Source organism: Brevibacillus sp. FW306-2-1A-C05A, assembly GCF_058781555.1.
This window is the reverse complement of record NZ_JBYSWV010000013.1, coordinates 1-100,125: the sequence shown is the minus strand read 5'-3', so window position 1 is coordinate 100,125 and position 100,125 is coordinate 1. Positions and strand designations below refer to the sequence as shown.

105 protein-coding genes, 1 rRNA gene, 1 pseudogene and 2 riboswitches are annotated in these 100,125 nt (G+C 54.5%); of the genes and pseudogenes, 28 read left to right on the top strand and 79 right to left on the bottom strand.

The window, feature by feature from the left end:
* From AC3WJN_RS10730 to groES, 7 genes are all read right to left on the bottom strand, one after another.
* Positions 1-157: ribosomal RNA gene (locus tag AC3WJN_RS10730) — 16S ribosomal RNA — on the bottom strand; the annotation flags it as partial.
* Between the two features lie 271 nt (positions 158-428).
* Positions 429-1,211, bottom strand: coding sequence for an HAD family hydrolase (locus tag AC3WJN_RS10725; protein ID WP_007787642.1), 783 nt, complete (start codon positions 1,209-1,211; stop codon positions 429-431).
* Positions 1,212-1,374: 163 nt separating this feature from the next.
* A complete protein-coding gene (gene tnpC / locus AC3WJN_RS10720; protein WP_007781077.1) occupies positions 1,375-2,955 on the bottom strand; it encodes an IS66 family transposase in 1,581 nt (526 codons plus the stop codon).
* Between the two features lie 111 nt (positions 2,956-3,066).
* Positions 3,067-3,378 (bottom strand): IS66 family insertion sequence element accessory protein TnpB, encoded by a 312-nt coding sequence (gene tnpB / locus AC3WJN_RS10715; RefSeq protein WP_007781080.1) that lies wholly within the window; start codon positions 3,376-3,378, stop codon positions 3,067-3,069.
* Positions 3,372-3,689 carry an IS66 family insertion sequence element accessory protein TnpA gene (gene tnpA / locus AC3WJN_RS10710; RefSeq protein WP_007781084.1) on the bottom strand — a complete coding sequence of 106 codons (318 nt, stop codon included), beginning with the start codon at positions 3,687-3,689 and terminating at the stop codon, positions 3,372-3,374. Before tnpA ends, tnpB begins: the two co-directional genes overlap by 7 nt.
* Before the next feature lie 222 nt (positions 3,690-3,911).
* Positions 3,912-5,543 carry a chaperonin GroEL gene (gene groL / locus AC3WJN_RS10705; RefSeq protein ID WP_005830243.1) on the bottom strand — a complete coding sequence of 544 codons (1,632 nt, stop codon included), beginning with the start codon at positions 5,541-5,543 and terminating at the stop codon, positions 3,912-3,914.
* Positions 5,544-5,599: 56 nt separating this feature from the next.
* A complete protein-coding gene (gene groES / locus AC3WJN_RS10700; RefSeq protein WP_005830242.1) occupies positions 5,600-5,884 on the bottom strand; it encodes a co-chaperone GroES in 285 nt (94 codons plus the stop codon).
* A gap of 264 nt (positions 5,885-6,148) precedes the next feature.
* Here groES and AC3WJN_RS10695 point away from each other — a divergent pair, with 264 nt between their 5' ends.
* The gene (locus AC3WJN_RS10695; RefSeq protein ID WP_007776980.1) at positions 6,149-7,486 is read left to right on the top strand and encodes a CAP domain-containing protein; all 1,338 of its coding nucleotides are present in this window, start codon (positions 6,149-6,151) and stop codon (positions 7,484-7,486) included.
* A 7-nt stretch (positions 7,487-7,493) separates the two neighbouring features.
* Here AC3WJN_RS10695 and AC3WJN_RS10690 read toward each other — a convergent pair whose 3' ends face one another.
* The 6 genes from AC3WJN_RS10690 to AC3WJN_RS10665 all read right to left on the bottom strand — a co-directional run bounded on the left by AC3WJN_RS10690 (position 7,494) and on the right by AC3WJN_RS10665 (position 11,460).
* Positions 7,494-7,904: a hypothetical protein gene (locus tag AC3WJN_RS10690; RefSeq protein WP_007776978.1), complete on the bottom strand. Its 411-nt coding sequence runs from the start codon at positions 7,902-7,904 to the stop codon at positions 7,494-7,496.
* A gap of 171 nt (positions 7,905-8,075) precedes the next feature.
* On the bottom strand, positions 8,076-8,852 hold the full coding sequence (gene tatC, locus AC3WJN_RS10685; RefSeq protein ID WP_005830239.1) for a twin-arginine translocase subunit TatC: 777 nt from the start codon (positions 8,850-8,852) through the stop codon (positions 8,076-8,078).
* A gap of 18 nt (positions 8,853-8,870) precedes the next feature.
* Positions 8,871-9,230, bottom strand: a complete 360-nt coding sequence (tatA, locus tag AC3WJN_RS10680) for a twin-arginine translocase TatA/TatE family subunit (protein WP_005830238.1) — start codon at positions 9,228-9,230, stop codon at positions 8,871-8,873.
* Between the two features lie 41 nt (positions 9,231-9,271).
* On the bottom strand, positions 9,272-10,273 hold the full coding sequence (locus AC3WJN_RS10675) for a molybdopterin-binding protein (RefSeq protein WP_005830237.1): 1,002 nt from the start codon (positions 10,271-10,273) through the stop codon (positions 9,272-9,274).
* Positions 10,267-10,782, bottom strand: a complete 516-nt coding sequence (locus AC3WJN_RS10670; RefSeq protein ID WP_007776972.1) for a MogA/MoaB family molybdenum cofactor biosynthesis protein — start codon at positions 10,780-10,782, stop codon at positions 10,267-10,269. The genes AC3WJN_RS10675 and AC3WJN_RS10670 overlap by 7 nt, the downstream gene beginning before the upstream one ends.
* A gap of 99 nt (positions 10,783-10,881) precedes the next feature.
* Positions 10,882-11,460 (bottom strand): 5-formyltetrahydrofolate cyclo-ligase, encoded by a 579-nt coding sequence (locus tag AC3WJN_RS10665; protein ID WP_007776969.1) that lies wholly within the window; start codon positions 11,458-11,460, stop codon positions 10,882-10,884.
* Between the two features lie 106 nt (positions 11,461-11,566).
* On the opposite strand from AC3WJN_RS10665, the gene AC3WJN_RS10660 reads away from it, so the two are divergent.
* The gene (locus tag AC3WJN_RS10660; RefSeq protein WP_007776968.1) at positions 11,567-13,501 is read left to right on the top strand and encodes an ABC-F family ATP-binding cassette domain-containing protein; all 1,935 of its coding nucleotides are present in this window, start codon (positions 11,567-11,569) and stop codon (positions 13,499-13,501) included.
* A gap of 56 nt (positions 13,502-13,557) precedes the next feature.
* Here AC3WJN_RS10660 and AC3WJN_RS10655 read toward each other — a convergent pair whose 3' ends face one another.
* The 7 genes from AC3WJN_RS10655 to AC3WJN_RS10625 all read right to left on the bottom strand — a co-directional run bounded on the left by AC3WJN_RS10655 (position 13,558) and on the right by AC3WJN_RS10625 (position 20,447).
* Positions 13,558-15,795, bottom strand: coding sequence for a hypothetical protein (locus tag AC3WJN_RS10655; RefSeq protein WP_007776965.1), 2,238 nt, complete (start codon positions 15,793-15,795; stop codon positions 13,558-13,560).
* Positions 15,796-16,135: 340 nt separating this feature from the next.
* Entirely contained in the window at positions 16,136-17,224 is a 1,089-nt protein-coding gene (tsaD, locus tag AC3WJN_RS10650; RefSeq protein WP_007776962.1) for a tRNA (adenosine(37)-N6)-threonylcarbamoyltransferase complex transferase subunit TsaD, read from the bottom strand.
* Positions 17,224-17,679: a ribosomal protein S18-alanine N-acetyltransferase gene (gene rimI, locus AC3WJN_RS10645; RefSeq protein ID WP_005830227.1), complete on the bottom strand. Its 456-nt coding sequence runs from the start codon at positions 17,677-17,679 to the stop codon at positions 17,224-17,226. Before rimI ends, tsaD begins: the two co-directional genes overlap by 1 nt.
* A gap of 4 nt (positions 17,680-17,683) precedes the next feature.
* Positions 17,684-18,406 (bottom strand): tRNA (adenosine(37)-N6)-threonylcarbamoyltransferase complex dimerization subunit type 1 TsaB, encoded by a 723-nt coding sequence (tsaB, locus tag AC3WJN_RS10640; protein ID WP_007776957.1) that lies wholly within the window; start codon positions 18,404-18,406, stop codon positions 17,684-17,686.
* Entirely contained in the window at positions 18,387-18,857 is a 471-nt protein-coding gene (gene tsaE, locus AC3WJN_RS10635) for a tRNA (adenosine(37)-N6)-threonylcarbamoyltransferase complex ATPase subunit type 1 TsaE (protein WP_007776954.1), read from the bottom strand. The genes tsaB and tsaE overlap by 20 nt, the downstream gene beginning before the upstream one ends.
* Positions 18,858-18,875: 18 nt before the next feature.
* Positions 18,876-19,898 (bottom strand): thiamine-phosphate kinase, encoded by a 1,023-nt coding sequence (thiL, locus tag AC3WJN_RS10630; protein WP_007776952.1) that lies wholly within the window; start codon positions 19,896-19,898, stop codon positions 18,876-18,878.
* A gap of 87 nt (positions 19,899-19,985) precedes the next feature.
* Positions 19,986-20,447, bottom strand: coding sequence for a SprT family protein (locus AC3WJN_RS10625; protein WP_005830220.1), 462 nt, complete (start codon positions 20,445-20,447; stop codon positions 19,986-19,988).
* Positions 20,448-20,557: 110 nt separating this feature from the next.
* Here AC3WJN_RS10625 and AC3WJN_RS10620 point away from each other — a divergent pair, with 110 nt between their 5' ends.
* Entirely contained in the window at positions 20,558-20,893 is a 336-nt protein-coding gene (locus tag AC3WJN_RS10620) for a hypothetical protein (RefSeq protein WP_005830218.1), read from the top strand.
* Between the two features lie 79 nt (positions 20,894-20,972).
* Positions 20,973-21,095 (top strand): cortex morphogenetic protein CmpA, encoded by a 123-nt coding sequence (gene cmpA, locus AC3WJN_RS10615; protein WP_005830216.1) that lies wholly within the window; start codon positions 20,973-20,975, stop codon positions 21,093-21,095.
* A gap of 24 nt (positions 21,096-21,119) precedes the next feature.
* Here the strand turns inward: cmpA and AC3WJN_RS10610 are convergent, their stop codons facing one another.
* From AC3WJN_RS10610 to AC3WJN_RS10545, 14 genes are all read right to left on the bottom strand, one after another.
* Complete coding sequence (locus AC3WJN_RS10610) at positions 21,120-23,282, bottom strand: Tex family protein (protein WP_005830214.1); 2,163 nt, start codon at positions 23,280-23,282, stop codon at positions 21,120-21,122.
* 198 nt (positions 23,283-23,480) lie between these two features.
* Entirely contained in the window at positions 23,481-24,278 is a 798-nt protein-coding gene (gene sigB / locus AC3WJN_RS10605; RefSeq protein ID WP_005830213.1) for an RNA polymerase sigma factor SigB, read from the bottom strand.
* Entirely contained in the window at positions 24,247-24,741 is a 495-nt protein-coding gene (gene rsbW, locus AC3WJN_RS10600) for an anti-sigma B factor RsbW (RefSeq protein WP_005830211.1), read from the bottom strand. Before rsbW ends, sigB begins: the two co-directional genes overlap by 32 nt.
* A complete protein-coding gene (locus AC3WJN_RS10595) occupies positions 24,741-25,067 on the bottom strand; it encodes an anti-sigma factor antagonist (RefSeq protein WP_005830210.1) in 327 nt (108 codons plus the stop codon). The genes rsbW and AC3WJN_RS10595 overlap by 1 nt, the downstream gene beginning before the upstream one ends.
* 25 nt (positions 25,068-25,092) lie before the next feature.
* Entirely contained in the window at positions 25,093-26,094 is a 1,002-nt protein-coding gene (locus tag AC3WJN_RS10590; protein ID WP_007776949.1) for a PP2C family protein-serine/threonine phosphatase, read from the bottom strand.
* The gene (locus tag AC3WJN_RS10585; RefSeq protein WP_026558265.1) at positions 26,088-26,525 is read right to left on the bottom strand and encodes an anti-sigma regulatory factor; all 438 of its coding nucleotides are present in this window, start codon (positions 26,523-26,525) and stop codon (positions 26,088-26,090) included. The genes AC3WJN_RS10590 and AC3WJN_RS10585 overlap by 7 nt, the downstream gene beginning before the upstream one ends.
* Before the next feature lie 220 nt (positions 26,526-26,745).
* Positions 26,746-27,096: a type II toxin-antitoxin system PemK/MazF family toxin gene (locus AC3WJN_RS10580; RefSeq protein WP_005830205.1), complete on the bottom strand. Its 351-nt coding sequence runs from the start codon at positions 27,094-27,096 to the stop codon at positions 26,746-26,748.
* A gap of 3 nt (positions 27,097-27,099) precedes the next feature.
* Positions 27,100-27,399, bottom strand: a complete 300-nt coding sequence (locus AC3WJN_RS10575; RefSeq protein WP_025845698.1) for a CopG family ribbon-helix-helix protein — start codon at positions 27,397-27,399, stop codon at positions 27,100-27,102.
* Between the two features lie 178 nt (positions 27,400-27,577).
* Complete coding sequence (gene alr / locus AC3WJN_RS10570; protein ID WP_007776941.1) at positions 27,578-28,780, bottom strand: alanine racemase; 1,203 nt, start codon at positions 28,778-28,780, stop codon at positions 27,578-27,580.
* A gap of 2 nt (positions 28,781-28,782) precedes the next feature.
* Positions 28,783-29,223 carry a hypothetical protein gene (locus AC3WJN_RS10565; protein WP_005830198.1) on the bottom strand — a complete coding sequence of 147 codons (441 nt, stop codon included), beginning with the start codon at positions 29,221-29,223 and terminating at the stop codon, positions 28,783-28,785.
* A 280-nt stretch (positions 29,224-29,503) separates the two neighbouring features.
* On the bottom strand, positions 29,504-30,328 hold the full coding sequence (locus AC3WJN_RS10560; RefSeq protein WP_007776938.1) for a hypothetical protein: 825 nt from the start codon (positions 30,326-30,328) through the stop codon (positions 29,504-29,506).
* A gap of 206 nt (positions 30,329-30,534) precedes the next feature.
* Complete coding sequence (locus tag AC3WJN_RS10555; RefSeq protein WP_005830195.1) at positions 30,535-31,572, bottom strand: outer membrane lipoprotein-sorting protein; 1,038 nt, start codon at positions 31,570-31,572, stop codon at positions 30,535-30,537.
* 243 nt (positions 31,573-31,815) lie between these two features.
* Positions 31,816-32,202, bottom strand: a complete 387-nt coding sequence (acpS, locus tag AC3WJN_RS10550; protein WP_007776935.1) for a holo-ACP synthase — start codon at positions 32,200-32,202, stop codon at positions 31,816-31,818.
* Between the two features lie 125 nt (positions 32,203-32,327).
* Positions 32,328-32,495 (bottom strand): gamma-type small acid-soluble spore protein, encoded by a 168-nt coding sequence (locus AC3WJN_RS10545; RefSeq protein ID WP_005830192.1) that lies wholly within the window; start codon positions 32,493-32,495, stop codon positions 32,328-32,330.
* A 217-nt stretch (positions 32,496-32,712) separates the two neighbouring features.
* On the opposite strand from AC3WJN_RS10545, the gene AC3WJN_RS10540 reads away from it, so the two are divergent.
* Entirely contained in the window at positions 32,713-32,964 is a 252-nt protein-coding gene (locus AC3WJN_RS10540) for a glutaredoxin family protein (RefSeq protein ID WP_007776929.1), read from the top strand.
* A 21-nt stretch (positions 32,965-32,985) separates the two neighbouring features.
* Here AC3WJN_RS10540 and AC3WJN_RS10535 read toward each other — a convergent pair whose 3' ends face one another.
* The 6 genes from AC3WJN_RS10535 to pstB (AC3WJN_RS10510) all read right to left on the bottom strand — a co-directional run bounded on the left by AC3WJN_RS10535 (position 32,986) and on the right by pstB (AC3WJN_RS10510) (position 38,275).
* Positions 32,986-33,321 carry an ArsR/SmtB family transcription factor gene (locus AC3WJN_RS10535; RefSeq protein ID WP_005836907.1) on the bottom strand — a complete coding sequence of 112 codons (336 nt, stop codon included), beginning with the start codon at positions 33,319-33,321 and terminating at the stop codon, positions 32,986-32,988.
* 95 nt (positions 33,322-33,416) lie between these two features.
* Positions 33,417-34,991: a GMC family oxidoreductase gene (locus AC3WJN_RS10530; RefSeq protein ID WP_026558267.1), complete on the bottom strand. Its 1,575-nt coding sequence runs from the start codon at positions 34,989-34,991 to the stop codon at positions 33,417-33,419.
* Positions 34,992-35,040: 49 nt separating this feature from the next.
* A complete protein-coding gene (locus tag AC3WJN_RS10525) occupies positions 35,041-35,640 on the bottom strand; it encodes a gluconate 2-dehydrogenase subunit 3 family protein (RefSeq protein WP_007776918.1) in 600 nt (199 codons plus the stop codon).
* Positions 35,641-35,646: 6 nt separating this feature from the next.
* Positions 35,647-36,039, bottom strand: coding sequence for a hypothetical protein (locus AC3WJN_RS10520; protein ID WP_005834680.1), 393 nt, complete (start codon positions 36,037-36,039; stop codon positions 35,647-35,649).
* A gap of 108 nt (positions 36,040-36,147) precedes the next feature.
* Positions 36,148-37,446: an arsenic transporter gene (locus AC3WJN_RS10515; RefSeq protein ID WP_005834681.1), complete on the bottom strand. Its 1,299-nt coding sequence runs from the start codon at positions 37,444-37,446 to the stop codon at positions 36,148-36,150.
* Positions 37,447-37,522: 76 nt separating this feature from the next.
* Positions 37,523-38,275 (bottom strand): phosphate ABC transporter ATP-binding protein PstB, encoded by a 753-nt coding sequence (pstB, locus tag AC3WJN_RS10510; protein WP_005834683.1) that lies wholly within the window; start codon positions 38,273-38,275, stop codon positions 37,523-37,525.
* A gap of 210 nt (positions 38,276-38,485) precedes the next feature.
* Between pstB (AC3WJN_RS10510) and AC3WJN_RS10505 the strand changes: the two genes are divergently transcribed.
* Entirely contained in the window at positions 38,486-40,513 is a 2,028-nt protein-coding gene (locus AC3WJN_RS10505; RefSeq protein WP_007776908.1) for a methyl-accepting chemotaxis protein, read from the top strand.
* A 169-nt stretch (positions 40,514-40,682) separates the two neighbouring features.
* On the opposite strand, the gene pstB (AC3WJN_RS10500) is transcribed toward AC3WJN_RS10505, so the two are convergent.
* The 12 genes from pstB (AC3WJN_RS10500) to AC3WJN_RS10445 all read right to left on the bottom strand — a co-directional run bounded on the left by pstB (AC3WJN_RS10500) (position 40,683) and on the right by AC3WJN_RS10445 (position 54,473).
* Positions 40,683-41,456 (bottom strand): phosphate ABC transporter ATP-binding protein PstB, encoded by a 774-nt coding sequence (gene pstB / locus AC3WJN_RS10500; RefSeq protein WP_007776906.1) that lies wholly within the window; start codon positions 41,454-41,456, stop codon positions 40,683-40,685.
* A gap of 15 nt (positions 41,457-41,471) precedes the next feature.
* Positions 41,472-42,362 (bottom strand): phosphate ABC transporter permease PstA, encoded by an 891-nt coding sequence (pstA, locus tag AC3WJN_RS10495; RefSeq protein WP_007776903.1) that lies wholly within the window; start codon positions 42,360-42,362, stop codon positions 41,472-41,474.
* Positions 42,363-43,310: a phosphate ABC transporter permease subunit PstC gene (gene pstC, locus AC3WJN_RS10490; RefSeq protein ID WP_005835479.1), complete on the bottom strand. Its 948-nt coding sequence runs from the start codon at positions 43,308-43,310 to the stop codon at positions 42,363-42,365. It abuts the gene before it with no gap.
* Positions 43,311-43,404: 94 nt separating this feature from the next.
* Positions 43,405-44,346: a phosphate ABC transporter substrate-binding protein gene (locus AC3WJN_RS10485; RefSeq protein ID WP_005835481.1), complete on the bottom strand. Its 942-nt coding sequence runs from the start codon at positions 44,344-44,346 to the stop codon at positions 43,405-43,407.
* Between the two features lie 220 nt (positions 44,347-44,566).
* Positions 44,567-45,115 (bottom strand): GerMN domain-containing protein, encoded by a 549-nt coding sequence (locus AC3WJN_RS10480; RefSeq protein WP_007776898.1) that lies wholly within the window; start codon positions 45,113-45,115, stop codon positions 44,567-44,569.
* Between the two features lie 14 nt (positions 45,116-45,129).
* Positions 45,130-46,767, bottom strand: coding sequence for an N-acetylmuramoyl-L-alanine amidase family protein (locus AC3WJN_RS10475; RefSeq protein WP_007776895.1), 1,638 nt, complete (start codon positions 46,765-46,767; stop codon positions 45,130-45,132).
* A gap of 175 nt (positions 46,768-46,942) precedes the next feature.
* Positions 46,943-47,362, bottom strand: coding sequence for a hypothetical protein (locus AC3WJN_RS10470; RefSeq protein ID WP_005835488.1), 420 nt, complete (start codon positions 47,360-47,362; stop codon positions 46,943-46,945).
* Between the two features lie 93 nt (positions 47,363-47,455).
* On the bottom strand, positions 47,456-47,713 hold the full coding sequence (locus tag AC3WJN_RS10465) for a hypothetical protein (RefSeq protein WP_005835490.1): 258 nt from the start codon (positions 47,711-47,713) through the stop codon (positions 47,456-47,458).
* Positions 47,714-47,853: 140 nt separating this feature from the next.
* Complete coding sequence (locus AC3WJN_RS10460; RefSeq protein ID WP_007776889.1) at positions 47,854-49,449, bottom strand: peptide ABC transporter substrate-binding protein; 1,596 nt, start codon at positions 49,447-49,449, stop codon at positions 47,854-47,856.
* A 230-nt stretch (positions 49,450-49,679) separates the two neighbouring features.
* Positions 49,680-51,326 carry a peptide ABC transporter substrate-binding protein gene (locus tag AC3WJN_RS10455; protein WP_005835494.1) on the bottom strand — a complete coding sequence of 549 codons (1,647 nt, stop codon included), beginning with the start codon at positions 51,324-51,326 and terminating at the stop codon, positions 49,680-49,682.
* Between the two features lie 433 nt (positions 51,327-51,759).
* Positions 51,760-53,385: a peptide ABC transporter substrate-binding protein gene (locus tag AC3WJN_RS10450; protein WP_007776885.1), complete on the bottom strand. Its 1,626-nt coding sequence runs from the start codon at positions 53,383-53,385 to the stop codon at positions 51,760-51,762.
* Positions 53,386-53,666: 281 nt separating this feature from the next.
* A complete protein-coding gene (locus AC3WJN_RS10445; RefSeq protein WP_007776882.1) occupies positions 53,667-54,473 on the bottom strand; it encodes a helix-turn-helix domain-containing protein in 807 nt (268 codons plus the stop codon).
* Between the two features lie 117 nt (positions 54,474-54,590).
* Here AC3WJN_RS10445 and AC3WJN_RS10440 point away from each other — a divergent pair, with 117 nt between their 5' ends.
* Positions 54,591-55,040 (top strand): SRPBCC family protein, encoded by a 450-nt coding sequence (locus AC3WJN_RS10440; protein ID WP_005835528.1) that lies wholly within the window; start codon positions 54,591-54,593, stop codon positions 55,038-55,040.
* A gap of 71 nt (positions 55,041-55,111) precedes the next feature.
* On the opposite strand, the gene AC3WJN_RS10435 is transcribed toward AC3WJN_RS10440, so the two are convergent.
* From AC3WJN_RS10435 to AC3WJN_RS10405, 7 genes are all read right to left on the bottom strand, one after another.
* A complete protein-coding gene (locus tag AC3WJN_RS10435; protein ID WP_007776877.1) occupies positions 55,112-56,758 on the bottom strand; it encodes a peptide ABC transporter substrate-binding protein in 1,647 nt (548 codons plus the stop codon).
* 189 nt (positions 56,759-56,947) lie between these two features.
* Complete coding sequence (locus AC3WJN_RS10430; protein ID WP_005835530.1) at positions 56,948-57,787, bottom strand: MetQ/NlpA family ABC transporter substrate-binding protein; 840 nt, start codon at positions 57,785-57,787, stop codon at positions 56,948-56,950.
* Between the two features lie 59 nt (positions 57,788-57,846).
* Positions 57,847-58,512 carry a methionine ABC transporter permease gene (locus AC3WJN_RS10425; RefSeq protein ID WP_005835531.1) on the bottom strand — a complete coding sequence of 222 codons (666 nt, stop codon included), beginning with the start codon at positions 58,510-58,512 and terminating at the stop codon, positions 57,847-57,849.
* The gene (locus tag AC3WJN_RS10420; RefSeq protein ID WP_005835532.1) at positions 58,513-59,526 is read right to left on the bottom strand and encodes a methionine ABC transporter ATP-binding protein; all 1,014 of its coding nucleotides are present in this window, start codon (positions 59,524-59,526) and stop codon (positions 58,513-58,515) included.
* A 99-nt stretch (positions 59,527-59,625) separates the two neighbouring features.
* Positions 59,626-59,743, bottom strand: a riboswitch (SAM riboswitch).
* Positions 59,744-59,848: 105 nt separating this feature from the next.
* A complete protein-coding gene (locus AC3WJN_RS10415; protein WP_025845724.1) occupies positions 59,849-60,112 on the bottom strand; it encodes a hypothetical protein in 264 nt (87 codons plus the stop codon).
* A gap of 145 nt (positions 60,113-60,257) precedes the next feature.
* Complete coding sequence (locus tag AC3WJN_RS10410; RefSeq protein ID WP_005835534.1) at positions 60,258-60,407, bottom strand: hypothetical protein; 150 nt, start codon at positions 60,405-60,407, stop codon at positions 60,258-60,260.
* A 65-nt stretch (positions 60,408-60,472) separates the two neighbouring features.
* Positions 60,473-61,480: an LCP family protein gene (locus AC3WJN_RS10405; RefSeq protein ID WP_005835535.1), complete on the bottom strand. Its 1,008-nt coding sequence runs from the start codon at positions 61,478-61,480 to the stop codon at positions 60,473-60,475.
* 189 nt (positions 61,481-61,669) lie between these two features.
* Here AC3WJN_RS10405 and AC3WJN_RS10400 point away from each other — a divergent pair, with 189 nt between their 5' ends.
* A complete protein-coding gene (locus AC3WJN_RS10400) occupies positions 61,670-61,843 on the top strand; it encodes a hypothetical protein (RefSeq protein WP_157179489.1) in 174 nt (57 codons plus the stop codon).
* A 15-nt stretch (positions 61,844-61,858) separates the two neighbouring features.
* A complete protein-coding gene (locus AC3WJN_RS10395) occupies positions 61,859-62,260 on the top strand; it encodes an MFS transporter (RefSeq protein WP_007776869.1) in 402 nt (133 codons plus the stop codon).
* A gap of 129 nt (positions 62,261-62,389) precedes the next feature.
* On the opposite strand, the gene AC3WJN_RS10390 is transcribed toward AC3WJN_RS10395, so the two are convergent.
* The 4 genes from AC3WJN_RS10390 to AC3WJN_RS10375 all read right to left on the bottom strand — a co-directional run bounded on the left by AC3WJN_RS10390 (position 62,390) and on the right by AC3WJN_RS10375 (position 66,406).
* A complete protein-coding gene (locus AC3WJN_RS10390; RefSeq protein WP_007776867.1) occupies positions 62,390-63,262 on the bottom strand; it encodes an aldo/keto reductase in 873 nt (290 codons plus the stop codon).
* Positions 63,263-63,343: 81 nt separating this feature from the next.
* Positions 63,344-63,772, bottom strand: coding sequence for a BrxA/BrxB family bacilliredoxin (locus AC3WJN_RS10385; RefSeq protein ID WP_005835537.1), 429 nt, complete (start codon positions 63,770-63,772; stop codon positions 63,344-63,346).
* An 88-nt stretch (positions 63,773-63,860) separates the two neighbouring features.
* Positions 63,861-65,531, bottom strand: coding sequence for a ribonuclease J1 (gene rnjA / locus AC3WJN_RS10380; RefSeq protein ID WP_035316672.1), 1,671 nt, complete (start codon positions 65,529-65,531; stop codon positions 63,861-63,863).
* Between the two features lie 98 nt (positions 65,532-65,629).
* On the bottom strand, positions 65,630-66,406 hold the full coding sequence (locus AC3WJN_RS10375) for a hypothetical protein (protein WP_007776861.1): 777 nt from the start codon (positions 66,404-66,406) through the stop codon (positions 65,630-65,632).
* A 110-nt stretch (positions 66,407-66,516) separates the two neighbouring features.
* Between AC3WJN_RS10375 and AC3WJN_RS10370 the strand changes: the two genes are divergently transcribed.
* Positions 66,517-66,855, top strand: coding sequence for a YqzG/YhdC family protein (locus AC3WJN_RS10370; protein ID WP_005835540.1), 339 nt, complete (start codon positions 66,517-66,519; stop codon positions 66,853-66,855).
* On the opposite strand, the gene AC3WJN_RS10365 is transcribed toward AC3WJN_RS10370, so the two are convergent.
* Together AC3WJN_RS10365 and AC3WJN_RS10360 are read right to left on the bottom strand one after the other, a co-directional pair.
* Positions 66,856-67,479 carry an SCO family protein gene (locus tag AC3WJN_RS10365; protein ID WP_005835541.1) on the bottom strand — a complete coding sequence of 208 codons (624 nt, stop codon included), beginning with the start codon at positions 67,477-67,479 and terminating at the stop codon, positions 66,856-66,858.
* A 125-nt stretch (positions 67,480-67,604) separates the two neighbouring features.
* Positions 67,605-67,916 (bottom strand): rhodanese-like domain-containing protein, encoded by a 312-nt coding sequence (locus AC3WJN_RS10360; protein ID WP_005835542.1) that lies wholly within the window; start codon positions 67,914-67,916, stop codon positions 67,605-67,607.
* A 309-nt stretch (positions 67,917-68,225) separates the two neighbouring features.
* Between AC3WJN_RS10360 and AC3WJN_RS10355 the strand changes: the two genes are divergently transcribed.
* From AC3WJN_RS10355 to AC3WJN_RS10295, 13 genes are all read left to right on the top strand, one after another.
* Positions 68,226-68,414, top strand: coding sequence for a hypothetical protein (locus AC3WJN_RS10355; RefSeq protein WP_007776855.1), 189 nt, complete (start codon positions 68,226-68,228; stop codon positions 68,412-68,414).
* 115 nt (positions 68,415-68,529) lie between these two features.
* A riboswitch (SAM riboswitch) is annotated at positions 68,530-68,638 on the top strand.
* Between the two features lie 89 nt (positions 68,639-68,727).
* Complete coding sequence (locus AC3WJN_RS10350; protein ID WP_005835545.1) at positions 68,728-70,032, top strand: homocysteine synthase; 1,305 nt, start codon at positions 68,728-68,730, stop codon at positions 70,030-70,032.
* Between the two features lie 234 nt (positions 70,033-70,266).
* The gene (locus tag AC3WJN_RS10345; RefSeq protein WP_007776851.1) at positions 70,267-71,322 is read left to right on the top strand and encodes an ArsR/SmtB family transcription factor; all 1,056 of its coding nucleotides are present in this window, start codon (positions 70,267-70,269) and stop codon (positions 71,320-71,322) included.
* Positions 71,319-72,548: an MFS transporter gene (locus tag AC3WJN_RS10340; RefSeq protein WP_007776849.1), complete on the top strand. Its 1,230-nt coding sequence runs from the start codon at positions 71,319-71,321 to the stop codon at positions 72,546-72,548. The genes AC3WJN_RS10345 and AC3WJN_RS10340 overlap by 4 nt, the downstream gene beginning before the upstream one ends.
* Positions 72,549-72,598: 50 nt before the next feature.
* Positions 72,599-73,537 (top strand): AAA family ATPase, encoded by a 939-nt coding sequence (locus tag AC3WJN_RS10335; RefSeq protein ID WP_007776845.1) that lies wholly within the window; start codon positions 72,599-72,601, stop codon positions 73,535-73,537.
* A gap of 4 nt (positions 73,538-73,541) precedes the next feature.
* Positions 73,542-74,732, top strand: a complete 1,191-nt coding sequence (locus AC3WJN_RS10330) for a DUF58 domain-containing protein (RefSeq protein WP_005835549.1) — start codon at positions 73,542-73,544, stop codon at positions 74,730-74,732.
* Positions 74,733-74,743: 11 nt separating this feature from the next.
* Positions 74,744-76,075, top strand: coding sequence for a DUF4129 domain-containing protein (locus AC3WJN_RS10325; RefSeq protein WP_237716574.1), 1,332 nt, complete (start codon positions 74,744-74,746; stop codon positions 76,073-76,075).
* A gap of 155 nt (positions 76,076-76,230) precedes the next feature.
* Positions 76,231-77,322 carry an ArsR/SmtB family transcription factor gene (locus tag AC3WJN_RS10320; protein WP_007776838.1) on the top strand — a complete coding sequence of 364 codons (1,092 nt, stop codon included), beginning with the start codon at positions 76,231-76,233 and terminating at the stop codon, positions 77,320-77,322.
* 1 nt (position 77,323) lies between these two features.
* Complete coding sequence (locus tag AC3WJN_RS10315) at positions 77,324-78,133, top strand: ABC transporter permease (RefSeq protein WP_007776835.1); 810 nt, start codon at positions 77,324-77,326, stop codon at positions 78,131-78,133.
* A gap of 16 nt (positions 78,134-78,149) precedes the next feature.
* Positions 78,150-79,136 (top strand): ABC transporter ATP-binding protein, encoded by a 987-nt coding sequence (locus AC3WJN_RS10310; protein WP_007776833.1) that lies wholly within the window; start codon positions 78,150-78,152, stop codon positions 79,134-79,136.
* Entirely contained in the window at positions 79,133-79,948 is an 816-nt protein-coding gene (locus tag AC3WJN_RS10305; RefSeq protein ID WP_005835554.1) for an ABC transporter permease, read from the top strand. The genes AC3WJN_RS10310 and AC3WJN_RS10305 overlap by 4 nt, the downstream gene beginning before the upstream one ends.
* 165 nt (positions 79,949-80,113) lie before the next feature.
* Positions 80,114-80,419 carry a hypothetical protein gene (locus tag AC3WJN_RS10300; RefSeq protein ID WP_007776828.1) on the top strand — a complete coding sequence of 102 codons (306 nt, stop codon included), beginning with the start codon at positions 80,114-80,116 and terminating at the stop codon, positions 80,417-80,419.
* A gap of 113 nt (positions 80,420-80,532) precedes the next feature.
* The gene (locus AC3WJN_RS10295; protein ID WP_129552144.1) at positions 80,533-80,661 is read left to right on the top strand and encodes a putative holin-like toxin; all 129 of its coding nucleotides are present in this window, start codon (positions 80,533-80,535) and stop codon (positions 80,659-80,661) included.
* 374 nt (positions 80,662-81,035) lie between these two features.
* Here AC3WJN_RS10295 and pdxR read toward each other — a convergent pair whose 3' ends face one another.
* The 6 genes and pseudogenes from pdxR to AC3WJN_RS10265 form a co-directional block, all read right to left on the bottom strand.
* Positions 81,036-82,415: a MocR-like pyridoxine biosynthesis transcription factor PdxR gene (pdxR, locus tag AC3WJN_RS10290; RefSeq protein WP_005835559.1), complete on the bottom strand. Its 1,380-nt coding sequence runs from the start codon at positions 82,413-82,415 to the stop codon at positions 81,036-81,038.
* 69 nt (positions 82,416-82,484) lie between these two features.
* Positions 82,485-83,564 (bottom strand): annotated as a pseudogene (locus AC3WJN_RS10285) (MFS transporter); the annotation flags it as partial.
* Positions 83,565-83,600: 36 nt separating this feature from the next.
* Positions 83,601-84,188 (bottom strand): TetR/AcrR family transcriptional regulator, encoded by a 588-nt coding sequence (locus tag AC3WJN_RS10280; protein ID WP_197187077.1) that lies wholly within the window; start codon positions 84,186-84,188, stop codon positions 83,601-83,603.
* A 159-nt stretch (positions 84,189-84,347) separates the two neighbouring features.
* Positions 84,348-85,376 (bottom strand): NADH:flavin oxidoreductase/NADH oxidase, encoded by a 1,029-nt coding sequence (locus AC3WJN_RS10275; RefSeq protein WP_007776811.1) that lies wholly within the window; start codon positions 85,374-85,376, stop codon positions 84,348-84,350.
* Positions 85,377-86,091: 715 nt separating this feature from the next.
* Positions 86,092-87,195 (bottom strand): citrate synthase/methylcitrate synthase, encoded by a 1,104-nt coding sequence (locus tag AC3WJN_RS10270; protein ID WP_007776808.1) that lies wholly within the window; start codon positions 87,193-87,195, stop codon positions 86,092-86,094.
* 123 nt (positions 87,196-87,318) lie between these two features.
* Entirely contained in the window at positions 87,319-88,236 is a 918-nt protein-coding gene (locus tag AC3WJN_RS10265; RefSeq protein WP_005834015.1) for a LysR family transcriptional regulator, read from the bottom strand.
* Between the two features lie 287 nt (positions 88,237-88,523).
* On the opposite strand from AC3WJN_RS10265, the gene AC3WJN_RS10260 reads away from it, so the two are divergent.
* Positions 88,524-90,170: a DUF6583 family protein gene (locus AC3WJN_RS10260; protein WP_005834013.1), complete on the top strand. Its 1,647-nt coding sequence runs from the start codon at positions 88,524-88,526 to the stop codon at positions 90,168-90,170.
* Between the two features lie 53 nt (positions 90,171-90,223).
* On the opposite strand, the gene AC3WJN_RS10255 is transcribed toward AC3WJN_RS10260, so the two are convergent.
* From AC3WJN_RS10255 to AC3WJN_RS10245, 3 genes are all read right to left on the bottom strand, one after another.
* The gene (locus AC3WJN_RS10255) at positions 90,224-90,670 is read right to left on the bottom strand and encodes a metal-dependent hydrolase (protein ID WP_237716571.1); all 447 of its coding nucleotides are present in this window, start codon (positions 90,668-90,670) and stop codon (positions 90,224-90,226) included.
* Positions 90,671-90,721: 51 nt separating this feature from the next.
* Positions 90,722-91,084, bottom strand: a complete 363-nt coding sequence (locus AC3WJN_RS10250) for a cupin domain-containing protein (protein ID WP_429787744.1) — start codon at positions 91,082-91,084, stop codon at positions 90,722-90,724.
* 157 nt (positions 91,085-91,241) lie between these two features.
* Positions 91,242-93,074, bottom strand: coding sequence for an SgrR family transcriptional regulator (locus AC3WJN_RS10245; RefSeq protein ID WP_007780927.1), 1,833 nt, complete (start codon positions 93,072-93,074; stop codon positions 91,242-91,244).
* A gap of 102 nt (positions 93,075-93,176) precedes the next feature.
* On the opposite strand from AC3WJN_RS10245, the gene AC3WJN_RS10240 reads away from it, so the two are divergent.
* Positions 93,177-94,424, top strand: coding sequence for an MFS transporter (locus AC3WJN_RS10240; protein ID WP_237716615.1), 1,248 nt, complete (start codon positions 93,177-93,179; stop codon positions 94,422-94,424).
* 221 nt (positions 94,425-94,645) lie between these two features.
* On the opposite strand, the gene AC3WJN_RS10235 is transcribed toward AC3WJN_RS10240, so the two are convergent.
* From AC3WJN_RS10235 to AC3WJN_RS10215, 5 genes are all read right to left on the bottom strand, one after another.
* Positions 94,646-96,334, bottom strand: coding sequence for a methyl-accepting chemotaxis protein (locus AC3WJN_RS10235; protein WP_007780921.1), 1,689 nt, complete (start codon positions 96,332-96,334; stop codon positions 94,646-94,648).
* 187 nt (positions 96,335-96,521) lie between these two features.
* Positions 96,522-97,103 (bottom strand): ATP-dependent Clp endopeptidase proteolytic subunit ClpP, encoded by a 582-nt coding sequence (gene clpP / locus AC3WJN_RS10230; protein WP_005834000.1) that lies wholly within the window; start codon positions 97,101-97,103, stop codon positions 96,522-96,524.
* 40 nt (positions 97,104-97,143) lie between these two features.
* Positions 97,144-97,407: a hypothetical protein gene (locus tag AC3WJN_RS10225; RefSeq protein WP_007780918.1), complete on the bottom strand. Its 264-nt coding sequence runs from the start codon at positions 97,405-97,407 to the stop codon at positions 97,144-97,146.
* Positions 97,404-97,997, bottom strand: coding sequence for a winged helix-turn-helix domain-containing protein (locus AC3WJN_RS10220; protein WP_007780915.1), 594 nt, complete (start codon positions 97,995-97,997; stop codon positions 97,404-97,406). The genes AC3WJN_RS10225 and AC3WJN_RS10220 overlap by 4 nt, the downstream gene beginning before the upstream one ends.
* Before the next feature lie 155 nt (positions 97,998-98,152).
* On the bottom strand, positions 98,153-98,920 hold the full coding sequence (locus AC3WJN_RS10215; RefSeq protein WP_007780912.1) for an MBL fold metallo-hydrolase: 768 nt from the start codon (positions 98,918-98,920) through the stop codon (positions 98,153-98,155).
* Positions 98,921-99,042: 122 nt separating this feature from the next.
* Here AC3WJN_RS10215 and AC3WJN_RS10210 point away from each other — a divergent pair, with 122 nt between their 5' ends.
* From AC3WJN_RS10210 to AC3WJN_RS10200, 3 genes are all read left to right on the top strand, one after another.
* A complete protein-coding gene (locus AC3WJN_RS10210; protein WP_005833991.1) occupies positions 99,043-99,456 on the top strand; it encodes an Lrp/AsnC family transcriptional regulator in 414 nt (137 codons plus the stop codon).
* Between the two features lie 98 nt (positions 99,457-99,554).
* Entirely contained in the window at positions 99,555-99,842 is a 288-nt protein-coding gene (locus AC3WJN_RS10205; protein ID WP_007780905.1) for a hypothetical protein, read from the top strand.
* 26 nt (positions 99,843-99,868) lie between these two features.
* A complete protein-coding gene (locus AC3WJN_RS10200) occupies positions 99,869-100,003 on the top strand; it encodes a hypothetical protein (protein ID WP_005833986.1) in 135 nt (44 codons plus the stop codon).
* Positions 100,004-100,125: the final 122 nt, after the last annotated feature.

Sequence of the window (100,125 nt, the reverse complement as noted above, 5' to 3'; positions counted from 1 at the left end):
TTAGCATAAGTTTCCCTATGTTATCCCAGTCTGAGAGGCAGGTTGCCTACGTGTTACTCACCCGTCCGCCGCTAGCCCCCGAAGGGACTCGCTCGACTTGCATGTATTAGGCACGCCGCCAGCGTTCGTCCTGAGCCAGGATCAAACTCTCCAATAAAGTTTGTTACTGGTTCAAAGCTGGCAAATCATTTAATGATAGACTCATCAACGCTTTCGCTGTTCAGTTTTCAAGGAGCATTTCACTTTCTTTTTTCATCAGCACCTCGTGGCGCCGACCTTTTAAACTATATCATACCTTCTTTTTAAAATCAAGGGTTATTTTTAGAAGTTCTTAGCTTTTTTCATTCTGTTTAAAAACCCTTTCAAAAGCGACAAGAGTTATCTTAACAAGTCCAGAGCAAAAACGCAAGTACAAACATACTGGAATTTTACTCCATATTCTCAATGCCCAAAACCATGGGCAGTTCCGTCAAAGAATGGATGATCGCTCTCGGCACAAACTGCTCTGGCAGCTCTTGTAACCCGTTGTTTTGGCACTCCCTCCGCCCTTTCTCCGTGCACAGCTCGCGCACTCTCTGGTCACGCACTCTCATATAAGGAGAGATTCCTTTTGCTGCCTCTGGCATTTTTCTTTCTATAAGCACAGATACGATCTTCATTTGATTAGCCGGATGCACGTCGTGATCCAACCGATCTCCTACGTGAGCCAGCACCTCGCCTGGCAGATGCTGAAAAATCGCCGAATCGGGCTTGCCTGTGCCAGCGCGCTCCGGGGTAATGATCGCCTCAAACAGCTCGAGTATGCCCAGCACCTCCATCACAGGAGCCTGATACTTGTAAAAGCCGTTGGTGACCACTGCAAGCGCGAAGCCTTCGCCTCTGAGCTTTCTCAAAGTCTCCGGTATTCCCTGCTCCAGCAAATGCACCTTGGGCGGCACACAATGCTTCCGCACCAGCGCTTCGATATCGACGCCCGGCTGCACACCGAGAGCGGCGCATCGGACAGACAGCATATCATCCCAGTCGTAGGCTGCCACCCATTGGCGCAGGGCCATTCGCTTTTCATGCTCCGCGATCAGTTCAGCAACGATGTCATGCTCACGCCCGAGCTTTCTGGAAACTGTACTCGCCACCTCTGGAAATACCCAGGCACCGAAAGGATTTTGCATCAGCGTTCCATCCAAATCCAAAGTAATCCAGCGCTTGTTCATCGCTCTCCCCCTCTCCCGTAAACGCCCAGGACGCGCTCATCCGTAGACAAAAACTACTGCCATAACTGCCCAGCAGCAAAAGCACCCCACTCCTCATCGTATTCACGTAAGCGTCAAATAGCCCACACCTTGTCGCCAAGATGTGGGCTGATCTATGCTGGAATCAGGATTGGAACACGCGGCAGGTCAGTGGTAGCGAAGGCGACCAAGGGAGTAAACTGTCCAACGCTTCTGGATTTTTCGGATCGGGAAGCTGCGGGAGTTGCTCGAACAAGAACATCAAGTACTTGAAGGGGTTCAACCCATTCTCTTTGGCCGTTTCAATCACACTATAGATGATCGCACTGGCCTTTGCACCGCGTGGCGTATTGGCGAACAGCCAGTTCTTTCTTCCGATTACAAAAGGCTTGATGGAGCGCTCACTGCGGTTGTTATCAATCTCCAGTCGCCCGTCGCTCAAGAACGCCGTCAGCTTGTCCCATTGATTCAAGCTGTAAGCAATCGCTTGTCCAAGCAGGCTTTTCGGCAAGGTACGGGATCGCTGCTGGCGCAGCCATGCCAAATAGGCATCCAGAACGGGGCGACTGCGCTCCATTCGGATGGCATAGCGTTCTTCCGGGGCGGCATCTTTGCATTCTCGCTCAATGGTAAAGAGCTGATTGCAGAACTGGAGTCCCTGCCAGGCAGCTGTTTCGGTTTTGTCTTGCGAAGCAGGCAGTGCCTTCAGCGCTTCATCAAACTTGCGGCGCGCATGTGCCCAGCATCCGATCAGTTTCACACCGGACACCTTGTGGTATCCAGGATACCCGTCCACGTGCAGGTAGCCGTTGAATCCCGCCAGAAACTTTCGGGGATGTTCACCGCCGCGCGTTGGCTGGTAATCGTACAGAACGATGGGCGGTCCCGTACGACCGGTTCGGTACAACCACAGATAGGACTGTGTCTGCGCTGTCTTGCCCGGCTCGCACAGCACCTGCAATGTCGTTTCGTCGGCATGCGCGATGTCTTGGTTCAGCAGATGCTCGTGCATACGGTTTGTCAGTAGCGAAAGCCACTGCTCTGCGCCGAAGATCATCCAGTTGGCAAGCGTCTGCCGCGAGAGGGTGAGACCTAGACGGGCAAACTGTTGCTCCTGTCGGTACAGCGGCTGGCTGTCCACATACTTCTGGCTCATCACATGCGCGAGGATCGAAGGGGAAGCCAAACTTCCCGGATAAACCGGCTTTGGCATGGGAGCCGTTACGATGGGCGTGTGTATCTCCTCACGTTCGCAACGACGGCACGCATACACCTGACGCACATGGCGCAGCACTTTCACTTCCGCCGGAATGACCGTGATTTCGTTTCGTGTCTCCGTGCTCATCGCATGGAGCGCACCACCGCAGCACGCGCAAACTTGTGCAGCCTCGGGCAACTCATACAGGATCGTTTCCACAGGAAACGAATCCAGCTTGGCCTCGCGGCTACCTGTAGCCTTCTTGCGGCTGTAAGTCACTGTCTCGATATCTGGTTCCTGTGAGACAGGGGTCGCCAACACTTCCGCTTCGTTAAACAGCTGTAGTTCCAGTTGATCCGGATGCGTCTTCTCGCTGGAAGCGCCGAAGCGCTTCTGCTGGGCAAGACGGAACTGTTCTTCGTACCACTTGAGTTTGGCAGTTAGCTCCGCATTTTGCTGCTGCAGTTTGGCAAGCTGTGCCTCATATTCTTCGGTTGTAAGGGCAGGGAAATCCACTCGATTTTTCATTCTTTTTCTTTTCGGCAAAGAGCTTCATATTCCCTGCCAAAAAGTGTGTCGAAACCACAAACAGTTGCGTTAGATGACCGTACAGGCAGTGACTGGTGGATGCGCTTGCCTCTAGCTCAGGGAAAGTCCATCCAGCAACCAGCGCAGCTCACGGCTGGAGACCGTTACCGGCTCTCCATTGCCGGTTGGCCACTGGAACGTCCCGCGTTCAAGACGGCGGTAGAAGAGCCAGAAGCCGTTATGCTCCCAGTACAGGATCTTGAGCTTGTTGCGGTCACGATTGCAGAACACGAACAGGCACGGGGAGAAGGGATCAAGCCTGAATCCTTCTTGCACGAGCGCCGCCAGACCGTCAATGGATTTTCGCAGATCGGTGAAGCCGCATGCCAGATAGACCCGATCAATCTGGATGGAGTTCAGCATAAGGCCTGGAGCGTCCGAACCACGTCGGACAGGAGTACGGGGTTGTAGCCGGGGCGGATTTCAATCACGGCCGCACCCACTTTGACCAGTAACAGAGATTCTGTGTTCTCCTGCGGTTGGTGCACGTTAACTGGGACCCACTGCGGGGGACGAACAGAGGATTCTTTTGAATCCCGAAATTTCCGCAGCCAATACCATAGCTGTCTGGTGGTAACTTCATTTTCAGCGCACCATTTCTCAGCGGTAAGGCCACTGGCGCGATAATCGTTGATTCGTGCCTCCCACTGTTCACGGAGATCCGTTTGCTTCATCTACATCCTCCTCACTTGATTCTGAGGAGATTATCTCAAAGTGCGGTCTGTGTTTTGAAGGTGGGATTTATTTGACGCTTACGTATTCACCAGTCGCCAAAAAGCGCCCACAGCAGAAACTCCGGCCTCACCCCGCTCTTTTGGCGCAAGCAGGTTTCCGCACATAAAAAAAGAGACAGACTAATGTCTGCCTCTTTTTGCAGAAAACGGCGAACCGCTTTCTTACATCATGCCCATGCCGCCCATGCCACCCATGTCTGGCATGCCCATAGGCGATTTGTTTTCTTCTGGTTTGTCAGCAATTACTGCTTCTGTAGTCAGGAACATAGCTGCTACAGATGCAGCGTTGGACAGTGCGGAGCGAGTTACTTTCGCTGCGTCAACGATACCAGCTTCGAGCATGTTTACATACTCTTCGGTAGCTGCGTTGAAACCAATGCCCACTGCTTCTTTTTTCAGGCGCTCTACGATTACAGAACCTTCCAGTCCTGCGTTCGCAGCGATTTGACGAACCGGCTCTTCCAGGGAACGGAGTACGATTTGTACACCTACAGCCTCTTCGCCTTCTACTTTGATTGCTTCTACCGCTTTGATCGCGTTAATCAGAGTAGTACCACCGCCAGGTACGATACCTTCTTCTACTGCAGCGCGAGTAGAGTTCAGAGCGTCCTCGATGCGGAGTTTTTTCTCTTTCAGTTCGGTTTCAGTAGCTGCACCGACTTTGATAACTGCTACGCCGCCAGCCAGTTTAGCCAGACGCTCTTGCAGTTTTTCGCGATCGAAGTCGGAAGTAGTGTCTTCGATTTGTTGACGGATTTGGGATACGCGGCTTTCGATAGCTGCTTTGTCGCCAGCACCTTCAACGATAGTTGTGTTTTCTTTGGTAACCACGATTTTGCCAGCGCGGCCCAGTTGCTCCAGCTTAGTGGATTTCAGGTCCAGACCCAGCTCTTCTGTGATTACTTCGCCGCCAGTCAGAGCAGCGATGTCTTGCAGCATAGCTTTGCGGCGATCGCCGAAGCCAGGAGCTTTCACCGCTACGGCTGTGAAGGTACCACGCAGTTTGTTCACTACGAGAGTAGCCAGCGCTTCGCCTTCCACGTCTTCTGCGATAATCAGGAGCGGTTTGCCGCTTTGTACCACTTGCTCCAGTACAGGCAGAACTTCCTGGATGTTGGAGATTTTTTTGTCAGTAATCAGGATGTAAGGGTTGTTCAGAACCGCTTCCATCTTGTCAGTGTCAGTAATCATGTAAGGGGAAGCGTAGCCGCGGTCAAATTGCATACCTTCTACTACTTCCAGCTCAGTTACGAAGCCTTTGGACTCTTCAACGGTGATGACGCCGTCTTTGCCCACTTTTTCCATAGCTTCTGCGATCAGGTTACCCACTTCTTGATCGTCAGCGGAGATCGCAGCAACTTGTGCGATGGAGGACTTGTTCTCAACTGGCTTCGCGATGGATTTGATTTCTTCTACAGCAGCACGAACAGCTTTTTCCATACCGCGACGGATTACCATCGGGTTAGCGCCGGCTGTTACGTTTTTCAGACCTTCGCGGATCATAGCTGCAGCCAGAACGGTTGCAGTAGTAGTACCGTCACCTGCGATGTCGTTCGTTTTGGTAGCAACTTCTTTAACCAGTTGCGCACCCATGTTTTCGTAAGCGTCTTCCAGCTCGATTTCTTTCGCGATGGTTACGCCGTCGTTTGTAATCAGCGGAGAACCGAATTTTTTCTCCAGAACCACGTTGCGTCCTTTTGGTCCGAGAGTTACTTTCACTGCGTTTGCCAAAGTTTCCACACCGCGGAGCATGGAGCGGCGAGCGTCTTCAGAGAATTTGACTTGTTTTGCCATCTAAAACTCAACCTCCTGTTATGTGTATTGTCGTTCGACTTCCTATGTCAAGAGCCTTAACCGATGATCGCGAGGATATCGGATTCGCGCAGCACGAGGTATTCTTTATTGTCTACCTTTACTTCAGTACCAGCGTATTTGGAGAAGATTACTTTATCGCCTTCTTTTACTTCCAAAGCGATGCGCTCGCCGTTGTCGGCAACACGGCCAGAACCAACTGCGATTACTCGGCCTTCTTGCGGTTTTTCCTTTGCAGTATCAGGCAAAACGATACCGCTTGCAGTCGTTTCGTCTTTGGAGATAGCTTCGATTACCACACGGTCACCCAATGGCTTAAGCACTAAAAACACCCTCCTCAAAAAATGTAGGTAAACAAATTTTTCTGTTGTTAGCACTCACTTGTTATGAGTGCTAACACCCAATTCCTATAATAATGAATCGCTATGTACTTTGCAAGTAGTTTCCCTCATTTTTTCTCAACCGCTAGTCTCCATTTGCAGTTTCTCTAGCAAATGATTTTTCTAGCAAAACGGTTCTAGCAAACAGACCGGCTCATATAAATCAAACAAACGATCAGACAAGCCTGCCAAGGAGGGATATGTTCCATGCATAAATGGCTCTGGATCGGCCTGATTGCCCTCGGTGTGCTGGGAATCAGCCGTTTGTTCTCATCGGACACCACTTCCTTTATACGGGTAAACATCTACCCTTCCGCCATCTTTTGGGACGGACGCCAAATCGCCACTGGCGGAAAGCAAGGGTATTACGTAGAAAGAGGCCAGGAGGTGCCCGCTTCCCTGGAGTATCGGGGAACGCTCTACGTCCCGCTTTCCATGATCGGACGGCACCTGAACAAACCAGTTGGCTGGGACAAAGCCTCTCATTTTGCCTGGGTCGGTCAGCCGCCGACGATCCCGACGGAGCTGCCTGCCGACAACAGCACTTCTCCGGCTGCTCCCAAACCGGACGAGGCTATACCCGCAAGCGCGCCGGCGCCAACTGCTCCGGCAAAAGCTACAGCCACAGACGCCTCTTCGCAGCAAGAGTCCGCTACGCTGTTCGGGCTGACTATCGGGACGCCTGCCGAGGAAGTCCGCAAGCTGCTGGGCGAGCCGGCGCGCAAAGACCCGAGCAGCCTTGGCTACGAATGGTGGGTGTACAACCGCGATCCGGCCCGCTACGTCCAGGTGGGCATCGCCAACGGCAAAGTAGTGGACCTGTACTCTCTCGCTCCGACCGCAATGCTGGGCAACATCGGGGTGGGCAGCAGCCTGCAAGCGCTGGAGCGGCAATACAGCCCGCAAAATACGCTCACCTTTTCCTATATGGGAGCCACCATCCAGATTACCAACCAGAAGCAGCAGCGTCCGCTCGTCATGAAGAACGGCATCCCGCACATTTTTTACCTGGACAAGCAAAATGGCAGCAAAGTGACCGGACTGCGCCTGATCGACACGCAAATGCTATTGCGCGGCGGGTTTTACGAAACGAAATGGTCGTACCAGGGGCAAGCCCCGGATTTCGATCCTCCGGCCTTGAGCGTGGGCGAACGGGAACAGGTCAACCTGGCCAATGAGCGGCAAACGCTCGATCTCGTCAATGTCTCCCGCTACCGCTACAAGCTGCCTCCCCTGCAATGGAACGAGGAAGCTGCAAAAGTAGCCAGAGCCCACAGCCTGGACATGGAAACGAACGATTACTTCGATCATGTTTCCGCGACGACCGGAAGCAGCCCGTTTGATCGTCTGAAGCAGGCCAAAATCGCCTACAGCATGGCGGGAGAAAACATCGCAGCAGGCTATCCCGACGCAATCGAAGCGCATGAAAGCTGGATGAACAGCCCCGGCCACAGGAAAAACATCCTGGAAAAAGACTTCACCCAGCTTGGCGTCGGCGTCATTACCGACTATTTCACCCAAACCTTCCTCACGCCGAGCAAGTAAGCCGCTGTCAGCGCAAACGGACGCTCGCCCTGAGCTGATCCACCGCTCCGGAAAACTCGACTACGACTGTCTCGTATTCTTTGGTGTGCAAAATCAGCCACGGGCGCCTGCCTTCTTTTTTCGGCATGATGACGAACATCTCCGCGATCTCCGTGTCGATGCCAGACGGGGCATGCTGCAACCTCTGCGGCGGTGCCAGCGGGATTTTGACGATCATCACGTGGTCGAGCGACGGATTCAGCTCCAACACGCGCCCGCTTACGGTGCGTAACAGTTGCTGCGCCTCTTTTTGAAACACGTCCGAATTGGCAAACGTCGCGACAACCTGCTGCTTGTCCGAATCGAACAGCTCTACCTGCTCTCCGCCATTGGCGGAGCCAGCCGAAAAAAACAAGGTCAAGCATAAAATTAGCCACATGTTGCCCTAACACCTCCCCTTCCTAACTTTTCTAGTATCTCCTACCTGTTTGCGATCATTCGCATCGTGGCTGCTGCCCAGCGGTGACAGCCTTGCCCAGCCGATTTTTTTCATCAAAAAAGACCCGCTGCTATCCGTCCCGATAGCAAGGGGTCTTCTCTGTGATCGTCCTTATCGTACCAGCTCGTCCGTTTCAAAGCCGCCAAATTCTTTTTCCCACTCCGCTTCTTCGCGCAGTTGCTTGCGGTAGACGATGCGCGACAGCCAAATGCTCAGCTCATAGAGCAGCAAAAGCGGGATCGTCACCATAATGTCGCTGACGATCTCGGGAGGCGTCAACGTAATGCCGACTACAGCCAGCCCAAAATAGGCGAACCGTCTCACCTTTGCCAGCCGCATCGGATTGAGGATGCGCAGACGGGTCAGAAACATCACGATAATCGGCAATTGAAACAGGATGCCAAAAGGGATGACCATGTTGAACAGGAAGCCGAAGTACTCAGCGATTCCGTAGTTCGGATCAGCCCCGATGGTCGCGGTCATGCCGGTCATAAACTGCATAATCATCGGAAAAACGACGTAATACCCAAACAAAATGCCCGTGATGAAAAGCAAACAAGCCGCCGGAATAAAGTAAAGCGAACCGCGCCGCTCATGCTCCTGCAAGCCTGGCGAGACGAAGCGCCAGAGATGATAGAGCGCAACGGGCAGCGCTACTACCGCGCCAATCAAAAAGGCAAACTGCATGTAGACGCGAAGAGCATCGGATGGATGCAAGGAAATAATCGGCACGCCATCGGCGATCGGCTCTTGCTTCAAATACTCAATCAACGGACCGGCAAAGAAAAAGCCGGCTATCAGTGCGACAACGAAAACAGCCAGCACCCATATGATGCGCTTGCGCAGCTCCGTTAGGTGTTCAACCACTGTCATTTCCTGATCTTTCATGGCAACCACCTTACCTGATTAGGCCTTCTGCTGCTCTTTTTCCATCTGAAGGCGTTCCTTTTCCAGCTTTTCGCGAATTTCTTTTTCCAGACGCTCGCGCTCCAGGCGTTCACGCACTTCCCGCTCGATTTTTTCGCGGTCAAAGGCGTCCTTCTCCGTGACGACAGCCGTTTTGGCTGGTGCTTCTTTTGCAGCCAGCTCCTTCTTTTTCGCTTCTTCGTCATCGTCGTCGTCGCTCGTCAGGCTGCGCGTTGCGTTTTTAAACTCTTTCAACGTATGGCCTACTGCTCGTCCCAGTTCCGGAAGCTTTTTCGGCCCAAAGAGCACCAGCGCCAACACCAGAATCAAAATTAATCCAGGAATCCCAATCGTACTCATGCTTTTCACTCCTTTTTCCTGTTATTTGACAGTCTAACCAGCTAGCACTTCCGTAAACCGCCATAACCGAGTCTCGTCATGTCGGAAGCGACTATTCGTTCTCCTGCAAGAATGCGCGGCAAAAATACATCGAATGAGGTAAACGGCTCATGCATCACGGCTCCGGGCAGACCGAGGATCGGGACGTCCCCTTTATAGGCGACCATCAGCATCGAGCCTGGCAGCATCGGCGTGCCGTAACGGACCACTTCCGCTCCCACTCCGGCAATCGCTCCCGGCGTCCTGTCATCCGGGTCGACGGACATGCCGCCTGTGACGAGCACCAGATCAACGCCTTCGTCGAGGAACGTAAGAATTTGTTTTTCAATCGCTTCTTTATCGTCCGGAGCAAAACGTTGATCGACTACGGTAGAGCCGAGCGCTTCCACCTTGTTGCGGATCACAGCGCCGAACTTGTCTTCGATCCGGCCGGAAAACACTTCGCTTCCGGTCGTCACAAGGCCGACCTGCTTCTCCTGGAACAGCTTCACCTCGATGATCGGGCCGTCAAACTGCTTAGCTAGCTTCTCCAGCTCCACAATGCGCTCTTCTTCGATAATCAACGGAATGATTCGGGTGGCAGCCAGCGTGTGGCCGGGGTGCACGATCTGATCGCCGTACATCGTGGAGAAGGCAATGCCCTCCAATGCATTGATGGCGTGTACCGCTTCCTCGTTGACTTTGGCAAGACCCGTCCGCGATGCTTTCATCGAGACTTTGCCCTCGTACGGAGGCGTCAGCGTCAAGCCTTGACCGGATACAGCCTTGGCGATCCGCATGCCCGCCTCTTCCTCGTGAATGAAGCCTTCTGGCATCTCCAGCACGTAAATGTGTTCCTTGCCAATGGACAAAAGCGGCTCGATATCCGCCTCCGTGATAACATGTCCTTTTTTAAACAGGCGGCCTTTAAACTCACCAGGCAAAATTTGCGTCATGTCGTGCGGCAGCATCATGCCGATCGCTTCTCGCACCGGAACTTCCCGCATTTTCGGTTTTTCTACCAACCCAATCCTCCCCAATCTTCATTGGCTTCGCCTGTCCCTTGCAAAATGTGCAAAGCATCCGCGAGCATGTCGCCGATGGCGTTGAAACAGATTTCTACCCCTTTTGAATTTCCGGGAAGGTTAATGATGAGCGAGTTGCCGCGTGTACCCGCTACCGCGCGTGTCAGCATCGCCCGTCGGGACTGCTGCAAGCCGGCGCGGCGCATTTCTTCCGCAAGTCCTGGCACTGGTCTGTCAATCACCCAGGCGGTCACTTCCGGCGTCACATCGCGCGGGCTCAGTCCAGTTCCCCCGGTCACGATCAGCAGGTCGCATTTTTCGCGGTCCACCAGCTCAATCATGTTTTCCTGCAGCTCTTCCATATCATCAGTAACGGCACGGTAGACAGCTACATCTACGTCCAGCCAATCCCTTGTCAGATTGCGGATGATGGGAATCCGATCATCAGCCCGGCCCCCTCTGGCAATCGAATCACTCGCCGAGATAACGCCTACCTTCCATTTACCCACAGTTCATTCCTCCGTTTTCTCATTCGTTAGTATTGTACACTTTTTTGTCCATAGTGTAGAGGGCACAACAAGAAAAAGGAACCTCCTGACACAAAACCTTCACGATTGGAAAAAGCCGTTTTCCGTCACCATTCCATCCAGACGAATATCGTGAGGCTCAAGTGGGACATGCTCGACTACCTGCATGGAAAAGCCGACGCCGAGCAAAAAAGGCGGTTTGTCCAGCCCGGCAAGGAACCGATCGTAAAAACCTCCGCCGTAGCCCATTCTGCCGCCCTGCCTGTCAAACGCCACACCGGGCACGACTACGGCGTCCAGGCGGGCAAGCTCTGCTTCCTCTGCCTTTGCCGGGTCCGGCTCCATGATCCCGTACACGCCCTGCTTGAGCATTTCCGGTCCTGTATAGCGGTAAGGAATCAGGCGGCGCTGCTCGACAAGGGCGAGTGGCAGCCATATTTCCTGCCCTCTTTTCATCACCTCCTGAATGAACGGCAAAATGTCTGCCTCGTCTCCAAAAGGATGAAAGGCCATGATTGCCCCCGCTGCCGCGAGCCGCTCATTTTCCAGCAGATGGCGGCATATCCGGGCAGCGTATTGCTGGCGCTCGTTTGGCGGCATGGCTTTGCGCCTCTCCAAAATATGGCTTCGCAACTGTTTTTTATTCGTTTTTTGGTCCATGGCAACCTCTTCCCTCTCCTTGCCGCACAAGGACCGCCCCCTGAAGGCTTGTCCCGTGCGCCGTCTCTAGGCTACACTTGCATTACTATATAAAGAGGTGAATCAGATGATTTTGCTGCAGGCTGAACATATAGAAAAAACATATGGCATCGAAACCATTCTACAAGACATCTCTCTGCAAATACAAACAGGAGAGCGGGTCGGGCTTGTCGGCGTGAACGGCGCGGGCAAATCGACGCTGATGAAAATACTCGCGGGCGAGCTGAGCTACGACAGCGGGCTGGTCCGCATCCCGAAAGATGTGACGGTCGGCTACTTGGCCCAAAACGGCGGGCTTGAATCCGAGCGATGTATTTGGGATGAGCTGTTGAGCGTCTTCGACCATTTGCGGGCAGAGGAACAAGAACTGCGGGAGCTGGAGGCCAAAATGGGCGACCCGGCCGTGCTTGCGGACGAAAAGCGCTATCAGCAAATTTTGGAAAACTATTCGCTCCGCTCGGAAACGTTCAAGGAAAAAGGCGGCTACAGCTACGAAGGCGCCATTCGCGGAGTCCTGCACGGCTTGCGCTTTGCGGACATGGACTACCAGACCCCGATCAAGACGTTGAGCGGCGGACAGAAAACAAGGCTGGCACTAGCCAAGCTGCTGCTGCAATCCCCTACGATTCTTTTGCTGGACGAGCCGACCAACTACCTGGATATCGAGACACTCACCTGGTTGGAGACGTATTTGCAAAACTATCAGGGCGCGATTCTCGTCGTCTCCCACGACCGCTACTTCCTCGACAAGCTGGTGACGGTCGTCTATGAAATCGAGCGGACTCGCGCTACGCGTTACGTGGGCAACTACAGCCGCTTCCTCGATGAAAAGGCAGCTCGTCTCGAGCAGGAGCTGAAGCGCTTCGAGAAGCAGCAGGAGGAAATCGCCAAGCTGGAAGACTTCATCGCCCGCAACATCGCTCGCGCCACCACGACCAAACGGGCGCAGAGCAGGCGTAAGACGCTGGAAAAAATGGAGCGCATGGACAAACCGATCATGCACAACAAGTCCGTGAATTTTTCCTTCGACGTAGCCAAAATGAGCGGAACGATCGTCATGAAGGCGAACAACCTGTCTGTCGGCTACCCGGATGCCGTCCTCTCCCGCGGCCTGACGTTTGAAATCGAACGCGAGGAACGTGTCGCACTGGTCGGGCCAAACGGGATCGGCAAGTCGACTTTGCTGAAAACGATTGTCGGGCAACTGAAGGCGCTCGCGGGCGACGTGCATTTCGGCAGCAATGTGACGATCGGCTACTACGACCAGGAGCATCGCAATCTGAATGAGCGCAACACGGTGCTCGGCGAAATATGGGACGAGTATCCGCACATGCTGGAAAAAGACGTGCGGACGCTGCTCGGCAACTTCCTGTTCAGCGGCGACGATGTGCAAAAGAAAATCAGCGATCTGTCCGGCGGGGAGCGCGCGCGTGTCTCGCTGGCGAAGCTGATGTTGAAGCAGGCCAACTTCCTGATTTTTGACGAGCCGACGAACCACCTGGACATTTTCAGCAAAGAAGTGCTGGAAAACGCGCTCTACGACTATCCGGGCACGATCCTGTTCGTCTCCCACGACCGCTACTTCCTGAACAAGATAGCCAGCCGCGTGCTGGAGCTGACGGGCGATGGCGTGACGAGCTACTTGGGCAACTACGATTACTACGTGGAGAAAAAGCAGGAGCTGGCAGAGCTTGCCGCCGAGCAAGCGGCGCAGCCTGTGAAAAAGCAGGGGTCTACTGCCGCAGCCCAACCGGAAAAATCGTCCTACGAGCTGGACAAGGAAGCAAAAAGGCGCGAGCGTCAACGCCAGCGCCGTTTGGAAGAAATCGAGGCGACGATTCAAAAGCGGGAAGCCGACATCGTCAAATGGGAGGAAGAGCTGTGCCTCCCGGAAATCTACAGCGATCACGTGCAAGCCAAAGAGCGCAACGACCTGATCCAAGCCGCCAAGCAGGAGCTGGAGCAGTTGTACGACGAATGGAGCACGCTGTCGGAGGAATAGCGACTGTCTGACCGCATGAACGTATGCAGGCGGTGTCGTCGCGCTTCACTTGCGACTCACGTCGAGCAGCGCTCCTGTGTCGGCTCCTCCAGCGCCGCGTACAGAGCGGGCACGACGAGAAACGAAATGCAGGTCGCAGCGGTCACGATTCCCGAGTCGTTGAGCGCAAGTCCCGCCAGCGCTCCAGCAATGACGCCCGCGAAGCCTTTTACCAAATACGGCGTATCCTGTGCCAGATGACGGAGAAAGCGGTCGTTTTTCAAGGCGAGCAGCCCGAGTACGATGAGCGAAACGGCAAACACCTTGCTCCAGATCGAGACGCGAATCAAACGCAAGTTCATCGCCAGCTTCCGCTCGACCATCTGCCCGATCTCCGCCCACTCGCCTGCCATTATTTGCTGGGCTACTCTACCGACGTGAGTGGGAGGCTGATCGGAAACGAGGCTCGCCGCCATCAACCCTATAACGCCAAGCATGAGGCCGCCTGCCAGAAGCAGGAGGCCTTTTTTGCCTATGCGCCAGCCGTGCAGCCGGGAAAAGGCGACAAAAAAGCCGACCAGCCCGGCGAGAAAGCCGCCTGCGTCCGTGCCCAAATCCGGCGCGACCATGTAGTACAGGACAATGCCGCACATAGCGGCCGAGGCAGCAGGCAGCAGCAGGCTCGCCCCGAAAAGCGCCCGGCTCCGCTCCCGGTAAAGCTGGTACAAGGAAGCGACCAGCATGATCGTTCCTCCGATCATGACGCCTTCGTATTCATTGCCCAAGCCGTAAAAACGCGCCCCGATCACCGGGTCGTAGCCGAGAAACGACTGCCGCATCAGCGTTGCCCCCGACCAGCCGTCGAGCAGCAAGGCGGCAACGTTTACGGCGCTTGCGGTCAGCGTGACGCGGGCAAGGGAGTGGTTTTCCTGCCAAAAGGCCGCTGCCAGCGCGGCCATAATCAACGCCCCGAGAACGACTGAACCGTGAACCTGCCAATCGAGCAAACTCTCGGCCAACAGCAAAAAGGGAAACCAGAGCAGCGCGAGCAGCGCCAGACGGACACCTCTGCGTATACGGGACAAGCCTGCGCCTTCTCTTCTCCTGCCCCACAGCCACAGCAATGCCGCGAACGCCAACGTCACAATTTGCAGCATGACGTACGTATAGAGGACAGAAGAGCGCGTGGCGTACGTATGATGAATGTTCTCCACCTGATGGCTCAACAGCGGCAGCGTCCCCCTCTCCGTGCTGTGCATGACATGACCCGCCAAGCCTTTCGGAACAGGCACGTCCAGCCAGGACAACACCGTCGGCAATACGTCAAGTCCGCTTACCAGGCCGGCCTGCCGCGTAGTCGCTGAGGTCAGCAGCCCCGCTCCTTCTCCTGACCAGCTCAAAAGCGGCGACAGCAGCGCCTTTTCTTTTACGGCTACCGGGTTGACTGCTGGCGACACGAGCAGCACCAGTTGGTTTTCCCCGCGCGCGGAGAGCAGCTCGTCGAGAAACTGCGACAGATCGTGCAAAACCCGTTGATACTGTCTGGCAAACTGCCCCGGCTCCATGTCCGGGCCAAGCTGGTACAGGCGGGACAAGTCGGAAAGCTGTACCGCAATCAGGCCGGATGTGCGGTCTGCCTGAATCCGCTCGCGCAAGTAGCTGTAATTCGTTTTCACCCCGAACGGATAGCCCTGCGCGAACAACGTGCTTTTGCCGGACACATCCCCTGCCGGAACTCTTCCCTCCTGGTCCATGGCAAACAGGACAGCGTGCCGCTGCCTGGCTTCCTCGACATCGCCGTTGCCGTAGGAAGCTACCCGAATCTTGTGCGCGGCAAGCGTCGTGCCCAACAGCCCAAGCCGGGAGGAATACGGTTTGTCCCGGTTATCCTCGTGCAGCCGGAAAATACCGGGAAAAACGATGGCAGAACGCGCCAGGTCCTGCGCTTGGTAACCGCCCAGCTCCTGCATCCGCTCTCCTGCCGTCTCTTTGGGGGAGAGCGCTTCTTGCGGGTGATAGGCCGTACCGCTGCGCTCGGTATAGAGAGCCTGGGCGCCGCTGCCCATCAGCAAGTAACCGTTGGCCGCTGTCCGTGGCCCCGGCGTGCGCATGGATAAGGCACCTGCTGCCGCCTCGCCGATCCATTTATCCACAGGCGGCAGGCGTTTCAGCTTTTCCAGATCGGAAAAAGACAGCCCGTCTACAAACAGCACGACGACCTGGCGCTTTTCGTTGGCAGCAAGCGAATTTCCGCAATTTGTATGAGCAAACAAAATCAGGATGACCAAGAAAAGCCACACGAATTTTGTCTTCACGGCGTACCTCCTGTTGATAACCAGAGTCTTTTATCCACATATTCCACAAAATAATCCACAGGCTATACGTGAATTTCCCGGCCATTTTTCGCGTTATCACCAGTATTCACAGGCGACTGTGAGAACAACCCGGAAAGTTATCCTGATCTTGTGGATAATGCTGAAAACGCTTGGGCAACAGCAGGAACGAGGGCGGAATCAAAGGCGGCGCACAGCTCTCCTGGCGGGGAGAGACTGGCAGCAAGTTCTTTTCCCACGGTCGGGCTTTCCAGACGACAAGACTCGCGGAACGCAAAAAAGCCCATCCCCGCAAGGAATGGACTTTGCTGTTCGATCCAGGCTACTGCTCGTTTTCGTTCAGCGACAACCCAGGCACGCCGTTCAAATCGAGCGCGGCGAACTGCCCTTTTTCATACTTGATATAGCCTGCTGCCGCGATCATGGCGGCGTTGTCCGTGCAAAGCGACAGCGGCGGGATGACGAGCGGGATTCCTTCCGCCTCGCAGCGTGCCTGCAGCCGTTCCCGCAGACCGCGATTCGCTGCTACGCCGCCTGCCAGCAGCACTTGCTTCGCCTGGCAGGCACGCACTGCGCGGATCGTTTTTTCCACCAGCACCTCTGTTACGGAGTCCTGGAAGCTCGCGGCCAAATTCGCCGGCTCGATCGTCTCTCCCCGCTGCGCGGCGTTGTGCAGCGTGTTGAGCACGGCCGACTTCAAGCCGCTGAAGCTGAAATCGTACGAATCCGGTTCCAGCCAGGAGCGCGGCAAAGGGACATTCGCTTCCCCTTCGTGTGCGAGGCGGTCGATGTGCGGCCCGCCCGGGTACGGCAGATTCAGCGCGCGCGCTACCTTGTCGTAGGCTTCGCCAGCGGCGTCATCCCGCGTTTCTCCCAAAATCTCAAACTGTCCGTGCTCCTTCATCCAGACGAGTTCGGTATGGCCGCCGGAGACGACCAGGGCGATGAGCGGGAAGTTCATCTCAGCCACCAGCCGGTTCGCGTAAATGTGGCCTGCGATATGATGAACGCCGATGAGCGGGATTCCGCGCGCCAGTGAAATGGCTTTCGCCGCTGCCACTCCCACGAGGAGCGCACCTACGAGGCCAGGGCCGTATGTCACTGCAATGGCGGAAATGTCCTCCAGCTTTTTGTCTGCTTCTGCCAAAGCCTGCTCGATCGTCAGCGTGATGTTTTCCACGTGCCTGCGGGAAGCGACTTCCGGCACGACGCCGCCGAAGCGCTTGTGAATATCGGCTTGAGAAGCGATGACGTTGGACAGCACCTCCCGGCCATCGCGGACCACAGATGCCGAAGTCTCGTCGCAACTGGTTTCAATCCCTAAAATGTACACAGGCGCGCCGGACTTTTTCTGCGCCTCGTAAGCTTCTTGTATGCGCATCTCGTAGCGCGACGTCTTGGTCTTGTTCATTACAAAGTCACCCACATAATGATTGCGTCCTCATTGTTATCCGAATAGTATCCTTTGCGCACGCCATGCTCCCGGAAGCCGAGCTTGGTGTACATGTTGCGCGCTACGGTGTTGGAGGGCCGAACTTCCAGCGTCATGCTTTTCGCTCCAAACATTCTCGCGACTCCCATCATCTTAATCATGAGCCCCAGGCCGATTTTTTTCCCGCGAAACAGCGGATGTACGGCCACGTTGGTAATATGGGCCTCATCAACCACGATCCACATGCCACAGTATGCGACGATCCGATTTTGGTGGACGACGACGACATAGCGGGCGTTCGGGTTTTTCGTCAACTCGTTGACGAACGCTTCATGCGGCCAGGGGGTGGAAAACGACAACCGTTCCAGCTCGGCCACAGCCCCGACGTCCTGCATCGTCATGAAACGATATTCCAGGTCAATTGGTTGGCTCATGCTTCTACTCCTTTACGGCCCCCGCCTGCTTTTGGGCAAGCCACTTCGCTTCTGCCTCCGCTAGCTGCAAATATTCAGGGACAAGCTCGTGCGCACTGCCTCCGTCCTGCAGTCGGCGCAACGCCGCATACCCGATGTGGGCTGCGCGCGGGTGGTTGGCGGCAGGAGAGGCAAACCGGGCCTGCTCCCCCAGCTCCTGCTCAATCGCCTTCCGATGAATCCGCACATCTTCGCCCAAAAACAAAACAGGCTCTCCCTGCGCCAAGTCCCTGAGCTGCGGCAGCCACTCCTGCAGCAAGACGATTTTTTCCTTCCCCTGCACTTCTACCGATTCCAGGCCGTTTGTGCGGTAGCAGCCCGCGTACACCTGTCCCCGGCGAGCGTCAAACAACGGCACGATCAGCCCGGGAAAGCCCAAGGCATTCATGGCGACAACCTCCAGGCTGGACACGCCGATGACAGGCACATTCAGCGACCAGGCCATGCTTTTTGCCGTAGCCACCCCGATGCGCACTCCTGTATAGGAGCCTGGTCCGTTCGCTACCCCAAAGCCGCTCAGTTGCTCGGGAGAAGTTCCGGTCGCATCCAGCAGCTCGCTGATGCAGTCCATCAGCCTCACCGAATGGTTTTTTTGCTGGTTCGTCGTCATTTCGGCGAGGACGCGCTCCTCCTCCACAACCGCAACGCTCAACACCAGATTGGATGTATCAATCGCCAGTACGCGCATCAAAATCAAACTCCTCACACAATTTCACGTAACGCTCTCCCTGGGGACAAAGCTCGATGCTCCGCGCTTCCTCGCCTGCCGTGCGCAGATAGACCGTCAGACGATCCGCCGGCAAGTAATCCGCAAGCAGCGAAGCCCACTCTACCACACAAACCCCTTCGCCAAAAAAGTAATCGTCCAGGCCGAGAGAATCGGGATCATCGCCCACGCGGTAGACGTCCATATGATAAAGCGGCAAACGCCCCTGATATTCTTTTATGATCGTAAACGTCGGACTGTTCACTACCTGGCGAACGCCAAGTCCGCGCGCCAGCCCTTGGGTAAACGTCGTCTTTCCGGCCCCCAGACCGCCTTCCAGCGCCAGGAAGTCGCCTGGCGCCAGACTTTTCGCCAGTTGCTCGGCAAAGCGCTGCGTTTCCTCTGCGCCCGCAAGCTTCCAAGTATAGCCCATTTTTCATCCACTCCTCGCTTACTCCCGCTGCCTGAAATGATTGTAGCCTGCCTTGGGCAGATCGGTGCGGCTATCGCCCGAGCGCAGGGACAGCTTCGGCTGGGCGGGCTTGCCTTCCTCCACCTCGCCAATGACGGTCAGCAAAATGCCTGCCGCCGCGAACCTCGCACGCACCGCCTCCACCTGGCTTTTTTCCAGCGTTCCTACCAGTTGATAGTCCTCTCCGCCGTAAAACGCCCACTCCAGCGGGTCTTTTCCGCTCAGAAGCGCATAGGCGCGAACATCCTCCCTGACAGGAATCTTGTCCGCATCGACGCACATGCTGACGGCGCTTGCCTCGGCGATCTCCCACAGCTCAGAAGCCAAGCCGTCGCTCACGTCATTTAACGCCCCGCACGCCCCCGATTCCAGAAGCAGCCTGCCCGCCTCCACCTGCGCGCGCGGACGCTGGTGGGCTTCTATCAGTTTCGCCCAGCGACCGAACGACTCAACCGTTGCCTTGCCATCACGCAGCAGCAAATGCAAGCCGGCAGCAGAGCTGCCTACGTGTCCCGTCACGAAAACGACCTGTCCCGGCCGCGCCTGCGAGCGGCGAATCGCGCGTCCTTTTTCTACTTCGCCCAGCACGGTGACAGACAAGTGCAGAGCATCCGGGGCGGAAACGGTATCGCCGCCGATGACTCTCACGTTGTACGCTTCGCACGCAGCGTAGATGCCGTCGTAGATACCCTGGCATTCCTCCGGCGTCCAGTGCGGCGCTACTGCGATGCTGACCAGCGCATAGCGGGCGTAGCCGCCCATCGCCGCGACGTCGCTTACGTTGCTCGTGACCGCCTTGTAGCCGATGTCGCTTGGGCTCATTGTTTCTTTTAAAAAATGGACCGTCTCAACCATCGCGTCACAGCAGGCCACGACTTCCATCTCTGGCGCAGGAGAAAAAACGGCGGCATCGTCCCCGAGCCCGACGGTCAAGCCGTCTTTCTCCTGTCCGTCCGAACGGCTCGTCCATTGCCGGATCAGGGAAAATTCATCATGTGCCACCACAAACGCTCCTTTTTTGCATAGTGAGTCCATTATACCTCTGCTGTCAAAATGCGCGCAAGAAAGCCGGTGCCCACAGCGAAGCCGCTACTTTTTCAGCTCTCGCAGCTCCAGCCCCCCTCTGCAGCGCCCGCAGCGATAGCGGGAAGGGTCCATTTTGCGCTTGCGTTTATACGTCATCCCGCACGCCCGGCAGACGAGCTCATAGCGATAAGGCAAAACCGTGCGTCCCGTGCCGACCTGCTGGCAATACCGGCTTCCGCCGACTTGGGCAAGCAGCCTGCGAAAGTCCTGGTCTGCGTGGCGATAGCCTTTTTTCTCCAGGTGCAGGTGATAGTGGCACAGCTCATGCTTGATGATCGCAACCAGCTCCGCCTCTCCGTGCTCCTCCAGATGTTTGGGATTCAATTCGATGTCGTGAGAGCGCAGCAAATACCGCCCGCCTGTCGTGCGCAGTCTGCTGTTGAAGCGGGCCCGATGGCGAAACGGCTTGGCGAAAAATTGACTGGATATTTGCTCCACCAGCTTTTGCAATTCCGTATCGGTCATGTCCTCTCTAACGCTCCTCTCTACTGTTCACGATAGCAGTTCCTGTTGAAAAGTGCCAGATAGATGGGCTACACTGGGTGGAAGAAAAGTAGATTGGTTTGGAGGAGCTTATGCGCTATTTGATTTTGCAGGAAAAAGTCGGGCTGAAGTTCGTTGCGCTGCCACAAACGCATATGTACCAGCTTGTGGCCCTGTTCAAGCGACTGCACAAGGAGATCGACAAGCTGACCATCGCCGATCGGCCTGAGCTGCCGACCGTTCTGGCAGAGTGCGCTGACCTGGAGCTTCTGGGAAGCGAGCTGGCTATCGTGGATGGACTGGATTACGTCAGCAGTCTGGAAGAGCGTTTCGCTGCTCTCCCGGAGAGCCAGTACCCTTTGATCTCGCTGTTGACCGAGATTCGCGCCCTGCAAGCCCAACTGGAATTTTTGCGTGACGAAGAATAAGTTTTTTGGAAAATAAGTACCTCCTGGTCGCCTTTGTGCATACATTGCCAATAGGCGAATAATTCCAGGAGGTACCTACATGCCCCAGTGGATGCGTAAGCAGTTGCAGCGTGCCTTCAGCGGGAAGGACGTTCGACAAATTCGTTTGCTGAACAGTTGCTGGTTCTTATATTGGGAAAAACATGGCGGCCGTCCCGAGTAGCAGGAGGCCGCCTTTTTATGTGTCTTACGCCTCGCCAGGAGCGATCATGGTCAGCCCCACGCGCTGGCGTTTTTCGTCGATCTCTACGACCCACACGTCGACGATATCTCCCACGGTGACGACGTCGAGCGGATGCTTGACGAAGCCTTTTTTCAGGCGAGAAATGTGGACGAGGCCGTCATTTTTCAAACCGATATCTACAAACGCGCCGAAGTCGACCACGTTGCGGACGGTGCCTTGCAGCTTCATTCCGACGCCAAGGTCAGAGAGCTGTAGCACATCGCTGCGCAAAAGCGGTTTCGGCAGCTCGTCGCGCGGGTCGCGTCCGGGACGCAGGAGGCTTTCCACGATGTCTGTCAGCGTCGGCACGCCGATTCCGAGCCGCTCTGCCGTCTGCTCGATATTCAGCGACTGCAGGCGCTCCTTGCAACGCTCGCTGCCGATCTCCTGCGGCGCAATCTCGATCATCGCCAGCAGCTTGTGCGTAGCCGGGTACGACTCCGGGTGAATCGGGGTCTTGTCCAACGGATCGGTTCCCCCGACGATGCGCAAAAAGCCGATACACTGCTCATACGTCTTGGCTCCCAGCCGCGGGACCTCCTTCAACTGGGCGCGCGACGTGAACATGCCGATCTCTTCGCGCTTTTTCACGATGTTGCCCGCTACCTGTTTGCTGATGCCGGAAACGTATTGCAAAAGCGAAGGAGAAGCGGTGTTGACGTCTACCCCGACGTGGTTGACCGCCGATTCGACGACAAATTGCAAGCTGTCCGCCAACTTCGCCTGGGATACATCGTGCTGGTACTGGCCTACGCCAACCGATTTCGGGTCGATTTTGACCAACTCGGCCAGCGGGTCTTGCAGACGCCGCGCGATGGAGGCAGCACTGCGCTCCGCCACATCGAGGTCCGGAAACTCTTCCTTGGCCAGCGCGGAAGCCGAATACACCGACGCCCCCGCCTCATTGACGATGATGTACATCACCTGGCGCTTCAACTCTTTCAGAAGGTTGGCAATGAACTGCTCGGTCTCCCGGGAAGCTGTACCGTTGCCGATCGCGATCACACTGACGTCATACTTTTCGATCAGTTGCCGGACTTTGGCCGAAGCCTCTGCCACCTTGTTTGCCGGAGGGGTCGGGTAGACTACCGCTACTTCCAGCAGCTTGCCCGTCTCATCGACGACTGCCAGCTTGCAGCCCGTCCGGAATGCCGGGTCGACGCCCAGGACGACTTTGCCTTTGACGGGAGGCTGCAGGAGCAGATTGCGCAAGTTTTCCGCAAAAATGTGGATGGCCCGTTCTTCTGCCACCTCTGTCAGCTCCGCGCGCACCTCACGCTCAATCGACGGGGCGATCAGGCGCTTGTACGCGTCTTCAATCGTCTGTTCCAGCAAAGAGCGCACGACGGTGTCGCGGGGAATGAGCCGCCGCTGCATCCAGGCCAAAATTTCCGCCACAGGCGCTTCTACCGTCACCTTCAAGATGCCTTCGCTCTCGCCGCGGTTGATGGCGAGCACGCGGTGCGGAACGACCTTTTTCAACGGCTCGCTGTATGCGTAGTACATTTGATAGACGTTTTTCTCGTCTGCTTCTTCCGCCTTTTGCTCGGTCAGAAGCAGCCCTTTTTGCACGGTGCGCTGGCGAACCCACTGGCGGATATCCGGATCGTCGGAAAAGTGCTCGGCGACGATGTCCATCGCCCCCTGCAAGGCTTGCGCGATCGTGTCTACGCCTTTTTCCGCGTCTACGTATTTTTGTACTTCCTGTTCGGGATCGCCTGTCTTGGGCAAGCTCAGCAAGTAGTTGGCGAGCGGCTCCAGCCCTTTTTCCTTGGCCATCGTCGCGCGCGTGCGGCGTTTTTGCCGGTACGGCCTGTAGAGGTCTTCCACCTCTTGCAGCTTCGTCGCCCGCTCAATCGCTGCTTTCAGCTCTTCCGTCAGCTTGCCCTGCTCCTCGATGAGCCGGACGACTTCTTCTTTTCGTACTGACAAGTTGCGCAAATAACGCACGCGTTCCTCGATCGCCCGAATTTGCGTTTCGTCCAACTGCCCGGTCATCTCCTTGCGATAACGGGCAATGAAGGGAACCGTATTGCCTTCATCCAAAAGGGCAACCGTGCGTTCCACCTGATGAGGTTTGACGCCCGTATCCTGGGCGATTGTCTGGATCATCAATGTAAGCTCCATACATTCCTCCTGCGCTCGTACTTCGCCGTTTATTGTACCACATTTGCTAGAAACGTCTGGAAAAGCGTTAGAAAACTTGGCTGCGCCAAGCCATTGACGCAGCCTTAGTTGCCCTTACACTGGATAAGAATCTTATAAATTCTTATCTGTACAAAAAAAAGAGGCGCACACGCCCCTCTTCCCATTTTCCCGTTATGTCTATGTCGCTGTCTTTGCCGTTTCCAGTTGTTCTACCCGCAAAGCCTCCCGCAACTTGCCCAGCGCCCTGCGCTGCAAACGGGAAATGTGCATCTGGGACATGCCCATGATGTCTCCGGCCTGCTTCTGGCTCAAATTTTGATAAAAGGTTAAATGTATGATTTCTTTTTCGCGCTTGTCCAGAACGTGCAGTGCCCGGTCGAGCATCAGGTTTTGCTCGACTTGTCCGTAGCCCGCTTCCTGCTGGCCGACGAGGTCCAGCAGTGTGATCGTGTTGCCGTCGTTGTCTGCTTCCAGCTCGCTGTCCATCGACAGGGAATGGTAGCTCCGCCCCATCTCCAGCGTTTCCAGGACAGCCTCTTCCGTCACGCCCAGACAGCTTGCGATGTCTGAGATTTGCGGCGAACGCTGCAGCTTGGCTGTAAGCTCGTCCACCACACGCTTGATCTTGGGGCTGAGCTCCTTCACGCGACGCGGAACGTGCACGCTCCACGTCTTGTCCCGGATATACCGCTTGATTTCCCCGACGATGGTCGGGATCGCAAAGCTTTCAAACGTTCTGTCGAAGGAAGGATCGAACCGGCGCAAAGAAGCCAGCAAGCCGATCATACCCACTTGAACGAGGTCTTCGTACATGACTTGTCCGCGCACAAACTTTTTGGCCAACGTCTCTACCAGAGGAGTATAGGCTGTCACCAGTTGCTCCTGCAGGCTGTCATCTCGCGTCTGCCCATACAGGTGAATGAGCTGCCGCAGCTCCTCCGGACTATACTTCCGTTTCCGAGCTTGTCCAGTCATCGCCAGCCACCCCATCCCGCCGAACATACTTGGTCATGGAGACCGCCACTCCCGATTCAGAGCGAATCACGACTTCATCCATGAGCGTGTGGATCAGATAAAGCCCCAGACCTCCCTCATCCAGATCCTCCAGGTCTCTGCCTGCAAAAATCGGTGTCAGTTGTTCCGGCATCAGTTCACTCGCAAACCCTACGCCTTGATCGCTTACCTCGATACACAGACGATCCCGGCAAACCTGACATTCTATGTGGATAAAGCCAAGCTCTTCTTTTTGCTTGTACGCGTGTTTCACTGCATTCGTGCACGCTTCCCCTACCGCCAGCTTGATGTCCTCAATCTCCTCATAGGAAAAGCCCATGCGATTCGCGATCCCGGACACAGTGAGCCGCGCTACGCCCAAATATTCCGTCTGATTGGGCAGCGTCAACCGGATCACGTCAGCTTGAGGTTTTTGTTGAGCCATTACTCGCTCTCTCCTTTGCGGATGGCAATATGTTCGTACAAGCCCGTGATGCGAAACAGCCTTTCCACGCGTGGAGACAACTTTTGAACCTCAAACGCGCATTCCTTTTGCTTGCACGCTTTCATGACCGCGATGAAAATTCCTATGCCCGTGCTGTCCATGTACTCGACGGCTTCCAAATCAACCAAGAGGTGGCTTGTGCCTGGCTCATTCGCGAGGGACATGAGCGTCTCCTTCACTTTTGGTCCGGTATGCGCGTCAATATCGCCCCCGAGGACCACTCGATGCTCTGTTTCCTGGCTGGTTGTTTCCAAAAACAAATCCATCGCCATCTCCCTCCTTTGCATTGCTTCATGTTCTGCGAAGTACGATCATGGTGTAATCATCCAGCAGTTCAAATTGGGAGAGCGTAAGCAGCCTGTTGTACAGGGCGTTCGCCATTTTCTGGGCATGGACGCCCACTTCGGCTTGCATCTGAAGTACGAGCTCATCCCTTTGCAAATAATATCGGCTTTTTTTGCATTCTGTTACACCATCCGTCAGAAGAATCAGAACATCTCCCGGTTCCAGGCGAACCTCCTGCACTTCGTATTCACTGTTCGGGCTGAGTCCCAGCACGGAGCCTTGGCCCGCCAAATCGTAAAACGCGCCTTCCGCAGCCCGGTACAAAAAGCCTGGCTCGTGCCCCGCCACTGCGTAACGGAAACAATGCTCGTGTGTATCGTAAGACCCGTAGAGCATGGTCACAAACATGCTGGGGTCGATATTGCGCCCGACAATCCGGTTGAGGTGGTGAAGCATTTCGTCAGGGCCAAGCGGCATTTCCCGCAAGCTGTCTATCGCGTATTTGAGCATGGACATGCACATGGCCGCGGAAATGCCTTTTCCGGTAATATCTGCGACAGTCAGGCAAAACCGCTCTGCATCCTGGCAAATAAAATCGTAGTAGTCCCCCGACATTTGCTTGGCGGCTATGCTGACAAGGCCAATTTCCAGTCCGGGGTAAACGGGCAGTTGGCTCGGCAAAAGCGTCTGCTGCATCGTCTGCGCCACGGTCAGCTCTGCCTCCATCTGTTGATGCCGGCTTCGCCAGCTATGTACGGATCGGTGTTCATTGCCGTATTCAATCATCACTTCGGTCAGGACAGAAAAGGAGGCACGCACGAACTCCGGTACCTCCCCCAGCTTTTCCAATGCCCGCCCATGCATGTCTGTCAGTTCCTCTGGCGAAACATTGCGCGCGAGCAGCCATTTGCCCATCTGCTGGGCGACGTATAGCTGATCCTCGCCTGGGCCGTTCAGGTAATCCCGAAGAAGCTTTACGTACTCTTCTTCCAGGCTTCGGGTTACCATCTATCTACCCCCTCCTCTATCGGGCTGTTCCACTTCACGACGACAACACGCGTGCCCTCGCCAGGAGAGCTGTGGATCTCAAATTCATCCATCATCCGCCTGACCCCAGGCAGCCCTGCTCCTAGCGCACCGGAAGTGGAGTAGCCGTCTTCCAATGCCTTGCGGATGTCCGGGATTCCCGGCCCCGCATCTATTGCTGTCAACTGCAAGCCGATCACACCGTTTTGTTCGATCGGCGCTATGGTAATCGTCCCAGTGCCCGCGTACAAAAAAATGTTGCGAGCCAGTTCAGAGATGGAAGTGGCGATTCGGGACTGCATGATTGTACCGAAGCCGAGCTGTCTCGACATATTTCGCCCCACTTGCCTCGCTGTCACTATGTCTGCTTCTCGTTCTATCTTGATTGTCTCAGGACTACAGCTCTGCCACAATCAAAAAACCCCTTCCGCCCTCACTTAATAGGTAGAAATAATGAAATGAATGCGATCGAAGTTTTTTTCTCTACCTCGGAAGTAATAGCAAATCGTGTCACTTTTTGTCTACTATTCTCACCAAACACATTCGCTACACATACAGCGATTCCTGCCCCCATAGCAAAAAAACCACTTGCTTCACCCAAGTGGCTTTTCCTCTCCAGTGCCTGATTCATTTTTAGAAATCAATGAGTCCCAAGCTGATTTGCAAAGACTCATTGACCCGATCCATCATCTCGTCGTCAAGATGGGTAATCTTATCAGTCAGCCTCTGTTTGTCAATGGTTCGTATTTGTTCCAACAAAATGACGGAGTCACGATCAAATCCATATGTTTTTGCGTCAATTTCCACATGCGTAGGCAGTTTTGCCTTCTGAATTTGGGCCGTAATGGCGGCGACGATGACCGTCGGACTAAATCGATTTCCAATGTCGTTCTGAATGACTAAAACAGGCCGCACGCCTCCTTGCTCAGAGCCAACGACCGGTGACAGGTCCGCGAAAAATACATCGCCACGTTTGACAATCACTGGTCACACCCCGCTAACTAAGCGGACAAGAGTATGGTCAGCCTCTTCTTCAGCGCCAAAAGCCTCCGATGCCATTTTCAGATTAATCTTCGCCATCTCCATATACCCTTTTTGCATTGTCTCGCGGATCGTACGTTTTTTACGCTCCTTCAAATACAAATGCATCGCCTGGCGAATGAACTCGCTGCGATTGGATTTCTCCTTTTGAATGACGCCATCCACTTCTTGTAGCAAGTGTTGCGGCAAACTGATCATGATGCGTTTCGTGTTTGACTTCGACAAGACAAATCCACCTCCAACCATGACCGTAACTTCCATCTACCATGCCAGTTCTTGAAAGAACAGCCAGCATGAACAATACCATTATGTCGAAACCATTGCAAAAATATACCTATCCGTACGCTTTTCAGGCAAAAAAGCCCACATTTGCGCTTAACTAATATTCGCGCTCCAATACAAAATTCCTGCTGGTTTTTGTTTGCTAGTTATTTACACTTTTTCCTGGCGCGTGTTTCATCGCCAATGGATGGAACACTTCGGCCACTTCCTTGTTGCGAACATAGACGCGCGGAATCCGGTAATTCAGCATGCAGGGAACTTCGTAGTTGATCGTTCCGAGCAAAGCGGCAACCTCATCCAGCGAGATTTCCTCGTCTCCCTGCTTACCGTACAGAACGATCTCCTCATCGACCTGCCCTGCGCCCGGCTCCAGCCTGACCATGATCTGGTCCATGCAGACTCGCCCGACAATTGGATAGCGGGAACCATTGTACAACACTTCTCCCCGATTGGACAAGAGGCGGGAGTACCCGTCTGCGTATCCGATCGGCAGCGTCGCGATCCGCTCGCCAAGCTTTGCTGTGTACGTAGCGCCATAGCTGACCGTAAACGGCTCTACAGCGGTCTTTACATGCGCAATTCTGGTTTTCAGGGAAAGAGCAGGGACAAGAGGGACGTCCGCTCGCTCTTTCATGTACGGAGAAGGATACAATCCGTATAAACCTATGCCTAAACGGATCGTATCATACCCCCAATCGGGAAAAGCGATCGCTGCCGCCGTATTGCAGCAGTGAACTTTCGGCAACTTTTTCCCTTGCTCGCGCAGCGCCTGCAAAAAGGATTGAAACGTCTCGTGTTGTCGTCGCACATGGGTCGTATCCGGTTCATCCGCGCAGGCAAAGTGCGTGAAAATGCCTGTCCATTCCAGCTTGGCGCTGTTTTCAAGCGCCGCTACCACTTCGAGCAAATCATCTGTCGTCCGAACGCCCAGGCGTCCCATGCCTGTGTCGGTTTTGACGTGCACACCGACAGGGCGAAGCTCAGCCTGTTCCAGCCGCTGATTCGCTGAAACGATCCATTCCGGGCTGTACGCCGTCAGTTCTACATTCAGCCTGCTGGCTTGCTCGACCGAATCAGCCGGGGTGTACCCGAGCACCAGTATCGGCGCGTCTATGCCCGCTGTCCGCAGGATGATCGCTTCATCGAGCATCGCTACTGCCAAAGAGTCGGCACCGCTTGCCAGCGCCTCTCTGGCGACATGCACAGCGCCATGACCGTAGCCGTCTGCCTTGACGACAGCCATAATGCCCGTGCTTTTCGGCAAGTGGCCGCGGAACGTCTCGACATTGGCCCGGATGGCGTCCAAATCAACCTCAACCCAAGTGTCACGACAAAACGGTTTCATTTCTATCTCCTCTTGTTCCCTTTATGATAGTAAAACAAGCGCTCATTCAAATGGCTGAGAAACTGCCTGGAAACCATCAGCGATTCTTTTTTGCCTCCCAAACGGTAGAAATGGCGGCCTTCGTAAACTTGCTCCACTTCTGACAGCGGGTAGCTGGTTTCTTTGCCAGAGATGCTGACAATCAGGTGAGTCTTCGTCAGCTTGTACACAGGACGCATGGTCGCCTTGTACAGGAACGGTGCCAGGCCGACGACCGCAATGGCAATCGCAAAGGCAAGCACTTTGAAGGTCGTGTCATTGCTCGGAAAAAACTGGGCGAGAATCATCATGCCCAAAACGAAGGCGACAGTCTCTGCGATGCGCATACTCCAGCTTTTTCGCAACAGCATGTCCACGTAGGTCGACTCTTCCTGGTACAAAACATCGGTAGACGGTTTTTTCATCTTACAGCATGCCACCTCATTACGGTATAAGTTACCTTGAATGTATCGTGTTTTCCTGCTGCGTGTCAATTCGGGGTTTGTCCTTTTTCCTCCTGCACACGCGAGCTTACAGGGGCAAATCGGCCGACTGCGCGCGATCCCGGAGCGTTATTTTGCGTGGCGAAAGATATCTCGCCATGCAGTCCGGCCTGCCATATGCGGAGGAAGGGAGACGGAGACAGCGACAGAGACGCAAAAAGCCAGGCGAGATGTGCTCCCGCCTGACTTGTTTGCAGCGCTGTTATTGCTCGCTCGCTGTGCCTTGCTCTTCTTTTTTCAGGTCATGTTTGCGGATGGCGATTTTCTCAAAGCTGCCTTCCACCATTTTTTGCACCATGGAAGCCAGCTCCTCGCTGCGCTTGTCCGCTTGCTCCTGCGTCAGCTTGCCTGCTTCGACCGCTTCCTTCAATTTGGCTTCCTGTTCTTTTACCAGCAGGGCTACCACATCATCCACAGATACACCTTGCGCTTCCGCTACGGCTGCCAATGTCTTGCCTGCTTTCAGCTCTTCTTGCAGTTTGGCGGCGTCGAGTTTCAGCAAGGACAGCAGTTCTTCGTTTTTGTCGAAGCCAAATCCAAATCCGAAGCCTTTGCCTGGTCCTTTGCCCGGATGCGTGTTTTGCACCATTTCTTTTACGCGCTCTGCCGCGTTTTCGTTCATCTTATCGGCTTGCTCCTGTGTCAGCTTGCCTGCTTCGACCGCTTCTTTCAGCTTGGCCTCCTGCTGTTTGAGCAACAGCGCTACGACGTCATCCACAGACACGCCTTGCGCTTCCGCTATGGCTGCCAGCGTCTTGCCTGCTTTCAGCTCTTCCTCCAGCTTGGCTGCATCCAGCTTCAGCAAGGACAACAGCTCAGTGTTTTCTTTGAAGGAGATTCCTTTCGCGAATCCGCCCGGGTGACCCAGCTTGTTGAATGCGAACTTCACCTCTGCCGGTTTGTTCAATTGCTGTGCTTGCGCCTCTGTTTGCGCTGTATCTGCTGCCAAGGCGCTGCCCAAGCTCCCGATACTCAGAACCGCTGCCATCGTGCCCAAAAGCATACCCAGTTTTGCTTTGCTAAACATATTTGCTCAACCCTTTCATCTGCTGTAGTTATGTACCGCATCTCCCTGGTACAAGTCCAAGTGTACAGGGGCTTTATTAGATTCCTGTTTGAGAAAAATGGAAAACTTGCGGGAAAGTCAAGGAGTATTTGTAAGAGCCAAAAGCTTCCCCTATGCACAAAAAAAGAGGACGGTCACGCCCCGTCCCCTCTCCCGTATTTTCTTTCTTATTTCCCGCCGAGACCATATGTCGACTGGGCGACATTCACCATCTCTTCTTCAGGCAAATCGCCGGCGATCGTAAATTCTACTCCGTCCAGCTCCCACGTCAGAAGTCGCGTGTTTTCACCCGTTTGCGCCAGCACCCCAACCGTAAAGCCGAGGTTGACCGGCATGCCCTGTTCATACGAGACGGATGCTTCTGTCGGACGGGCTTCGATCAGCTTGTAGTTGTAAGCTCCCTTGTAATTGAGGATGACCGTTCTCACGCCGTCGCGCGTGACAGGCTCGATATCGCCCTGTTTGACTCCTTCCGGCACATACGTTGGAACGATGACGCCAAACTGGCTGTTCGGCTGCTGGGCAACCTGTCCATTCGCCCCTGCCATGGTAGGAATCGCCGTCAACGAGCTGGTCGTCATGTTGCGATCTTTGTCAAAGGCATCCTTGTCAAATGTCGGATTGAACGAAAATTCGGTAAAGTCGATTTTCACCAGCGGCTTCATGCTCGAATCCATAATCTCTGCATGGGTAGGCTTGAAGTCTTCGGTCAGCCAAATTTTTTGCTTGGTCAGAGAGCGATTGCCGGTGTAATTGGCTTTCACCTCAAACACGTACTGCTTTTCCTCCATCTTCATCTGACGCTCCGTGTCGTCGATGATACTCTTCGCCAGCGTCTCGTACAAATACAGGGGGCCGTTGTTTTCCGGCCATCCGCTCTGGAAGCGGAAGCTCTTGTTCAGATGTGGAGTCAGTACAAATACTCCCTCGTTGTTGCGCAAAATGATCTGCGTGATTCCGCGCTGTTTGGAAGTAAGAGCTACCCGATAGTTGGTGGGCTTTTCATACCAAACCTGAACGTCGTACTCCATTGGAGTAGAGCCCGTCTGCATGGTCAAAACTGCCTGAGACTTGTACCCGCTCATTTTTCCCAGCGTCCCGTTCAGGTCACTCACCACATCTTCCGGTGTTTTCTGACCGAAGCAACCGCCGAGCAGCAACGTAAAGACCAACAATAACACCAGTGGTAAAGCTGCCCTCTTCATTCAATGAACTCCTCCTTGTCAACTTTTTCGACAAAGAAGGGCACCCCTGTCTATTTCCTGGGAAATCTGTCAGTCTTTCGCCTCTGGCCGCGCTCATCGTGTCAAAATGCTGTACTGGGTACAAAAGGACGCGATATCGCTTGATCGGCTGAAGACTTACCCTTCCTGTGTAAGAGCAGGTAGTCCCTCCTGATCTACGCGATATAAATGTATGTCCATCCTCGTCCCAATATGCAGACAAGTTTACAGTTCTTCCACAACTACCTGTGCCATGGCGTGTGTCTGACTGTGGGAAATGCTTACGTGTACGCGAACGCGCTGCGGGTCCAAACCGAGCCTGGTCAAAACGTCGCCGTCTACTCGCATCATCGGCTTGCCCGTCTCGCTCGGGGTAATTTCCATATCCAAAAAGCCGAGCGCATGGCCGATGCCTGTCCCGAGCGCTTTCGCTCCGGCTTCCTTCGCCGCAAACCTGCCCGCCACCATTTCCGCTTGTCTCGATTCCGCTTTGCCAGCCAGCAGCTTCTTTTCTGCTTCGGTCAAAAACCGTCCGATCGCCTTTTCCTGTCGCTTCATCAAGGCGGCGATCCGCTCAATCTCCACGATATCCACGCCAATGCCGATAATCATGGGACTCTCGCCCTCCCAGCTTGTAGATTCTGCTGTCACAGTACCATCCTCCTCGGCCTTTTTGCAAGCGCGGATGAAAAAACGAAAAAACCCCCGCATATAGCGAGGGTTGTTGTCCATAGCTACTACTCAGTAGCTTGACCTGCTTGTTGGCCGGATTTTTGAGCGGATTGCTGGTTTTGACGACGAACTTCCGCTACGTTTGTTTCGCTCGCGAATTCAGTCGCAGTGTTTTGCGCCTGAGCTGCTTGGTTTGCTTTGTTCAAACCGTTTTGCTTGTTTTGTTTAGGCATCGTTCCATTCACCTCCTCGACGTCACTGAATATAATTTGTACCGCCCCCCTCGCTGGTATCCATCCTCATTTTTCCAGATCGAGGCATCACAGAACGGCGCGGACGGCTGCGTCCTTTTCGGGCAGGACGGGGCATCCTATAACTGTTTTGCTGCGCAGGAAATCCGTCAGCAACCGCGAATTATGTTGTTCGACTACACTTGAGAGGAGCACCTGTATGGCTCAAACCGTTATTGTCTATACCCAAACTACGTGCGGCCCTTGCCAGGAAGAAAAAATGTGGCTGGCATCCCAAAACGTCGCTTTTGAAGACAGAGATATCCGCAAAAACGATGCGTATTTCCAGGAAGCAATCAACCTTGGCGCCAGCATGACCCCTGTTACGTTTATCGAAAAGGAAAACGGGGAGCAATTCGTCATTCACGGCTTCGACAAGGAAGAACTAAAAAAAGCGTTGGATCTTAACTGATCCAACGCTTCCTACGACCGATCAGCCGAAGGAAGGTTCACTCTCGGCTGATTTTTGTTTGACAATCGGTGACATATCCGGCAAGTGTGACAAGATTTGCTTGACTGCAGGAGAGCATTCTGTATTAACGGAGTAAAATACCCATGGTCCCTTGCGACGCTCTTTGACCAAACCATGTGTCTTTAGCTTAGCTAAGTGCTGGGAAACAGAGGGTTGGGAAGTTTGCAGAATCTCCACGAGATCACGGACACATAACGATTGTACTTGCAAAAGAGCCATGATCGTCAAGCGCGTCTTGTCACCAAGCAGCTTATAAACCTCGGACAAAAACAAAACCTGCATCAAATCCGTTTCCATACGAACCCACCTTTGCCTTGCATATCTGTTTCCCAGTATACTATATGGCTTATAAGATGGGGAAGATATGAACGTAAAAGTTCCTTGAACACTTCTTAAACATCGCGTTGCCGCATCGCTTCGACCAGCTTGTCTGCGGTGCGCGCAGCCAGCGCCATTACTGTATTTGTCGGGTTGCTGCCACCCGATGTCACGAACGTGGAAGCGCCCGCTATGAAAAGATTGGGAATGTCGTGCGACTGCCCAAATTCATTCACAACCGATTGCGCAGGGTCGTTCCCCATCCGGCAGCCACCCATCAAATGCGCGGTATCGGAGACGACGTGCTCCGGCTTGCCGCCCATGGCTTCCATGATCCGGTTCATTTGGCCGATCGCATGCTGATAGAGTTTGCGATCGTTTTCCTGATAGCTGAAAGTGACCTTGGGCACCGGCATTCCGTACTCGTCTTTTTCCCCGCTGAGCGTGACGGCATTGTCAGGGTGAGGCAAAACTTCGCCGACAAGCGTGATTCGCCCGTACATGTTGTAGTCGAGCATCGTTTCCCGCAGTTGTTTTCCCCATAAAAAGGTCTGGTCTTCCCGCTCCGTCGCAATTGCCCCCGCCATGGAAACAGGTCTTGCCCCGTGTGCGCTCAAGGTGTACCCTCTGGCAAAGCCGCGTTCCCGGTCTGTCTCGTAAAAATGCTGGGTCAGGGCAAGCACTGGCGTCCCTTTGTACAGGCGCACTTCTTCCGGGAGGCGGCCGTAGACGTCATGGCTGGAATGCGGCATGATCGCCTTGCCTACCCAGCCGCTGGAGTTGGCCAGCCCGTCGGGAAAGCGCGAGGTCGCGGAATTGAACAGCAGCCTGGGCGTCTCCACGACAAAGCCGGCGAGGATGACGACCCGCGCCATTTGCCGATGCATCAGCCCGTTGTGCGAGAACAAGACGCCGCTGACCCGGTCGCCAGCCATGAGAATTTCCGTGACCATACAGTCTGACAGCACCTCGGCCCCTTCCGCAATGGCCTTCGGAATATGGTGGATCAGGCCGCTGTATTTGGCGTTGGGCATGCATCCCTGGTTGCAAAAGCCGCGGTTGATACAGGGCGGACGTCCGTCGAACGGAGCCGACAAAATCGCCAGCGGAGCGACCACACTCTCGATCCCGAGCTTGTCGCAGCCTTCCCGGAACAACTGCGCATTCGCGCTGATCGGCTCGCGGACCGGGTAAGGGTAGGGTCCCTGAAAAGCGCCCCAAGGAAAATGGCTCGGGCCAGAAACGGCAATTTCCCGCTCGATCTTGTCGTAGTACGGGGCCAAATCGCGGTACGTGATCGGCCAGTCTTCCCCTACGCCATCTATCGTTTTCGTCATAAAATCGCTCTCGTGAAACCGCAAAAACACCCCGGTAAAATGCACCGTTCCTCCGCCGACTCCCCGGCCGGAGTTGTTGTGCCCGAGGCGCAGAGGATCGTTTCCCGCTACCAGCCTCGTCTCCTGCCAGGCCAGACGCTGCATCTCCAGTTCGTCGCTGGCAAAGTCGCGCTGCGGGTCCCAAAAAGGCCCTGCCTCCAGCACGACGACGCGCAAGCCAGCTTTTGCCAGCTCATATGCCAGCACGCCTCCTGCGGCTCCCGCTCCGACGATGCATACATCCGCTCCGTCGGCGTATTTCCTGTTTTCCATCTGCCGTGTACCGCGTTCCTGGCTATCGCCTGCGCGCTGCTCCTGCTCTTTATTCGCCATTTGCCCTCGCCTCCCATGGGTCCGTCAATCCTTTTTCCACACGCACATAACCGCGGGGATAAGCAGGCCCGCCGTAGCCGATATCTGACCAGACGAGCGGATGCGAGTAATACGCCTGCACTGTGTCATGCAGCAGCTTTTTGAAAAAATCGACGGGAGCGACCTGGCTCCATGCCTCTGTATCCTTGCCGTTGCCCGTGGAGATTTGCCTCAGCACCTCCTGCTGTTCTGCGGCAGAAAGCGCGCCAAATTCCGTCCCGTACCCGGCGTGGCTCTCCGCCTCCACCCCTGCCAGTCCCAGACGGTACAGCTCTTTTTTCGGCGGAACCCCGACCTTGCGCTGCGCCTCCCCGATCGCGCTCGCCAGCGAATCGTCCAGGTGCGCGACAACAAAGGTCAGCACCTCCAGCCGATGGTCGTCGACGAGGACGCTTACGATTGCCTGCAACAGCAAAGCTTCCGCCTGCTGCAAGTACCGATGGGCAACCTGCGGCATTTTTCTGGCTCCGACGACTTGTCTCGTGTGAACGTCCCAGTTTTGATGCTGCTCCCACACGTCATAGGAAGGATAACGTCTATGCTTGGCCATCTATCTTCACCCCCAGAAAAGGGCAAGAAGCCCCAAAGCCGCGATGGCAGTAATGAGCAGAGGCAAAATGACGGGCGGGCCGACGAGGAAGTTTTGCGATTGCGAAAAGCCTCCTACCCGCTGTCTGACTCCGGCAGCATGCAAGTAAGCCCCGTACACGCCGCCGCCCATCCCGACGAACATCATCAAGGCAAACACTACGCGCAGCCATCCCGCATTTACGAACGATAAAACAATCGCCGTCACCGCAAAAATAGGCAGCTCAATGACAGGCACCCACATCGCCCAATGGCGGAAGTTTTGCCTGGAATGAAAAAGGGTGACCTGCACGGCAATCAAGACAAACGCCAGTCCCGTAAACAAAATGAGCACACGCTCTATCGGCCAGCTCTGCCACATGGAAACATCCTCCTTTTTACGCACGTTGCGCCTATTTTTCCCCTGACCGCCTCTCTTATTCCGGCAAAAAGAAAAAGCCTGCTGAGCTGTTGCATCAGCAAGCTTTTGTCATTGCTCGTTTCCCAAAACAAGCATCAGGTACAGCCCGAGCAAAGCGATCAGCAAGGTCGGTACCGTCAGCACGATCCCCGTACGAAAGTATTGCCCCCAGGTGATTTTGACCGCTTTGCGCCCCAGCACGTGCAGCCAGAGCAGCGTGGCGAGCGAGCCAATCGGCGTAATTTTCGGCCCCAAATCGCTTCCGATGACGTTGGCGTAGATCATCGCTTCGCGAAAGACGCCTTCCGCCTGCGTGCTGCCAATCGCCAATGCATTGAACATCACGGTAGGCAGGTTGTTCATCGCCGAAGACAAGACAGCGGCAATCAGCCCCGTCCCGAGCGTCGTCGCAAGCAAACCGTACTCCATCAGCGTATCGAGCGCCGCTTTTACCAGATCGGTCAGCCTCGCATTGTGCAAGCCCCAGACCACGATATACATCCCGATAGAAAAAATGACGACGACCCACGGCGCCTCCTGCATGATTCGGCCCATGGCAATCGCCTTGCTTTTTCGGGCGGCAAGACAGAAGACGAGGGCGGCGGAAGCAATGATAAACGACACCGGGACATGGATGGACTCGCTAATGAAAAAGCCGAGCAAAAGCACAGCGAGGATCGGCCACGCCAGGCGGAACAGTCTTGCATCACGAATGGCTTCACCGGGTTGTTTCAGTTGGGACAAATCCACGTAATGCGGGATGCTTTTGCGATAATAAAGGAATAAAACCAACAAACTCCCTGCTACGGAAAACAAGGTAGGCAACACCATCCGCACCGCGTACTCGGCAAAGCCGATGTCAAAATAGTCGGCGGATACGATGTTGACGAGGTTGCTGACGACAAACGGCAACGAACTGGTGTCCGCGATAAAGCCGCTGGCCATGACAAACGCCACAACCGCACCCCCGTCCAGCTTGAGTGCCCGAACCTGCGCGAGCACAATCGGAGTCAGAATCAGCGCCGTGCCGTCATTGGTGAACAGGGCCGACACCAATGTCCCGAGCAAAATGACGTAGGCGAACATCAGCCGGCCATTTCCTTTTGCCAAACGGGCCATGTGCAAGGCCGCCCATTCAAAAAAGCCGATCTCGTCCAGCAGTAGCGAAATGATGATGATGCCGACCAGCGCAAACGTGGCGTTCCAAACGATCGAGGTCACTTCGGCCACATCGTCGAGAGACACCACGCCCGTCAACAGCGCCAGCACCGCTCCCCCGACGGCGGGATAGCCGATCGACAAGCCTCTTGGCTGCCAGATGACCAGCGTCAACGTGACGATAAAAATGAACAAGGAAATCCAGACCACCTGCTATGTCTCCCCTCCATGCAAAAAAGAGCGAACCCGCAAGCGGGCCGCTCCTCTACCTTACTACAAACAGTTGTTATCCGAAACGGCCAGTAATGTAGTCTTCTGTCCGTTTGTCCCGGGGATTTTGGAAAATCGTTGGCGTCTGGTCAAACTCGACAAGCTCTCCGTTGAGGAAAAACGCCGTTTTGTCGGAGATGCGCGCCGCCTGCTGCATGTTGTGCGTAACGATGACAATCGTGTACGTGTCTTTCAGCTCCTCCAGCAACTCCTCGATTTTGGCTGTGGAGATCGGGTCGAGAGCGGATGTCGGTTCATCCATCAAAATCACCTGCGGCTGAACAGCGAGCGCCCGGGCGATACAGAGCCGTTGCTGCTGCCCGCCGGACAGCCCGGTTGCGGGCTTTTTCAACACGTCTTTCACCTCGTCCCACAGCGCTGCGGCCTTGAGGCTTGTCTCCACGATCTCGTCGAGCTTGTGGCGATCCATCAGGCCATGCAGGCGCGGTCCGTACGTGACATTGTCGTAGATGCTTTTCGGGAACGGATTCGGGTGTTGGAACACCATCCCGATATTTTTGCGCAAGCGCTCGACTTCCACGCTGGAACTGTAAATGTCTTCATCGAACACTTTTACCACGCCGGTGATTTTCGTATTTGGCACCGAGTCGTTCATCCGGTTCAGCGTTCGCAAAAACGTGGACTTCCCGCAACCGGACGGCCCGATCAGCGCGGTAATGGAATTCGGCTCAACATCGAGATTTATATTGTAGAGGGCTTGTTTGTTACCGTAGAAGAGATTTAACTCTCTCACCGAAATAACACTCATGCGTCCTTCGCTCCTTCGCGGTTGTAGCATCTGTCTTCCCAACCACTATAGCGTGCGAATGTTATGCTTTGATGTGAAGTATATTAAGTTTCCTTAAAGTTTTAAAGCCAGGTAAAGTTATGGTAAATGTTTCTGACAAACCATATACGCTCCCCATAGTACCCCCTACAATAAAGCTGAACGTTTTGTCGAATAAGGGGAGAGCATGTAATGCCGAGAAAAATACGAACATTGGGCAACACGTCGTTTCAGTACCGTTCGATTTTCACCAGATTATTTTTCGGGATTCTGACCATGGTTGTCAGCATGATGGCGATCGCCGCTTTTTTTATCAGTTATCAATCCGAGAGCACGCTCAACGAAAAGACAAAGCAGCAGCTCCACGATGCATCGAGTGCCGCCTTGCAGGAAGTGAACAGCCGCGTCCAGTCCATCATCACCGCCTTGGCTTCCTATGCTTCCACGTACAAAAACAGCAAGGTCACGAACAGTCAAAGCTTCGGCATTTTTACCGACATGGTGAACAACAATCCAACCATTTCCGAAATACAAGTCGTGACAGCAGACGGGCGGTATTTGACCTTCCCCGGCTCGCCGCTGGACAGCTCCTACGATCCGCGAACAGCCGACTGGTACAAAGGCGCCTGGGACAAGCCAAACGCATTCGTCTCGGACGTCTTTCAGTTTTCCGCCACGGAATTTCCGAAGATCGCTGTCTCCATGGCTTTGCGCAACGAGGAGGAAGAGCCTGTCGGCGTCGTCGTGGCCTTCGTCTCCGTGCCGAAGCTCAGTGAATCAATCGGACAGATCAAGCTGGGGCAAACCGGATACGCCATGATTGTCGACCAGCAAGGGAAGCTGCTCGCTCACCCGGATAAAGCCTACGCCCTGCAGCGCCCGCTCCTGACCGAGCTGCCTGTCGTCGCCAATGTCATTGCGGGCAATTCCGGCTTTGAATCGTTTCATATAAACGGCATGGACGCCTTTGCCGCCTACAAATTCGACCCGGCGCTCAAATGGGGCATGATCGTCGTGCAGTCCGTATCCGAGGTCAAACAGGAGGTGCGCCGCCTGCAGTTGACGATACTCGCGGTCTCCCTCGTCGGATTAGGCTCGTTGGCATTGCTGCTCTACTTGTACGTCCGCAAGATTATCAAGCCCGTCAAAGAGGTGCAGCAAAAAATGACGGCGTTCAGCGAAGGCGACCTGTTTCAGACGATGCACGTCCAGACCAACGACGAAATCCGCCAGCTCGCCGACAGCTTCAATCGGATGAGCGGGCAAATCCGCACCATCATCGGCAAAATCCAGCACGTGATCGCCGACGTCAAACAGGTGGCCGAGCATGTGGGCAAAGGCTCGCGACACTCTCACGCCATGCAGACAGAGGTCGTCTCCGTCACCGAGCGGCTGGCGCAAGAAATGGACAACCAGCAGGTGCAAATCGACGACATCCACGCCACGATGGCCGGAATTACAGCAGAAATGACACGCATTACACAGTCGATGGAAACAGCGGTCAGGCAAAACGAAAAGTCGCGGGAGCAGAGCGCCAAAGCGGCTACCTCGATTGATTTGCTGAAGGACAACATGCAAAAAATATCGACAGACATGAAAGCCTCCCTCCAGGCGATGGGCTCGATGCGCGAGAGCATGGACGACATCCGCGAGATTCTCGGCTGGATCTCCTCGATCTCCCAACGAACGAAGCTGCTGTCTTTCAACGCCCGCATCGAAGCATCACGAGCCGGCCAGGCGGGACTCGGCTTCGGGATCGTCGCGGACGAAATTCGCCTCCTGTCTGAACAGACAGAAGAAGCGACGGCCCGCATTCAACAAGTCATCGCTTCAGGGGAAAACCGGATGGAACGGGTGGCCGCATGTCTGGAAACGACCGATCACGCCACGGTCAACGGCATTTCGACGCTGCATCAGGCAACGGATATTTTCCAGCAAACCTTCGCCATCAGCGAAGCGCTCACCGCGCAGTTTGAAACGATCAGACATCTGGCCGAATCCATCGCAAGCCAAAGCCAGATCATCTCCCGCCGCGTGGACAGCCTGGCGGAATCCGCCCAGGAAGTCGTCTCGGGCACACAGCAAGCGGTCGCGGCCAACCAGGAAAGCCTCTCCCTCTCGGAGCAGTTCCTGCACGATTCCGAGCGGCTGGCGGGCATCGTGGAAGATTTGGAGCAGGAAATCCGCTTTTTCCGGGCAGTGGAAAAGCCTTCTGCATAGAAGGCTTTTTTCTTGTACGATTGCACATCTGTAGAGAAACAGGTAGGAGAAAACGTCGGCCCCGGCAAGCTGCACGGCGCTGTAGCACACCCATTCCAGGCTGCGTTGCACCATGCAAAAAGCCCTCCGTTTGCGCGTCAGGCGCAAGGAAGGCATTTTTTTGTGCGGTTCAGCCAAAACGGCCGCTAATATACGCTTCGGTCTTATCGTTTTCCGGCGAGGTGAAAATTTTTGCGGTCTCGTCCATCTCGATCAGCTCCCCGAGCAAAAAGAATGCCGTTTTGTCCGAGATGCGGGCCGCCTGGTGCAGATTGTGCGTCACGATCACGATCGTGTACTCTTCCTTTAGCTGCGTGACCAGCTCTTCAATTTTCATCGTCGAGATCGGGTCGAGCGCGGAAGCCGGCTCATCCAGAAGCAAAATCGTCGGCTGCATGGCAATGGCGCGGGCGATGCACAGGCGCTGCTGCTGTCCTCCTGACAGGGAGAGCGCAGAGTCGCGCAGACGGTCTTTTACCTCGTCCCACAACGCCGCTTTGCGCAAGCTCGTCTCGACCAGCTCATCCAGCTCGCGGCGGTCTGTCATTCCGTGAAAGCGCGGAGCGAAGGCGATATTTTCATAAATCGATTTAAAAAACGGATTGGCGCGCTGAAACACCATTCCGACGATTTGCCGCAAGCTCTCGATGTTGACCTGCTGGCTGTTGATGTCAATGCCGTCGACGACGATGGAGCCTGTGACGCGGCAGGAAGGCACGAGATCGTTCATCCGGTTCAGGCTGCGCAAAAGCGTGGACTTCCCGCAGCCGGACGGCCCGATAAAGGCCGTCACCGAGTTGCGTTCAATGTCCATCGAAATATTTTTGACCGCTTGCTTATCCCCGTAGTAAACCGAGACATTGTTCGTCTGAATAATCGTATCTTGCATGGTGAGTACGGACATCGCTATCACCTCTCCTTAGTTGGAACCTGACGTCATCTTTTTGTACACCCACGTCCCGAACCAGCGGGCCGAGACGTTAAAGAGCAGCACGGCAATAATCAGCACAGCGGCAGCGCCATCCGCCACGTCGCGCGCATCCGGCGTCAGCCCTTCGCTGTTTACTTTCCAGATATGCACAGCCAACGTTTCGGCCGGGCGGAACGGATTCAGCGGCGAAGTCGGGCTGTTCAGCGAGAAATCAGCAAAGTTCAGGTTCGGTGAAGACATCCCTGCGGTAAACAGCAAGGCAGCCGCTTCCCCGAAGACGCGTCCGGAAGCGAGAATCGCCCCCGTAATGATCCCAGGCAAAGCCGCCGGAAGAATGACGGAGACAATTGTCCGCCATTTGGTGATGCCAAGCGCCAGGCTCGCTTCTTTTTGGCTGCGCGGCACGTTGCGCAACGCATCCTCTGTCACGCGCACGAGCAGCGGCAGGTTGAAGACGGTCAGCGCGAGGGCACCGGAGAAAAGCGTATAGCCCCAGCCTGTCATGTTTACGAAGACGAGCAAGCCAAACAAACCAACGACAATGGACGGCAAAGAAGAAAGCACTTCTATACTCATGCGGATAAACTGCGTAAACTTGTTATCCGGCGCGTATTCAGCCATATAAATACCTGCTCCGATTCCAATCGGCAAGGCGATCAGCATGGTCAAGACCAGCAAATAAAACGAGTTGAACAACTGCGGACCAATCCCGCCCCCTGCATTGACGATATCTGGCGGCGAGGTCAAAAAGTCCAGGTTCAGCTTGTGCCAGCCTTGCGTCAAAATGAAGCCGAGCAAGCCAATGAGCGTGCCGATAATCAAAGCGGCAATCAACGTCAAAACGATCGTAGCAACGCGGTCCATCAGTCTCGCTCTCATCTACTTCACCAGCCTCTTTCTGCCCAAAAAGCGCAAGATCATAATGAAGACGAACGACATCAGAAGCAGCAGAAGCGCCATGGACCAGAGTGCATTGTTGTACGGGGTTCCCTGAATCGTATTCCCCATGTTCAGCGTGATGCCGCTGGTCAACGTGCTGATCGGGTCCAAGAGACTGCCCGGAAGCTTCGTCGTGTTCCCGATGACCATCTGTACGGCGAGCGCTTCGCCAAAAGCGCGAGCCATCCCCAATACAACCGCGGTCAGGCAGCCGGGAAGCGAAGAGTGCAGCACCACATTCCAGATCGTCTGCCAGCGTGTGGCTCCCAAAGCGAGAGAAGCGTTGCGCAAATCTTGCGGTACGGCTTCAATGGCGTCTGTCGCCACGCTGGTGATCGTAGGCAGGATCATCAGGGCAAGCACAAGCCCCCCTGCCAAAAGACTGAAACCAAGAACGTCAAATTGTTCGCGAATAAAAGGAACCAGAAGAGTAAGACCAACATATCCGTACACAACGGATGGAATGCCAACCAAAAGCTCGATCACCGGCTTCAACACTTTTTTGCCGAAGCCCGGAAAAATTTCCGTCATGAAAATAGCCGCCCCGATCCCGAGCGGTGCCGCGATCAACGCAGCCAAAGCCGTCACCAAAAACGATCCGAGAATGAACGGGAACACACCGTAAAGTGCAGGCTCGCCCTCCGGGTCCCATTTCACCTGTGTTAAAAATTCGCTGATACTGACGCCGTCGACAAAAAAGGTGGACAGCCCTTTTGAAGCGATGAAGTACGTAATCGACAAAACGACGATGACCAGCAAGGCCGCACAGACCATGGCAATCGTTCGGCCCGTCATGTTCTCTGTAAATTGACGTTTGTTATATGTCAGCATTTTTCGCGCAATCAGCGATTGGCGATTTGTCTCTACCCCTTCAATACGATGGTTCATGTTCTCCCTCCTAGAAAGAAAACGGCTTTCGCGCAAGCAAAATGAGGGGTAAGGCCCCTCCACCCCTCTATTTTGCTGTTGACCCGTGAGTGTCTTATTTTTGTGTTACTTTTCCTTCAGCGTCGCGTTCTACTTTCATGTCTGTGATTGGCAGGAAGCCCAGATCGACAATCGTTTTCTTTTGCACTTCTTCAGACAGGATGTAATCCAGGAACGCTTTTGCGTTGCCAGTAGGCTCGCCTTTTGTGTACATGTGCTCGTATGCCCACACTGGGTATTTGTTCGTTGCGATGTTTTCTGCGTTTGCTTCCACGCCATCCAGTTTCAATGCTTTTACGGAGTCATTGAAGTAGGACAGAGCCAGGTAGCCGATTGCGCCCGGTGTTTCGGCAATGATTTTGCGAACAGTACCGGAGGAATCCTCTGTGATGCCTTCTGCTTCTTCTTTTCCGTCCAGTGCGAATTTGCTGAATGTTGCACGAGTACCGGAAGACTTCGGACGGTTCACCAGCGTGATTTTCATGTCATCGCCGCCAACTTCTTTCCAGTTGGTGATTTTGCCAGTGAAGATGTCGATCAGTTGTTGCTTGGTCAGGTTGTCTACTTTTACTTGCGGGCTAACCGCTGCTGCCATTCCGACAACGGCTACTTTATGGTCAACCAGTTCGTTTGCCGGAATGCCTTTTTTCTCTTCTGCGAAAATGTCAGAGTTACCGATTGTTGCTGCGCCGCTTGCTACCTGGCTCAGCCCTGTTCCGCTTCCCCCGCCTTGTACTTGAATTTGTACACCTTGATTTTTCGCCATAAAGTCTTTGGCCGTTTGCTCGACCAGAGGCTGCAAAGCGGTGGAACCAACTGCTGTGATCGGTTCACCGGATGTTGTTGTAGTCGAACCAGAGTTGCTTTCCGGAGCCGGGGTAGCTGGTTGTTGCTGCGCTGGTTGTTGTTGCGATGGAGCCGCACTGTTGCTGCCACATCCGGCGAGCAGTGCCCCTACAAATGTCAGCGCCATAAACATTTTGCTGAGTTTTTTCATTGGATGAAAATCCTCCTTAACAGGTTCGGTTTGTTTTTCTCTCTTACAAGTACAAACTATACAGGTCGAATGTTGTAGGATTGTGATGCGATTGTTAAGCTTTTTTAAAGATGGAGCCAACCCTGTATAAAACGAAAACAAGCCGCTTGACGAAACAGCAAAAAGGCGGCACAGCCTGGATGCTACCAGGTTGTGCCGCCTTCACTCGGCGATTGCCTGTTTAGTTGTCGCGCGTCAATGGCTCCGATACATCGACATGGCCCATCAACGATTCGACTTTTTTGCCATCTTCCAGGAAGACGATTTGCTTTACTTCCGGGAACTGAAAAAAGGTTTTCTTCAGCGCGTCCAGCGCCATCCCTTCGCCGCTTGAGCCGAGGTTGTACTGGTTTTTGCTGTCGGCATCAATCGTCAGCGTGCCATCCGCAAAAGTGATGTCATGGTATCGGAAGTCTTTCCAGAGCGGAAAGTGCTCTTCTGCTTTTGTCGGCTTCTCCAGAAGCGAGAGGGTTTTCTTGTACTTTTCGATGTCTTCTGCAAAAGTGATTTCTTGTTCCTCTTTTTGCAGCTCCATCAGGTCGCCGTCGGAATAGTAGACGGTAACGACCTGTTTGTTGAGTGTCGGCTCTGCTGTCGATGGGTCAGTGTTCGTGCCAGATGGCTGTTCAACAGGTGCCGTAGGCTGCGGTGCAGGAGCCGCATTTTGTCCGCAACCAGCCATTAGCAGCACAGCCAAAGCCGCCACCCAGATCATCCGACTTTTTTTCATCGTGAAAGCCTCCCTTACTGATAAGACTGATAGTATTCACGGATAGCCTCAACGAGGGCTTTCGCGATTTTGTCCTGGAATGCAGGCGAGGTCAGCAGCGCATTTTCTTGCGGATTGGACAGGAAGCCTGTCTCTGTCAACACGGCTGGCATTTTCGTGTTCTTGATAACGTAAAAGCCGCTCGCCTTGACTCCCCGATCCGGGAACTGCGTTGCTCCTTGCAGGTGCTTGTGCACCAATTGCGCAAACGTCTTGCTGTTTGCATTGTAATAGAAGGTTTCCGTACCACCTGTCGTCGGTTTCGGGAACGAGTTGGCGTGAATGGACAAGAACAGGTCCGCCTCCAGCTCATTCGCGATTGCCACACGCTCGGACAGCTCGTAGAACACATCTGTCGTGCGCACAGGCACTACTTGAAACTCCGGATATTGCTTCAGCAAAGCGACTACTTTGTTGGCGACAGCCAGCGTGTAGTCTTTCTCGTGGTTGCCCGCCACGCCCAATGCACCTGGGTCTTTTCCGCCATGACCCGCGTCGACTACGATCAGGTAGCCTGTTTTCTTAGGCTTGGGCGTCAGCTTCACTTCAATGCCGTCTTTTGTATAGGCCAGATTATACTCGCTCTTCTGGTTCAGCTCAATCACGACACGCACGGTCTCTGGCGAAGCACTGTACTGGCTGTACCGCAGGCTTGCGATCAGCGGCTCTTCTTTTGGCTCGCTGGCTGCTGACTGCTCGTCCTCTTCGCCGGAAGAAGCTGCTTGCTTGCGCTCCTCTGACTCTCCGATACTGCCGTTTTCTTCGTTCTTTTTCAACTCTTCCACCAAATCGTCCGCCAAAGCGGTTTGCGGGAGGTCCAGCACGATGCGATGGGGGCCTGTGAGCACAAAAGAATTGGCCTGCACGGGCAGCTTCATCTCAATATGTACGCGATCCCCATCCTTTGTAACACCTGTCAGCCGATTGAGTCTTTCGATTTCAAGCAGATTCTTTTTCTTGTTCCAAGTGATCGAACCGCCTAGCTCGTCCTCTACTTGCTCAATCGGAAGAACCAGTTGACTGTCGATCGTCATGCCGCGTTCCGGGCGATTCCATACAAAGCCTTTTTGTCCGACCTGCTCCGCGACCGCATCGGCAGACACGTACATGGTGTCCGACACTTGATACAGCTTGATCGCTTTTTCAGGAGCACGGCCGTTCAGCGTAACCTGTGGCGTTTCGTTAGCAATGACGGTGCGGGAGCTGTTGTCCCACCCTACAGTGATCCCGAGCGATTCCCCGACAAACCGCAGAGGGAGCAGCATGCGCTGCTGGGAGATGACAGGCGGCGTATCCAGCTTTACCTGCTTGCCGTTCAATAGCGCTGTGCGCGAGTCCAATGTGAGGGAAAGCTGCGTCGTACCCCGTGTAATCACCGCTGTCCGCTTCGCTTCGTTCCAGGCGACATCCGCGCCCAAACCTTCTGCGATGACACGCACGGGAACCAATGTCCGCCCGCTCTTGATAACTGGTGGCACGTCCGGGGTCACTGCTTGTCCACCGATCATCAGGTTGACGGCTTCCTCAGTTGCACTACTTGCCGCAGCCGCCCAACCGGGGATAAGCAGCAGGACCAGCAGCGCCAGAAGCAGAGGGTAAAATCGTCTTTTCATCCTGACCTCCTCCGTGATGTCTGTTCTGTTGTGTGGCGTTAGACCATTGTGCAACGTTCACCATTCTATTAGACGCGTCAACATCTGTAAAGTTTATAGTCTTTTCGTACCAAAAAGACAAAAGACTGCTCCTTTTTGACAAAGAAGCAGTCCAGAAAACCAAGAAAGTTGTCGATTAGCGAAACAACCCGCGCCGTTCTCGTCTGCTCACTTCTTCTACAGGCGCTTTCAGCATGTTCAAGCCGCCGTTGGCGATAAACTGTTGAATCATGGACAGGACGGCCGGATTGGACAGCACTTTGATGGAATCGGCCACCTTCGGATTTTTCAGTTGCGGGATAGCCCCGCTCAAATGCGGCAGCAATGGCAGCAAATCCTCAATGGAAATCGCAGGCTTTGCTTTCTCAGGGACGGACTGCACGGGAATCGGACGCCGGCGCGGTCCAAACAGAATGCTGCGCCGCGGCCCCTGATTGGGAGCGGCCTTCAGCCTTCCGAGCGTATCCTTCATGTCCTGCAGTTCTTGCTTCATCTGGCTCATCTCGCGCATCACCTGAGCATTGCTCACATTGTGCGCATCCGCCAGCTTGTTCATCGTCTCTATCAGTTGCCCCTGGGCACCGGCCTGTTTCTTTTTCTTTCTCGTTTTGGCAGCGATAATCCCACCTCCCTCCTGGTAAGCCCCCCTTTATTTAAAGCGCTTTTTCAGGCTGTCGATGTCTTTGGCGTTGACGCCTTTTTTGGAAAGCTTGTTCAGCAGGCTGCCGACGTTTTCCGTCTTGGACATATGCCGAAACTGCGCCACATATCCGTTCAGTTCCTTATCCGTGAAGTTTTTGCCGGCTTTTTTGCCCAAATCGCGGATGACTTCCTTCAAGCCTGCATCCGTCTTCAGCTTATCCTTGGGAATTGACCTTACAATACTGAGCAGTTTGCCAATATCCACAGCGATCCCCCCTGGTTGCAGTTTGTTCCTTTTTACTCTATGTAGCCAGGAGCACAATGGATTGGTCATTTGTCCATGCGGGAGAAAAAAAGAAGAAGGGCAGCGGCACCCCTCTTCTTTGAATCATTTCCTCTATAAGATTAAGGCTTGATATCGACGTACTTGAAGTCGATCATGCCGAGTCCGTCCAAAATCGCGCCGTCGACCTTCTCGCTTTGCAGCCAGCTCTGGGCATAGTAGTAGATCGGCATAATCGGCATTTCGTCCATTAAAATTTGCTCGGCCTTGGCCAAAATCGCCTTCCGTTTTTCCGGGTCCTGCTCCAAAGCGGATTGGTTCAAGAGCTCTTTGTATTTGGGGTGTTCCCAGCCCGTGTCGTTGTTTCCGCCGTTTTTGTCCTTGAACATTTCCAAAAAGTTGATCGGATCGTTGAAGTCGGCAAGCCAACCCGCACGCGCAATCTGGTATTTCCCCTGGTGTACGTCCTCTATGTATACTTTCCACTCTTTGTTTTCCAGCTTCACGTCTACCCCGAGCTTTTTCTTCCACTGGTCCCTGATTTCTTCAGCAATCGCTTTATGGCCCATCGACGTGTTATAGGAGACGGTGATGGGAGGAAGTTTTGCGATTCCCGCTTCCTTCATGCCCTCCTGAAGCAGCTTTTTGGCCTCTTCTGTGTGATTGTCTGTAAAGTAGCCACCATATGCAACAGCCATGCTCGGCGGCACAAAACCTGTCGCGGGAAGGTGGTTGGCCAACATGGTCTCCACCAAAGCTTGACGATCCAGTGCATAAGCAAAAGCTTTGCGGATTTTGGCATTGTGAAAAGGCGCTTGCTCTGTGTTGAAGCGGTAGAAGTAAGTGCCCGCGATCGCTTGCGTATGAAACAGCGCAGGCGACTTCCAGGAAAGCTCGAAATCCATGGGGACTTCAGACAAAGGGGCGCCTGCCCAATCCAGATCGCCGTTGCGAAACATCTCCAGCTCTATATACCCGTCATCAATCATAGAAAAATCAATCTTGTCCAATTTTACATTTTGTTTGTCCCAGTAGTTCTGGTTTTTCGTCAGAACGAGCTGGTGCTTGGGCTTCCATGTCTCGATTTGAAACGGACCGTTCCCTACTATCGTCTTGGGATTGCTTGCCCATTCCTTGTCGGCTTCCACGACTTTTTTGTTAACAGGATAATAGGTGTAAAAAGCCGTCAACTCCGTGAAAAACGGGGTCGGATTCGTCAGTTCCACAACCAATGTTTTGGCGTCGATGGCTTTGACACCAACGTCACTCGCCGTCCCGGTTCCCTTGTTATACGCTTCCGCTCCTTTTAAATAGTAGAGCTGGTAGGCGTAATTCGATGCTGTCTTGGGGCTTAGCGCACGTTTCCAGGCGTATTCGAAGTCATAGGCGGTGACCGGATCGCCATTGCTCCATTTGGCAGGGCGAATTTTGAACGTATAAGTTTTGCCGTCAGCCGAAACGGTATAGCTTTCTGCCGCTGCTACATGTACTTTTCCGTCTTTGCCCAAACGAGTCAACCCTTCGAAGATTGCCCTGCTTATTGTGCCGGACGTTGAATCTTCAGCAATGCCCGGATCTACGGTTGGGGGATTGGAATGCATGTTCATTCTTAATACTTTTGCTTTTGGCTCCGCCGCTTGCCCGGCATCCGCATACCCTGCCAAGCTCCCGCCGAGAATCAGCATCGCACCTGCGACTGCAACGACATTCTTTTTCACGATCAAGCACCTCGTTTTTTTGTATACACTTCCATCATCAGTATACAAGATAAAGGGATTTTTGGATGTTTTTTCTTTTAGTTAGTTTTGATGCAACTCGACTAGGAAAAAAATGGTTCGCCCCTTTTCGGGTGAGAATTTTCAGCCCCGATCAACACCCGCTTTTCAAACAAAAAAGAAGAGAAGCGTCAAAAACGCCCCTCTTCCTTAAATCGGTTGCTTTGCTTCTATTATTGTTTGATGTCAGCGTATTTGTAGTCAACAGCACCCAGACCGTCGATGATTACGCCGTCAACCTTGTCGTTTTTCACCCAAGATTGCGTGTAGAAGTAGATTGGCATGACTGGCATTTCATCCATCAGGATTTGCTCAGCTTCAGCCAGGATCGCTTTCCGTTTTTCCGGATCTGTTTCCAGAGCGGATTGGTTCAGCAGCTCTTTGTACTTCGGATTTTCCCAACGAGTATCGTTGTTTCCGCCGTCTTTTTCCTTGAACATTTCCAGGAAGTTGATCGGATCGTTGAAGTCACCCAGCCAACCAGCGCGAGCTACTTGGTATTTACCTTGGTGTACGTCATCCAGGTATACTTTCCACTCTTTGTTTTCCAGCTTCACGTCTACACCGAGGTTTTTCTTCCATTGGTCTTGGATTGCTTCTGCGATCTTTTTGTGACCTTCGGAAGTGTTGTAGGACAGAGTCAGAGTTGGCAGCTTGCTGATGCCAGCTTCTTTCATACCTTCTTCCAGCAATTTTTTCGCTGTTTCGAGGTCTTTGTCCTTGAAGTAGCCATCTTTGTTCAGAGCCATGCTCGGTGGTACATAACCGGTTGCTGGCAACTGACCTGCCTGGAGGATGTTGTCGATCAGGCTTTGACGGTCGATCGCGTAAGCAAACGCTTTACGGATTTTCGCGTTGTTGAATGGCGCTTTTTCTGTGTTGAAGCGGTAGAAGTAAGTACCCGCGATTGGTTGGGTTGTCATTTTTCCAGACTCTTTCAGAGCAGGAATCGCGTCAGTTGGCAATGCGGAAGTTGGAGCACCTGCCCAATCCAGCTCGCCGTTTTCAAACATGGACAGCTCAGTGTTCTCATCCTCTACCATGGAGAACTCGATTTTGTCCAGTTTTACGTTGTCTTTATCCCAGTAGTTCTCGTTTTTCACGACAACCAGTTTGCTCTTGTGTTCCCATGTTTCCATTTTGAATGGACCGTTACCCACGATTGTTTTCGCGTCAGTAGCCCATTTGTCGTTGGCTTCAACTGTTTTTTGGTGAACCGGGAAGTATGTTTTGAACGCTACCAGCTCCAGGAAGAACGGAGTTGGGTTTGTCAGTTCCACTTCCAGTGTTTTGTCGTCGAGCGCTTTTACGCCAACGTCTTCTACTTTACCAGTACCTTTGTTGAATGCTTCCGCACCCTTCACATAGTACAGTTGGTAAGCGTAGTTGGAAGCTGTTTTCGGATCGAGCGCGCGTTTCCAGGCGAATTCGAAGTCTTTCGCTGTTACAGGATCGCCGTTGCTCCATTTTGCATCGCGAATTTTGAATGTATATTTTTTACCGTCTTCAGATACGGTATAGCTTTCTGCTGCTGCTTCATGCACTTTGTTGTCTTTGCCTACGCGAGTCAGACCTTCGAAGGTAGCAGTGATGATTGTGCTGGAAGTAGTGTCTTCCGCGATACCTGGGTCTGCTGTTGGCGGCTCGGAGTGCAGGTTCAATTTCAGTACTTTTGGTCCCGCTGCTGGTGCAGTGGTTTCTGTTTTATTGCCTGCTGCGTTGTTATCTGCTGGCGCTGCTTGGTTGCCGCCGCCGCATCCTGCGAGTGCCGCACCAAGAACGAGGATAGAACTCATTGCTACGAAAACATTCTTTTTCATACAAGTAATCCCCCTTTTCTAAATCTTTTTTCAATATACATGCTTTTATATTATTTTTAAATATGTTTTAGAATGATTTAATAAATTTTTATTTATTTATAAAGATGATTAATGATTTATAAAAAATAATTTATTGATAAAACTCGATGGAAAATGATTCCCGTTAGTATAGACAGCTTGAAAATGTTGATTTATCGCGGTTTTCTCCATGGACCTCCCCACCTTTTTCTTTGCTGCACACAAGATTACCATGAGACAGCGTCAGTGAGAGGCTTGTCCCACGCCTTGTTTGAATTTTACAAATATTTATAGTTGCGAACAGCTCTCCTCCCCATTTTGTTGATAGATGAAGAATCTCCCATCCTTTGCGCTTTATTTTTCGCAAAAAAAAGAAGGGCTATTCGCCCTTCTTCTTATCGTTCGCTTGGCTTTCTTATTTAATGTCTGCCCATTTCCAGTCTACGAAGCCGAGACCGTCGAGCACAACGCCTTGTACTTTGTCGCTCTTCACATAGGAATGCGTGTAGTAGTAAATTGGCGCGGCTGGCATTTCGTCCATGAGCAGCGCTTCCGCTTGCGCCAGGATTTGTTTGCGTTTTTCCGGGTCTTTTTCCACCGCGGATTGGTTCAGCAGCTCTTGATACTTGGGATTTTCCCAGTTGGTATCGTTGTTGCTGCCTTTTTTCAGTTTGAACAGATCCAGGAAGGTGTACGGATCGTTGTAGTCGCCAGTCCAGCTAGAGCGAGCGATCTGGAACTTGCCTTGGTGCAGGTCGTCCAGGAATACTTTCCACTCTTTGTTTTCCAGCTTCACTTCTACGCCGAGCGCTTTTTTCCATTGGTCTTGGATAGCTTCCGCGATTTTCTTGTGACCTTCGGACGTATTATAGGAAAGAGTCAGAGTTGGCAGCTTGGTGATGCCTTCTTCCTTCATCCCTTCCTCCAGCAGTTTTTTCGCTGTTTCCACGTCGCCGTCCTTGAAGTACGGGCTAGTTGCCACAGCCATTGTTGGAGGTACCAGACCCATTGCCGGCTCCTGGTTCGCTTGCGTTACGTTGTCGATGATCGTTTTGCGGTCAATCGCATAAGCGAACGCTTTACGGATTTTCGCGTTGTTGAACGGCGGTTTCTCCGTGTTGAATTTGTACAGGTACGTACCCGCAATCGCACGGGTTTGCATTTTGCCGGACTCTTTCAGTGCCGGGATTGCATCTGTTGGGAGTGCGCTTGTAGGAGCACCTGCCCAATCGAGGTCGCCGTTGTCAAACATGGACAGCTCGGTGTTTTCATCCTCTACCATGGAGAAGTCGATCTTGTCCAGTTTTACAGCATCTTTATCCCAGTAGTTTTCGTTTTTCGCGAGAATGAGCTTGCTCTTATGCTCCCAAGTCTCGATCTTGAACGGACCGTTACCTACGTGCGTTTTGGCGTCACCCGCCCAGTTTTGTGTGGATTCGACCACTTTTTGGTTCACCGGGTAGTAGGTGTAGAAAGCAGTCAGCTCCAGGAAGAACGGAGTCGGGTTTTTCAACGTAACAACCAATGTTTTGTCATCGGTTGCTTTCACGCCCACATCTTCTGCTTTCGCTTTTCCGGTGTTGTACTCCTCAGCGTTTTTCAGGTAGTACAATTGGTAAGCATAAGTGGAGCCGAGCTTCGGATCGAGCGCTCGCTTCCACGCGTATTCAAAGTCTTTCGCTGTTACCGGGTCACCGTTGCTCCATTTGCTGTCGCGCAGGTGGAATGTATAAGTAAGTCCATCTTCAGAAACGTCGATTTTTTCCGCTACGGACTCATGCGGTTTGCCATCTTCACCGATACGAGTCAAACCATCAAAAGTCGCACGCAAAACAGCACCGGATGTGGAATCTTCAGCCAAGCCAGGGTCAGCCGTCGGCGGCTCACTCTTCATGTTCATGCGCAGAACTTTTGGACCGCTAGTTTGTTCACTTCCAGCAGAATTTCCTTGCTCGCCTGCTTTCTCGCCGCCGCCACAGCCAGCCAGCGCCGCACTCAGAACCAGGATGGAACTCATCGCTGCAAATACGCTTTTTTTCATTAGTGTTGACCCCCTTTGTATGTGTAACACTCCATGGAAAGCTACTTCAACAAATATACTGCATTTTTAGTAATATTGAAGACATTTTAAGCAAGTTTAATTATGTTTTATTCAAAGATCAAATTATATTAAGGGAAATAAATTCACATTCTTCATTACATGAAGTATGCCTCGCACAAGAAAAACTATGCAAATCTTAGGAGTATCGCCGCTCACCGAGGCAAAACAAAAAGCCCCCTCCCATCGCGAAAAAGCGACGTCACAGGGGACTTTGTTTACAATTATAAAGTTTGGGTCTGCCGGTATTCTTGCGGCGATACACCGACAATCGCCCGGAAGTCGCGGATAAAATGCGAGTGGTCGTAGTAGCCGAGCGCGATGGACAAGTCCAGCCAGTCGCTGACGGCTCCCTGGTCGATCATCTGCGCCGCTTCGTGCAGTCGGTAGCGCTGGATTACCGATTTCGGACTGACGCCAACATAGCGGACAAACAAGCGCTGCATCGTCCGGATGCTCATTCCGGACAGTCGGCTCGCATCCTCTACCTTCAGCACCGTCCGATCTGCCTGAATCAAGCCGACCAGCTCGCTTACTCTCTTTACATTCGGATCGCGCTCCGGCAGACGCTCGCCCAAAAACGCTTCGATGCGGCGAACCATCTGGGCGTCTTCCGGCATGGCAAGCATCTCGGCTTCCAGCGGGGCTGTCTCCACCTGAAACACTTCTTCCAACGTAGTAACCGTGCCGTACAACTGCGAAACCGGCTTTTGCCAAAATGGATAAAAGCCGCCTGGTTTGAACTTCACTCCGAACACATGGCCTTGGCCAGCCAGCAAATGCGAGGACGTGGACAAAGCGACACCGAATATGCCTGTGGCGACCTTTTCAAACACCAGATTCACATTGGGGTGGGCCAAAATGGTTTGGGAGTAAGGAGCTTGCCCGCGCAAATCCCACCTGACCACCCAGTAATGCTGGACGAAGTAACCGACGTCGCCGCCTGGTTCATACCTTTGCAGCGAAAACTTTTTTCCGCCAAGCATGGCATGCAGCACACCTTTTGGCAGCATGCCCTGCTTTTTTTCCATAGCGCCGCCTCCTGTCGCATTTTTACAATACGCCCCTCCATTATCTGCCTATACTAAGAGTAGTAGCAACAGCAAACGATTACAATTTGAAAATGAATGGAAACAGGAGGCACTGCTATGGAACTGCGTTTCGATTTTTACATCGGGGCCACCCCGGAGCACGTCTGGCACGTTCTTACCTCGGAAGAAGGAGTCAAGCATACGTTTTTTGGCTCTGTCATTCGCTCTACTTTTCAGGTAGGGGACGATCTCGCTTATGTCGGTCCCGGAAATGATGGCGACGAAACTGTCCATGTATACGGCAAGGTTTTGGCGTTTGAGCCGCAGCAAACCTTCAGCTTCCTGGAACATCCCGGCCCTTCGTACCACGCCAACCACGCCGAGCTTCAATCGCGCGTTACTTTCCAATTGGAGCCTGTTGGCGGATGCACGCGGCTGACGCTGATTAACGACCAGTGGACCGAAGATCACCCTTCCTTCGCCAACGCGAGCAACCATTGGCCGATGATTCTCTCCAACATCAAAACATATGCAGAAACCGGAAAAACGTTGGATTTTGGCTATTAATTCCGGGCAAAAAGGAAGGAAAACCCCAGCAGCGAGCTGCCTCGGCACTTCGCCTCTGGGGTTTTTGCCTGTTACTCGACCATTTCCGCCCACTTCAGATCAATAAAGCCCAGTCCGTCCACTTGCACGCCTTTTACCTTATCACTCTGCACCCAGACATCCACGTCCGTAAACAGCGGGATTACAGGCATGGCATCCATGAAAATTTGCTCGGCTTCCGCAAAAAGCTGCTTGCGCTTCTCCGGATCGCTCTCCATGGCCGACTGTTGCAGCAGCTCCTTGTAGCGCGCGTTCTCCCAGCCTGTGTCGTTGTTTCCGGTCTTCGCATCGCGGAACATCTCCAGGTAGTTGATCGGATCGTTAAAATCGGCATTCCAGCCCAAACGGCCAATCTCGTAATTCAGTTCATGCAAATCTTGCAAATGCACCTTAAATTCCTTGATCGCCAGCTTCACGTCGATGCCAAGGTTGCGCTTCCACTGGTCCTGCATGGCTTCGGCGATTTTTTTGTGGCGGTCTGTCGGGTTGTACGACATGGTGATGGTCGGAAGCTGACTCAGCCCCAACTCCTGCATGCCTTCCGCCAGCAGCTTTTTCGCTGCCTCCACGTCGTTGTCGCGGAAGTAGCCCTCCGGCTTGATAATCATGGATTGCGGCAGCATCCCCATCGTAGGCACCTGGCCGACCTGTGTGATGTTGTCCACGATGCTTTGGCGATCAACCGCATAAGCGAGTGCTTTGCGAATTTTTACGTTTTGCAGCACTCCTTTGGTGGTATTGATTTTGTACCAATACATCGTCGCCTTTGGATGAACGACGAGTTTGCCTGCTTCTTTCAGGGACGGAATCGCATCGGTTGGCAGGCCGCCAAGCGGTTGACCCGCCCAGTCCAGCTCGCCGTTTTCAAACATGGACAGCGCTGTGTTATCATCCTCAATCATGGCAAACTCGATCCGGTCCAGCTTGACAGCGTCTTTGTCCCAATAGTTTTCGTTCTTCTCCAAAACGATCTTGCTCTTGTGCTCCCAGGCCGTCATCTTGAATGGCCCGTTGCTCACGTGTGTTGCTGCTTCATTCGCCCAGTTCGGATTGGCCTCTACGACCTTTTTGTCTACAGGATAATACGTGTAAAATGCCGTCAGTTCCAGGAAGAACGGTGTCGGGTTTTCCAATGTTACTTCCAGCGTCTTGTCATCCAGAGCTTTTACCCCCAGCTCGTCTGCTTGCGCCTTGCCTGTGTGTACTTTTTCCGCATTTTTGATGTAGTAGAGCTGATACGCATACTCGGCTCCCAGCTTTGGATCGAGGACGCGTTTCCAGGCAAATTCAAAGTCGTGCGCCGTCACCGGATCGCCGTTGCTCCACTTGGAGTCGCGAATCGTGAACGTGTACACCCGTTTGTCGTCGGATATTTTCACATCAGACGCAACCGAGTTCATCGGCTTCGCGTCTTTGTCCAGCCTGGTCAAGCCGTCAAAAGTGGCACGGACGATCGCCCCTGAGGTAGTGTCCTTGGCGAGCCCAGGGTCTGCCGTCGATGGCTCGCTGGTCAGATTGGCCCGAAACACTTGCGGCTTTGTGCTGGCAGGCGCGCCAGACGAAGCCTCACCCGCAGGAGCAGCAGCAGGTGCAGTCGAAGTCGGACTGCCTCCACAGCCTGCCAAAAGACTTCCGACCACCAATGTCAGGCCGACAAACATTTTGAATGTTCCCTTCATCAGAATTTTCCCCCTTATCAAATTTTTTCTATCGCCACCACAATATACTCGACGACAGATTTCTTGAAAATGGGGTTCGGTGATATTTAATTAAATTTTATGAATATTTATTCTTTTGTAAACAGAAATAAACCCAACAGCCTTAAAGGGCCAATTGGGTTTATTTGTTGATCCATCAATTACTTTTCCTTAGAATGCCGGAATGATGGAACCTTTGTATTCGTCTTCAATGAATTTTTTCACTTCAGGGGAGTTCAATTCCTTCGCCAGCTTTTGGATGGCTTCGGAGTCTTTGTTGTCAGGACGAGCTACCAGGAAGTTCGCATATGGAGATTCCTTGTCTTCGATGAACAGAGCGTCTTTGGTTGGCACGAGCTTCGCTTCGAGCGCGTAGTTGGTGTTAATCAGCGCCAGGTCCACTTCTTCCAGAACGCGCGGCAGCATCGCTGCTTCAACCTCTTTGAACTTCAGGTTTTTCTTGTTTTCCACAATGTCTTTCACAGTTCCGCTGATGCCAGCGCCTTCTTTGAGCTTGATGACGCCGTTTTTCTCCAGGAGAGCGAGGGCGCGGCCGCTATTGGTCGGGTCGTTTGGCAGCGCGATAGTTGCGCCTTCCGCCAGTTCGTCAACCGATTTCACTTTTTTGCTGTAAGCGCCAAATGGCTCGATGTGAACCGCAACTACAGGTTGCAGATCCATGTTTTGTCCTTTATTGAAGTCTTCCAGGTAAGGCTTGTGCTGGAAGAAGTTTGCGTCGAGTTGTTTTTCGTTGAGCTGTACGTTTGGTTGTACGTAGTCGGTGAACTCTTGTACTTCCAGGTTTACGCCTTGTTCTTTCAGTTTTGGTGCGATGTGCTTCAGGATTGCTGCGTGTGGAACCGGAGAAGCGCCTACTTTCAATGTCACTTCTTGTTGTCCGCCTTGTGCGCCGCCTTCGGCTGGAGCTGGAGCAGTCTCCGTTTTGCCTCCGCACGCTGCCAAAGAAAATGCCAATACGGTAGAAAGTACAGATACGACTAGCTTTTTCATAAATGATTTCCCCCTACTTTTTTTGATCTTTGTACTTGCAAACTTCTATGGGAAAGACCTTACTTGCGGCTGAAACGCAATACCAGGCGATCACCCAGCGACTGTAAGATCTGCACCAACACGAGCAAAATGACGACAGTGACAATCATGACATCGGTCTGGAAGCGCTGATAACCGTAACGGATAGCCAAGTCGCCCAGACCGCCGCCGCCGATTACCCCGGACATGGCCGTGTAGGACACGAGCGCAACGGTCGTAATCGTAATTCCGGCCACCAGTCCCGGACGAGACTCTGGCAGCAGGACGTTCCAGATGATTTGCCAATTGGACGCCCCCATCGACTGGGCGGCCTCAATGACTCCGCGATCTACCTCGCGCAGAGAGGTTTCCACCAGCCGCGCAAAAAACGGGGCGGCCCCGATCACGAGCGGCGGAATCGCTCCGAGTACGCCGAGCGAAGTGCCGACGATCAGTTTCGTGACCGGAATCAGCAAGATCATCAGAATGATGAACGGCACGGAACGCAATACGTTGACGATGAATGAAGCAACCGAGTAAAACGCCTTGTTTTGCAGCAACTGTCCACGTGAAGTAAGGAATAAAATGATTCCCAGCGGCAAGCCGATCAGGATCGTAAACAACGTGGAGAAACCCAGCATCGTCAGTGTGTCTAGTGTACCCTCAGCGATCTCCGACCAATCCACATTTTCCATTGTCCAGTCCATCTATATCACCTCTACTTCCAAGCCACGCTGACGCAACGTCTCGATGGTTTTTTCGTTTTGACGGACATCGCCTTCCAGTTCGACGACCAGTTGGCCGTACGGCGTATCCTTCATGCGGGAAATCGTTCCCTGCAAAATGCTGAATACTGTGCCTGTCTCCTGCATCGTCTGGAACAAAATCGGCTGGTACGTCTTTTCTCCCAGGAAGGTGACGCGCGCAATCGTGCGGTTCCCCGCTGCTTTTTCGTGCGCGACAGCTTCGCGCAGCTCGGTGGAATCTGCCACCTGCTCGACAAATTCCTGCGTAGTCGGATGCTGCGGCTTGAGGAACACGTCCAGCACCTCACCCGACTCGACGATTTTTCCGCCGTCGATCACGCCTACGCGGTCGCAAATGGAGCGGATGACGTGCATCTCGTGCGTAATCAGCACGATGGTCAATCCCAGCTTGCGGTTGATGTCCAAAAGCAGCGCCAAAATCGAGTTGGTCGTCTGCGGATCGAGCGCCGAGGTCGCTTCGTCACACAGCAGCACTTTCGGATCGTTTGCCAGCGCCCGTGCGATGCCGACGCGCTGCTTCTGGCCGCCGGACAACTGGGACGGGTATTTGTCCCGGTGCGCTTCCAGCCCTACCAGCTTGAGCAGATCGTCCACTTTTTTCTGAATCTCCGCCTTCGGACGCTTGGCCAGCTTGAGCGGAAACGCGACATTTTCCCCGACGGTGGACGAGGACAGCAGGTTGAAGTGCTGGAAAATCATCCCGATCTCGCGGCGCTTTTCCTGCAGCTTGACATCGTCGAGCTTGGTCAGGTCGACCCCATCGACGATGACTTGTCCCGACGTAGGGCGCTCCAGCAGGTTGATGCAGCGGATCAAGGTACTTTTCCCCGCCCCGGAATGGCCGATAATCCCGTAAATTTCCCCTTTATCTATAGAAAGATCAATCCCGAGCAACGCCGGAATCGTCTTGCCCTGCACTTGATAGCTTTTATGCAAATTTTTCAATTGAATCAACGCATCCACCTCCCAGCAAAATCCTTGTGAAAAACGTAAAAACCCCTTTTTCATAAACGAAAAAGGGGCTGCAACGCATGTATACGTTCGCATCCACCCTTCTCATCTATCAAGATCCAACCAATCTTGTAGGAATTGGCACCGCGACGTCCATTTCAAAAAATGAACCGGTTGCCGGGCTTCATCGGGCCTGTCCCTCCGCCTCTCTTGATAAGAAAGATTTCCACGTATATTATGTTCGTTTTTCATATTTTCATGATACAAACCGGATTATATCCTTTTTGAAAATATCCCGTCAATAGCAATCACAGGAAAAACTTTTTTAATCCATTACTCCGTTGCGAATGATGGTGGCATTGACGTGAAAATGAAACGTCGCTTTCTCAAGGATTCTCGCCTTCAAGCGTATGCGAATATCGAACACCGGCGGCGATACTTGCTCCAGCTTGATTCGGGCGTTGCTGGAAATCGTGTCAAAAGCAAGGTGCACCATATCCTTGGGATTGCCGCGGTTCTTGTCGGTCTTCCCGAAAATTTGCGCCGGGACGGACGTGTCGTAGCTGCCAATCCGGAATTTCCCGTGCACGAGCTTGATGAGAAACGCTTCCTTGGGCGATAGCCTTCGAGCAGGCGCTGAATCGCCTCCTGGGTGTGATAGACCCGATTGCTCCCGGCTCCCCCGAGCTGCCGCTCCACTTCCCCTATGCTTGCCTCAGCCAGACAAATTTCTCTCAGCTTCGGGATGAGCTCGCTGTAAACGACTTGGCATCCGCCATGCTGGTCAAAAAATACAGCCGCATGCGGCCGTCCGGCTCGTCGATATGTTCCGTTCGCAAGTCCCCTGTATGGGAAAACCATTTACGCGCAATCTCCTGGTCCATTCCCCTCACCCCCATACATAGCAAATCATGGTTAGTCTGCCCGAAAACACAAAAAAACAGCACGCTCAATTTGGCGTGCTGTTTTCGTTGCTATCGGTCGTGCTATTCGTTTGCGAAACCGCTTCTTCTGCTGGCGGTTCCAGCTTTTCCTTGATAAAAGACTGGATCTGGTCGACATCCGGAATGAGCACCGCGCCTGCCCGATGGGATTCGCGGAACATCCCCATTGGCGGCAATTGGTAGTTGCCTGGCTCCGCGGTGTTTAATTTCAGCCCAAGCGCAGACAGCCTCAGCATATCCATGGAACTGATATTCGTCTGGATATACGGCGTCACTTCTTTCAGGATGGACGGCAATTGAATCAAGGTCGTGCCGCTCTTCATCTGGCTCACCACAGCCGTCAGCAGCTTGCGCTGACGCTCTGTGCGCGTGTAGTCCGATGTGGCGTCATGGCGAAAACGAACGTATTGCAGAGCCTTGTTGCCATCCAGTTGCTGCAGTCCCTTTTTCAAATTGATGTCGTAGATGCCTTTATCGGTCGGGTCGTGATAGTACATATTTTTTTCCACATCAATCTCGACACCACCGACAGAGTCAATCAAAGCCTTGAAGCCTTCAAAGTCGGTGATGACGTAGCGGTCCACCGGAAGCCCTGTAAACTGGCTGACGGTCTTCATCGCCAGTTCCGGTCCGCCCTCCACGATCGCCGAGTTGATGCGCGAGCTGCCGTTCCCCGGAATGTCTACGTACGTGTCGCGCAAAATGGAAAATACGTCGTAGCGCTTGGAGGCCGGGTCGATACTGACGAGCATCATCGAGTCCGAACGGGGGAGCCCGTTATTTTTCATTCCCCTGCGGTCCACCCCCATCAACAGGATGTTCACCCGCTCTTCGCCATCCCATTCCGGAATCTCCGCCGCTTTCGTCGCGGCACCGCCATCCGGCGGGGCTGGCCGAATGACATTCGGCTCTTGAATATTGTGAGCAAACTGATAAAAAGAGTATCCGTAATAACCTGCTGTCGCGGCAATCGCGACAAACATCAGGAGCAACACCCGTTTCCACATTCGCATAAAGAACTACTCCACCTTTTATTCTCTGTATCACATGAACTCATCTCACCACTTGTTTAGTATACTCGAATCTATAGGATGTGGAGCAGCCTTTATTTGGGTGCTTTTCACTTTTTATATTTTTATGTTTGCAATGTTTAAAATGTTCGTTATACTACAAGCAACACAATCCCAAAGGGGTGACCGGCCGTGATTTCTCCCACTTCCTTTTTGCAGCGGTATCCGCGAGAAGCCCTGTTCTTCCTGGTTGCGAGCTTCATCAACTCTTCCGGCAGCGCTTTCATGTGGCCGCTTACCACTTTGTACGTACATACGATTTTGCAACGCTCCATGACCGAGGCAGGCTTTGTGCTGATGGTTTAATCGCTGGCAGGAATTGTGAGGCAGTTCGTCGGCGGGACGCTTTTTCACCGCCTGGGCGCCAAACGGCTGATCGTCGGGGCCTTGCTGGTTCAAGGACTCATCCAGTTGTCGATTCCGCTCACGAATAGCTGGCCTGTTTACATCGCGCTGATGACCGGGCTTGGCTTTACCTTCAACCTGTCGTTCCCGGCGATTCAGGCGTTCATCGGCTTTCGCTGGAAAGAGCAGCGCCGAGAGCTGTTCAACATCGTATATGTCGCGAACAACCTGGGAATGGCCATCGGCACCTCGCTGGCCGGGGTCATTGCCACTTCCTGCGGCGAGCAGGAACGCAGCATGGAGGTGTCAATACTGCCGCCCGGATCGAGCGCCACGGCCGAACGGCCACAGCCTGCCACGCTCCAGCCTGCTTCGTGAAATCGCTCTGCCATCGACCTGCCCAATCCTCGCCTAGCTCCGGTTATCACCACCAGCTTGTTTCCAGCCACGCTCTAAAAAACAAAAAGAAAGCCCCTTCCAGAAAATCAGAAGAGACTTTCGCTTTTGTCAAAAAGACAGCTCCGGCAACTGATACCATTCGCCAGCCATCCATTCGCGCGCCTTCCAGCGCAGCACGTCCGGGCGCACCAGCGGCATGATCTGTTGAAACAGCTCCACGCGTTCGATGTCCGTCATCGGCACGAAGGCGTTGGCCGCGGCCAAGTCCGCTTCCAGCTCGTCCATTCTGCTCACGCCGAGGATCGCCGTCGAAACGGGGAGACTCCACGTATAGCGCAGCGCTTGCTCTGTCCACGGAGCCAGCTTGCCCAGCCCCATCACTTTCATGCCGATGACCGCGACGCCTTTTTCCACCGCTTGCGGAACGAAATCGTGCGCAAAGCTGTAGATGAAATGATCGAGAGCAGACAAAGCGACGAGGGCGCTGTCAAAAGGAAAGCGGCGAATCGCTTCTGCCAGCAGGCGCGGGTCTGTGTGCCCGCTGATGCTGATTTTGCGGATCAAGCCTTGCTCTCGCGCTTCCAGCATCGCTTCCAGCGCGCCTCCTTTTGCAAAAATCGCCTCCAGATCGTGCGGCTGCATGATGTTGTGCATCCGCCACTCGTCGACGTAATCGGTCTGCAGCCGCTTCAAGCTGCCCTCCAAATCTTTCAGGGCCAGGTCGCGCGTGCGTCCTCCCGTCTTCGTCGCGATCCACACGCGGTCGCGCAAGCCTGCAAGCCCCAGTCCTACCCGTGTCTCCGACTGTCCAGCGCTGTATGTAGGGGCTGTATCAAAGTAATTGACTCCTGCTTCTACGGCGCGCCGAATGATGGCGATTGCCTGCTCCTCGGTGCAATCGTGCTCGTCCACAATTCGCTGGGCGCCGAAGCCGAGCAAAGAGACTTGATGCGGATCTCGTCCAAACGATCGGGTCTGCATGCTGCGGGCAGCTCCTTTCAGGTTCATCGGGATGTGAAACAAGACGCCCGTTCGCGAGCGTCTTGTCATGGCCATGCTAGCTTATTTGTACGTGTCGTAAGCGGTAGTCAACAGGTTGGAGATCGTTTGCAGGTCGTTGTTCTCAATCTGATGACGCTCGATCATCGTCATGATTTTGCCGTCCTTCATGATCGCAAAAGACGGGGAAGATGGCGCGTAGCCTTCAAAGTACTCGCGGGCTTTCGCTGTCGCTTCCTTGTCTTGTCCTGCAAATACAGTGTAAATGTTGTCTGGCTTGGTGGAATGGTTCAAGGAATGAACCACTGCCGGACGAGCCAGCCCTGCCGCGCAGCCGCAAACCGAGTTTACGACTACCAGCGTCAGACCTTTTGCGTTTGGCAGCGTCTGCTCAACCTCTTCTGCTGTGCGCAGCTCTACAAATCCGTTGCGCGTCAGTTCGTCGCGCATCGGTTGAATTACTTGGCTCATATATGCTTCATAAGACATCATGGGGCAACCTCTCCTTTGTATCACGTATCCATTTACGTATTATTATAACCCGATCGCGTCCCCGGGAGAACGAAGAAGTGCTCCAGTCCTACACTTCCATCAAAATGGTGAGAATCATCGGATTGCGGCCCGTCTTTTCGTAAATAAACGGCTTGATGACTTCGTTGATCTGGGACTTCAACTCCGACCATTCCTTGATCTTCTTGTCCAACGCTTCCTGGAGGCGCTGGCGAACCAACAGCGTCGCTTCCTGGATGAGCGATTCCGAACCGCGCACGTACACAAAGCCGCGGCTGACAATGTCAGGTCCGGTGAGAATCTTGAAGTTTTTCATATCGAGGCTGACGACCACGACCATCAGGCCATCCTCTGCCAAATGCTTGCGGTCGCGCAGGACGATGTTGCCCACGTCGCCGATGCCGCTGCCGTCGATCAGGACGATGCCGGCGTGAACTTTGCTGAGCCATGCCTTTTCGCGGTTGCAGTTCAGCACCTCGCCGTTGTCCATGAGGAAAATGTTGCTCTCCTCAATTCCTACCTGCTGCGCCAGCTTCGCGTGCGTCTTCAACATCCGGTACTCCCCGTGAATCGGGATAAAGTACTTGGGACGAATGAAGTTGAGCATGAGCTTCAACTCCTCGCTGCTGCCGTGACCGGACGCGTGAATGTCAAACACGTGGCTGAGCACGACGTTCGCGCCCGCGCGGTACAGCTTGTCAATCGTCCTGCTGACATTGATCGTGTTGCCTGGAATCGGGGAAGCCGAGATAATGACGGTATCCTCCGGGTAGATCGACACGGTCCGGTGCGATCCGGAAGCGATTCGGGTCAATGCCGCCATCGGCTCGCCTTGGCTTCCGGTGCAAATAATCAGCACCTGATTGTCGGCGTAGTTGTCAATGTGCTTGATATCAATCAGCATGCCCTCCGGCATCTGGATGTAGCCCAGTTCTTGTCCGATCAGGAACACTTTTTCCATGCTGCGGCCTATCACCGCTACTTTGCGATTGCACTGCTCGGCAGCGTCTACTACTTGCTGCAGGCGATGCACGTTGGACGCGAATGTCGCCAGGATGATCCGCCCGCGCGCTTTGCGCACCACGTCGAGAATCCCTTCGCCAACGGTGCGCTCCGACATGGTGAAGCCGTAGCGCTCGCTGTTCGTACTGTCAGAGAGCAGCGCCAAAACGTCGCCGCTCGCCCCGATTTTCGCAATCTTGCCGTACTCGGTCGTCTGTCCGACTGGCGTCATATCGAATTTGAAGTCACCTGTATGAATGACCATCCCTTCCGGCGTATGAATCACAACCCCGAACGAATCCGGAATGCTGTGATTCGTGCGGAAAAAGGACGCTTTCAGGCGGTTGAAGGGGATTTCCGTATCTTCTGAGATCGGAATCATCTTCACGTCATTTTGCATGCGATGCTCTTCCAGCTTCGCCTTGACCAAGCCCAGGGTCAGACGACCACCGTAGATCGGCACGTTAATTTGCTTGAAAATATAAGGAATCGCTCCGATGTGATCCTCATGTCCGTGCGTTAACAAAAGTGCTTTAATCTTGTGCTGGTTGTCCACCAAATAGGAAATATCGGGGATGACCAGATCAATACCGAACATTTCATTCTCGGGGAACTTCACCCCGCAGTCAATGATGATAATTTCGTCCTCATACTCGACGCAATACATATTTTTTCCGATCTCGCCGAGGCCGCCCATCGCGAAAATCTTAACGTCGCTCAAACTCTTTCCTCCTAACATCATCGTGCATGATTTTGGGAACCCGAACCAAGCATGCCATTCTTATTGTAACACAACGCGAGGCGTTCGTTTCATCCAGTCTTGACAATTCGACACATTCATCTTCGGTCAATAATAGAAAACTGATACGCAATCGCCGCTACTCTCTCATCCGTGACCGTACTGACCCGCTCCCAAAAGTTTTCTTCCATGTTTGTATCTTCTGTCCATACCGGCGCGATTTCCCCCGCAGCGAGCTTGAGCGGCAACGCCTGTTTGTCTTCGATGACGGCCCCGCTTTCGTTTTGCAGGCGAACCAAAAGCTCAATGCCCAGCGGCTGCCCCGACTGGTTCCGGACCAAAATCAGGCTGTCGTAAGGTTGGCCAGCACACCTTTTCAGACAGTCCCTTTTGCTGTAGACGAGCGTGACGTCAATCGGCTTATTGCTCGACGCCTGCACGGGCACGGCCTGCCACTTGTTTTTTACACTCTGCACAACCGAGACGTACTCCACCTTCGACATAAACGGCCCCATGCCTAAAAAAGCCCCGGCAAACAGGAGAAACAGACCAGACGACGTGGCGAGAAACAACAGATTCATTTTCCAGAACGGTTTGCGCATCACAAAGAAAAAGACGAGGTACATAATAAAAAACACGAAGACGAGGAACAGGCAAAAATAAAGAAACAGCTCCAGATCGGCTTTGGTCGGAAGCACCGGAATGCCGTACTGTACTTGCCAATACACGTTGGCAGCGAGGCAGCCTCCGTAAATCAGCAGCGCTGACACGACAGGCGGCCACCATTTTTTCCAGAAGCCGCTCCGGCGAGAGCGCAGCGCAAAAATCGCCAGGATGAGCGGAACACCAAATAAGGGAATGAGCAAGTAGTACATGAAATCCCCCGCTTTCCAAATTGTAAATATTTTCTACGAATGACATGAAAAAAAGGCTTCAAAATAGAGGGCAAGCTTGTTTTCCAATACAAAAAAGGGGGTCTTACGCCATGCAAGCCTCTGTATCCGTTCGCCTCGCGCGAAGCGTCCTGACCGCCATCGCAGCAAGCCTGCTGTTATTCTTCTTCCAGTATGCCCCTGCCTGCGCCCAGCCGCCATATGCCAAATGGGGCAGATTGGCGATGCAGGAGACGATGAAAAAATATCCGCATGCCCAGATCGTCGACTACCTGCACGTCGGGCGCACAGCAAAAACGCCCACCACGTCAGAGGAGACGTTCAAACTCTTGCTCCAGGAGGGCAATCGCAGGTGGGCGTTACTCGTGCATATTGAATTTGAAAATCAAACCGAGCATGTCGTGCAGATCACGTACGAGGAATCAGCCTGATTAGTCCGCAAGCTGCTCCATTTCCTTCAGCATCTGCTCCATGTCCATGTCGGCTGCCATGCCGTAGGCGCGGCGCATGTTTCCATCGCCATCGACGAGGAACATGCGGGCGGTATGGGCAAAGGAACCGTCAGGCTGCTTCAATACGGCAATCCCGAAATCCTTCGTCACCTTTTCCACCGCCTGGGCATCGCCGCGCAAAAACTTCCAGCCGCTCTGATCCGCCTTGAACTTCGCCGCGTACTGCTGCAACACTTCTGGCGTGTCGAAATCCGGGTCAAAGGTGATGGAAATGAACTCGACCTTGTCGCCGAACAGCTTTTTCTCCTTGAGCTGCTCTTGCAGCTTGGACATGTTGTACGTCGTCGCCGGGCAAATGTCAGGGCAGTTGGTGAACATGAACTCGACCAGCCGCACCTTGCCTTTGCCTTCCGAAAACGTAAACGAAGTGCCGTCACTGTTGTCCAACGTAAAATCGGCAATCGGCTTCATCACGGGAATCGGCTCTTTTGCCATGTATTTGTAGCCCAACACGCCTACAATCGCGAGGATAATCACGCCTGCGAGCACCGTAAACCAATGGCGCTGCAACGCGGATCCTTGTTGCTGTGCTCCCTCACTCACGATTTTCTTCCTCCCCTGCTTCTCTCATGCGTCCGCCGCTATACCGCGTAAAAGCGCATGTTTCTTTTTGTGTGGAAAACGTCTCGGCGTTGCCAGTGCGGTCGTGACCGTATGGACCGTACGGCTTACACTTCCTTCTCGCCAGGCCAAGCCAGCATGCCGCCGACCATATTGGCAGCGTCAAAGCCAAGCTCACACAAATATTCGGTCGCTCTGTGGCTGCGCGCACCGCTGCGGCACACCATGACGACCGGGATCTCCTTGTCCAGCTCGTCGATGCGATGCGGCAAAAAGCCGAGCGGAATCAGCTTGGCTTCTTTGATATGGCCTTCGTTCCACTCCTCCACCTCACGCACGTCAATCACCTGAAGCTTTTCGTTGGCCGCGAGCTTTTCCAGCAGCTCCTGCGGGGTAATTTCCTTCACGCCATGGCTCATCGCGTATGTTCCTCCTATATGTACAATCGTTTGGTCGTTTTCTGCCACTCCCATCATATCATAGGGCCATGCCATTTTCTAACGACGCGGGCGGCGAAAGCGCGCAGATATAGGGACAAATTTGTGACAGTGTGAGGGTGGGTTTGTTTTTGGACAGGGAGATGGTTGGTCGGTACAGGCGGGTGACACATTTACAAAAATAACCATTCTATATATGAAGACTACTATACAAAACAGCATTCTCTTTTTGGTTTGGAAAAAGGCGGGTGCAAGAAACGCAGAGCACCCTTGGAAAAGGAGGTAGTTTATATGGTGTACGTACTGGGAATTGCTGCTGTTTGTACGCTATTTGCCGTTCTTTTGTATGTGAAAAAAGGAAAAGCCGCGCCTGGAATCAGCCACGCCTCAAGGAGTGCGGGGCATCAGCCTGCAAACCACGTCAACAAGGCGTATCACACAGGTACTTTGGACGTCATGGGAAACAGCATGAACGGGTGAGCATGAACAAATCTCTCAACGCCTCAATCCCACCAAATCCAACCTGATAACTCATTATTGATTATTGACAGCGAAGTGTGGTTTTTCATACAATTATGACAACAACTGAAGCAACAGTTCATCAAGAGCGGTGGAGGGACAGGCCCTGTGAAACCCGGCAACCAGCAAGCGTGCCTTGCGCGGTGCTAATTCCTGCAGAATCCATAGATTCTGAGAGATGAGTGCACACCCGTGTATAGCCGGAGCCTTCTTCTCCTCAGAGGAATGCTCCGTTTTTTTATCCCTAATCCCCATATATAAAGGAGAGATAAGCATGTCTGACCAGCAACAATGGAAACCGGAAACCCTCGCTGTACATGGTGGACAAGAAGTAGATCCCGTAACAGGCTCGCGCGCCGTTCCGATCTATCAGACGACTTCCTACGTCTTCCGCGACACGGAGCACGCCGCCAACCTGTTTGGCTTAAAAGAGTTCGGCAACATTTACACCCGCATCATGAATCCGACCCAGGACGCCTTTGAAAAGCGCGTGGCACTCCTGGAAGGCGGCGTCGGTGCTCTGGCAACTTCCTCTGGTCAGGCAGCGATCACCTTTTCCATTTTGAACATCGCCCAAGCCGGGGATGAAATTGTCGCATCCAGCAGCTTGTACGGCGGTACGTACAACCTTTTTGCGCACACTTTGCCGCGTCTTGGCATCAAGGTTCACTTTGTCGATCAGTCCAATCCGGAAAACTTCCGGGCGTTCATCAATGAGAAAACAAAGGCGCTCTTTTGCGAGACGATCGGCAACCCTCGCATTGACGTGGCGGACTTGCAGGCAATCGCTGACATCGCGCACGAAAACGGCGTGCCGCTGATCGTGGACAACACGTTCGCTTCGCCGATCTTGTGCCGTCCATTCGAGCATGGCGCAGACATCGTCGTCCACTCCACGACCAAGTTCATCGGCGGGCACGGCACAGCGATCGGCGGCATCATCGTCGATTCCGGCAAGTTCGACTGGAACAACGGCAAATTCCCGGGCCTGACGACACCAGACCCGAGCTACCACGGCGTCGTCTATACAGAAGCCGTCGGACCGCTCGCCTACATCATCAAGGCGCGTGTCCAGTTGCAGCGCGATATCGGCGCAGCCGTGGCCCCGATCAACTCCTTCCTGTTCCTGCAAGGCTTGGAGACGCTGCACCTGCGCATGGAACGCCACAGCCAGAACGCCCTGGCCGTAGCCCAATTCCTCGCCGCGCATCCAGCGGTCGAGTGGGTCAGCTACCCTGGCCTTGAAGGCGACGCCCACTACGCGCTCGCGCAAAAATATTTGCCAAAAGGCGCTGGCGCCATCCTCACCTTTGGCATTCGCGGCGGCGTGAAGGCAGGCAAAACACTGATTGAATCCGTGAAGCTGTTCTCGCACCTGGCCAACGTGGGCGATTCCAAGTCGCTCGTCATCCATCCGGCCAGCACGACGCACCAGCAGATGAATGAGGAAGAACAGGCGGCTGCCGGGGTCACGCCAGGGCTGATCCGACTGTCGGTGGGCACAGAGGCGATCGACGACATCATCGGCGATCTGGAGCAGGCATTGCAACGCGCCGTTCAACCTTCTACTGTCAACTAAGTTTGCTTTTGTCTCGTAAAAAGTGGCACGCAACTCTCGCGGGAGAGGCGTGCCGCTTTTCTTTTTTCGGGTGCTGTCTTCTGCTTGCTGCTTTCAGGCGCTCGCCCCTCTTCCTGCCACACTCAACGATTCTGGTTCGAAATCCATCTAACCAGCCATACGAAAAATATTGAATTTACAATTCAAAACATTTAGAATGAGACGTACTACAAATACTGGAAGGATGATCCCCTCTTGAAAGTATGGAACATCGGGAGCGAACGCACGACCTACGAGGTGCAATTCGCCTTTTCGCCGCTTTTTGAAGCAGCGCTGGGCATCGCCGTTGCCACTTACGAGCAGATTCATCACACGCTGGAGCAGCCGCCCGCCCACTGGCGCGAGCTAATCGAGGCGCTGCCTCCTGCTGTCCAGCGCGAGGTCGCTTACGCCAAGGCGCACAACACATGGAAGACGCTTTTGCATCTGCTTCACCAGTACCGCCAGCAGCCTTTTGCCGAGCTGGAGGCGTTTCTTGGCTACGTCAGGCAGTTGCCAGAAGAAGAGCTGCGCTATCAGGCACTGCCTTTTTTGGGCGAAGCGCGGCAAGCTTCCCGGCGAAAAGCCGCGCAAGGAAGCAGCGCCGATCGCGAACTGTTGCAGGCGGCCTGTCGCAGCCATCTCTTTTTCGAACGGTACATCGCCCATATTACTTCGGTGGACGCGGAGGAATTGCGCCAGCACCTGCTCGTGCTGATGGAAGGCTGGTATCAGGCGCACATCGAGCCGCAGGAGGAGCGCATCTGCCGCATGCTCGAACGGGAGATTGCCCAAAAGCGCGGCATGCAAGAAAAGCTCGACCCGGAAGCGCTGGTGGAATGGGCGACCGGAGCAAGCTATCCGCCTGAGCCGACTGTCACCCGCGTCCTGCTGATTCCGCAGGCGGTCTATCGCCCCTGGACGGTGCAGGCCGATGACGCAGGCTGCAAAATTTTTTACTACCCGGTTGCCGATGAAAACTTGCGCGAGCAAATCGACCCGTATCAGCCGCCGCAGACGCTGGTCCAATCCTTCAAGGCGCTCGGAGACGAGCAGCGGCTCCGCATGGCGAAAATGCTCGCAAAACAGGAGCTGACGCTGCAAGAACTGACAGAAGCGCTCCAGATGGCCAAATCGACGGTGCATCATCACTTGTCGATGCTGCGCTCCGCCCGGCTGGTCGAGACGAGCGGAACCCGCTATCGCCTGCGCAGCCAAGCGCTCTCGCAACTCCCGCTGCTACTCGGGCAGTTTCTCGACACGGACAAATGATGACAGCAGCCACGAGCACATCCGCCCTCTGGAAAGACCGCTCCTACCGCTACATCCTGCTCGGCCAGCTCACCTCCGAGCTGGGCGCCTCGCTCGGCACGCTCGCCAATAGCTGGATCATCTACCAGGTGACCGGCTCGCAGGCAGCCGTCGGGCAGATGTGGCTGCTCTACTTTGTACCATCGCTCGTCGTGCAGCTTGTGGCCGGACCGTATCTCGACCGCTATGACAAAAAACGCGTCATGCTGTTTTCGCAATGGATGCGCAGCATCGCGTTCGGCTGTTCCTTCGCCGCGATTGCGACCACGCCCGGCTCCTTGTGGCCGCTCTACTTGACCGCGCTCGTGAACGGCCTCGTCCAGCCGCTGTACGTCCCGGCAAGCCAGTCATTGCTTCCTGCTCTCATCCGAAAAGACCAGTTGCTGCAAGCCAACGCCTATCTGGACAGCGCGCTGCGCATCGCCATGATCGCAGGTCCGCCGCTGGGCGGGGTTCTCGTCGCCAGCATCGGCGGCGATCAGGTGCTGGCATTGGTCGCCGTCGGCTATGCGCTCAGTGGAGCTTTTCTTCTCCCGTGCAAAAACGCTCCCGCCCTCCCTGCCCGGGTGGCCGAATCGTGGTTTTCCATGTTCAAAGCCGGCCTCGCGATTTTTTGGGAAAAGCCGCTGCTTCTCTATCTGAGTCTGTATTCGGCTCTCGTACAGTTTGCGGTAGGGGTCACGCTCGTGCTCAACCTTCCGTTTGTGGCGGGAGAGCTGCACGGAACTGCCTTTCACGTCGGGTTGTTTTTGGCCAGCTATCCGTTCGGCTACTTGTTTGGGACGTTTCTCGTGCCGCGGCTGCGCAATGGACGGGAACAGCCGCTCATCATGCTAGGCTCTCTGGTCGCAGGCGGGGCGAGCTTCGTCACTCTAGGGTTTACCCATATGATCGAACTGGCGATTTTGATAGAAGTGCTGGCGGGTGTCGCCGCGCCGTTTTTCCAGTTGCACAGCACCCGTCTCTATCAGCTCCACGTCCCGCCCGCCATGATGGGGCGCGTCTTCTCCGTGCGCCTGCTGATCGTCCGCACGACCATGCCCGCAGGCATCTGGCTGGGCGGAACACTCAGCGACAGCGTCGGCGTTCGGCCCCTCTACGTCGCCATCGGCGCGTTAATTGTCGTCGCTGCCGTCGGCGGGATTACTTTACAAAAATTTGTAAAATATAGGATATTCCATGTATAATGAAATCCAGCAACTGCCTCTCCATCCTATCTACTTAAAGGAGAATTTCCATGACTCATCCCGCTCTGGATAGCCTTTTGACTTCCGTAAATCGCGTAATCGTAGGAAAAGAAGAGCAGGTTCGCCTGCTGGTGACCGCTCTGTTGGCGCGCGGGCACGTGCTGCTGGAAGACTTGCCTGGCATGGGCAAGACCGTGCTTGCCAAAACGTTGGCGCAGGCCATCGGCGGGACGTACAACCGCCTGCAGTTCACCGCTGATCTGCTGCCTTCCGATGTAGTCGGACTGCACGTGTTCAACCAGCGGACGAGCGAATTTGAACTGCGCAAAGGACCTGTTTTCGCGGACGTTTTGCTCGCGGATGAAATCAACCGCGCAACGCCCCGCACCCAATCCGGTCTGCTCGAATGCATGGAAGAACGCCAGGTCACCATCGAAGGCGTCACGCTGCCGCTGCCCTCAACGATGCTGGTGATCGCCACCCAAAACCCAATTGAATCGGAGGGGACCTATCCCCTGCCCGAAGCCCAGTTGGACCGCTTCCTGTTCCGCCTGTCACTCGGCTACGGCACGCGCGAGGACGCCAAGGAAATACTCCGCAGATTCCGCAGCACCTCTCCTCTGGAGACGGTGCAGCCAGTGATCTCGGTGGAACAAATCGCCGCCCTGCAAAAAGAAGTGACGGCCGTCCATGTCAGTCAGGCGGTAGAAGATTACGTCATCGACCTGACGGAATCGACGCGCAGCCACCGCTCCGTCGATGTCGGCATCAGTCCGCGCGCCATGCTCGCCCTCTTGCGCGCAGCCCAGGCTTACGCTTTTGTCTCGGGCCGCGCCTATGTATTGCCGGACGACGTGAAGGCTGTTTTCCCGAGCCTCGCCGTCCATCGCATCCGCCTGTCCATGGAAGCGGAGCTGCATGTAACCGAGCAGGAAGTGGTAGCGCAGATCATGTCGAGCGTGCCAGCCCCCGTCGAGGAAAGCGTGTAGCCGGATGGATACGAAGCAAACTTTTCATGTGATCGGCTTTGTGCTTCTGCTTTTCGCGCTGTTTTCCGGCAGTTGGTTTCTTTGGCTGCTCGGCGGGTTTTTCTTTTTCATGCCTGCCGCCCAAAAGTGGTGGGCCGAGTCGCTCCCCAAATGGATCAAGCTGGAGTGGACAAGCGATCAAACCCGCGTCATGCCTGGTACGCCTGTGACGATTACCGTGCGCCTGTACAATCGCTCCTGGCTGCCGTTGCCCTCGACATGGCTGCGCTTTTCCTTGCCTGAGCACGTCACGGCCGACGGCGGGGACGAAGTGAAAACGAGCAACCAGCGGACGATTGTGCGACTGCGCTTCGACTTGCCCATGCGCCAGAGCGCAGCCCGAACCTTGACGCTTACTCCCCACAAGCGCGGCACCGTCTGGCTGACGGAGATTCAATCGGAGACATTGCCGCTGTTCGCCGGGGAAGTCACTTCCTTGCCGTTGTCGCTATCGTTTTCCCTGCTCGTCTACCCGTTGCCGCTGCCGCTGCCTCCGCTGTCACTGGAAGAGACGCAGCCGGACGGAGGCAGGCTCTCGCGCCAACGGCAACAGGAGGATGTCACTTTTTTGCGGGGAGCGCGGCCGTATATGCCCGGGGATCGGTTCAAGCATATTCATTGGAAAGCGACTGCCAAGACGGGCACGCTCGAGACAAGGCTGTTCGAGCACACCGCCCATCCAAACTGGCGGATCGTCGGCCATATTTTGCCGTCCTATGAACCGTTGCAGCAGCGGCATAACGATGTCGTCAATGAACGGATTATATCCAGCCTTGCTGCGCTGTCCATGCTGTGCCGGAAAAAGTCGATTGGCTACGAGCTGCTTCTCACCGTCAAGCAGCGCGGCCGCGAGCATTTTCACATGCCTGCCGGCAGCGGCAAGACGCACCATCTGCACGTCATGACCCAACTCGCGCAAATGCACCATTATGTGACGACGCCGCTAGCCAGCCTGCTCCGCCGTCTGGAGGAAAGTCCGGCCAAGGAAGCGATCATCCTCGTGACGGCGCGGCCGGAGGAATTGCCCCAGACGACTTTGGAGCGATTGGTGCGGCGCGGACACAACATTGCCGTGCTCGACGTATCCGGGGAACAGGCTACGGTCAGGCGGTATGAACAGGCGCGTCTGGAAAAAAGGAGCGTGATGGCGCGATGAGCTTTTCCCTCGTGAGCCGATGGACGCTTACTTTTTGGCTGGAGGCGCTGCTCGTTGGCGGTTCGCTGATGATGCTTGGCTGGATGACGGCAGACTTTGGCGCGCTGCTGTTCTTTTGCCTCGCTGGCTGTCTGCTCCTGATCGCGGGAAGCTGGCTGTATCACCACGGCGGCCGCCATACCGTGTTGCATCTCTTGCTCTATCCGTTTGTGCTTGGCGTCGGGGTGCTCAGCTTTGTTCTGTTCGGCTCGTGGCTGATCGCCCTCGCCCTGGCAGGCGTCTTTTTTTGGCGGATTCAGGGAGCGGCTGCAAACGGGATCAACCATGTCAGTCTGCTGCGGCGGTTCGTTCTGGCCTTTATGGTTTGCCTGATCCAGTTGGTTGTCGCGGCTCTGTACGGAACTGCCGTTGATTCGGAGACGTTTTCGCCTGCCCCTTACTTCGGCATGCTCGCCCTCGTGACCGCAAGCTACGTGCTGATCGCGGTCGGGGCTTACCTGCTGCGGGAGGAAGCCCTTCCCATCCGCCTGCCTGCCCGCCTCCGCCTGATGCTCGCAGGCCAGGTGCTGGGGACGCGCCTGCTTGTGACAGTTGGCTATGTGGCGGCTGCCTCTGCCCTGCTCGGTTTGTTGAGCCTGCTCTGGTCGTGGGTGAAAGGACCGCTTGGCACCGGGCTTTACATGCTGATCGAGCCTGCCTTGCAGATGCTGGCGGAGTGGATTTCCGGGCTGTCGCAAGTATTGGACAAAGACCAGCGCGTTCATAATGTGCTGAACAACGAAGGGCAAGGCGGCAATCCTCCCCTGGACCCTGTCAGCCAGGGCGAACCGCTCTTTTCCTTGCTGGAGCCTTATCTGATCTCGCTTGTCGTCGTCGTAGCGCTGTTTCTGTTGGGCAGGTACATGTGGAAACGGCGCAATCGCAACTGGCAGGAGGAAAAAGCAATCACGGCTGCCCCGGCGATTGATCTGGCCCCGCTGCCCCCCGCTGCTGAAGGCGAAGCGGCGGAATGGGATGTCTCCAAATGGTTCAAAAAACCGCTTGGCCCCGCAGACGACGCGACCCGCTACGCCTACTTCCAGTTTTTGCAGACGATGGGCAAGCAAGGTGTCACGATCCACCCGCATGAAACGACGCAGGAGTTTTTGCAGCGGCTGCAAAAGCATCCTGCGCTGACGGCGGCACAACTGGAGCTGGCAGGCAAAATCACCGACTTTTACGAGCAGTATCGTTACCAGGAACATCCCTTGTCGCAGCAAGAACTTGCGGACATGCAGCAAGCTGTCCAGGCGCTGGTGGCCTATGAGCAGACCAGCAGTCCGAGTGAACCAAAAGAAGTGTAACGGGCACGATCATGAAGCAACCACGCGCTCCCGGCGTCTGTGGTTGCTTTTTTTCGCTTGACAACCGTTTCTTCCTCTTGCATAATTTTTTCACTTTTGCCCACTCGTAAATTCAATTCACCAAACGGTTAATCGAAAAGAAAGGAGGTTTCGCAATGCAAGACCTGGCTACTTGGCTGCAAAAGCATTTGTCGATTGCGTACGTACCGGGTCACGAGTTTTTTCTCAGCCTGCACGTGCTCGCCAACCCTGACCACCACACGAGCCGTCTTGGCTGGGCGCAGGAGTCTCTCTCCGCGCTTCCCGCATCGCTTGTGAAAAAGCTGCACCAGTTCAGCAACATGTCCAACCAGTTTCTCGATGCAATGGACTTCCTGGTGCCGTGGGAGGAGCGATACGAGCATTCCGTCGAGGCCAGCCTGGAGCAGTTGCAGGCAATGGATGCGGCACAGTTTGCCCAGTTGATGCTGGGGCCTGTCTATCACCCCCGGCAACTGCAACAGTGGATGCAAGGGCACACGGACGATCTGTTTGAGCAGCTCAAGCCGGAGCATCGGGAGTTACTGCGGCATCCCTTGTCCACAAAACGCCGTTTTCTTGAGTTTTGCCACGCCTACCTCCCTTTTTTCCGGGCAGAGGAACGGCGCATCGAACCTTGGCTGGTACGCGCGGTCCACGAGGGACAGGAGCGGATTGCCGCGGATCCGGTCGGCTTTTTGGCGCAGGTGCATCCTCGGCTGAAGGTGCATGAGAACTTTTTGCAGTTTCACAAAGCGCAGACGTACACCTTCGCCTACTCCGAGCTGGCGGGCATCCACCTGCGCGCCTCTACCTTCGTCTCGCCCCACCTGCTGCTCGGCATTTGCGGGGAGCATATTTCCGTCGGCTTTGCGGTCGACGTTCCGGGCATCTCTACAGCCTCAACCATTCCCGCGGACTTCACGCTGAAAATGAAGGTGTTCAGCGATCCGACGCGGACGGCCATTCTCAAGTCGCTGCTCGATCACCCTTACTGCACGCAGCAGTTGGCAGACTTGCACGGCATCAGCGAGCCAGCCGTCAACAAGCATTTGAAGCTGCTGGTAGAGGCAGGCTTCGTCTGGAGCGAGCGGCGTGGTCGGTACGTGTTTTACCGCGGCATCACTTCCCGGCTGGAACAACTGGCTGTCGATCTTCACGAGTTCATCGACATGCCTGCCCCTGGCCTTGCACTCTCGCCGCCAAAACCATCTGAACGGAGGAACTGACGTGTTTCGAGTTGCCAAAGCAACCTTTGTCCGCAATACGCTGGTGATGATGCGCGCCTACCCGTGGTCGTTCGTCATCGGCCACATCCTGTCTGGCGTGTACACCGTGCTGTTCGCCTACTTTGCCTATCATTACGTATTTGCCGGGCAGTTGGACGGCCGTTTCTTGCATTTGACGGGGACAGACGATTATTTGTCCTACGCCATTTTGGGCGGCGCCTTCTACGCTTTTGCCGTCTCCACGCTGATGAATGTCAGCCGCTCGCTCATTACCGAGCTGCGGGAAGGAACACTGGAGGCGGTATTGCTCACCCCGTCCCTGCGCAGAGGATACTTTTTGGGCAACGTTGCCCAACAGCTCATGCGCACAGTGTTTGAATTTTCCGTCATCGTCATCGTCGGCGCCTTGTTCGGGCTTACGCTTGTCCACGCCCACATCGGGAGCGCTATCGTTGTCTGGCTTTTGTCTACCGGGGCGTTTTTCTGTCAGGCGCTCGTCTTGGGCAGCCTGATGCTGCGCTTTCGCGATACGTACATCACGCAAAACACGCTGTTTGTCATCATGGCGTTTGTATCCGGCGTCACGTTTCCCATCCCGTACTTGCCGGAATGGCTGCAGCCGCTGGGCGCGATCATGCCGCTTGCCCCTGCGCTGGACGCTTTTCGCCAATGCGTGATCCAGGGCAAGCCGCTGATCGCCGTTTCCCCACAGCTTTTCCACATGGCGGCTCTGTCGCTCGTCTACCTCGCGATCGGCGTGTGGGGCATGCGGCGGATGGAAAAGCGCGTCGTCGAATCAATCTTTGGATAACAGGAGGTTTTTTCTCATGCTGATTGTGGAAAATGTGCGGAAAGTATATCGGGTGAAGGAGAAAAAAGGCTGGCTCCGGCAGCAATGGAAACAGGTCGAGGCGGTCTCCGACGTTTCGTTTCGGATGGTGCCCGGCAAAATCATCGGGCTGTTGGGCATCAACGGCGCGGGAAAGACGACGACGATCAAAATGTGCTCCACGCTGCTCACCCCGACCAGCGGCACGATTACGGTTGACGGATATGACGCGGTAAAAGACGATCGGTTCGTGAAGGCCAAGGTCAACATGATTGCGGGCGGCGAACGGATGCTGTACTGGCGGTTGACCGGGCGGGAAAACTTGCAGTATTTCGGCAGCTTGTACGGACTGCACGGCCAGGCGCTGCGCAGCCGGATTGACGCCTTGCTTTTGCAGGTCGGACTGCTGGACGCGGCCGATACGCCTGTCGAGCGCTACTCCAAAGGGATGAAGCAACGGCTGCAAATCGCCCGCGGACTCATCAACGACCCGCGCTACCTGTTCCTGGATGAGCCGACGCTGGGGCTGGACGCGCCCATCGCCAGACAGCTTCGCAAGCATGTCAAGGAACTGGCTGTAGAGCACGGAAAAGCGATTCTTTTGACCAGCCACTACATCCACGAGGTCGAGGAACTGTGTGACGAGGTGTACATCATCGACAAAGGAAAGCTCGTCGCCCACGACACGCCCGAGCAGTTGACTCGCTCGCTCCACCTGGAGACGGCTTTGCACGTCGTGATCCCCGCCCTCTCCGACACGCTGGACACCGATCTGCAAAAGCTCGCCCTGCGCCACGGCGGCACGCGGGAAATCGCGGAGACGGACGAACAGACATGGGAAGTGACCTTGCGCGGCAAAACCGATATGACGACTCCGCTGCTCTCGCTTTTGGCCGCCCACCAATCGCCTGTCCTGCGCCTGCACACCGAGCAGCCGTCGCTGGAGGACGTCATCCTGCACATGGCGGAAAGGAGAGGCGCATGAAACAGCTCGCTTCCTTGCTGTGGGCGGAAATGGTGAAGGAGCACCGCCATTCTTTTCACAGCAAAATGGTGTACTTCAGCCTGCTCATCTGGCCAGCCATCATGTTTGTGACCGCGTATTATTCTTTTGCCCCTTTTCGCCTGGGGGCTGACTCGCCGCTTGCCCGCTTTCTCTCGCCGGAACAACTGCCCCTGTTTTTGCTGACCGGGTATCTCGGCTACATTTTTTTCTGGTGCCTGGTGCAGTCTGCCTGGCAAATGAGCTTTGAGCGGGAGGCGGGGACGATGGAGATGATTTTTATCAGCCCGGTCAATCGTCTGGCCTTTCTATACGGGCGCTCGCTGTCTTCGCTCGTCGAGGGGGGCTGGCTGTTCTTTTGCTTCACGCTGCTTGCGCTTTTGTTCGTCGGCGGCGTTCACCTGAGCGGATGGTGGGCAGTGCCGCTCGCCTTTGTCGTCCTGCTCGGCTCGGCGATCGTCTGGGGTGGATTTTTGAGCGTCCTGTTTCTGTTTTCCCGCGATTCCAGCTTTTTGTACACCGTGCTGGATGAGCCGATGCTGATTTTCTCCGGCGTCCGCCTCCCGCCCATGGCTTATCCGCTCTGGGCCAAGGCGATTTCCTTTTGCTTTCCGTTGACCTACGCTCTCCAGCTCGTGCGCGGTTTGCTGATGGAAGGGGCTTCGCTCGCGTCCTTGCTGCCCGAATTGGCGCTTTTGGTCGGTGTCTTGCTTGTGCTGGTGATGGCGACGGTCCTGCTGTTGAAAAAAGCGGAAAGGCATATGAAAGAGACGGGGAATATGGTGATGTATTGAGGTTTTCCTGGAAAATCAAGGATGGGTAGCCTATATTGGGGACATGAAGGTACAAGCTGGTATGACGACAATCGCTGGTTCTGAGTAACGAACGTCAGTCGGCCCGCTCCAATGAAGGGTGGGCTGGCTAGTACCATGCGGAAAGGGAAAGGCTGGTGGTCATGCATGAAAAAGTATGTAGCCATGTGCTGTTTGTCAGTCGTATATACTTTTTTTGGAGAAATGCTCGTATTTTTGCTAGCCGATCCGCATGCCCTTGGCGATACTACTATTTATCACTTTTTGAAAAATGGTTATTACATCATGGGGTTTGTTATTGTCGTGTGGACTGTGAAAGTGATATATAGGAAAGGTTTTCATAGAAATAAAAAGGAGCTTGTACTCGATTATGCGATATATGCTGTGATGGTTATGTTGGCGTACACTTGCACAAATATTGTAATTGATACGTATTTTGCGCATTTGGTCTGATAATACTTGGGGCCAGTCTGGATCGCTCTTTGCCGCTGGCGGATTTCTTCTTTCAGCCGTTCAAAGCTGAGTTAGATGGTCGGCTCATCTCCCGCGTCGGAAACGGAAGGAGCGTGGGAGCGTGGCAAGTACTTCCTGAAACGCTTTCGCTCATGCTCCAGTTTGGCGGTTTTCTTGTCGGACTGTTGAGCCTTGTCGTAGCAATCGTCGTTGCCCTGACCAAACGAAATGACCGCCCTTAAAGCTTTGACAGGCTAAGGCGGTCATTTTGTCAGTCGTGCAATAAACTTGAGCCGATCCCCTGAAAGGGGCCGTCTTGTACTGCCGACATAGTGTTCCCGCACCGTGTCGGTTTCTTTTTAGTGTTCCCGTTGCATCAGTCGAAATACTGATAACTTTTCTATTTCCATCCTAGCACCCTTCCCGCTTCACTGACAACGGGCTTTGGAGATCGGCTGGCCTTTGAAGCAGATTGTCCCGTCCAGATCGAATATAAATCTCATCTCGTGTTTGTCCCCTTTGCTTTGTCGCTTTCTTGTCCATCATAGAGGGGCAAGGGCCACTGCTTGAAGGGACAGATGGAACAAGGTGAGCGGGACAGAAAAAAAGGGTACAGTCACCCGAACCAGGCAGAAGCGAGCAGGCGAATGCCTTCCTCGATCTCCTGCTCGCTCAAAGCGCCGTACCCAAGCAATACCGTCGCATACTGCCGCGTGTCATGCACCCAGTACCTTGCTGTTCCGTACACCTTCACGCCGCACCGCGCAGCACGCTCCATCCACTCCGCTTCGCTGCCCTTTTTCTGCACGGTCAAAAAAGCGTGCAGTCCCGTGTCCTTCCCTTCCACTTCCACGCGCTCGCCCATCCAGCGGGAGACGGCCTGAAGAAATGCCTTGCGCTTGTCAGCGTAGCTTTTGCGCATGGCCTGCACGTGCCTGTGCCAATAGCCGTCCGACAAATATGCAGCCAAAGTCAACTGATCGAGCCTGGAAACGGGTTGATCGTATTCCGGCACCCGCTGGTGAAAGCGCGCCAACAGCTCATACGGCAGGACGAGATAGCTGACGTTGCAGACAGGCAGCAGCGCTTTGGACAGGCGTCCGATGTAGACCACCTTTTGCGGAGACAGGCTCTGGATCGCGGGGAGAAAGCTTTCCTCGTACTTGAACTCCCACTCGTAGTCATCCTCCACGATATACGCCCGGGACTGCACCCATTCGCTCAACGCATGCCGTTTTTCGAGCGGCATGACCAGCTTGTGGATGAACTGCTGCGACGGACTCACGTACATGACATCGGCCCCGCTATCGACCAGCTCCTGCATAGAAACGCCGTCCGCCCCAAGGGATATGCCCCGCACCTGATAGCCGCCGTTTGCAAACGTGTTTCGCGCCCCGTCATAGCCGGGGTTTTCCACGCCGATGACCTGCTTTTCCCTGTCCAGCAACTGAACGAGAACCGACACAAGCTGCTGTGGAGTCGCGCCGACGATGATCTGCTCCGGCGCAGCCGCGACTTTGCGCGTCTCGTGCAGCAGCTTCACCAGCTCTTTGCGCAGGGCAAACTCGCCCTGTGGCTGCTCCTCGACCATATAGCGCTGCTGGTGGTCAGCGATTACGCGGTTGCGAAGTTTGTTCCACTGCTGAAACGAAAAACGCCCCAATTCGATATCGCCGTAGCGAAAATCTATGCGAATGTCCGCCGCTTGCGCTTCCCCCGGACTTGCGGCTGGCGTGATCGAAGGACGCTCTGCCTGATACACGACCTGGTAGCCTTTTTTCGGGATGCTCCTGGCGTAGCCTTCCGAGACGAGCAACTGGTATGCGACTTCCACCGTATTTTTGCTGACGCCAAGCGATTGCGCGCAACTGCGGATCGAAGGCAGAAATTCCTCGTCCTGCACATGGCCGTGCCTGATTTCGTCTTTTAGATAATGATAAATTTGCGTAAAAAGCGGTTCCTTTTCACGAAACCGGATGGCAGACAGCTCCCGCAAACCGCCTCCCCTTTTCCAGCCGTCCTTTTTTCCTTAGTCTACCATACTGGCCGTTTTGGGGGATTCGCTTCAACTGTTGGCCTGCAAGCCGGAGCTACGGGTTTTGCCGAAGCGGAAATAGTAGAACAGGAAAATCAGCGCGTGCAAAGCGGCAAGCACCAGGTAGATATTGCTGTAAACAAAGGCGGCCGCGTACGGGTTCACAGGATTCCACTGGGTCGTTGCGCCAAGATCAATCACTTTACTGTAAATCCCCGAAGCAATCCCCATGGAGATGAAGTTCAGCATCGAAAAAATCCCCATCCCTACTCCCGCCTGCTCCTTCGCCAAGGTTGCGGAAATCGAATTTGCCAGCGTAATTTGCATGAACGACTGGCCCACATTGCCAAAGATCAAAAAGCAGGCAATCCCGATGACCGCTATGCCCGTAAAAGTAGAGAGCAGTCCAAAGCAGACCAGCAGCAAGCCGGACGCCAGAAAAAACAGGTACGCGTTCCCTTTCCTGTCTGCGAGCTTCCCGCCCACTCTGCCGAGAAGCGCCGAGGCAACGGCTGCCGGGACCATGACAAAGCCGATCCAGTTTGTCGACAGCTCTTGCACGGACGAAAGCAGCAGCGGGCTGACGTAGTACAGCGCGATCCCCATTCCGTTGATAAGAACCGCGAGTACAAGTCCTGCCGTGTAGCGTTTGTTGGCAAAAATTTTCGGCTGCACAAACGGATCGGCAGCCCGGCGAATCCGCACGATGAACAGCGCCAGTGTAAGCAGGCTGCCAAGTAGGAACCACCACGTACCGTTCGTGACTCCAAGAAGCAACAGCGCGACCGAAACGCCGAGCAGAGCGCCGCCCAGCCAATCAAAAGACCCGCGCGAGAGCGTATCTTCCTCTGCCAAATATTTGCGGTAAAACGGCAGCGGCGCGAGAATCAAAAGCGGCACGGCGAACAGCCAGCGCCAATGCGCAAAGCTGACGATGAGCGCCGACAGCACAGGCCCAAGCGCCCCGCCGAGCGCCAGCCCGACTGCCGTCATGCCGAGGACAGAGCCACGCCTCTCTGGCGGGAAATAGCGAACGGGAATGAGCATCGCCGTAGCCGGAATGGCGGCCGCCCCTGCCGCCTGCAAAATTCTGCCGAAGAGCGCCAGCGCAAACGATTGCTGACTGACATTCGCTTGATAAAAAAACTAGGGAGTCAACGCCCTAGCAAAAATCTCCACGCTTTCCGCGATAAGCGCCTCCAGCGAGACACCCGAAAAGTTGTCCGGCCCATCCAGATTGTTCATGAACGCTCCGAAGTTCATCATCATGAAAGCCGTCGCCTGAACTTCCGGATTGGTTGGCACGATTTTGCCCCTTTTGCCCATCTCTGCGAAGTAATTCGTCAACCCGGTCAAAAGCTGGCGGGGATGCTTTTGCGTGCGCTCGCGGAAGCCTGGCAGTTGTCCTTCGTCTTTGATGCTGATCCAGATCATTTTCCGGTTTCGGTTCATCAGCTCATGGTACGTCCGGCTGACCAAAAGCAGGTCTGCGCGCAAATCCCACACGAGCCGCTCCGCAAACAGCTTTGTCATCTCCTCCGTATAATGAAAACGGTCAAAAGCGCTCTCCAGCAGATTGCGCTTGCTGCCGAACTGGCGGAACAGCGTCTTTTCACTCAAACCTGCCGCGGCCGCGATTTCTTGCGTCGTGACACCGTTGTAGCCTTTTTCCGCGATAAGATCAATGGCTGCCATCATCAGTCGTTCACTGCTGCTGAGACGATTGCTGTCCATGCTTCCCTCATCCTCAAAAACGATTGTCAGTACTGACTGACATTTGTCTTATACGTCTTTCCAGGTTGTGTCAATCCTTGCACAAGAAAAAGGGCTTCCCCCCATGTCCGCCACATCGCGGCATGAAAGGTTGCCCCGCTTTCTTCTGAAAAATGTCATTTAGAACGCGCGCGCATACTGCCGTGGCGGCTGGGCTTCTTCAGCCGACAGCGCGTGGATTGCATGCAGCGCCCAGTACGGATCGCGCAGCATGCCGCGGCCTACTGCAACCAAATCTGTGTCGCCGTTGCCAATCACTGCTTCTGCCAGCTTCGGATCGTCGAGGTTCCCTACCGCGATGACCGGAACATCGAGCGCCTGCTTGATCGCCCGGGCAAGCGGAACCTGATAGCCAGGGTGGATTCCCGGACGTCCGCCGGAGCCGATCGGGCCCTCGCCGCCACTCGACAGGTGGAAAATGTCGACGCCTGCTTCCTTGTATCTGCGGCACAGCTCTGTGCTGTAGTCCAGGCCATATCCGCCATCTACGTATTCCACGGCAGAGACGCGCATGATGAGCGGCATGTCTGCTGGAATCACTTCTTTGATGGCGGCGATGACTTCCACGCCAAACAAAGCTTTGTCGCGTCCGTACTCATCTTCCCGCACGTTTGTCAGTGGGGAGTGGAACTGGTGGATCAAGTAGCCGTGAGCGCCGTGAATCTCGATCGTGTCCATGCCTGCTTCCACCGCGCGTCTTGCCGCTTCCTGAAACTTGACGACCATCGCTTTGACTTCTTCTGTGGTCAGTGCTCGCGGCGTTTTGTAGCGGGAGCCTGGAAACGCAATCGCGGATGCAGACACGGGAACTTCCGCGTCTTCCGCTTTGCGGCCCGCATGCCCGATCTGGATGCCGATTTTCGCGCCGTATTTGTGAACTTCCGAGACGATTCGCTTGTACGCGGGAATCTGCTCGTCGGACCACAGTCCGAGGTCGTAGTTGGAAATGCGGCCGTCCGGCTCTACGTCTGTCATCTCTACGATGATGAGGCCTGTGCCTCCTACCGCGCGGGACACGTAATGAACGAAGTGCCAGTCTGTCGGCGTACCGTCCTGCGCTTCCACGGAGTATTGGCACATCGGCGGCATGACTACGCGATTTTTCAAGGTCAATCCTTTGAACTGAAACGGGGTAGACAACAAAGCCATTTGTTCCACTCCTTACTTTTTTTCATTATCATGCCAAAAGTTAGCGTGCTCTGCAATCCCTTGGCTGCACTTTGGGGATTTTCTGGTGGGGCGGTTGGAAAAGGTCAGCATGGTTTGCTTCGTCGGTGCTTTTGTTGGGGGAAGGAATGAGACGAGATGGCTGGAGCTTCTTGGGATACCCGCTGGGGGTTAGACTGCCCGGTCGGTATCCCAAAGAGCTTTCGCGGATTTCTCCTCTTTCCTCGTCAGGAGCGAATGTGTTCGTCGATGGGTTACAAAAAGCAAGAAAAAAAGAATTGGTAGCGAATACTCGGAAGTCTATTGCCGATGCCGCTCGACCAGCCTTCCAGCTAAAAGCCAAAACACGCCTTTTATCATCGTCAACCTCGAACCAGCAACCTGCCCAGACTCCCTTCATTTAACGCGTTTTCCCTCCACCCATACGAAGCAGACAGCCCCAACTCCCTTACCGGAAGCCAAAGCACCTAAACCGTTTCCTCTTATTTTCTCCGTCCATCGCTACGACCACAATTAACCGTCAGCGCACGGTGTCTCGCTTACGAAAACTGCCGTCTTATCACCTCACCTGCACAAGCAAGCCCTGCCTGATCTGACCCGGCGTACAGCCTTGCCCCAACTCATTTCTGCAGCAAAAAAAGCCACCCGCGCCAACGGATAGCTTTTCTCCAAAACAAAAGACAAGACGCCTTCTCTATTATTCCGGCATGGTGCCGATGTAATTCGATTGAGGACGGATGATCCGGTTTTTCGCGGCTTGCTCCAAAATGTGAGCGGTCCAGCCAACCACGCGGCTGACGGCGAACGTCGGCGTGAACAGGTTGTCGTCCAGCCCTACCGCGCGCATCACTGCGGCGGCAAAGAACTCGACGTTTGTATTGAGCTTGCGGCCTGGCTTGTATTCTTCCAGCAGTTGCAGGCCGACCTTTTCTACGTGTGTCGCGAGGTCAAACCACGGATCGTTGGCCGACAGCTCGGAAGCGACGACGCGCAAAGCGGTTGCCCGCGGGTCGACGGTTTTGTAGACGCGGTGTCCGAATCCCATCAGGCGGCCGCCGTTTTCCAGCTTGTTGCGAAGCCACGGCTCCGCGTTTTCCTTCGTGCCGATCGCTTCGATCATCTCGGTCACTTCGGACGGAGCGCCACCGTGCAGAGGACCTTTCAAGGTGCCGATGGCCGCCGTAACCGCAGAAATCAGGTCAGACTCTGTAGAGCTGACGACGCGGCCTGCGAAGGTAGAGGCATTCATGCCGTGCTCCTGCGTCAAAATCAGGTACGCATCCAGCGCCCGCACATGAGCCGGATTCGGCTTTTCCCCTTTTAACATGTACAGGTAGTTTGCCGTGTGATCCAGCTCCGGATTCGGGTCGAGCGGCTCGCGGCCTTCCAGACAGGCGAAGCGGTACGCGACAATCGTCGGCATTTTCGCTGCCAGCGCGATGACCTCATCAATGGTTGGCGGGAAGCCGTGGGAGGAACTGCCCAGAGCGGAAACACACGTGCGCAGCACGCTCATCATATCGACATCTGCCGGAATCAGCTTCAGGATTCCTTTGACATGCTCCGGCAGTTCGCGGTTTGCTTTGAGCTTGTTCTTCAATTCTGTAAGCTCCTGCTCGCTTGGCATATGTCCGAACCAGAGCAGGTGTGCGACTTCTTCAAATGTGTGATGAATAGCGAGATCGCGTGCCCAATGCCCGCGGTAAACAAGCAGTCCGTTAATTCCATCGACCAGGCTCAGGTCTGTTTCTGCTACGGCGATTCCATCCAGACCAATTGCCAAAGGATGTTGTTTTGTCATGATCGCCACTCCTTTTTCATCTCTTTTCCCTCCAGTATATCGATTATCAATATGAAAGGGAAATAGAATTAAAACCCGCTATTAATCACATTTCGTAATCATTCGGGTTTACAGCAGCCCAAGCTATGCCTTGCTTCCTCCTTGCATGACCGGAGACATCGGCGGATACAGCGCCTGCAAAATCTCCATGAAGTGCTTCGCAGGCTCGCTGATCCCGGCTTTGGGCACGAGCAGGTAGGAGGCGACCTTTGGCAACACAAGTCCCGGCGTAGGCAGCTCGATAAAGCGATTTTCGAACAAATCCCGGCTCACGGCCGAACGTGGCAAAAAAGAGACGCCAAGCCCGTCTTCAATGAAGCGTTTGGTAATGTCCACCTGCGAGACAGCCATCGTGCGCAAGGCCAGCCCTCTCTGGCGCAAAAGCAGCAGCAGCTCGTCCCAGTAGCCCGGGTGATTGTGGGTCAGCAAACGGTTGGACTGCACCTCCTGCTCCCAATCGGGCAGCGGTGCGTCTATGTCCCCGCCGCTGTGCGGTACCGCAAATACAACCGGGTCCTCGTACAGCATGTACGTGTCCAACTGGAACTCTCCGGGCACCATCCGGGTCAGTCCCAGGTCTACTTGTCCACTCTGAACCAGCGGGCCGATCTCGACGGAGTCGGCAATTTTGATCGAGATGTCGACATCGGGATACTGCCTGGTAAAACGGTGAAGCAAATGGGAGAAGCGGGCACGGGCAATGATCGGCGAGACTGCCACCTGGAGCTTTTCCCGATACCCTTGGCGCCACGCCTGCAAATCCTCCATGCTGTGGTGCCACTGTTCCAAAAGCCCTTTTGCATGCGGCAGATAGCGCTTGCCTGCTGCCGTCAGCCGAACGCGCTTGCCGACGCGTTCAAACAGCTTGATCCCCAGCTCCTTTTCCAATTGCCGGATATGTTGGCTGACAGTGGGCTGAGCGATAAACAACGCCTCAGCCGTCTGATGAAAATTTTCGGTTGTAGCCGCCACCAGAAACGTTTGCAGCACGCGAAAGTCCACACGATCTCCTCCTATCCATCTCTTGTCTCTATAGCCCCCAAAAACCTGCTTGTACCATCCATTTTCGTCGATTCCCACCGAAAACGAAAGAAAGGATCAGACAAAACGGTCCCAGGGTGAATTTGCATAACAGCCTGCCCTATTTTTGGGTCTTTCTTCCTCTTTTTTGAAATATTTTACTGGAAATCACTTTCATCCATCCTCCTTATGGTACAATACAAAATCGAGTGCGAAAAACCATTTGCATTCGCACGCCAAAGAGAGATAGTCACAAAGGGGAGGAACTCATGGAAACCACAACAAACGTGAACCCGCCACGCAAAAGCTTGAAAAAGCCGCTGTTAATTGCCGGAGCGGCTGCTGTCGTAATTTTGGGCGGGCTTGGAACAGCCTACGCCAAATTCGACTTGTTCAAAAGCGCGAAAACGATCTACCTGCAATCCGAAGCTGAGAGCATGCTGAAGTTCTCATCTGACATGTCCAAGGCTTATGGGGAATACGAAGACTACATGAAGCCATATCTGGAAAAACCTGTACACTCCACTACGGAGCTGTCTGACATTACAGTAGATGCTGCCCTCCCGGACCCGCAAGCCCAGAAGGTACTCGAACTGTTGAAAAGTGCAAAAATTGTGATGCAAAGCAACATCGACGAGCAAAAAAACCAGCAGCAAGGCAACTTCGAAGTCCATCTCAAGGACAAGAAGCTGGCTACTATTGAATATTTCCTGAACGACACCCAGTTCGGTTTCCGTCTGCCTGAGTTTTACTCCAAGTATGGCTATATGGATTTGAAAGACCGCGATGCGCTCAACCAAAAGTTCGGCCAAGAGCTGCCGAAGCGCTTCCTCACTTATCGTGACCTGATGGAAGCTGTCCGCATCAGCCAGGATGAAGTGAAAAGCACGCTGACGCCTTACGCGATGCTGTACGCGGAATCGATCAAGGACAGCCAGGTGACCATCAACAAGGACGCTTCCTTCACGGAAGAAGGCTTCAAGGAAAGCGCGCGTGAAATCACCGTAACCTTTACCGAAGAAGAAGCGAAAGCCCTCGCAACGAAGCTCGCGGAGAAGGCAAAAGCGGACCAAAAGCTGTTTGACCTGATCTACACCCGCTACCACAATGTTTCGACATTGATGGCTGACAGCGGCTACGCCGTAGAGGAAATTTCCAAGGAAGAATTCAAGAAAAACTACGACCAAGGCTTCGACGACTTGCTGAAAGACATCAACGACTCCACTACAGAAAGCAAGGAACAGCTCAAAATGGTCGTGCTCGTAGACGGCGATCACCAAATTCTGTCCCGCAAGCTGATGTTTACCGGAAAAGACAACAAGGAAGAGCAACTGTTCTTCAGCGGCATCGCTTACCAAAAAGGCGCAGACAGATTCTATCGCTACGCCCTGCACAATCCGGAAGACCCGAAAAACGGCGAGCTGTCCTACACGTACAAAGCGACCGAGCAAAACGGCAAAACAAACGGCAAGCTGAGCGTGATGGTCAAAGACAACGAGCAGCCTGCTCTGGATCTGGCTACCACGTTCGAATCCGTGAAGGAAGGCCAAAAAGTAACAGGCAAATACGACTTCGCTCTCGTCGTAGCGGATGAATACTCCGAGCCAGTCGCTTTGAACGGGAACATCACCGTATCCGAAACGACGACAGACAACGGCCGCGATTCCGATGGCAGCGTGAAAATCAACTTCGACAATCCGACTCCTGACATGCCAAAAGGATTCAGCCTGAAAGTGAAGTCCAAGCAAGAATTCGGAAAAGCGCTGGAGATTCCGGCGATGACGGCTGATAATGCCATCAACCTCGCAAACCTCACCGACGAGCAAATGATGGAAATTCAGCAGGAAGCAGGAACCGCAGCGCAAAAATTCATGCAAGAAAACGCCGAGCTGGTGCAGCAATTCATGATGCCGTAAGCCGCGCACCTGCGATAAGCAAAGAACCCTGTCCACAAGGCAGGGTTTTTTTTCTACCGATATCCCATGTAGATGATGAATCCGATCGCCGCGTAAAAGACGAGCCGGTCTACCGTGCGATAGAGCGTCTTCGACAGCCGCAGGCCGATCCACCCCGTCCGCAGCGGCCAAAAAAGCTGAATACGCCCCACCAGCATATCGCTGACCAGATGCGACAGCACCCCCCAAAGAGCAGCCCAGCCCGCTGGCGTATCGCCCCAAAAAAGGGCCGGCAGCAGCAGGATGACCCAGGAATGAGTGATCGTCCGGTGGCCCAGTCCTCTTTGCAGCATTTTCGAAAAAGGGCCGAAAAGATGCCCCAGCTTGCTTCGCGCCTGATCGATATCCGGCACCAGCGCCATCGTGGCTCCAATCACGCTGCCCTCCCAGGAGGGGTACGCCCAGTAGCCCGCGATTGCGCCCAGAAGCATGTGTGTCTTCCACGTCATTTGCTGTTTCACACCGACTTTCCAAGATGTTCTCGTTCGCTTTTGCCCAGTTGGCGTGAAGAGCTATGCGTCCAAGAGCGGCATGAAACTTTGCGGATCGAGCCGCTCGCCTTCGATGACGATCGCCGTCATGCCGGACTCGGTTCCCGATTCGTGCCCTTCTCCCGTCTCCCAAAAAGCCGCCTGTCCCGCCTGAATCGGAATGCGCTGGTCATCCTCTCCCCGCACCCAGCCTTCTCCGCTGACCACGAGAAAAAGCTGCGGGCAAACAGCCGGATGGTAGCCCACTACTCCGCCAGCCTGCAGATGAATGCAGCCGATAGACACTGGCTCGTCTGTGCGCACGATACGGGAAAACACAGCGCTGACAGAATCAAAACGTTCGATCTCCTTGCCTGCCTGTCTGTCGAACCGGAAACGTTTCATAGCCTCTCCCCCAGCTTTTGTCATTGAACCCCTATCTTAGCGCAATTGCCGCCTCGCGGACAGACTCCGATTTCCCTCAGCTTTATGTTATAATAGAAGCAGGAGGAACTAGCCAATACACCTCCTCTTTTTTATGCCCGCGCGCATGCGTGTTCCGTCAATCTGTACCGGCAGCATGCTCCTGTTTGAACCAGATGTCTTTGTAGTTGGCCTGTCCGAGCGCATTCAGCGAGACTCCGGCAAGCGCCGAGTTGTAGACCGAATGCTGCCGCGTATGGTACAGGTACAAGAGAGCCGATTGCTGTTCGAGCAACTGCTCGATATCGCGCAGCCTCCTTTGCTGGCACTCCCCGGACTGCTCCTCCATCAACTGCTCCAGCTCGCGGTCGATTTGCTCGCGCAAGGCCGGACTCCACAGTTGACGCACAAAGCTGATATCCGAACGGAAAAACTCGACCATGCCCAAAATCCACTGTTCATCAAAAACTTCGCCCGCCAAAACGAGATCGGCTTGCCGCAACACGTCCGGCTTTTTCAACTCCTCGATCGGCACGACAGTCACCTCTACATCCACGCCGCACTCCGCCAAATGCCGCTGTACCCACTCCGCGTTGTTTTCGTTTCCCGCTCCTTCGTATGTAAACAGCTTCAAGCACTCTCCGCGGTAGCCGCTTTGCATGACGGCAGTCCGTTTTTTCTCGCAGCTCTGCTCGGCTAACGCTGGCTCCACTCCGGCGACCTCGGGGAAAAAGCTGAAGGCGCGCCCGTAACGATTTCCGCGCAGCTCCGCGATCATTTGCTTGCGCGAAAGGATGCGATCGAGCGCCTGGCGGAAAGCGGGAATTTGCTGCGGTCCTTGCCGATTCAGGTTAAAGGCGAGATAAGTCGCTCCCCGCTCTACCTGCTTCAGCTCCTGCCATCTGCCCAGCGGCTTCGGCATGCTCCACGCTGTCTGGAAGTGCACCTCTTTCGCTGTGGCGAAAAATTTTTCGCTGCGCTTGTCGAATGGCGGCACCACCCAGATTTCCACCCGATCCAAATGGGCCCTCCCGAGAAAATAAGTCGGAAATGCCTCCAGCACAAACATCTGCTCGTCGTTTTCCACCAGGCGAAAAGGCCCGCTCCCGACTGGCAGACGGCTGTACTCTTCCCCTTTTTGCTGCACCACGTCCCAAGGAACGATGGACAGCCGATCCGAGGCCAAATAGGCGGGCAGCAAACAGTTTGGGCGGCGCAGCTCGATTTGCAGTACGGTGTCCCGCAGCGCAGTCATGCGCACGACATCCTGCAGCATCCACCAATACGGCGATTTCGTCTTTGGGTCAGCTACCCGCTCCAGCGTCCAGATCACATCATGAGCCGTAAGCTCGCGCCCGTGATGGAAAGACACGCCTTTTCGCAAATAAAACGTCCAGCTCGTCCCGTCCTCATTCGTCTCCCAGTAATGGGCCAGGTGCGGCTTGTACGTGTTTTGCTTCTCGTCGTACCGAATGAGCGTATCGAAAATTTGCCTGACCATGTGCGATTCGGTCCGTCGGTTGACAAACGCCGGGTCGAGAAAAGGAATTGTCCGGTAAAAGGCCATGCGCAGCGTGTCCAATGTGCGCGTTTCCACTGTTTGACTGCGAAAGCCAAACTGACCGGAGAGCCAGTCGAAAAAGCGTTCCCTGCCCCTTGCAGACAGCTCCGACTCATGGAGAAGCTGCATGGCCCGCTCCAGGTCGCCGTGCTGGATATGCGCCTTGGCGAGCGGGATGACGATCTGCTCCGCACTGCGCACGAAGACGAGCCGCGATCCTCGCCCGCGCCCCCGGCCCGGCATCCACTCAATCCAGCCTTGCTCCGAGAATTGCTTCAAAATGTTTTTGACATTGCGAACCGTACAGCAAAAAATCTCGGCCAACTCGCTCAACGTAATCTCCAGCGCCTCGCCCTCCGGCCTGTCGGCAAAATGCTGGCGCAAGCGCAAGTAATGATAAACAATCTGCATCGTCCGCTCACTCTTTTCGTTAAAAGGGGAACTTGTTCTCTTATTACTCTACCCTTTTTCTTCCCCTTTTTCCAACTACAATGGAGTACAAAGAGGGGGGTTATGATGTCCATGCTGGTCAGCCAAACAAAACCGAAGGCCAATCCGCAATCGCCGCAGAGCGCCTCGCTCTGGCGCAACCGGCCGTTTCTCGTCCTGTTTTGCACCTCGACTTTGCTCGCTTGCGGCAGCAAAGTGTACGAACTCGCCTTGCCGCTTATTTTGTACGACATGACCCAGTCACCCGTGGCGATGACGACGATGAAAAGCATCGAGTTTTTGCCCAATTTGCTGCTCGCCATGTTCATTGGCGTATGGGTCGACCGCTTTTCCAAAAAGCGCTGGTCGCAATGGATGGTGTTCGGGCAAATGGTGCTGCTGTTTTTGCTGTACGGCTTGTCAGCGGCGGGCCAGGCCCAGATCATGCACTACTACGTGGCCGGATTTTTGCTGATGGCCCTGCACTACGGCTTTCAAAATGCCCGGGTCAGCATGCTCAAGCAGGTTGTCCCCACACCGCTGCTCACCTCGGCAAACGCCCGCTTTTCCTTCATGACTACGTTCATCGAGATCATGGGTCCGGCGCTCACGGGCTTTATCCTGCTGCTCGCCAGCCTGCACGCGGGTTTGTTGATTACAGGCTTCGCCTATTTGCTGGCTTTTGTCGCCATCTCGTTTCTGGAAAAGACCGATACGCCCCCGGCGCCAAAAACAGGCTTCTGGCAGGAGCTGAAGGCCGGCTGGATCGAGCTTTTGCGCAATCAGGCGCTGTGGCGCATCAGCCTGCTCGTCATTTTTCTCAACGCGACTTCCGGCATGTACGACGCGATGATTATTTTCTTTGCCAAAGACCAGTTGCGGCTGGACACGTCTACGCTCGGGCTGGTTCTGTCCGCGGCCGGTCTCGGCGGCCTTGTTGGCAGCTCTGTGGTAGCCTCCCTGCGGCGGCGCTTTCCGATTGGGCAGTTGATGGGCACGACGATTTTGTTGCTCGGCTTCTCCTACCTGCTCATGGTTTTTGCCAGCAGTACGTGGTTGCTCTGTCTGTCGCTGTTTCTCACCGGGCTGGTTTCTACCGTTGAAAATGTGTGCATCTGGACGTTTCGCCAGGAGACTACCCCGGCCCATTTGATCGGGCGGATCAGCGGCATTACCGGCTCCATCTTCAAGCTGGGCATCGTCTTTTCCATCTACGGCTCCGGCTTCATGACGGTATCGTTCGGCCCGTGGGCGGTATTTCTCGCCGCAGCCGTCGGCAATGGGCTGATTTTTTTGCTCTATCGCAAGCTCGCCCTGTGGCGGCTGGCATGATTGCGGGCAGCGAGGCTCAGGGGGGTGGGGGTGCTTTCCGGCTTTCTTGGCTGGCTCGGCCCTCTCCGCTGGCCCAACTCTATCAGCTTGCCCCGCCCCCTCAGCTTACCCGACTCTCTCCGCTGTCCCGGCTCCCTCGTCGTCTTGCCCGTCAAAAAAGCCACCCGCAGGTTGTTCACGCCTGCAAGTGGCTTTTCCGCTTCCCAGTTACTCCCTTATCCTCACGCCTTGAAACGGCTGATTAACTTCTCCAAATCCTCTGCGAGATTGGCCAGCGAGGCCGCCGAAGAGTGGATTTCCTGCATGGAGGCCAACTGCTGTTCGGTGGCGGCGGACACATCCAGCGTCCGTGTCACGGCCGTTTGCGTGATGGAGGCGATCAGTTCCATCGACGACGCGACTTTTCCTGTGCTCTTGGTCAGGGCGCGGGAAGCGGCCGAGACATTTTCCACGTCGTTTGCCACGCCGACAACGGCATCGCGAATGTGCGAAAAGACTTCGCCTGCCTGCGCTACGCCCTCCATCCCGGCCGCCACTTCTTGCGAGCCTTTTTGCATGGACGAGACTGCTTCGAGCGTCTCTGCGCGTATGGCCGTAACCAGTTGCGTGATCTCCTGGGCGGACGCGGAAGCCTGCTCGGCCAGCTTTCGCACTTCATCGGCGACAACCGCAAAGCCTCTGCCCTGCTCACCCGCCCGTGCCGCCTCGATCGCGGCATTGAGCGCCAGCAGGTTCGTCTGACCAGCGATTTGCGTGATGACCTCGACAATTTGCCCGATTTGCTCGGAACGGCTTCCCAGTCCGCTGACTGCATGCGCAAGCTGCTCCATAGTCTCGCCTACGCCATTCATCTGCTCCACCGCAAGCTGAACCGTCCGGGTTCCGCCAGTAGCCAGCTCTGAGGCGTTCATCGCGGCAGCGGAAACGTTTTGGGCGCGGGCGGCAATACGCTCGATGCCCGCAGCCATTTCCTGCACTTCCTTGTCGCCCTCTTCTACTTGATGCGACTGTGTGTCCGCACCTGCTGCCATTTCCTGAATCGTTTCTGCGATCTGCTCGGTCGCTTTGCTCGTCTGCTCCGAGCTGGCCGTCAACTGCTCTGCCGCCGCCGCTACCTGCTGGGCGTGCCCGCGAATGAGCGAAACGAGCTGGCGCAGATTCGCCAGCATCCGATTGAACGACGCAGCTAACTGTCCGATCTCATCGTTGGATGATACCGTAAGCTCATGGGTCAGGTCGCCTTCTCCGTCCGCTATGGCCGCAAGCTGGCCATTCACCCGGTTCAGCGGACGAATGATCGCCCGAACCAGCAGTCCCCCGATTACGAAAGCGATGAGAAAGCCCGCGACACTAAACGCAATCTGAATGTTCACAGACACAGCTTCCTGCGCTGCCAGCTCCTGCGTGTCCGCCTCTTTTTCCTGGCGCACGTCCTCCATCAGTCCGCTCACCGTCGAGTCGAGCGTCTTCCGCGATTGGCGCTCGATGCCGAAATGATGGCTCAGCGCCTCTTCCCGCTTGCCTTGGTCAAGCGCTTCTACCGCTTTGTTGCTCGCCGCCAAATATGCCGCGTATAGCTGCTGCGCTTTTTGCAGCGTCTCTTTTTGCTTGGCGGTAATGTCCTCATACTCGTTCATTTTTTGGAACAAGGCTTCCACTTTGCCCGCCTTTTCCTTCAGTTCCTCGCGAAATTCCTCGTCTCCGGTGAGCAAATACCCGCGCTCGTCATTGTTTCGGCCCGTGATCGTAAACTGCATCTCCCGCAAGTCGGTCAAAAGGTCCCCGTCATCGAGCATTTCTTCATAAGCAGCTTTCAATGTTTTCGTATGAATATACATATATGTACCTGAGCTAAACATGATGGCCAAAATCACGCCAAAAGCGAGAATAAATTTCGTTCTAATCTTCATCAGAGCGCCTCTTTCTGTCGAAATAAACAAATTTATGTCGAAAATACTCGGCTGCCACCCTTTTTCTTTCCCCGTCGCCATCGGCCCTAAACTAGTCGGAAAATTCATGCACCATTGCTTGCCAAAAAGAAAAAGCACCCGCGGAGCAGTCCGTGGATGCGTTGCAAGCATATGATCTTTTTATCGGCTACAGCTTTTCGATTACATTATCAATCAAGCCGTATTCAAGCGCTTCGGCTGCCGACATGAAGTAGTCGCGGTCGGCATCTTTTTCGATTTTCTCGACTGGCTTGCCTGTACGCTCCGAGATAATCGAGTAGAGCATGCTGCGATGCTTGAGGATTCGCTCTGCGGCGATCTTGATGTCGCTCGCCTGCCCCTGGCTGCCGCCCCACGGCTGATGAATCATGACTTCCGCGTTTGGCAGGGCGTAGCGTTTGCCCGGCGCTCCCGATACCAGTAGCATCGCGCCCATGGAGGCCGCCATTCCCGTGCAAATTGTGGACACGTCCGGGGCGACGAACTGCATCGTGTCGATGATCGCCATTCCCGCTGTCACCGAGCCGCCAGGCGAGTTGATGTACAGATGGATGTCTTTTTTCGGGTCTTCCGCCGCAAGAAACAGCAGTTGGGCCACCACCGCATTCGCAACCTGGTCGTCAATGGCGCTGCCCAGAAAAATGATGCGGTCTTTCAGCAAACGGGAGTAAATATCGTACGAACGCTCTCCATAACTCGTCTGCTCCACCACTACCGGAATCAGATTCATGCAAAACCCTCCTTTATTATTTGTTCACGGATGGAATGGATTACGCTGCCAGCCTCATGCTGTTGGCCTGCGGCGTCGCAACAGCCGCCTTGCTTTTGCCAAACCCGGAGGAGACTTGCGTGACGACAGCCGGGTTGTCGCTTGGCCCCACTGTCCACGCGGTCACAGCGGCTTCCCTGTCGACAGCGTCGCTGCCGCCGTCTCTCGCAGGCAGCGCAATGACATTGCCCCACTTTGATTCGGTCCGACTTTCCCACACGACGACTGGCCTTGGTTGGCCTGCTGCTTTGGCTTCAGCCTTCATGACTGATCGCCTCCTTCTTTTGGATACACCGCGAGAATGACCTGATACGTCTCCTGCCCCTGCGCTGCTGTCTGATACTTTTTGACCAACTGATTCACCAACTGCACGTATTCCTCGACAAAAGCGCTCCGCTCCTCCGCGCTGGCGAGGCGAATGCTGGTATCGAGTGTGGCACTCGGAATTTCTTTTTCCTGATCCGAGCGCTCCAATAGGAGCAGGGCATCGCGCTTGATCCGCTCCGCCGTATGGATTAAATGCGACAAAGCCCCCTGGTCCTTCATCTGCTGCACCGTGTCGTTCGCCCAGTTCAGCCCTTCGGAGAGCACGTAAGTCCGGGCGATCGCCAAATACAGCACCTCGACCAGATTGCGGACTTGCCGACTTCCCACCCGTCTGACCAGCCCGACTTTTTCCAAAGCCTTCAGGTGATAATTGACGCGCTGTGGAATCTCGTTGATTCCCCGCGCCACTTCTGCCGCTGAAGCAGGCTCCACCAGTCGGCTCAAAATCTCCGCCCTGAGCGGATTCAACAGCGCCATCGCCTGCTCCGGCGTCTCGACAACATACGTTTCAAGCTGTTCGTGCGCCACAACAACACCTCATGACATTAATCATTTACGTAAAAACAGTTTATTACGTGAGATTCGATTTGTCAAATGCTGGACAAGCCCGAAAAATGACCGTACGAAAAAAGCAGCTCCGCCCGTTCGCGAAGCTGCTGTATCTGTCTTTTTCCGTCGGGATTTTACCGGGGAGCAGGGTAGGCGATTCTCTCTCCATCTGCGGGTATCCGCACGCGGTCCTGAAGCTTTCTTTTCGCCAAAAACTTATGCAGCTCGGCGCGTGACAACAGGCAGTGATTCCACGTCTCCATGTGCGCAACGAACAGGTGGCTGTCCGGTGCGGCGGCCGCTACAAGAGCGATGTCCTCCCCCGTCATGGTGATCGGATCGCCCGTCAAAAACTGGGCCGCTCCGGCAAACACGACAATCACGTCGGGAGCAAACCGCCCGATGGCCTCCTCCACCTCGGCACACCAGACCGTATCCCCTGCCACGTACAGCGTCGGCACGCCAGGTGCCTGCAACACAAAGCCGGACACTGGCCCCATCTGTTTCCCGATCTCGCCTGTCCCGTGCCTTCCGCCTGTGCGGTAGAGGCGAATCCCTTGCCATTCCTGCTCGCTTTCGATCGCGTTTACATGGGAAAAGCCCTCCTGGTGCAGCATGTCCGCATCCGGCGGCTGGCAAAAAACAGGCAGGTCGGCGGGCAGCAAGCGGAGTGCTTTTTCGTCCAGATGATCTCTGTGCGTATGCGTCACCAAAACCGCCTCCACACCATCCAGCACTTCTTCCGTGGAAAAAGGCAGCTCCACCAGCGGATTCGCTCGCTGATGCGGCGTATTTGGCACAGCAGACAGCTCCCCCGCCGCGCTGAACATCGGGTCGATCAAAAACGTGCGGCCGCCGTAGGTCACTTTGAGCGTAGCATGTCGAACAAGTTGGATGTGCATGTCTTCTCTTTCCTCCAATCGCAGGCGTATAATCGTGGTAACTTGCTTTTATTGTAAAAGACGCACGCAGGTAGCCGCGAAACAAATCCGGCGCCTCACTTTCACCGCGAAAGGAGATTTTCATGCTCGACCAAACCGACCATGCCATTCTGGCTTTGCTGCGTCAAAACAGCCGTCTTTTGTGGAAAGACATCGGCGAGCAGGTCCATCTGAGCGGGCAAGCCGTCGGCAACCGGATCAGAAGACTGGAGGAGCAAGGCGTCATTATCGGCTACACGACCATCGTCGACGAGGCAAAGCTGACTCCTTCGCTCACCGCGATGGTCACGATGTTCATGAAGACGACCGACCATTCGAGCTTTGCCCGCTTCGTCGCAAGCCGCAGCGAAGTCATCGAAGCTCATCGCATTAGCGGGGAAGGCTGCTACACGCTGAAAATCAACGTCGCGGACCACACCGCCTTAAACCGCTTTTTGGACGACCTCCTGCCCTTTGGCAACTACCGCGTCAACCTGTCTATCGGCCAACTCAAATAGTGCAGCGATTCCGACCAGAAGCAATCTCCCTTCTTTTACGTATTGCCTGATGATGTGAACAAGAGTAGAATGATGGGTACGAAAGGAGGGGAATCGCCATGGAAGATATGCTGTTGCTGCTTTCGCTGGAGGATTTCTTCGCCTTGCTCGCCCTTTTTGTGGGCTGCTTTACGTCTGCTTTTTGTCTCAGACGTTGTCATCGCCCGCAAATACAGGCGTTTCGTTGGAGTTCCAGTGACACCTATCGACCTTCCATCAATCCTTGCCTGGTTGAGACTTATCCGATGGCAGCAAGGCAACCGCTGCGCTTCCGCATGCTCCGGCGCGCGCGGCATGCGAATGGCGACAAGGATACATACCGCTCCCTTTTGGATCTGGCTGTTTGAACAAAATCCAAAAGGAGGTAGATCATATGATCGCCAAGTACATCGGAGAAGCTTTGTTGTTTGTGGTAGGTTTGCCGCTTTTCGCTTACCAGACCGGAGAAAGCCTGCACGCTTTGGCAGACGCTTTCGCGCAAATGTCCGATTTCGTTAACTGGAAATAAGCACGCCGTTTTTGGGCGGAAAAAAGTAATAAGCCTGGCTGTCTGTGGTCATAGCCCCGTCAAGTAGACACTAAAAAAAGACGCTATCTTAAGCGGCGATCGATTCCCGGTATTGGACTGGG

Coding starts and splice junctions, on each gene's coding strand:
- tnpB (WP_007781080.1), bottom strand. CDS start 3,378: ATGCTGAACTCCATCCAGATTGATCGGGTCTATCTGGCATGCGGCTTC.
- AC3WJN_RS10565 (WP_005830198.1), bottom strand. CDS start 29,223: ATGAAAAAACCGTCTACCGATGTTTTGTACCAGGAAGAGTCGACCTAC.
- AC3WJN_RS10360 (WP_005835542.1), bottom strand. CDS start 67,916: ATGAGCCATGGCGTGAAGGAAATTACCCCGCAGGAGCTGCTGGAAAAG.
- AC3WJN_RS10405 (WP_005835535.1), bottom strand. CDS start 61,480: ATGCGAATGTGGAAACGGGTGTTGCTCCTGATGTTTGTCGCGATTGCC.
- AC3WJN_RS10485 (WP_005835481.1), bottom strand. CDS start 44,346: ATGAAAAAACTCAGCAAAATGTTTATGGCGCTGACATTTGTAGGGGCA.
- AC3WJN_RS10410 (WP_005835534.1), bottom strand. CDS start 60,407: ATGGACCAGGAGATTGCGCGTAAATGGTTTTCCCATACAGGGGACTTG.
- tsaD (WP_007776962.1), bottom strand. CDS start 17,224: ATGAACAAGACCAAGACGTCGCGCTACGAGATGCGCATACAAGAAGCT.
- AC3WJN_RS10270 (WP_007776808.1), bottom strand. CDS start 87,195: ATGACAAAACAACATCCTTTGGCAATTGGTCTGGATGGAATCGCCGTA.
- AC3WJN_RS10250 (WP_429787744.1), bottom strand. CDS start 91,084: ATGAAACGTTTCCGGTTCGACAGACAGGCAGGCAAGGAGATCGAACGT.
- AC3WJN_RS10275 (WP_007776811.1), bottom strand. CDS start 85,376: ATGGCTTTGTTGTCTACCCCGTTTCAGTTCAAAGGATTGACCTTGAAA.
- AC3WJN_RS10350 (WP_005835545.1), top strand. CDS start 68,728: ATGTCTGACCAGCAACAATGGAAACCGGAAACCCTCGCTGTACATGGT.
- AC3WJN_RS10520 (WP_005834680.1), bottom strand. CDS start 36,039: ATGTGGCAGAGCTGGCCGATAGAGCGTGTGCTCATTTTGTTTACGGGA.
- AC3WJN_RS10445 (WP_007776882.1), bottom strand. CDS start 54,473: ATGGAAAAAAAGCAGGGCATGCTGCCAAAAGGTGTGCTGCATGCCATG.
- AC3WJN_RS10690 (WP_007776978.1), bottom strand. CDS start 7,904: ATGTGGCTAATTTTATGCTTGACCTTGTTTTTTTCGGCTGGCTCCGCC.
- AC3WJN_RS10590 (WP_007776949.1), bottom strand. CDS start 26,094: ATGGTAACCCGAAGCCTGGAAGAAGAGTACGTAAAGCTTCTTCGGGAT.
- AC3WJN_RS10235 (WP_007780921.1), bottom strand. CDS start 96,334: ATGAAGATTAGAACGAAATTTATTCTCGCTTTTGGCGTGATTTTGGCC.
- AC3WJN_RS10620 (WP_005830218.1), top strand. CDS start 20,558: ATGCGCTATTTGATTTTGCAGGAAAAAGTCGGGCTGAAGTTCGTTGCG.
- clpP (WP_005834000.1), bottom strand. CDS start 97,103: ATGAATCTGATTCCGGTAGTGGTGGAGCAGACGAGTTATGGAGAGCGT.
- AC3WJN_RS10260 (WP_005834013.1), top strand. CDS start 88,524: ATGGAAACCACAACAAACGTGAACCCGCCACGCAAAAGCTTGAAAAAG.
- AC3WJN_RS10475 (WP_007776895.1), bottom strand. CDS start 46,767: ATGAAAAGACGATTTTACCCTCTGCTTCTGGCGCTGCTGGTCCTGCTG.
- AC3WJN_RS10695 (WP_007776980.1), top strand. CDS start 6,149: ATGCATAAATGGCTCTGGATCGGCCTGATTGCCCTCGGTGTGCTGGGA.
- AC3WJN_RS10355 (WP_007776855.1), top strand. CDS start 68,226: ATGGTGTACGTACTGGGAATTGCTGCTGTTTGTACGCTATTTGCCGTT.
- AC3WJN_RS10225 (WP_007780918.1), bottom strand. CDS start 97,407: ATGAAGGCTGAAGCCAAAGCAGCAGGCCAACCAAGGCCAGTCGTCGTG.
- AC3WJN_RS10525 (WP_007776918.1), bottom strand. CDS start 35,640: ATGGCCAAGCATAGACGTTATCCTTCCTATGACGTGTGGGAGCAGCAT.
- AC3WJN_RS10335 (WP_007776845.1), top strand. CDS start 72,599: ATGACTCATCCCGCTCTGGATAGCCTTTTGACTTCCGTAAATCGCGTA.
- AC3WJN_RS10385 (WP_005835537.1), bottom strand. CDS start 63,772: ATGATGTCTTATGAAGCATATATGAGCCAAGTAATTCAACCGATGCGC.
- rnjA (WP_035316672.1), bottom strand. CDS start 65,531: ATGTTAGGAGGAAAGAGTTTGAGCGACGTTAAGATTTTCGCGATGGGC.
- AC3WJN_RS10625 (WP_005830220.1), bottom strand. CDS start 20,447: ATGACCGATACGGAATTGCAAAAGCTGGTGGAGCAAATATCCAGTCAA.
- AC3WJN_RS10610 (WP_005830214.1), bottom strand. CDS start 23,282: ATGGAGCTTACATTGATGATCCAGACAATCGCCCAGGATACGGGCGTC.
- AC3WJN_RS10300 (WP_007776828.1), top strand. CDS start 80,114: ATGAAAAAGTATGTAGCCATGTGCTGTTTGTCAGTCGTATATACTTTT.
- groL (WP_005830243.1), bottom strand. CDS start 5,543: ATGGCAAAACAAGTCAAATTCTCTGAAGACGCTCGCCGCTCCATGCTC.
- AC3WJN_RS10435 (WP_007776877.1), bottom strand. CDS start 56,758: ATGAAGGGAACATTCAAAATGTTTGTCGGCCTGACATTGGTGGTCGGA.
- pstC (WP_005835479.1), bottom strand. CDS start 43,310: ATGAACCATCGTATTGAAGGGGTAGAGACAAATCGCCAATCGCTGATT.
- AC3WJN_RS10340 (WP_007776849.1), top strand. CDS start 71,319: ATGATGACAGCAGCCACGAGCACATCCGCCCTCTGGAAAGACCGCTCC.
- tnpA (WP_007781084.1), bottom strand. CDS start 3,689: ATGAAGCAAACGGATCTCCGTGAACAGTGGGAGGCACGAATCAACGAT.
- AC3WJN_RS10660 (WP_007776968.1), top strand. CDS start 11,567: ATGATTTTGCTGCAGGCTGAACATATAGAAAAAACATATGGCATCGAA.
- AC3WJN_RS10215 (WP_007780912.1), bottom strand. CDS start 98,920: ATGCACATCCAACTTGTTCGACATGCTACGCTCAAAGTGACCTACGGC.
- AC3WJN_RS10450 (WP_007776885.1), bottom strand. CDS start 53,385: ATGAAAAAAAGCGTATTTGCAGCGATGAGTTCCATCCTGGTTCTGAGT.
- AC3WJN_RS10555 (WP_005830195.1), bottom strand. CDS start 31,572: ATGAAGAGGGCAGCTTTACCACTGGTGTTATTGTTGGTCTTTACGTTG.
- AC3WJN_RS10505 (WP_007776908.1), top strand. CDS start 38,486: ATGCCGAGAAAAATACGAACATTGGGCAACACGTCGTTTCAGTACCGT.
- AC3WJN_RS10425 (WP_005835531.1), bottom strand. CDS start 58,512: ATGGACTGGACAATGGAAAATGTGGATTGGTCGGAGATCGCTGAGGGT.
- acpS (WP_007776935.1), bottom strand. CDS start 32,202: ATGATTATCGGCATTGGCGTGGATATCGTGGAGATTGAGCGGATCGCC.
- AC3WJN_RS10545 (WP_005830192.1), bottom strand. CDS start 32,495: ATGCCTAAACAAAACAAGCAAAACGGTTTGAACAAAGCAAACCAAGCA.
- AC3WJN_RS10240 (WP_237716615.1), top strand. CDS start 93,177: ATGATGTCCATGCTGGTCAGCCAAACAAAACCGAAGGCCAATCCGCAA.
- tnpC (WP_007781077.1), bottom strand. CDS start 2,955: ATGAAAAATCGAGTGGATTTCCCTGCCCTTACAACCGAAGAATATGAG.
- AC3WJN_RS10665 (WP_007776969.1), bottom strand. CDS start 11,460: ATGGACCAAAAAACGAATAAAAAACAGTTGCGAAGCCATATTTTGGAG.
- AC3WJN_RS10725 (WP_007787642.1), bottom strand. CDS start 1,211: ATGAACAAGCGCTGGATTACTTTGGATTTGGATGGAACGCTGATGCAA.
- tatC (WP_005830239.1), bottom strand. CDS start 8,852: ATGAAAGATCAGGAAATGACAGTGGTTGAACACCTAACGGAGCTGCGC.
- tsaE (WP_007776954.1), bottom strand. CDS start 18,857: ATGGGCTATACTTGGAAGCTTGCGGGCGCAGAGGAAACGCAGCGCTTT.
- cmpA (WP_005830216.1), top strand. CDS start 20,973: ATGCCCCAGTGGATGCGTAAGCAGTTGCAGCGTGCCTTCAGCGGGAAG.
- pstA (WP_007776903.1), bottom strand. CDS start 42,362: ATGAGAGCGAGACTGATGGACCGCGTTGCTACGATCGTTTTGACGTTG.
- AC3WJN_RS10530 (WP_026558267.1), bottom strand. CDS start 34,991: ATGGAAAACAGGAAATACGCCGACGGAGCGGATGTATGCATCGTCGGA.
- rsbW (WP_005830211.1), bottom strand. CDS start 24,741: ATGGCTCAACAAAAACCTCAAGCTGACGTGATCCGGTTGACGCTGCCC.
- tsaB (WP_007776957.1), bottom strand. CDS start 18,406: ATGCGCGTACTGGCGATTGATACATCCAATCTGGTGTTGAGCGTTGCG.
- AC3WJN_RS10200 (WP_005833986.1), top strand. CDS start 99,869: ATGATCGCCAAGTACATCGGAGAAGCTTTGTTGTTTGTGGTAGGTTTG.
- AC3WJN_RS10595 (WP_005830210.1), bottom strand. CDS start 25,067: ATGGATTTGTTTTTGGAAACAACCAGCCAGGAAACAGAGCATCGAGTG.
- AC3WJN_RS10320 (WP_007776838.1), top strand. CDS start 76,231: ATGCAAGACCTGGCTACTTGGCTGCAAAAGCATTTGTCGATTGCGTAC.
- pstB (WP_007776906.1), bottom strand. CDS start 41,456: ATGTCCGTACTCACCATGCAAGATACGATTATTCAGACGAACAATGTC.
- AC3WJN_RS10375 (WP_007776861.1), bottom strand. CDS start 66,406: ATGTACTACTTGCTCATTCCCTTATTTGGTGTTCCGCTCATCCTGGCG.
- AC3WJN_RS10280 (WP_197187077.1), bottom strand. CDS start 84,188: ATGGACAGCAATCGTCTCAGCAGCAGTGAACGACTGATGATGGCAGCC.
- pstB (WP_005834683.1), bottom strand. CDS start 38,275: ATGAGTGTTATTTCGGTGAGAGAGTTAAATCTCTTCTACGGTAACAAA.
- AC3WJN_RS10305 (WP_005835554.1), top strand. CDS start 79,133: ATGAAACAGCTCGCTTCCTTGCTGTGGGCGGAAATGGTGAAGGAGCAC.
- tatA (WP_005830238.1), bottom strand. CDS start 9,230: ATGAGTACGATTGGGATTCCTGGATTAATTTTGATTCTGGTGTTGGCG.
- AC3WJN_RS10470 (WP_005835488.1), bottom strand. CDS start 47,362: ATGAACAAGCTGGCGGATGCGCACAATGTGAGCAATGCTCAGGTGATG.
- AC3WJN_RS10245 (WP_007780927.1), bottom strand. CDS start 93,074: ATGCAGATTGTTTATCATTACTTGCGCTTGCGCCAGCATTTTGCCGAC.
- AC3WJN_RS10390 (WP_007776867.1), bottom strand. CDS start 63,262: ATGCAGACCCGATCGTTTGGACGAGATCCGCATCAAGTCTCTTTGCTC.
- AC3WJN_RS10560 (WP_007776938.1), bottom strand. CDS start 30,328: ATGTTTAGCAAAGCAAAACTGGGTATGCTTTTGGGCACGATGGCAGCG.
- AC3WJN_RS10330 (WP_005835549.1), top strand. CDS start 73,542: ATGGATACGAAGCAAACTTTTCATGTGATCGGCTTTGTGCTTCTGCTT.
- AC3WJN_RS10455 (WP_005835494.1), bottom strand. CDS start 51,326: ATGAAAAAGAATGTTTTCGTAGCAATGAGTTCTATCCTCGTTCTTGGT.
- rimI (WP_005830227.1), bottom strand. CDS start 17,679: ATGAGCCAACCAATTGACCTGGAATATCGTTTCATGACGATGCAGGAC.
- AC3WJN_RS10210 (WP_005833991.1), top strand. CDS start 99,043: ATGCTCGACCAAACCGACCATGCCATTCTGGCTTTGCTGCGTCAAAAC.
- AC3WJN_RS10480 (WP_007776898.1), bottom strand. CDS start 45,115: ATGAAAAAAAGTCGGATGATCTGGGTGGCGGCTTTGGCTGTGCTGCTA.
- AC3WJN_RS10430 (WP_005835530.1), bottom strand. CDS start 57,787: ATGAAAAAGCTAGTCGTATCTGTACTTTCTACCGTATTGGCATTTTCT.
- AC3WJN_RS10310 (WP_007776833.1), top strand. CDS start 78,150: ATGCTGATTGTGGAAAATGTGCGGAAAGTATATCGGGTGAAGGAGAAA.
- AC3WJN_RS10535 (WP_005836907.1), bottom strand. CDS start 33,321: ATGGAAACGGATTTGATGCAGGTTTTGTTTTTGTCCGAGGTTTATAAG.
- sigB (WP_005830213.1), bottom strand. CDS start 24,278: ATGACTGGACAAGCTCGGAAACGGAAGTATAGTCCGGAGGAGCTGCGG.
- AC3WJN_RS10370 (WP_005835540.1), top strand. CDS start 66,517: ATGCAAGCCTCTGTATCCGTTCGCCTCGCGCGAAGCGTCCTGACCGCC.
- alr (WP_007776941.1), bottom strand. CDS start 28,780: ATGAAACCGTTTTGTCGTGACACTTGGGTTGAGGTTGATTTGGACGCC.
- AC3WJN_RS10540 (WP_007776929.1), top strand. CDS start 32,713: ATGGCTCAAACCGTTATTGTCTATACCCAAACTACGTGCGGCCCTTGC.
- AC3WJN_RS10575 (WP_025845698.1), bottom strand. CDS start 27,399: ATGGTTGGAGGTGGATTTGTCTTGTCGAAGTCAAACACGAAACGCATC.
- AC3WJN_RS10440 (WP_005835528.1), top strand. CDS start 54,591: ATGGAACTGCGTTTCGATTTTTACATCGGGGCCACCCCGGAGCACGTC.
- AC3WJN_RS10205 (WP_007780905.1), top strand. CDS start 99,555: ATGGAAGATATGCTGTTGCTGCTTTCGCTGGAGGATTTCTTCGCCTTG.